Raw genomic sequence first — 109,501 nt, forward strand, 5'->3', positions numbered from 1 at the left:
CGCGGCACCACGGTCGGCACCGCCGACCCGCACAACACCACGACCAAGCAGCTCGCCGAGCTGATGGTGGGCGCGGAGCTGCCGTCCCCGGAGACGCGCGAGTCCACGGTGACGGACGTCCCGATGCTGACCGTCGAGGGGTTGACCCTCGCCGCGGCCGGCGCCGTCGCCGTCGAACCGGAGACCCTGGGGCCCGAGGCTCCGGAGGACTCCTCCCTCCGCGAGAGCGCCGAAGCGGGCCGGCTCCTGCTCGACGACATCAACTTCACCATCCACAAGGGCGAGATCCTCGGCATCGCAGGTGTCGAGGGCAACGGCCAGACGGAGCTCATCGAAGCCCTGATGGGCATGCACTCCGCCGACGCGGGCGTGATCAGCCTCGACGGCCGCGACATCACGAAGGCGCCGGTGCGCAAGCGCCGCGAGGGCGGCATCGGGTACATCCCCGAGGACCGTCACCGGCACGGCCTGCTGCTGGAGTCCCCGCTGTGGGAGAACCGCATCCTCGGTCACGTCACCGAGGCGCCCAACTCCAAGCGCGGCATCATCGACCCGAAGGCCGCCCGCAAGGACACCGAGCGGATCGTGCGCGAGTACGACGTCCGCACGCCCGGCATCGAGGTCACCGCGGCGTCCCTCTCCGGCGGCAACCAGCAGAAGCTGATCGTCGGCCGCGAGATGAGCCACAACCCGAAGTTCCTCATCGCCGCCCACCCCACCCGTGGTGTGGACGTCGGCGCGCAGGCGCAGATCTGGGACGCGATCCGCGAGGCCCGCCGCGAGGGCCTGGCCGTCCTGCTGATCTCCGCCGACCTGGACGAGCTGATCGGCCTGTCCGACACCCTGCGCGTGATCTACCGCGGCCGCCTGGTCGCGGACGCCGACCCCGCGACCGTCACCCCCGAGGAGCTCGGCACCGCCATGACGGGCGCCGCCTCCGGGAACCTGGAAGCCACCGACAACCACTCCGCCGCCGGTACCGAGGCTGGTACCGACTCACCGGAGGACGAGGCCCGATGAAGAAATTCGACAAGGACCGGCTTCTCCTCGCCATCGCCGGGCCCGCGCTCGCCCTGGTCACCGCGTTCCTGCTGACCATGCTCGTGCTGCTGGCGACCGGTGTGGACCCGATCGAGCCGCTGCGCCTGATGGTGGAGAACGCCGGCTACGAGGACGTGCAGGTCCTCATCGTGAACCAGGCCGGTACGTACTACCTGGCGGCCCTGGCCGTGGCCATCGGTTTCCGGATGAACCTCTTCAACATCGGCGTCGACGGCCAGTACCGCCTCGCGGCGATGCTGTCCGCCGTCGTCGGCGCGGCCGTCACGCTGCCCGGCCCGCTGCAGATCCTGCTGATCGTGGTCGTCGCGATGTTCGTGGGTGCCTTCTGGGCCGGCATCGCCGGTGTCCTCAAGGCCAAGCGCGGCGTCAGCGAGGTGGTCTCCACGATCATGCTGAACGCCATCGCGACCAGCCTGATCGCCTGGCTGATCCTGCCGAAGAACCTCGGCGTCCAGCCCGCAGGCTCCAACGACCTCACCACCGGTGACATCCCGGACGCCGGCTGGTTCCCGGCCGTGGACCTCGGGGACGGCCTGGAGATCTACGGCTTCACCTTCGTCGCCTTCGCCCTGGGCATCGTCTACTGGTTCGTCCTCAACCGCACCCGCTTCGGCTTCGACCTGCGCGCCACCGGCGCCAGCGAGTCCGCCGCGCAGGCCTCCGGCGTGGACGCCAAGAAGATGATCATCACGTCGATGCTCATCTCCGGCGCCGTCGCCGGCCTCGCCGGCATGCCGGTGCTGCTGGGCGAGAGCCACACGTACAGCCTGGCCTTCCCGGTCGGCGTCGGCTTCACGGGCATCACCATCGCGCTGCTCGGCCGCAACAGCCCGATCGGCATCTTCTTCGCCGCCCTCCTGATGGCCTTCATCGACAAGGCCTCGGCCTCGCTCGACACGGCCGGGTACGCGAAGGAGATCGGCACGATCATGAAGGGCCTGATCGTGCTCGCCGTCGTCGTCTCGTACGAGCTCGTCCGCCGCTACGGCATCCGTCGCCAGCAGCAGAAGGTCGGCGAGGAGCTGGCCGCGGGCCACGCCATCAAGACCGAGAAGGAGGTCGCGGCGTGAGCACCAGCACCGTCTCCGCGACGAGCACCGCCCCCAAGAAGTCGGGCGGCCGCAAGAAGCTCACCCTGCCCTGGATCCTGCTGATCATCGCGGGCGGCCTCGCGCTGGTCTCGCTGGTCCGCCTGATCAGCGGCGCCGACGACCTGACCTCCGTCGGCCAGGTCTCCGGAGCCCTCCAGCTCGCTGTCCCGATCGGCCTCGCCGGACTCGGCGGCCTGTGGGCCGAGCGCGCGGGCGTCGTCAACATCGGCCTCGAAGGCATGATGATCCTCGGCACCTGGTTCGGTGCCTGGGCCGGCTACCAGTGGGGCCCCTGGACGGGTGTCGCGATGGGTATCCTCGGCGGCGCGCTCGGCGGCCTGCTGCACGCGATCATCACCATCACGTTCAACGTCAACCACATCGTCTCCGGTGTGGCCGTGAACATCCTGGCCCTGGGCTTCACCCAGTACCTGTCGAACTTCACCTTCGCCGACGCCCCCGGCGGCTCCTCCAAGCAGTCGCCGCGCGTCGAACCGATCTACAAGATCACCGTTCCCGGACTGTCCGACTGGCTGGCCGACCTCCAGGCCAAGCACTGGTTCTTCGTCTCGGACCTCGCCGGCGTCATCGGTGGACTGGTGACCGAACTGTCGCTGCTGACGGTCATCGCCCTGCTGCTCATCCCGGCCACCTGGTGGGTGCTGTGGCGGACCACCTTCGGTCTGCGGCTGCGCTCCTGCGGTGAGAACCCGGTCGCCGCGGAGTCGCTGGGCGTCAACGTCTACAAGTACAAGTACATCGCCGTCGTCGTCTCGGGTGCCCTCGCGGGCCTCGCCGGTGCGTTCCTGTCGATCGTCGCCAGCCCGATCTACCAGGAGGGCCAGACCGGCGGCCGCGGTTACATCGGTCTCGCCGCGATGATCTTCGGTAACTGGATGCCGGGCGGCATGGCGCTGGGCGCCGGCCTGTTCGGCTTCACCGACAGCCTCAAGCTGCGCGGTGGCGCCGAGAACGTCCACGCGATGCTGCTGCTCCTCGCGATCCTCCTGCTGCTGCTCGTCGCCTGGCAGCTGTACAAGAGGAAGCACGTCCAGGCCGGCATCGCGGCGGTGTGCTCCGCCGGGCTGTTCCTCTGGTACGCGCTCACCGACTCGGTCCCGAGCCAGTTCGTGGACGCGGCCCCGTACCTGACGACGCTGTTGGTGCTCGCGCTCTCCGCGCAGCGGCTGCGGATGCCGAAGGCGGACGGCCTGCCGTACCGCAAGGGCCAGGGCAAGTGACGTCTGTGGACTGGGAAGCACTGCGGCTCACCGCCCGGGACGCCATGTCCCGGGCGTACGCCCCCTACTCCGGCTTCCCGGTCGGTGTAGCCGCCCTCGTCGACGACGGACGCACCGTCACCGGCTGCAACGTGGAGAACGCCAGCTACGGGCTCGGCCTGTGCGCCGAGTGCGGGCTGGTGTCCTCCCTCCAGGCCACGGGCGGCGGTCGCCTGACCCACTTCACCTGTGTGGACGGCAAGGGCGAGATCCTCGTCCCCTGTGGACGCTGCCGTCAGCTGCTCTTCGAGTTCGGCGGCCCCGACCTCCAGGTGGACACGCCGGAGGGCATCCTGCCGCTCTCGGCGATGCTCCCGCAGGCCTTCGGGCCGGACCACCTGAGATAGCCGTGCCGACGGCCCTTCGCCCTGCCGGGTGAAGGGCCGTCGTACTTCTTCGGAACCCCTCTCCCACACCCCCCTCTATGCGCGTAGAAGGAAGCACCACATGGACGTCATCTCCGTCATCCGTACCAAGCGGGACCGCGGTGAGCTGAGCCCCGAGCAGATCGACTGGGTCATCGACGCGTACACGCGCGGTGTCGTCGCCGACGAGCAGATGTCGGCGCTGGCGATGGCCATCCTGCTCAACGGCATGAACCGGGCCGAGATCGCCCGCTGGACCGCCGCGATGATCGCGTCGGGCGAGCGGATGAACTTCGACTCCCTTTCCCGCCCGACCGCCGACAAGCACTCCACGGGCGGCGTCGGCGACAAGATCACCCTTCCGCTGGCCCCGCTCGTCGCCGCGTGCGGCGCGGCCGTGCCGCAGCTGTCGGGCCGGGGCCTCGGTCACACCGGCGGCACCCTGGACAAGCTGGAGTCCATCCCGGGCTGGCGCGCGCTGCTCTCCAACGAGGAGATGCTGCACGTCCTGGACACCACGGGCGCGGTCATCTGCGCGGCGGGCGACGGCCTGGCCCCCGCCGACAAGAAGCTGTACGCCCTGCGCGACGTGACGGGCACCGTGGAGGCCATTCCGCTGATCGCCTCCTCGATCATGTCCAAGAAGATCGCCGAAGGGACGGGCTCGCTCGTCCTGGACGTGAAGGTCGGCTCCGGCGCCTTCATGAAGAACATCGAGGACGCGCGCGAGCTGGCGCGGACCATGGTGGGCCTCGGCACCGACTCGGGCGTCAAGACCGTCGCACTGCTGACCGACATGTCCACGCCGCTGGGCCTGACCGCCGGAAACGCGCTGGAGGTCCGCGAGTCGGTGGAGGTCCTGGCGGGCGGCGGCCCCGCCGACGTGGTCGAGCTGACCATCGCGCTGGCGAAGGAGATGCTGGACGCGGCGGGCATCAAGGACGCCGACCCGGCGAAGGCCCTGGCCGACGGCTCCGCGATGGACCACTGGCGCCGGATGATCGCGGCCCAGGGCGGCGACCCGGACGCGGCGCTGCCGGTCGCGCGCGAGCAGCACGTGGTGACGGCCCCGGCCTCGGGCGTCCTGACCCGCCTCGACGCGTACGCGGTGGGCGTCGGCGCCTGGCGCCTCGGCGCGGGCCGTGCCCGCAAGGAGGACCCGGTGCAGGCGGGTGCGGGCATCGAGCTGCACGCGAAGCCGGGCGACACGGTGACGGCGGGCCAGCCGCTGATGACCCTGCACACGGACACCCCGGAGAAGTTCGAGTACGCCCTGGCCGCGCTGGAGGGCTCCTACGACATCGCCCCGGCCGGCACGGCCTTCTCCGCCACGCCGATCGTGCTGGACCGCATCGCCTGACCTGCGGCTTCTCATTCGGGTGAACGGGACTGGTAGACCCCTGCCGGTCCCGTTCGGCATGCTGGGATCGGTGACGAAGCGATAGGAGCACACCATGAGCGCACTCGCAGTCGAGCACCAGCCTCCGAGCGGTGACGACTGGGATTCGGTCGTCCGCCTCTGGGAGGAGATGGACTGGCCGGAAGGCTGCAAGGTGGAGATCATCGAGGGGATCATCACCGTGGCACCACCGCCCGTCAACAACCACAACTTGATCGCGGAGTCGGTGCAACGCCGCCTGTACACGGTCATCCCCGACGACTGGGGCGTCCACCAGACCCTCAACGTGGCCGTCCCGAGCCGCAGCGGTCTCTACATCCCGGACCTCGCAGTCGTGCCGAGGGATACGGTCCCGGAAGGGGAGAACTTCGTTCCCGCGGCCGCCGCCGAGCTGGTCGTCGAGATCACCTCGAAGTCGAACGCCGTCAACGACCGCGTCTCCAAGCTGAACGGCTACGCCGCGGCGGGAGTACCGCTCTACCTGCTGATCGACCCGCACGCGACGGGCAGTCCCACCATCCACCTCTACGGCGAGCCCAGCGACGGCAAGTACCGCCTCCTGCACGCGGGCAAGTTCGGTGAGACCGTCCATCTCCCCGAGCCGTTCGACCTCACTCTCGACACCTTCGGCTTTCCTCGCGCGTAGGCGGCCACGGCCTGTCGATGAGTTCCGGCGGCCCGGGCAGTCACCCTCTCATGGAGATCACCCGACTCGTCCTGCCCGGACCCAGCCCGACCGCGCGTGACGCCGCGCTGCTGTGCGCCAGCCTGGCCCGGCTGTACGACGCCGGGGCGACGGCGGTGGTGTGCGATGCCGCCGCCGTCACCATGCCGGACCTTGGCGCCGTCGACCTGCTGGCCCGGCTGCGGCTCACCGCCCGGGACCGGCCGTTCCGGGTGACCGGCGCCGGGCCCGCGCTCCGCGCCCTACTGCACCTCGTAGGACTCGTCGAGCTGCTCGGGGAGGCCGAAGAGGGGGAACCAGCGGGCGGTGTCCAAGAAGGCGTTGAGCCCGACGATCTTGCCGTCTGAGATCTCCAGGACCTGGAGCGCCCACGGTATGTGGCCTGCCTGCCCGTCCTCCCGCGGCCGGTACTGGCCGAAGGCGGGCAGGCCGTTGGCCGTGGTCGGGACCAGCCGGGAGCCCTTGCAGCCGATGCCCTGCTGGAGGTGCCAGGCCGCGATGTCCGCGGGCCCCTGCAACCACAGGTCGAACGGCGGCATCGACAGCACCGCGTCCTCGTGCAGGAGCGTGGTGAGCCGCGAGATGTCGTACGCCTCGAAGGCGGAGAGGTACTGCTCCAGCAGCTTCACCTGCCCCGCGTCCAGCGGGTCAGCCGCCTCGCTCGCGCGCAAGCGCTGGCTGGACAGGGTCGCGCGGGCGCGCTGCAGGGCGCTGTTCACCGAGGCCACCGTGGTGTCCAGCAGCGTCGCGACCTCGTCCGCCTTCCACGCCAGCACCTCGCGCAGGATCAGTACCGCCCGCTGCTTCGCCGGAAGGTGCTGGAGCGCCGCCACGAACGCCAGCCGGACGGACTCCTTCGCCAGCGCCATCTCCGCCGGATCGGCGGTCTGCGGGAGCACCCGCCCGTCCGGGACCGGCTCCAGCCAGGTCATCTCGGGGCGCTCGTTGAGCACCGCGGAGGCCTGGTGTTGCGGTGCGCTCAGGTCCATCGGGCGGGCCCGCTTGTTCCCCGCGCTCAGCAGGTCCAGGCAGACGTTGGTGGCGATCCGGTAAAGCCACGAGCGCAGCGAGGACCGGCCCTCGAACTTGCCGTAGCTGCGCCAGGCACGGACATACGTGTCCTGCACCGCGTCCTCGGCGTCAAAGGAGGAGCCGAGCATGCGGTAGCAGTAGCCGGTGAGCTCGACCCGGTAGCGGTCCATCGCCGCGTCCAGCTCGGTGTCGGTGCCCGGTCCGGTGCCGGTCGCGAGGTCAGTCATGGCTGCGGTCCCCCAGTAGATCCGATACCTCGGAAACTACCGGAGGGGTCCGACAATGGCAGCCGGAGAGGCCCTACGTGCCGGGCTTGCGCCCGTACACGTACACGTCGTCCCCCTTGCGCAGCAGGTTCCAGTACGCCTTGGCGTCCGCGGGCCGCATGTTCACGCAGCCGCCGGAGCCGGGCGGGTTCCACATGCTCTTGTCGACGGAGTGGAAGGCGATGCCGCCGTCGAAGAACTGCGCGTAGGGCATCGCCACGTCGTAGATCGTCGACCAGTGGTCGATGCTGCGGTAGTAGATCTGCCGGTGGCCGGTCCGGGTCTCGGTGCCGGCCTTTCCCGTGCGGACCGGAACGGGGCCGTACGCCAGGGTGGCGCCGTCCTGGACCCAGCTCAGCTGGCGGGTCAGGTCCACGCAGGCGATCCGGCCCACGGTGGTGGGGCACTTCCCGTCCTTGTTCGGGGTGGTGCCGGCCGCCCGCTGCGCCAGCATCACGCTCATGGTCTGCCAGGTGAGCGGTCCGGCGTACCCCGCGGTCGGGGTGATGCCGTGCTTCGCCTGGAACCCCTTGATCGCCTCGCAGTCGGCCGCCGACTGCCGTCCGTCGACGGGCCGCCCCAAGAACTGTTCGACCTGCCGCTGGTACGGCCCGGTGGTCACGTTGCACGAGGCGGCCCGCGCCGTCCCGGCCCCGCCGGCCACCAGGGACGCCGTCAGCGCCACCGCCCCGCAGACCACCGCCGCCGCACGCGGCCCCGTACGCATCCGCATGGATTTCACGTCGGACTCCCTCCCCCCTCAGTCCTTCCCGGCAAAGGGGGCGGAACGTGCCGGAGCCCGGGGCGGGTTGGCCTCCGGGCTCCGTAAATCACTTCGTACCGATGCGGTACGGGCACATACGCGCACTGCCGTATCAGCGTGCGGCGGCCAGCGGGGCGTGGCGGCGCTCGGCACGGGCCGCGTGCGAGCCGTAGAGGGTGATCGACACGACGCCGAGCACCGCCAGCAGCGCGATGCCCACCGTGGCCGCCCACCCCGCCGAGTGGTAGGCCAGCGCGCCCAGCGTGCCGCCCGCGCTGGAACCGAGGTAGTACGCCGACTGGTACAGCGCGGAGGCCTGCGCGCGGCCCGACTTCGCGGTCCGACTCACCGCGGCGGACGCCACCGCGTGCCCCGCGAAGAAGCCCGCGGTGATCAGGACCAGCCCCAGCAGGATCGCGATCAGCCACTGCGAGAGGGAGAGCAGCAGCCCCAGCGCGGTCGTGGTCACCGCCAGGTACAACGCGCCGCGCCGGCCCGTCCGGGCCACCAGCTGCCCGGCGGCGGCCGAGGAGACCGTACCCACCAGGTAGATCAGGAAGATCGACCCGATCACGCCCTGCCCCAGCGAGAACGGCTCGTCCACCAGGCGGTAGCCGATCACCGTGTACACGGCGCCGAAGACGGTCATGAACAGTGCGCCGATCCCGTACAGCCGCATCAGCAGCGGATCGCGCAGGTGGCCGCCGACGGTGGTGGCGACCGCCCGCGGGTTCAGCGAGGCCGGGCGGAAGAACCGGGCCCGGGGGAGCAGGACGAGGAAGGCCGCCGCGCAGGCCAGGGCCAGTAGACCGACGGCCAGCAGGCCGCCCCGCCAGCCCCACACCTGTGCCGCCCAGCCGGTGACCAGACGACCGCTCATGCCACCGATGGAATTGCCCGCCACGAACAGGCCGATCGCACCCACCAGTGCCTTCGGCTTGACCTCTTCCGCCAGGTAGGCCATCGCGGAGGCCGGAATCCCGGCGATCGCCGCGCCCTGGACCGCGCGCAGCGCCACCAGCCACTCCAGGTTCGGCGCGAACGGCACCAGGAGCCCGACGCCGACGGCGATCACCATGGAGACCGTCATCATCCGGGTCCGCCCGAAGCGCTCCGAGAGCGCGCTGAGCGGCAGGACGAACAGGGCGAGTGCGCCGGTGGCCGCGGACACCGTCCAGCTGGCCCGACCCGCCGTCACCCCGAACCCGTCGGAGATCGCGGGCAGCAGTGCCTGGGTGGAGTAGAGGAGGGCGAACGTCGCGAGTCCGGCGGCGAAGAGCGCGAGGCTCATGCGGCGGTAGCCGGGGCGGCCGGGGGAGCGGGGTTCCGGTGCGGAGGACGACGAGGCAGAGGCACCCGCGATGACGGGTGCCCCGGTATGAGCGGGAGGCATGGAACGACCGTAGCCCCGGCCCGTTTCATGCGTCCAATGCACAGAATCGCGATAATCGATCCACTGATGCATCACTGCAGCTCAGAAGGGTGCCTGTAAATGAACCGTTACGTAGAAGACACGGCCGTGACAGGTTTGCTGGCCCCCAGGCTGGCGTACTTCGCCGCCGTCGCCCGCCACGAGCACGTGACCCGCGCCGCCCACGAGCTGGGCGTTCCCCAGTCCACCCTGTCCCGGGCCATGGTCCGGCTCGAACAGGACCTCGGCGTCACGCTGTTCGCCCGCAAGGGCCGTACCGTCGCCCTGACGACGGCCGGGCGCACCTTCCTCGCCTCGGCCGAACGGGCCCTCGCCGAAATCGCCCGCGCCGCCGAGTCGGTGCAGCAGGACGCCGATCCCGCCTACGGCAAGGTGGCGTTCGGCTTCCTCCACACCCTCGGGCCCGAGACCGTACCCGGCCTGATCCGCGCCTTCCGCACCGACCATCCGCGCGTGCGCTTCTCCCTGGTCCAGAACTACGGCGAGGCCATGCTGGAGCGGCTGCGCGCGGGCGAGCTCGACCTCTGCCTGACCTCACCGCTGCCGGACGCCCCCGACCTGGTCGCCCGCCGCCTGGACGAGCAGCGGCTGCGCCTGGTGGTCCCCGACGACCACCGCCTCGCCACCCGCAAGCGCATCCGCCTCGCCGAGGCCGCCGAGGAAACCTTCGTCACCCTGGAGGCCGGCTACGGCCTGCGCCGCATCACCGACGACCTGTGCGCCGAGGCGGGGTTCACCCCCCGGGTGGCCTTCGAGGGCGAGGAGGCCGAGACGCTTCGCGGCCTGGTCGCGGCGGGCCTCGGCGTGGCCCTGCTGCCGCCCCCCGCGGTGGCCCGCCCCGGCGTGGTCGAGCTGACGGTGACCGCCCCGCGCGCGGTCCGCGAGATCGGGCTCGCCTGGCTCGACGGCCACCCCGACACGCCGCCCGTCGCCGAGTTCAAGCGGTTCCTGCTGTCCCGGCGCGGTCGGCTGATCCCCGAACTGCACGGCGGCCCCGTTCAGGACCCCGCGCAGCCGTCGGGGGCGGGCGGCGCGGCCGGGGAGAGCAAGTAGCCCGCCTGGAAACGGGACCTGGCGCCCACCGCCCGTATGATCTCCGCGATGTGCCGCTGGCAGGTCCGCTCCGACATGCCCAGTCGACGGGCGATCACCTTGTCCTCCAGCCCCTCCGACAGCAGCCGTACGATCGTCTGCCGCAGCTCGTCCGAGAGCGAGCGGGCCGCCTCCGGGCTCACCGTCGTGGGGAACGGTTCCGCGGCCACCCACGACCGTTCGAACGCCGACGTCATGAAGTGCACGACGGCCGGCTGCCGCACCACCAGTGCCGCCCCGTCACGGTCCGGCACCGCCATCAGTCCCGTGTGCTCGTCGAAGACCAGCATCCGCATCAGCCCGTCGCCCAGCGTCCGCACCTGCGCGCCCAGCGCCGTCACCCGCTCCACGTACGCGGCCGTGGGGCGCGAGTAGCGCGCCGTGTGCTGGTAGATCGTGCGCATCCGCACCCCGCGCGTCAGCAACGACTCGTCCCGGCCGATCGCCTCCTCCAGCGTCTCCAACGGCCGGCCGCCGCCCGGCTGCGAGGTCAACAGCTCCTGCTCGCACGCCGCGACCAGCTCCGCGATCAACCCGCGCACCGCCCCCAGGTCCGTGACCACCTCCAGTTCCAGGCGCCCCGATCCGTTCCGGTCGCGGTGCGCCGTCCCCGCCTCGTACGCCGGCACCAGCGCCTCCAGCTGCCCGCGCAGCCGGTCCATCTCGTCGTGGGTCTCCCGTACGAGCAGGGCCAGCGGGGCCAGCGCCCGGGCTGCCGCCGCCCGCGGTGCGACGGCGCTCCAGCGGTCCAGTCCGCCTCCGGGGGCCCGCTGGAGCAGGTGCGCGGCGGCCAGCTCGGTGATCGCCGCGGCGGCCCGCGCTCCGAGGGCCTCGGTGGCCTCCGCCTCGGCGAAGGACTGCCGCTCCACGGCGTACCCGTACAGCCGCTGGGCGGCGCGACTCAGGCCGCCCCCGGTGGGCGGCTCAGCTTCATCGGCTGGCATATGCGTATTCGTCCCGGCTTATAGATGTTTGTAAACCCCTCGTGTTCCCGCAAGGCGGCAAGACGACGCCCGGTCGGACGGCTTCGGCATATGCCGAACCGGCACAGTGGATCTACCGGGTGAAGGGGGAACGCGGTGGCGGAGGAGCGGATCCGCAGGGACGGACGGGGGTCGTGGTCGTCCTGCCGGGCCCGCACCCCGCCCTGGTGGCTGCCGCCCGACGCACGGGCGCACACCGTGGTGGTCGCGCCGGGGGAAGGCCAGTCGGTGCCGTCCGACCGTGAGGGGGCGGAACGGCAGGTACGGACGGGCCGGGGCGCGACCACCGTCCCCACCGATTACCGTCCCGTCACCGACGACGGGCACCACCGTCGACCGGCGCGACCGGGCGCGCAACGGTGGGCGGCGCCGGTCGGTGGCGCCGCCGGCCGGGGAGGGCGGTCAGGAGGACGCCTTCGCGTAGTCGCCGAAGCCGGTCCAGTCGACCGCCACGCACTGCTCGTCGCCGACGACCCAGGCGTCGTGCCCGGGCTCGACCTGCATGAAGTCGCCGGGGCCGTACTCCTCGCTCTCCCCGTTGTCCATGACGACCTTCATGCGACCGCTCACCACGTACCCCGTGTGCGCGGATTGGCAACTCTCCGTACCCGCCAGCGGCTTGATGTGCTCCGACCAGCGCCAACCCGCTTCGAAGACCGCGCGGCCCACGGGTCCGCCGTCCGTCTGGATCAGGTCGAGCCTGCCCTTGCCGTCCTCGAACGAGCGGGTCTCGTCCGCATCGTCGAAGCTCTTGCGCACGATTGCGGCCATGCCGGATCGCCTCCCGCAGAGAAGCACCCCGAGTCCACTCCTCACTTTACGCTCGGGCGACCCGACACCTCATCCCCGCAGCGAATGTCCGAAGCCGGAGGCGAGCGGCATCCGCAGTCCCAGCGGCGGCGGAGCCGCCAGCGCGTCCGTCACCGGCCGCGAGTACCGGCCCGAGAGCATCGCCCCCAGGACGAAGTCCACGGACAGTGCCACGACTTCCGCCTGGTGGTCCCTGAGCCGGTGGCCGTCCGAGTGCACCTCGAACCGACACGTGGCCCGGTTCGCCTTCTTCGCCCGCGCCGCCAGCCGAAACGATGCTTCCGGGTCGCTGTGCGCGTCGTTGGTCCCGTGCACGATCAACACCTGCCGCCCGGACAGCTGCTTCACCGGTTCCGGGGAGTCCGTCGAGACCGTCCTGCCCAAGGAAGGGGCGAGCGCCAGGACCGAGTTGACGGCGTGGTGGCCCGCCGCCCGCAGTGCTGCCCGGCCCCCCGCGTCGTAGCCGGCGAGGCACACCGGAACGTCTCCGTACCTGCGCACCACCTCCTCGGCCCCCCACCCGGCGTCCTCCTCCCGGTTCGTCCCCCGGCCGGGCAGGACGGCGTGCACCACCAGCCCGTCCGTGCCGCCCGCCCGGGCCAGGGCCCGCGCGAGCGGACGCACCGGGCCCGGGGACCATCTGGACGCTCCGGGAAGCAGAAGCACCACACCACTGACCGTCGAGACCGAGCCGTTCGCGCCGGCCGCCCGCCCCAGGCGGGCCCCGCGCGCCGGCGGCGCATGCTGTGCCATGGCGGAACAGTCTCAGACTCGCAGGTGTACGCCACCCGTCCGTACGGTCTCTGTTACGTATCGACCGCCGCTGCCAACGTGGTGCTCTACGCGCGTAGGAGTAGAGTGCCCGGATGACGAGCGAGACCCCCAACCTGCCCACCCCGGATCAGATCCGCCGCTCCCCGAAGGTGCTGCTGCACGATCACCTCGACGGTGGACTGCGCCCCGGGACCATCATCGAGCTGGCCCGCGAGGTCGGCTACGAGAACCTTCCCGAGACGGACGCCGACAAGCTCGGCATCTGGTTCCGGGAAGCCGCCGACTCCGGCTCCCTGCCGCGCTACCTGGAGACGTTCGCGCACACGTGCGCCGTCATGCAGACGAAGGCGGCGCTGTTCCGGGTCGCCGCCGAGTGCGCCGAGGACCTGGCCGAGGACGGCGTCGTGTACGCCGAGATCCGCTACGCCCCCGAGCAGCACCTGGAGGCCGGCCTGACCCTCGAAGAGGTCGTCGAGGCCGTGAACGACGGCTTCCGCGAGGGCGAGCGCCGCGCGAAGGCCAACGGCCACCGCATCCGCATCGGCGCGCTGCTCACTGCGATGCGCCACGCCGCCCGTGCGCTGGAGATCGCCGAGCTGGCCAACCGCTACCGCGACAACGGCGTGGTCGGCTTCGACATCGCCGGCGCCGAGGCCGGGTTCCCTCCCACCCGCCACCTGGACGCCTTCGAGTACCTCAAGCGCGAGAACAACCACTTCACCATCCACGCCGGCGAGGCCTTCGGCCTGCCGTCGATCTGGCAGGCCCTGCAGTGGTGCGGCGCCGACCGTCTGGGCCACGGCGTGAAGATCATCGACGACATCGAGGTCGCCGCCGACGGCTCGGTGAAGCTGGGCCGGCTGGCCTCGTACGTCAGGGACAAGCGCATCCCCCTGGAGATGTGCCCGACCTCGAACCTGCAGACCGCCGCGGCTTCCTCGTACGCCGAGCACCCGATCGGTCTGCTGCGCAAGCTGCACTTCAGGCTGACGGTCAACACCGACAACCGCCTGATGAGCGGCACCAGCATGAGCCGCGAGTTCGAGCACCTGGTCGAGACCTTCGGCTACACCCTCGACGACATGCAGTGGTTCACCGTCAATGCGATGAAGTCCGCGTTCATTCCTTTCGATGAACGACTGGCCATGATCAATGAGGTCATCAAGCCCGGTTATGCGGAGCTGAAGTCGGAGTGGCTGTTCCAGCAGACCGCTTCCACCAGCGGTTCCGTATCGGCTTAGGGCACGGCCTGACGTACTGAAAGCGCCTGGGAGGAGCAATTCCCGGGCGCTTTCTCGTATTTACATATGTTTGCGGGCGGGGGTTTGAAGTGACTAGTTTGCGGAGCCGCTCAATCCCCCGTCGCAAGGACTAATCTTCATGAAGAAGTCAGCTGCCAAGACCCTCGGTGTCGCCGCCCTCGGTGCCGCCTTCGCCGCCGTTGCCGCCGGTACCGCCTCGGCTGCCGTGCCCGCCGTCGGTCTCGGTGACGCGCTGGGTACCGTCACGGGTGCGACCCAGGGACTCGCGAGCCAGCAGCAGGTGAGCCCCGCGGACGGCCGGCAGTCCAGCGACCCGACGGCCCCGGTCGGCGAGCTTTCCAACGCGCTCGGCCCCACCCTCGGTGGCCTGCCCCTCGGCGGCGCGCTCGGCGGCTGATCCGCCTGATCCTCCGCAGATTCGTACGCGAGCACCCGTGGCGCATGCCCGTTCGGTCAGGCGTGCGCCACGCCGTGCCGTGTGCCACGATCACCACCAACTGCCCGCCGACGCACGGGGTATGGGGTCACCGGTCATGCGCTTGAAGGCACGATTCACCGCCGGAGCGGCCACTGCCGCGCTGCTCCCCGCCCTCCTCCTGGGAGCCGTGGGCTGCAGCAGCAAGGACGCCCCCGCGGCCGGCAAGGCGCCCGACCCGAAGGGATCCGCCCCCACGGGCCCTTCCGCCGCGCCCCCGGGCGGTGCCCCGAGCGGCTCGGCCGCGCCGAGGGCCGGTGCGAGCAAGCTGGAGCGGTCCGCGCTGGAACAGGGCGATCTACCCGGGTACCAGGTGTCCGCACGGGGCAAGAACCCCAACGCCCCCGACGGCCAGCCGCAGGCGGACCGCAAGGCCTGCCAGCCCCTGGCCGACATCATGGGCGACAAGCCGGACCCGGCCGCGCGGGACACCGTCAACCGGGGCATCGGTTCCCAGAAACAGGTCGGACTGGCCGTATCCGCCTCCGTCAGCTCCTACGCCGAGAGCGACGCCAAGGCGCTGATCGCCCGGCTGAAGGGCGCGGTCGCCGCCTGCGGTACGGGCTTCACCGCCACCGTAGAGAAGCAGAGCGGCAGCTACCGCGACGTGCGGGCGACCGAGTACGAGACGGCCGGCGACGAGAGCGTCAGCTGGACCACGACCGCGGCTGCCCAGGAAGTCTCGGCACAAGTCCACGTGGTCGTCGTACGCCAGGGAGCCACCGTGGTGCGGCTGATGGCCCTCAACGTGGCGTCGGCCCAGCAGAAGGCGCAGGTCCCGCACGAGGTCGCGGACAAGCAACTGGAGAAGGTCCGCCGGGCGGGCTGACGGGTTCCCGCTGGCCGGAGCGGCGGGCGCGGACCGCTGGTGGTCGGGTCACCGGTGGTCGGCTCGTCGCGGCGCCGGGGTTCACCAGGCGTTGGAGGCGGACTTCTCGTTCGGCAGGAGCAACCACAGCGCCAGGTAGATCAGGAACTGCGGGCCGGGCAGCAGGCACGAGACGACGAAGATCAGACGCATCGTGTTCGCGGAAATTCCGAAGCGGCGCGCCAGTCCGGCGCAGACGCCGCCGATCCAGCGGCCGTCACGGGGGCGAACGATGGCGCTCATGGGTCTCTCCTCTTTCGGCGTCCGCGGGGTTTTCCCGCGATGTCTCAATACTCCCGCGGTACCGCCGAAAGAACCTCGGTCCACGGGCCGAGCCCGACCCTGGTAATTCTCGGGGTAGACCCCTGAGAAGTCCGCTCGGAGTGCAGGGAACGCCGCAGTCGCGCGCGCAGCGCCGGCACGACGGCCATGTGGGCGAGCATCACGCCGGCGCCGTGCAGCAGGACCGAGTCCACGTCGACCACCCGCCCGGGGACGGAGCTCTGGAGCATTTCGATGCTGAGCGAGACCAGTACGCCGGCGGCGGCGGTCCGGGCCAACGAGGACCACGCGGCCAGCGGCGAGGGCGCCAGGTTCCCGTTGACCAGGGGCAGCAGCACCCCGAGCGGGGCGAGCAGCGCCAGAGCCTCCCCGATCCGCCGGGCCGCCTCCAGCGGTCCGTACGAGAGGTCGGCCCTGATCCCCTGGAGCGGTGTCAGGTTGGCGGCGGCGGTCCAGGGCACGTCCAGGGGCCGCAGGGTGAGCCAGCCGACGAGGAGGAGATGAGCGACCAGCAGACCCCCGCCCAGGAGCCGGAGCCGGAGGTGATTGGCGGTGGCGGCACTGCGGCCGACCTCGTTGCGCTGCACACCTGCGAGGACGCAGCCCGCGGTAGCCGTGGTTCCGGCCGGATGCGACGAGCGGTACGCATATGACAATCCGATCGGACGTAGCGCTGAGGGTCCGCCACGCGTCCACCCCCCGAACCCGCGACGAACGCGCACAGTAAGCGCTGTCCACCGCGGGTAGTCGAAGGTAGTGGCCATGCCCGCACGGCGGCGTACGGCGACCCGTCCGTACGATCGTGACCGCCATCAGCGCCCAGGCGCCGGCCGCCGGCCTGTCGGACTCGGCGCGCCCCCGGCCCACGCCGCACCGGCGACCTGCTTCACCGACGTCGCCACCACCACGGTCGTGGGAACGCCCGGCGACGACGTCATCATCGGCACGCCCGGCCGGGACGTCATCGACGGCAGGGGCGGCGACGACCACCTCTGCGGCGGAGCCGACGACGACATCGTGCTACGAGAACCGAGCGGACCCGGCCGCCCTCAGAGAACGGCGAGCAGCACGATCAGGAGCACTGCGCCCGCGACCGCGGGCGCGATGACCTCGTACGACCAACGCACCCGCACGCTGCCTTGGGCCCCCGCCCGCGAGGCCCCGCGCTCGGCCAGCTCCCGCAGCTCGTGCACCACCTGGTCCGCCTGGGACCGCTGCGGCTCGGTGCCGGCCGGGGCGGACGTGTTCGGCACGTTCGCTCCCTGGCCGAGGAGCCCGCCGCGACCGCCCCGCTGCGGCCGTTGTGCCTTCTTCCGCTCGCGCAACGAGACGGGGACGGACCACAGTTGGTATTTCGACCCCTCGGCCAGCACCTCCGTGGAGTACCCGGCGCGCACCGCGTCCACGGCGGCCCAAGGCAGCTCGATGATCCGGAACGGGTTGCGCACGCGCATCCGGTCCTCGTTGGCGAAGACGGCCGGGCGGATCGTGAACGCCACGACCAGGGGTGCGGCGAACAGGGCGATCGCCACGGCGAACCACCTGGCGTTCCCCGAACCGCGCACGACGACGTCCCCGCACAGCCACGCGAGGAGCGCGAGCAGCAGGACTCCGGAGACGACGGCCATGGAGGAGCGGTAGGTCCGGTCGTCGTACACCGGTTCGTCAGTGGGCTGCTGGCTGCTCATGGGGCCGATTCTGCCTCACCGTGCCGTCGGGGTGGATCAGCCCACCAGATCGGCGTACGGATGATGTGGTCGGGGCGGTGCCCGTCGGTGATCTCGCCGCCGCAGGTGATCAGCCGCAGCTCGGGGCGGACGGTGTTCATGAAGTGCTCTGCCGGCTGAAGGCCGGGAGATTCCCGTCGTGACCGGTCGCCGTTCGATGCGACGGCGCTCGCTGCGGGCACCACTGAGACCGCCGACACGGAGGTCACGCCCTGCGGGGCGGGCGCGGCGAGCGCCGTCGTGGCCGGCGCGAGGAGCGCTCCGGCGAGGGCGGCGATAACGATCGAAGAGAAATTTACGGATCTTGTTCGACCGGAGCGCGGGGTTCCTGCCACCGCCGGGTAACAGCGAAAGTGGAGGTCAGGCGTCCGCAGCTGCAGCCCCGGCCCGCCTTCGACCCGCGCCCCGTGCGCCCGAATGCGGCCGACCCCGCCCAGATGTGCGCATGCAGGGGGTGACAGGCTGCTACGCGCGTAGATATGCTCATGTGGTGACCATGCCCACCACCCTCACCGCATTCGCTGACGTGACGACGTCCGACAGCGCGCTGCGCCGCTTCCTGCACGGGCTGCCCGGCGTAGACGCCGTCGGCCTGGAGGCCCGCGCGGCTGCGCTCGGTACCCGTTCGATCAAGACCACGTCCAAGGCGTACGCCATTGACCTGGCCATTTCGATGATCGACCTGACCACGCTTGAGGGTGCGGACACCCCGGGCAAGGTCCGAGCGCTCTCCGCCAAGGCCGTCCACCCCGACCCCACCGACCGTACGACTCCCATGACCGCCGCGGTCTGCGTCTATCCCGACATGGTGGCCACCGCCAAGGCCGCCCTGAACGGCGCCGACGTCAAGGTGGCCTCCGTCGCGACCGCCTTCCCGGCCGGTCGCGCCGCGCTGCCCGTCAAGCTCGCGGACACCCGTGACGCCGTCGCCGCCGGCGCCGACGAGATCGACATGGTCATCGACCGTGGCGCCTTCCTCGCCGGCCGCTACCTGGAGACGTACGAGCTGATCAAGGCCATCAAGGAGGCGTGCGTCCGCCCCGACGGCAGCGCCGCCCGCCTCAAGGTCATCTTCGAGACCGGGGAGCTGTCGACGTACGACAACATCCGCCGCGCCTCCTGGATCGGCATGCTCGCGGGCGCCGACTTCATCAAGACCTCCACCGGCAAGGTCGGTGTCAACGCCACCCCCGCCAACACGCTGCTGATGCTCGAAGCCGTCCGCGACTTCAAGGCGCAGACTGGAATCCAGATCGGCGTGAAGCCGGCCGGCGGCATCCGGACCACCAAGGACGCCATCAAGTTCCTGGTCCTGGTCAACGAGACCGTGGGCGAGGACTGGCTGACCAACCACTGGTTCCGCTTCGGCGCCTCCAGCCTGCTCAACGACCTGCTGATGCAGCGCCAGAAGCTGAGCACCGGCCGTTACTCCGGTCCCGACTACGTGACGGTGGACTGATCACCATGGCATCTGCATTCGAGTACGCACCGGCTCCCGAGTCCCGCTCGGTCGTCGACATCGCCCCCTCCTACGGGCTCTTCATCGACGGCGAGTTCACCGACGCCGCCGACGGCAAGGTCTTCAAGACCGTCTCGCCGTCCTCCGAGGAAGTCCTCTCCGAGGTCGCCCGGGCTGGCGCCGCGGACGTCGACCGCGCCGTGAAGGCCGCCCGCAAGGCCTTCGAGAAGTGGTCCGCGCTGCCCGGCTCCGAGCGCGCCAAGTACCTGTTCCGCATCGCCCGGATCATCCAGGAGCGCAGCCGCGAGCTGGCCGTCCTGGAGACCCTGGACAACGGCAAGCCGATCAAGGAGACACGCGACGCGGACCTCCCGCTGGTCGCCGCGCACTTCTTCTACTACGCGGGCTGGGCCGACAAGCTCGACCACGCGGGCTACGGCGCGAACCCGCGCCCGCTGGGCGTGGCCGGGCAGGTCATCCCGTGGAACTTCCCGCTGCTGATGCTCGCGTGGAAGATCGCTCCGGCGCTCGCCACCGGCAACACGGTCGTCCTGAAGCCGGCCGAGACCACCCCGCTGTCCGCCCTGTTCTTCGCGGACATCTGCCGCCAGGCGGGCCTGCCCAAGGGTGTCGTCAACATCCTCACCGGTTACGGGGACGCGGGCGCGGCCCTCGTCGAGCACCCGGACGTCAACAAGGTCGCCTTCACCGGCTCGACCGCGGTTGGCAAGACCATCGCCCGCCAGATCGCCGGCACCGGCAAGAAGGCCACCCTGGAGCTCGGCGGCAAGGGTGCCAACATCGTCTTCGACGACGCCCCCATCGACCAGGCCGTCGAGGGCATCGTGGGCGGCATCTTCTTCAACCAGGGCCAGGTCTGCTGCGCGGGCTCCCGCCTGCTGGTCCAGGAATCGATCCACGACGAGCTGCTCGACTCGCTCAAGCGCCGCCTGTCCACGCTGCGCCTCGGCGACCCGCTGGACAAGAACACCGACATCGGTGCGATCAACTCCGCCGAGCAGCTGGCCCGGATCACCGCGCTCGCGGACACCGGTGAGGCCGAGGGCGCCGAGCGTTGGTCCCCTGCGTGCGAGCTGCCGTCCGCCGGTTACTGGTTCGCCCCGACGCTCTTCACGAACGTCACCCAGGCGCACACCGTCGCCCGCGACGAGATCTTCGGCCCGGTGCTGTCCGTACTGACGTTCCGCACGCCGGACGAGGCCGTCGCCAAGGCCAACAACAGCCAGTACGGCCTGTCCGCCGGCATCTGGACGGAGAAGGGCTCGCGCATCCTCGCGGTCGCGAACAAGCTCCGCGCGGGTGTGGTGTGGGCCAACACGTTCAACAAGTTCGACCCGACCTCGCCGTTCGGCGGCTACAAGGAGTCGGGCTACGGCCGCGAGGGCGGTCGCCACGGTCTGGAGGCCTACCTCGATGTCTGAGCGCGCAGCATCCGTCAGCGGCTCCGCCGCGGGGCGCCTGAACGTCTTCAAGACCTACAAGCTGTACGTCGGGGGCAAGTTCCCCCGCTCCGAGAGCGGCCGGGTGTACGAGGTGACCGACTCCAAGGGCAAGTGGCTGGCCAACGCCCCCCTGTCCTCGCGCAAGGACGCGCGTGACGCGGTCGTCGCGGCCCGCAAGGCCTTCGGCGGCTGGTCGGGCGCGACCGCGTACAACCGCGGGCAGGTCCTCTACCGCATCGCCGAGATGCTGGAGGGGCGCCGGGAGCAGTTCGTCCGCGAGGTCGGCGAGGCCGAGGGGCTGTCCAAGTCGAAGGCCGCCGCGGTCGTCGACGCGGCCATCGACCGCTGGGTCTGGTACGCCGGCTGGACCGACAAGATCGGCCAGATCACCGGCGGGGCCAACCCGGTTGCGGGCCCGTTCTTCAACCTCTCCACCCCTGAGCCCACCGGCGTCGTTACGGTAATCGCCCCGCAGGAGTCTTCGTTCCTGGGCCTGATCTCCGTGATCGCGCCCGTGATCGCGACGGGTAACACCGCCGTCGTCATCGCGAGCGAGAAGGCCCCGCTGCCCGCGCTCTCCCTGGGCGAGGTGCTGGCCACCTCCGACCTTCCGGGTGGCGTGGTCAACATCCTGTCCGGCAAGGCCGGCGAGATGGGCCCGCACCTGGCGTCCCACCAGGACGTCAACGCGATCGACCTGGCAGGTGCCGACACGGCGCTGGCCAAGGAGTTGGAGATCGCCGCGGCGGACAACCTGAAGCGCGTCCTGCGTCCACAGCCTGTGGATGACTGGACCGCCGACCCGGGCACGTCGCGCATGACGGCGTTCCTGGAGACCAAGACGGTCTGGCACCCGACGGGTTCGCTGGGCGCGTCCGGCTCCTCCTACTAGGACGGGTCGACGCGATCCCTTACGGAACGGCCCCGGCAGCGCCCTGCGCGCCACCGGGGCCGTTCGCTCACTTCGCGCCGGGCAGCAGCGGTCCGAGCAGCGAGGACGTGGCGGCGGTGGGTAGCTCCCCGATCGAGGGGCCCCGCGTCAGCGTGCCGGTGACCATGCCGGTCCCGACCGCGGGGAAGTCCGCGATCTGGGTGGCCACCCCGTTGTCGAGCGGGTCCACGCCGGTGTGGGCGAGCGGGTTCACCTTGAGGTTCGAGATCGGGTCGGAGATCCCGGAGAGGGCCGCAGGGGGCGAGAGTTCACCGGCCTGGGCGCCACCGGCGGCCATCGCCAGGGCCGCACCGGCCATGGAGAGCGTGAGGCCTGCGGTGCGCAGCGTGGAGGTGCCGGGGGCTGCGTGACGTGCCATGGGAATCCCACCTGTGGTCGTAGTCGCGTGCGCACGCAGCGTAGTCGAGGTGTGATCCTGGATACCAACCGGCCACCGGAGGGATCCCCTGCCCGGGGGAATGGTTCAGACTGGTGTCCCGTGAGCTCTTCCTCTCCTTTGCCTACGCGCGTCGTGCTGTTGACCGGGCCTTCGGGTTCCGGCAAGTCGTCCCTGGCCGCCCGTTCCGGGCTGCCGGTGCTGCGGCTGGACGACTTCTACAAGGAGGGCGACGATCCGACCCTCCCGCTGGTCGAGGGCAGCTCCGACATCGACTGGGACTCGCCGCTGTCCTGGGACGCTGACGTCGCGGTCGCCGCGGTGGCGGAGTTGTGCCGGGCGGGTCGGACCGAGGTCCCGGTGTACGACATCGCCACGTCCTCGCGGACGGGCACGGAGACGCTGGACATCTCCCGCACCCCGCTGTTCATCGCGGAGGGCATCTTCGCGGCGGACATAGCGGCGCGCTGCCAGGAACTGGGCCTGTTGGCCGACGCCATCTGCCTGCGGGGCCGCCCCTCGACGACCTTCCGCCGTCGGCTGGCCCGTGATCTGAAGGAGGGCCGCAAATCGGTCCTCTTCCTGCTGCGCCGCGGCCTGCGCCTGATGCGGGCGGAGCGGGGCATCGTGGCCCGCCACATCGCCCTCGGCGCCCACGCCTGCGGCCGTGACGAGGCCCTGGGCCGCCTGGCCGCAGCTGCCGCCGGCCGTCACCGCACCGCCCCGGCCCCCGCTGCCTGAGGGCCGTCCCTTCGGCCGGGTCCAGCGAGGCCCCGAGCCCGGCCGGGCTCGAAGTCGGGCGGTGGTGCGCCCGCGCGTACGTACGAGGAGGCGGGACCGTGCGGACCCCCGTCCGCCCGATCCCGCCTCCTCCCCCCCCGTGGCCCCCGCCCCACCCCCGTAGGACGGCCCCCCTGGCCCATGGTCCGTGGTGTGCCGCGTTACGCGACCAGCTCCTCGAAGGACTCCGCCTCGTCGCGGCCGAAGCTCAGCGCCTCGTCGTCCCGCAGCCGGCGCAGCGACCGCCAGATGCTCGACTTCACCGTGCCGACGCTGATGCCCAGGATCTCCGCGATCTCCGGGTCCGTGCGGCCCTCGTAGTACCGCAGCACCAGCATCGTGCGCTGCGGCTCCGGGATGCGGGCCAGCGCCTGCCACAGCACCGCGCGCAGCTCCGTACCCCGCATCGCATCCGTGTCGGAGGCCGTCTCCGGGAGCTCCTCCGTCGGGTACTCGTTCAGCTTCCGCCGACGCCACGCGCTGATGTGCAGGTTCGTCATCGTGCGCCGCAGGTACCCGCCGACGGCCGCCTTGTCGCTGATCCGGTCCCAGGCGCGGTACGTGGAGAACAGCGCGCTCTGGAGCAGGTCCTCGGCCTCGTAACGGTCGCCGGTCAGGTGGAAGGCCGTCGCGTAGAGGGCGGCCCGGCGCTCCTGCACGTACGCCGTGAACTCGACCTCCGAGGTGGAGGAGGGCTCGGGCGTGTGCTGCACCGGGACGGAAGGCCGGTACGTGTTCGCGTCGATGGCCACCGTGTGCGCCGGTCGCGGACGGGCGACCGTCACCGTACGGACACCTGCCCGGCGGTTCACATCGTGCAGCCGCGTGACAACCGTGCTGGTGCTGGTGCTGTGCAGCGTGCTCATCTCGCGCCCCCCGTCGTGGAGTCTGCTTCGGATCCTGCTCGGTTTCGTTGGTAGAAGACTGCCCGGCCGACTTAACCGGGGTGTCCGCCGACTGTCACAGGCCTGTCACAGCGGCCCCCGCCCGCGTTCTCCTGCACCCGACTGTCGAACTCCCAACGGCCGATGGGACAGAATGAGCCCGTGCCTTTCCTGTTGCTGATCGAGGACGACGACGCCATCCGCACGGCCCTCGAACTCTCCCTGTCTCGCCAGGGCCACCGTGTGGCCACTGCGGCGACGGGCGAGGACGGCCTGAAACTGCTGCGCGAGCAGCGGCCGGACCTGATCGTGCTGGACGTGATGCTGCCCGGGATCGACGGCTTCGAGGTGTGCCGGCGCATCCGCCGCACCGACCAGCTGCCGATCATCCTGCTCACCGCGCGCAGCGACGACATCGACGTGGTGGTGGGCCTGGAGTCGGGCGCCGACGACTACGTCGTCAAGCCGGTCCAGGGCCGGGTGCTCGACGCCCGGATCCGCGCCGTGCTGCGTCGCGGGGAGCGGGAGGCCAGCGACTCCGCGGTCTTCGGGTCCCTGGTCATCGACCGGGCCGCGATGACGGTCACGAAGAACGGCGAGGACCTCCAGCTGACGCCGACCGAGCTGCGGCTGCTGCTGGAGCTCAGTCGCCGGCCCGGTCAGGCGCTCTCCCGGCAGCAGCTGTTGCGGCTGGTCTGGGAGCACGACTACCTCGGCGACTCCCGGCTCGTGGACGCCTGCGTGCAACGGCTGCGCGCCAAGGTCGAGGAAGTTCCGTCCTCGCCGACCCTCATCCGAACCGTCCGTGGTGTCGGCTACCGCCTGGACTCGCCGCAGTGATCAAAGCCCTTTTCGCGGGCCGGCGCTGGACCAGCCTGCGGCTGCGGCTCCTGATGGTGTTCTCCCTGGTCGCGCTGACCGCTGCGGTCTCCGCGTCCGGGATCGCGTACTGGCTCAACCGCGAGGCGGTGCTCACCCGCACCCAGGACGCGGCCCTCGGTGACTTCCGCCAGGAGATGCAGAACCGGGCCGCGGCGCTGCCCGCCGACCCGACGCCCGAGGAGATGCAGCGCACCGCCGAGCTGATGGCGGGCAGCAGCCCCGGTTACAGCGTGCTGCTGGTCGACGAGCGCAAGGACCACCGCAAGGTGTTCGGCGCGGCCGGTCCCGACTCCTTCGGGCTGGACGACGTACCGGCCTCGCTGCAGCGCGCGGTGAACGACCGGCAGAAGGCGACGGCGGCGAACGACGCCGAGTACCACGTGTACTGGCAGCGGACGAAGCCCCGCGGCAATCCGTACCTGGTGGGCGGTACGCGCATCGTGGGCGGCGGGCCGACCGGCTACATGTACAAGTCCCTCGCACAGGAACGGGACGACCTCAACGCGCTGGGCTGGTCGCTGACCATCGCCACCGGTCTCGCGCTGCTCGGGTCCGCGCTGCTGGCGCAGGCGGCGGCCCGTACCGTGCTCAAGCCCGTGCAGCGGCTCGGGGATGCGGCGCGGCGCCTGGGCGAGGGGGAGTTGGACCACCGGCTGGACGTGTCGGGGACCGACGAACTCGCCGATCTGTCGCACACGTTCAACAAGACGGCGGAGGCGCTGGAGAAGAAGGTCGCGGACATGAGCGCGCGGGAGGAGGCCAGCCGGCGCTTCGTCGCGGACATGTCGCACGAACTGCGCACCCCGCTGACGGCGCTGACGGCGGTCGCCGAGGTGTTGGAGGAGGAGGTCGACGACCTCGATCCGATGATCGCACCGGCAGTGGGCCTGGTGGTCAGCGAGACCCGGCGGCTGAACGACCTGGTGGAGAACCTAATGGAGGTCACCCGCTTCGACGCGGGGACGGCGCGGCTGGTGCTGGACGACGTGGACGTCGCCGACCAGGTGACGGCCTGCATCGACGCACGGGCGTGGCTCGACGCGGTCGAACTGGATGCCGAGCGGGGCATCGTGGCGCGGCTGGACCCGCGCCGGCTCGACGTCATCCTCGCCAACCTGATCGGCAACGCGCTCAAGCACGGCGGCTCGCCGGTGCGGGTGTCGGTGGTCGTCGAGGACGAGTGGCTGGTGATCGCGGTCCAGGACAACGGGCCGGGCATCCCGGAGGAAGTGCTGCCGCACGTCTTCGACCGGTTCTACAAGGCGAGCGCCTCGCGCCCGAAGTCCGACGGCAGCGGGTTGGGCCTGTCGATCGCGATGGAGAACGCACACATCCACGGCGGTGACATCAGCGCCGCCAACGGGCCGGAAGGCGGTGCGCTGTTCACGCTGCGGCTGCCGGTGGACGTGGGGAAGGTGATCGCCGGTGAGGCGGATGCGTAGGGCCCTGCCGGGCGCGGTGCTGCTGGTGCTCCTGACGTCGGCCTGCGGTATCCGGGCGACGACCGTGCCGGTGGACGTGGGTGCGGCGCCGTCGCGGGTGTCGTGCGACACGCCGGCGCAGCAGGGCGGTGTCCAGGGCTTCCGGGCCACGGTGGAACTGGTGTGCGGATCGCAGCTGGTGGGTGTGGAACGGGTTGTTCCGATACCGGAGAAGAAGCCGGCCAAGGAACCCGTCGCGCTCGTGGCCGAGGCGCTGCTGGAGGCACTGGAGCGGGAGCCGTCGGCCGAAGAACGCGACGCGGGCTTCACCACGGGGGTTCCGAACGGGCTGACCGTCGCGCCGAGCCGGGCCGGTGACCCGGCCGGGACGATACGCCTCAGCCGCAAGCCGGAGGATCTGCCGCCGGTGGCGTTGTCGCAGCTGGTGTGCACGCTCGCCGGGAGCGAAGCCGTCTCCGCGGGCCCCGGACCGGTCGTCCTGGGCGGCCCGGACGCGGACCCGCCGCGGACGTGGGAGTGCACTGAGGCCGTCCGCTCCCGCCCGGAGTCGGTGCCGACCCTGGGCGACGTGGTCCGTCCGACCCCCTCGCCCTCGCCCACCCGCTGACCCGGAAGCCGGGCCGCCGTGCAGCGGCGTTCGCCGCCGGACCCCGGACCCCGGGCCCCGTACGACGACGGCCCCCGAGCCTGAGCTCGGGGGCCGATGGTCCACGGGGCAGGGCCAGCGCTGGTCACCGGAAAGTTCACCGGTCACCGGCAAGGCTTTCCGGCCACAGCGCTAGATGCCGGCTGCTGCCGCGAGGTCCTTCTTGATCGCGTCCAGGACCTCCTGGCCGCGGGTGCGGGCCGGGGCGAGGTCCGCGGCCTCCTCCACGGGGACCACGACCTCCAGGTAGCACTTCAGCTTCGGCTCCGTGCCCGACGGGCGCACGATCACCCGGGCCTCGTACTCGCCCTCCAGGTAGTAGCGCAGACCGTCCGTCGGGGGCAGCGACTCCGTGCCCCGGGACAGGTCCTCGGCCGACGTCACGCGCAGGCCCGCCAGCGACACCGGCGGCTGCGCCCGCAGCTGCGCCATCGCCGCAGCGATGACCGACAGGTCCGAGACGCGGACCGACAGCTGGTCGGTGGCGTGCAGGCCGTGCTCCATCGCCAGGTCGTCCAACAGGTCGACCAGGGTGCGGCCCTGCTCCTTGAGCTCCGAGGCCAGCTCCGCGACCAGCAGGGCGGCGGTGATGCCGTCCTTGTCACGGACGCCCTCGGGGTCCACGCAGTAGCCGAGCGCCTCCTCGTAGCCGTAGCGCAGGCCCTCCACGCGGGCGATCCACTTGAAGCCGGTGAGGGTCTCCTCGTAGCCGATGCCCGCCGCCTGCGCGATCCGCCCCAGCAGGGACGAGGAGACGATGGACTCGGCGAAGACGCTGTTCCTGTCACCACCCGACACGCCCTTGTGGACCAGGTGGGCGGCGAGCAGCGCGCCGACCTCGTCGCCGCGCAGCATCCGCCAACCGTTCGAGGCCGCACCGTCCGGGACGGCGACCGCGCAGCGGTCCGCGTCCGGGTCGTTCGCGATCACGATGTCCGGGAGCACCTCGGCGGCCTTGGCGAAGGCCAGGTCCATGGCGCCCGGCTCCTCCGGGTTGGGGAAGGCCACCGTCGGGAAGGCCGGGTCCGGCTCCGCCTGCTCGGCGACGAGCACCGGCGCCGGGAAGCCGTGCCGGGCGAAGGCCGCCATCACGACGTCCTTGCCGACCCCGTGCATGGCCGTGTAGACGGTCCGCACGCCCCGGGGGGAACCGGGGGTCAGGACGGCGTCCGTACGGGCCAGATAGGCCTCCAGGACCTCCTCGCCGAGGTCCTCCCAGCCGGACTCCGGACGCGGGACGGAGGCGAGCGCCGTCACGCGGGCGATCTGCGCGGCGATCTCCGTGTCCGCGGGGGACACGATCTGCGAACCGTCGCCGAGGTAGACCTTGTAGCCGTTGTCCCGGGGCGGGTTGTGGCTCGCGGTCACCTCGACGCCGGCGACGGCACCCAGGTGCCGTATGGCGTACGCGAGCACGGGCGTGGGCAGGGGGCGGGGCAGGACGGCCGCGCGCAGTCCCGCGCCGGTCATCACGGCGGCGGTGTCACGGGCGAAGTCCGCGGACTTGTACCGCGCGTCGTAGCCGACGACGACCAGGCCGCCGGTGTGGCCCTCGGCCTTCAGGTGGGCCGCCAGGCCCGCCGCGGCCCGGATGACCACGGAGCGGTTCATCCGCATCGGGCCGGCGCCGATCTCGCCGCGCAGTCCGGCGGTGCCGAACTGGAGGGTGCCGGAGAACCGGTCCGCGAGTTCCGCCGAGTCGCCCGACTCGATGAGCGCGGCGAGCTCGGCCGCGGTCTCCGGGTCCGGGTCCTCCGCCAGCCAGGCCTGGGCCCGGGTGATCAGGTCGTCCTGTTCCTGCACTACTTCCGCCTTCTCTCGTACGGTGCCGGTGTCTCAGATGCGGGCGAGGACCTGGGTCAGCAGCTTGCCCATGCGCGCGGCCGAGTCGCGGCCGGCCTGGAGCACCTCTTCGTGGTTGAGCGGTTCGCCGGAGATGCCCGCCGCCAGGTTCGTGACCAGGGAGATGCCGAGCACCTCGGCGCCGGCCTCGCGGGCGGCGATGGCCTCCAGCACCGTGGACATGCCGACCAGGTCGGCGCCCATGACGCGGATCATGTTGATCTCGGCCGGGGTCTCGTAGTGCGGGCCGGGGAACTGGACGTAGACGCCCTCTTCGAGGGTCTCGTCGATCTCCTTGCACATCGCGCGCAGGCGCGGCGAGTACAGGTCGGTCAGGTCCACGAAGTTCGCGCCGACGATCGGCGAGGTGGCCGTCAGGTTGAGGTGGTCGCTGATCAGGACGGGCTGGCCGGGCGTCATGCCCTCGCGCAGACCGCCGCAGCCGTTGGTCAGGACGACGGTCTTGCAGCCCGCGGCGACGGCGGTGCGCACGCCGTGGGCGACGGCGGCGACGCCGCGGCCCTCGTAGTAGTGGGTCCGGCCGAGGAAGAGCAGCGCCCGCTTGTCGCCGATCTTGTACGAGCGGATCTTGCCGCCGTGGCCCTCGACGGCGGGCGGCGGGAAGCCGGGCAGCTCGGTGACCGGGAACTCGGCCTCGGGCGCGCCCAGCGCCTCGGCTGCGGGAGCCCAGCCGGAGCCCATGACGAGGGCGACATCGTGGGATTCGACGCCGGTGAGCTCGCGCAGGCGGGCGGCTGCGGCGGTGGCGTCGGCGAAGGGGTCGGTAACAGATGCGTTCACGCCGACGAGCGTAACCGGTCATTGCCTACGCGCGTAGATGACTCAGCTCACGGTGTTCGGATCGTTGCCTTGTCGTTTCCGCCGAATCGTCCCGGAGGACCCTGAAGGCCCGAAGGCCCGAAGGCCCGAGGGCCCGAAGGCCCGAGGGCCCGGGAGGCCCGAGGGCCCGGGAGGCCCGAGGGCCCGGGAGGCCCGGGAGGCCCGGGAGGCCCGGGAGGCCCGGGAGGCCCGGGAGGCCCGGTGGGCCTCAGCAGGGGCGCTTGCGCAGTTCCATCACGTAGTCGTGCGGTGCGCCCGCCGAGTCGGCCGCGTCAGCGATCTCGCCGAGGTAGCGCGCCGAGGGCAGGCCGCCCTCGTAGCCGTTCAGCACGTAGCACCAGGCCGCCTCCTCGCCGTCGAGCGTGTGGACGCGGATGCGCATCCGGCGGTAGATGTCGAGCCCGACGCCCTCCCACCGGTCCATCGAGTCCTCGTCCAGCGGGGCGATGTCGTAGAGGGCGACGAACACCTGGTGGCGGGGGGCTTCGACGATCGTCGCCAGGGCGCCCTCCCACCCCATCTGCTCACCGCCGAAGGTCAGCCGCCAGTCATTGATCCAGCCCGTGCCGCGCAGCGGCGAATGCGGAGCGCGGCGCGTCATCAGCCGCGGGTCGAGGTTGCCGGCGTACGCGGCGTAGAGCGACATGAGGTCGAGGGTACGGGAGGGGCGGGGATGGCGCCCTGCCCGGCCCGTGCCCGGATGGCCGGACCGGGGGAGAAGCACCTTGAAGCGTGCGGGACAATGGAGCACGGAATGCATCCCCCGGGGAGACCCCCGGAAGCCCCGGCCGGGGCGGCAGCCGGCCGGGTAGACGTGAGGCGGAGTTTTCGTGACCCGGATCGTGATCATCGGCGGCGGACCCGGCGGGTATGAGGCGGCCCTGGTGGGGGCCCAGCTCGGCGCGGAGGTGACCGTCGTCGACTGCGACGGCCTCGGCGGAGCATCGGTCCTGACCGACTGCGTACCTTCCAAGACCCTCATCGCGACCGCCGAGGTCATGACGACCTTCGACTCGTCGTACGAGGAGCTCGGCATCGTCGTCGCGGACGACACCCCGCCCCTGGAGCAGGCCGCGCGCGTCGTCGGCGTGGACCTCGGCAAGGTGAACCGGCGCGTCAAGCGCCTCGCCCTCGCCCAGTCGCACGACATCACCGCCTCGGTCACCCGGGCGGGCGCACGCGTGCTGCGCGGACGCGGCAAGCTCGGCGGCCCGCAGGGCATCGACGGCACCCGTGACGTCATCGTCACCGCCGCCGACGGCACGGAGACGATCCTCACCGCCGAGGCCGTGCTCATCGCCACCGGCGGTCACCCCCGGGAGATCCCGGACGCGATGCCCGACGGCGAGCGCATCCTGAACTGGACCCAGGTCTACGACCTGGACGAGCTCCCCGAGGAGCTCATCGTGGTCGGCTCGGGCGTCACCGGTGCGGAGTTCGCCGGCGCCTACCAGGCCCTCGGGTCCCGGGTGACGCTGGTCTCCTCCCGCGACCGAGTGCTGCCGGGCGAGGACCCGGACGCCGCCGCCGTCCTGGAGGACGTCTTCCGCCGCCGCGGCATGAACGTCATCGGCCGCTCCCGCGCCGAGTCCGCCAAACGGGTCGGCGACCGGGTCGAGGTCACCCTTTCCGACGGCCGGGTCATCACGGGCACCCACTGCCTCATGGCGGTCGGCGCGATCCCGAACACCAAGGACATGAACCTGGAGGAGTCCGGGGTCCGGCTCAAGGAGTCCGGCCACATCTGGACCGACAAGGTCTCCCGTACGTCCGCGCCCGGCGTGTACGCGGCCGGTGACGTGACCGGCGTGTTCGCGCTGGCCTCGGTGGCCGCCATGCAGGGGCGCATCGCGATGTACCACTTCCTCGGCGACGCCGTGGCCCCGCTGAACCTCAAGACGGTCTCCTCCAACGTCTTCACCGACCCGGAGATCGCCACCGTCGGCTACACCCAGGCGGACGTGGACGCGGGCAAGATCGACGCCCGCGTGGTCAAGCTCCCCCTGCTGCGCAACCCGCGCGCCAAGATGCAGGGCATCCGGGACGGCTTCGTGAAGATGTTCTGCCGCCCGGGCACCGGCATCGTCGTCGGCGGTGTGGTCGTCTCCCCGCGCGCGAGCGAGCTGATCCACCCGATCTCGATCGCGGTCGACAACAACCTGACCGTCGAGCAGATCGCAAACGCGTTCACCGTGTACCCCTCGCTGTCGGGTTCGATCGCCGAGGTGGCACGCCAGCTGCACACGCGCAAGACGGCCGGCGAGGCGTAGGGGCGGTCACCGCCCCACGTCGGACGGGGACTTGGGGCGGGGCGGCGGAGGGTGGAGAGACGTTCACTCAGCCGTTCGGCTGCGTATACCACTAGTCGCCCCACTTTATGGACAACTTCGGTATTTCGCCGCAAGGAGCTGAAACCAGACGGTCGCCCGGGTTACTGTCAGTTTCGTGTTCGCTGCAGAACGTCGTCAATTGATCCTCGAAATGGTGCGGGCCAACGGAGCGGTATCGCTCCGGGAGCTCGCCCGCGTCGTCCAGACCTCCGAAGTGACCGTACGGCGGGACGTGCGGGCGCTGGAGGCAGAAGGACTCCTCGACCGCCGGCACGGCGGTGCGGTCTTGCCGGGCGGTTTCACGCGGGAGTCCGGCTTTCCGCAAAAGTCCCATCTCGCCACGGCGGAGAAGACCGCCATCGCCGACGTGGCCGCCGGCCTCGTCGAAGAGGGCGAGGCCGTCGTAGTCGGCGCGGGCACCACCACCCAGGAGCTGGCCCGCCGGCTCGCCCGGGTGCCCGGACTGACCGTCGTCACCAACTCGCTGCTGGTCGCCCAGGCGCTGGCCCACGCCAACCGGGTGGAGGTGGTGATGACCGGTGGCACCCTGCGCGGGTCCAACTACGCCCTCGTCGGCAGTGGCGCCGAGCAGTCCCTCCAGGGGCTCCGGGTCTCCCGCGCCTTCCTCTCCGGCAGCGGCCTGACCGCCGAGCGCGGGCTGTCCACGTCCAACATGCTGTCCGCGAGCGTGGACCGTGCGCTGGTCCAGGCGGCGGCGGAGGTCGTCGTCCTGGCGGACCACACGAAGCTCGGCACGGACACCATGTTCCAGACGGTGCCGACGGACGTGATGACCCGCCTGGTGACGGACGAGCCGCCACCGCACGACGACCGCGCGGCCACGGAGCTCCAGGCCCTGGCGGACCAGGGCGTCCAGATCACCGTGGCCGGTTCCGTCGCCTCCGCAGCGGCGGACGGCATACAGGGCCGTCGGCCGCGGCGGGAGTCCCCCCTTCCCGTGCAACGACGCGGCGGCCCGACGGCCCAGCTCCGCAGCGCCTCCCCCCTGTCGGACCAGGGGGAGCGGGAGCGGGCGAGGGTGGCGGACATGCGGCGGCGGTAGTTCCGCCGGGAGTGCAGATGCCCCACCGGGCGTGCCCGGTGGGGCATCTGTGTCATTCGGTGCTGTCGAGCCACCGTCGGGCGGCGGCGCGAGACTCCGGATAACCGATCTCGGAGGTGCTGAGATAGCGGGCGAATCTCCGGAGGACCTCTGAACGGTCCGGTGATGTCACCACCACCGTGCCGATCGCAAATTGCGATGTGGTGCCGCAGCACAACACGCTTCCGTCACGCGACAGCGCGAGGAACTCCGGGCGTCCATGGGCGCTGCCGAGAAGTCCGGCCGCGCCCTTTCCCATGAGGTCCCAGGAGGGCTGCAGTGTCACGCAGATCCATTGGGACGGGCCTTCTTCGCCGAGCGGTTGAAGCGCGATGAAGAAGGTCGGATCGTCTTCCTCGAAAAGTCCGTTCGTGATCGAGAGGCGGTACCAGTCGGAATTCGCCTTCTCATGGAGGAGCGGGTCCTCCACGTCCACCCAGGATTCGCTTCGGGTGTCTCCAGGGAGGCAGCTCACCATCTGACCCGCGACTGCAGGAGGGATTGCTCCTGCGGGGATGACGGCTGTCTTCTGTACGGACAGGCCCGCCATGGCGAGTTGCACTTCCCACTCCGACTGCTCAGGCATTCCCTTTCCTATCGTCGTCGGGCTGGCCCGGAGCGGCCTGTGAATGCGCCAGGCAGTGTGCCCCAGGGATAATGATGCACCGCGTTGTAATCATGCCCGAGCACGTAGCCGATGTTGCCGTGCCGGTCGACGAGAACTCTGGTCAAGGTGTTGTTCGCGGTGGTCTTGCCCGCTTCTCCCACCCTTGTGTAAATAGTCGCGCCGACCCACCTGGCGGCCCTGCCGGGGGTGTCCCGGCGTCGCGTATAGGTATCCAGTCGCCGCTGGATATGCGCTGGTCGATCGCGCCGCTTCGGATCGCGTCCACGGTGTCGTGAACCTCCTGGGGGATGGACCGCTCCTCCACTTCCTTCGGGTGGTAAGGGTCCTTCTTGAAGGCCGGAGACTCGACCTTCTTCCCGTCGCCCTTGCCGCAGTTGTGGACCAGGACGGGAGTGGAGCCCGCCAGCACGTAGTAGGTGTGCTCGCTGGCGACAGTGAGGTTGCGGACCTTCTGGTGCTGGGTCCAGCGCTTGACCTCGGTCACCTGTACCCAGGTACCGGACGAGGTCTGGAGCCACTGGCCGGCTGTGAGATCGGTCGCCTTCAGCCACTTGTCCAGGCTCGGCGCCCAGAACGGGTGGCCGTCCGTGGCGGTCAGCTTCTCGGACGCGTCGCCGTGTGCGCCATCGGTATCGATCGTGATCTCGACGAGGTTTTTCTGACCCTCACCGAAGATCTGTGCGACGACCGGCTGAGCAGCGGTGGCGCCGGACTCCGGGTTGGTGGCGACGTCCTCAATGGGCTTGGAGGAGCCGTCGGCCATCAGGACCTTGGTGCCGGGGACGAAGCTGTTGCAGGCAGGAGCTGTCGTCTCGGTCCCGCCGCTGTCGGTGTCCTTGCTCGCCGCTGCTTCCTCCTCCAGTTTTCTCGCTCGTTCGGCGGCTTCCTCTATCTGCCGTTTCCACTCGGCCAGGTCCTCGGCGTACTTCGCCCTCGCCTGCTGATAGCGCTCGACCCGCCTGAGGATGTCGCGTGCCAAAGAAAGCTTCTGCGACCAGCTGTTGAAGGCCTCCCAGGCCCGGTCCGGTGCCTTGATGATGCGCTTGGCGCGGCCCGCGAAGGGCAGCGCCGCGTCCAGGGCGAGGCCTGCGCAGGCGCCCCAGTCACCGCCCAGGCAGTCACGGATGTCGTTGTATCCCGATGCGTCTTTCGGGATGCCCATCGCGACTTCGAGCGCGATGTCCAGGGCGCTCTTGCCCTGGATCATGTTGGCCCAGGCTGCCTCGGCGTCCGTGAAGTCCTTGATCGGCATCGTGGGAGGCGCGATCGACAGACCACTGGGGTCGCTGAACGTCACCGGCGAGTTGTTCGCGTAGACGTAAGGGTTCTGCTGCTTGGGCTCGTTGAAGTCGACAACGGGGGCGACCGATGGGAACCGGCCGGTAGCCGTGTCGTGTTCCCCGGCCGTCAGCCGGCCGACGGCTCCGCCTTCGGCTCTCGCTCGGTGCCGAGAAGAGCTTCCTGGGCTACCCGCAGTCGGACGAGTACGACGGCCCCCGCGAGGACTTCTCGGGCGGCTACATCCGTCACAACCACACCACGGGCGTCAGCGTCGAGCACAAGACGGCCGACCGCACGGCCGACCTGCGCACCGACCTGGCGGGCGACTTCAACGGCGACGGCCGCGGCGACTTGGGCATGATGTACGACCACGGCAGCTGCAACACGGGCACCCACACCTTCTCGCGAAGGCGGACGGCACGTTCAACGCCTCCTTCGGCAGCTGGAGGTCCGGCAACGGCAACGGGTGCTGGAACGAGTCCAAGCACGTCACCGGTGACTTCAACGGGGACGGCCGCGACGACATCGCGATCACGTACAACTACTACGCCGGAGGCAGCGCGGTCTTCACCTTCAAGGGCGCACCGACCGCACCGACGGCGGGTTCGAACCCCCGCTGAAGAGCTGGGAGGCATCGCCCGGCACCTGGTGACCGCCGGGCGCCGCACATGACGTCGGCCCCCAGGACCCGAAAAGGGTCCTGGGGGCCGACTTCGTTCCTGCGACCTGCGGGATCAGTCCTTGATCTCGCAGATCGGGGCGCCCGAGGTGAGGCTCGCGCCGACCTCGGCCGCCAGGCCGACGATCGTGCCGGAGCGGTGCGCGTTCAGCGGCTGCTCCATCTTCATGGCCTCCAGTACGACGACGAGGTCGCCCTCGTTGACCTGCTGGCCCTCCTCGACCGCGACCTTGACGATCGTGCCCTGCATCGGAGAGGCGAGGGTGTCGCCGGAGGCGGCCGGGCCGGACTTCTTGGCGGCGCGGCGCTTGGGCTTGGCTCCACCGGCAGCGGCCGTACGGGCCAGGGTCATGCCCAGCGAGGACGGCAGCGAGACCTCCAGGCGCTTGCCGCCGACCTCGACGACGACCGTCTCGCGGCCCGGCTCCTCGTCGACGTCCTCGGCCGCGGGGGCCGTGAACGCCGGGATCTCGTTGACGAACTCGGTCTCGATCCAGCGGGTGTGGACGGTGAACGGGGTCCCGTCGACGGGCGCGAACGCGGGGTCGGCGACGACCGCGCGGTGGAAGGGGATGGCCGTGGCCATGCCCTCGACCTCGAACTCGCCCAGGGCGCGCGCGGCGCGCTGGAGGGCCTGCTCGCGGGTGGCGCCGGTGACGATCAGCTTGGCCAGCAGCGAGTCCCAGGCGGGGCCGATCACGCTGCCGGATTCCACGCCCGCGTCCAGGCGGACGCCGGGGCCGGAGGGGCCGGCGAACTTCGTGACGGTGCCCGGGGCCGGCAGGAAGCCGCGGCCTGGGTCCTCGCCGTTGATGCGGAACTCGAAGGAGTGGCCGCGCAGGACCGGGTCCCCGTAGCCGAGCTCCTCGCCGTCGGCGATGCGGAACATCTCGCGGACCAGGTCGATGCCGGTGACCTCTTCGGTGACCGGGTGCTCGACCTGGAGGCGGGTGTTGACCTCCAGGAAGGAGATCGTGCCGTCGGTGCCGACGAGGAACTCGACGGTGCCGGCGCCGACGTAGCCGGCTTCCTTCAGGATCGCCTTTGAAGCGGCGTACAGCTCCGCGTTCTGCGCCTCGGACAGGAACGGCGCGGGGGCCTCCTCCACCAGCTTCTGGTGGCGGCGCTGGAGCGAGCAGTCACGCGTGGAGACCACGACCACGTTGCCGTGGGAGTCGGCCAGGCACTGCGTTTCGACGTGCCGCGGCTTGTCGAGGTAGCGCTCGACGAAGCACTCGCCGCGCCCGAACGCGGCGACGGCCTCGCGGACCGCCGAGTCGTAGAGCTCGGGCACCTCTTCGAGGGTGCGGGCGACCTTCAGGCCGCGCCCGCCACCGCCGAAGGCGGCCTTGATCGCGATCGGCAGGCCGTGCTCCTTGGCGAACGCGACGACCTCCTCGGCCCCGGAGACCGGGTCCGGCGTACCGGCGACCAGCGGGGCGCCGGCGCGCTGCGCGATGTGCCGGGCGGCGACCTTGTCGCCGAGGTCGCGGATGGCCTGCGGCGGCGGGCCGATCCAGGTCAGGCCCGCGTCCAGGACGGCCTGCGCGAAGTCGGCGTTCTCGGAGAGGAAGCCGTATCCGGGATGGATGGCGTCCGCGCCGGAATCGGCTGCGGCCTGCAGGACCTTGGAAATGTCCAAGTAGCTGGCGGCCGGGGTGTCACCGCCCAACGCGAAAGCTTCGTCGGCCGCGCGGACGTGCAGAGCGTCCCGGTCCGGATCGGCGTAGACGGCTACGCTCGCGATTCCGGCATCCCGGCAGGCCCGAGCAACGCGGACAGCGATTTCGCCACGGTTGGCGATGAGCACCTTGCGCACGATGGCTCCCTCCTTGAAACAAGCTGAGTTTAGGGACAGCCCACACGGCGTTTCGACCCTTCCCTAGAGGTGACCTTGCCCACACGGAGTGTGATTCGAGTCCGCCTCAAGCGAGGAAAGCCCTTGTGGCGCCCCAGGTCAGGGGGATCCCCGACTGCACAGTAACCCCGTGTTGTATCCGAGGTCTCTGTCCGCCGGGTCAGCGGCCCCCCGTGATTCTTTGTCGAGTCCCTACGAACGGCCCACAGATTCTTTGCGTGATCGCTGCCCTGGGGCCTTCGCGTAACGAAGCGGTCCGGACCCCTTGTCCGCACGTTTACCCGTTAGTAGCCTCCAGGGCGTCGAACAGGCTTGTGGCCGGGGAGCCGTGGGGGAGGGGTGGGTCGTCGTGGGCGTCGTGCTGCGCAGGCTCGTGGCCGGGTCGGCCGCGATCGTGCTCGTCGCCGAGGCGGCGGTGCTCGTTCTCGTCCACATCGTGCTGGGTAGGACCACCCACAATCAGTCGATGTCCATCGCCGGCATGGATCCCGATGTCATGTCCACAGCAACATATGCGATGGGGGCGGGCATCGGCGCGTTCCTGCTCCTGTGCGCCGTGCTCCTCGCCGTCGCGGCCGTCCGCGACCGGGCCCCGGGCGGCTTCGCCCGCACCGTGCTCATCACGGCCGCCGTCACCCACGCGCTGCTCGGCGCGCTCAGCGTCGGCCTGGTCGGCTGGGGCGCCTTCGTGGCGATGATGCTGATCCTCTGCCTGCTCGTCCTGACCCTGACGCTCTACACGGGCCAGAACGGGGCCCAGAACGGGGCCCGGGGCGGCCCCGGGGGCCCAGCGGGCACCCCGGACGCCGGGGACGTCCACGACGCGCCACCGGCCCCGCCCGGGCCGCTCGGGGAGCTCAAGCCCACAAGTCCGTGATGGAAACGCCCAATTCGCCCAGCAGGGAGCGCAGCAGCGGCATCGACAACCCGATGACGTTCCCGTGGTCCCCGTCGATCCCGTCGATGAACGGCGCCGACAGACCGTCCAGGGTGAAGGCGCCGGCCACGTGCAGCGGCTCGCCGCTCGCCACGTACGCCGCCACCTCCGCGTCCGTCGGCTCGCCGAACCGGACCGTCGTGGACGCCGTCGCCGAGACCTGACGCCCGGTCGCCGTGTCGATGACGCAGTGACCGGTGCGCAGGACGCCGGACCGGCCGCGCATCGCCTTCCAACGGGCGGTGGCCTCCTCGGCGTCCGCCGGCTTGCCCAGCGCCTCGCCGTCCAGTTCCAGCACCGAGTCGCAGCCGATCACCAGGGCGCCCGCAGCCTCGTCCGTGGCCGCCACGACGGCCGCCTTGGCCTCGGCCAGTGCCAGCGCCAGTTCGGCCGGGGTCTCCGCGTCGAGCGCGTCCTCGTCGAAATTGCTGACGATCACGTGCGGGGCGAGCCCGGCCTGGCGCAGCAGGTTCAGCCGGGCGGGTGAGGCGGAGGCGAGGACGAGGGCGTGGGCGGCTTCAGTCATGCCCGTCATCGTAGGCGGGGCGATCCGGGCCCGGACACGCCCTAGAAGCCCACGCCCAGGACGTACACGACCACCAGCATCGCGAGGACGACCACGACGGTCATCCGCCGGACCATCGCCTGCGCGTCGCGCATGTCCTTGGGCGGCTCGTTCTTCGGGTCTGACCAGAGCATGCCCCGATCCTGGCCCCGCAGACGGCCGTGGCGCCTGAGTACGGGTACTCAGGCGCCACGGTCCGTTCACACCATCTTCGGGTCCGGCAGCGGCTCTGGCGCTGTGGCGGAAGGGTTCACCGGCCGACCCTTCCGGTCACAGCCCTAGCCGGGCCAGTACGTACGGGCCCACGCGCGCGGCCCCGGCTGCGGCAGCGTGCGCCGTGCCACCCGGGCCGGCGCCGCCCACTCGTCCGTCACCCGCGGCGCGCCCGACGGTGCCGAGGCCAGCACCGCCGCGCGCGCTTGGACCACCGCCAGTGCGGCGGCCAGCTCCTCGGGCGTCGGGTTCCCCTTGACGACCTTGATCACCACGGAGACCTCCTGGGGTCTAGAGGGGGATGTTGCCGTGCTTCTTCGGGGGCAGGGACTCGCGCTTGGTGCGCAGCTGGCGCAGCCCCTTGACCACGTGCGCCCGGGTCTCGGACGGCATGCACACCGCGTCGACGTAACCCCGTTCGGCGGCGGTGTACGGGTTGAGCAGCGTGTCCTCGTACTCGGCGATGAGCCGGGCCCGGGTCTCCTCGGCGTTGCCCGCCTCCTCCGCCTCGGCGATCGCACGGCGGTGCAGGATGTTCACCGCGCCCTGCGCGCCCATGACGGCGATCTGCGCGGTCGGCCAGGCCAGGTTCAGGTCCGCGCCGAGGTGCTTGGAGCCCATGACGTCGTACGCGCCGCCGAAGGCCTTGCGGGTGATGACGGTGATCAGGGGGACGGTGGCCTCGGCGTACGCGTAGATCAGTTTCGCGCCGCGTCGGATGATTCCGTTGTACTCCTGGTCCGTGCCCGGCAGGAAGCCCGGTACGTCCACGAACGTCAGCACCGGGATGTTGAAGGCGTCGCAGGTCCGCACGAAACGGGCGGCCTTCTCGGAGGCGTTGATGTCCAGGCAGCCGGCGAACTGCATGGGCTGGTTGGCGACGATGCCGACCGGGTGCCCCTCGACCCGGCCGAAGCCGGTGAGGATGTTCGGCGCGAAGAGCGACTGGGTCTCCAGGAACTCCGCGTCGTCCAGCACGTGCTCGATCACGGCGTGCATGTCGTACGGCTGGTTCGCGCTGTCCGGGATCAGGACGTCGAGCTCGCGGTCCTCGTCCGAGACCTCGGTGTCCGCCTCTTCCGGGAAGGCGGGCGGCTCGGAGAGGTTGTTCGACGGCAGGTACGCCAGGAGCGACTTGACGTACTCGATGGCGTCCTTCTCGTCCCCGGCCATGTGGTGGGCCACGCCCGAGGTGGAGTTGTGGGTGCGGGCACCACCCAGCTCCTCGAAGCCGACGTCCTCACCGGTGACCGTCTTGATGACGTCCGGGCCGGTGATGAACATGTGCGAGGTCTGGTCGACCATCACGGTGAAGTCGGTGATGGCGGGGGAGTACACGGCGCCGCCCGCGCAGGGGCCCACGATCAGGCTGATCTGCGGGATCACGCCCGAGGCGTGCACGTTGCGGCGGAAGATCTCGCCGTACATGCCCAGCGCGCTGACGCCTTCCTGGATGCGGGCGCCGCCGGAGTCGTTGATGCCGACGAGCGGGCAGCCGGTCTTCAGCGCGAAGTCCATCACCTTCATGATCTTCTGGCCGTAGACCTCGCCGAGGGCCCCGCCGAAGACGGTGAAGTCCTGCGAGAACACGGCCACCGGGCGGCCGTCCACCGTGCCGTAGCCGGTGACGACGCCGTCGCCGTAGGGGCGGGTCTTCTCCAGCCCGAAGTTGGTCGACCGGTGCCGGGCGAACTCGTCGAGCTCGACGAAGGACCCCTCGTCCAGCAGCAGGGCGACCCGCTCACGCGCCGTCAGCTTCCCCTTGGCGTGCTGCTTCTCCACTGCCCGCGCGGACCCGGCGTGAGTGGCTTCGTCGATGCGGCGCTGCAGGTCCGCGATCTTGCCCGCGGTCGTGTGCATGTCGATCGGCTCTGAGGGTTGTGACATCGGGGTCGCGGCTCCCTGTGTGGTGTCAACTGCCTGGTCAATTGATTGACTACTGCTGGCTACTGGTGCGTAGCGTATCGGCGGGCATGGCGCTCGGCAGTGCGGCGTTTGACACACCTACTGTGGGTTGCATGACGCCATCAGATGCATCAGGAGGAGCTCCCTCGGGAGCCTCCGCGGGCCGCTGGTCGAACCTCGACCGGCCGCCGCTGAACGCCGCCGCACTGGAGCGGGCCCTGGTCACCGACACGGGGCTGTGGTCGTCGGTGGAGGTGGTCGACTCCACCGGTTCCACCAACACCGATCTCGCGGCCCGGGCCGGGGAGCTGCCCGAGGGGGCCGTCCTCATCGCCGAGGAGCAGACCGCCGGACGAGGCCGGCTGGACCGGAGCTGGGTCGCGCCGGCCCGGTCCGGGCTGTTCTTCTCCGTCCTGCTCAAGCCGGGCCCAGCCGTACCGCAGGAGCGGTGGGGCTGGCTGACCCTGCTCGCCGGGGTGGCTGCCGCGACCGGGCTGTCCCGGGCGTCCGGCGTGGACGCCTCCCTCAAGTGGCCCAACGACCTGCTGGTCACCGTGGGCGGGGCGGAACGCAAGACCGGCGGCATCCTCGCCGAGCGGGTGAGCGACGGGATCGTCCTCGGCATCGGGGTCAACGTCACCCTGACCGAGGACGAGCTGCCGGTGCCGCAAGCGGGCTCGCTGATGCTGGCGAAGGCCGCCGTGACGGACCGGGAGCCCCTGCTGAAGGCCGTCCTGCGCTCCCTGGAGCAGTGGTACGGGGACTGGCGGGCGGCCGGCGGGGACCCGGCGGCCAGCGGCCTCCAGGAGGCGTACGCGGCGGACTGCGTCACGCTCGGCCGGCACGTGCGGGCGGACCTGCCCGGAGGCCGCACGCTCACCGGGACGGCCGAAGCGGTGGACGCGGACGGGCGGCTCGTCGTCCGTACGGCGGAGGACCGGCACGAGACCGTGGGGGCCGGGGACGTGGTGCACCTGCGGTCGGCGCGGTAGCACTGCCGCCACTGCGGGGAGTGGGGAGTGAGCTACGGCACACCTGCCGTATGGTTTAGGCGATCCCGGTCCTCTCGGTGATCACCCGGTTCGGCAGGGCAGAGCGCACGGAATGGACAGGAGGCGGCCCTTGACCGTCGACGACCCTACGTCCAGCGCGTCCGCCCCCGGGCCAACCGGCCCGGGCACACCGATCGGGCGTGACCAGCACACTCCCCTCCACGAGGTCGACCACACCGCCCAGCCGACCGCGGATCCGCTCGCCATCCGGCTGGAGCAGCTGATCCTGGGCGCCGAGCGCCGGTACACCCCCTTCCAGGCGGCCCGCAGTGCCGGGGTCTCGATGGAACTCGCCTCCCGCTTCTGGCGGGCGATGGGCTTCGCGGACATCGGCCAGGCCAAGGCCCTCACGGAGGCGGACGTCCTGGCGCTGCGCCGGCTCGCCGGTCTGGTCGAGGCCGGGCTGCTGAGCGAGCCGATGGCCGTGCAGGTGGCACGGTCGACCGGGCAGACCACCGCCCGACTGGCGGAATGGCAGATCGATTCCTTCCTGGAAGGGCTGACGGAGCCGCCGGAGCCCGGGATGACCCGCACCGAGGTCACGTACCCGCTGGTGGAGCTGCTGCTGCCCGAGCTCGAAGAATTCCTCGTCTACGTGTGGCGGCGGCAGCTGGCGGCGGCCACCGGGCGCGTGGTGCAGGTGGCGGACGACGAGGAGATGGTCGACCGGCGCCTCGCCGTGGGCTTCGCGGACCTGGTGGGCTTCACCCGTCTGACCCGCCGCCTGGAGGAGGAGGAGCTCGGCGAGCTGGTCGAGTCCTTCGAGACGACCTCCGCGGACCTGGTGGCCGCGCACGGCGGCCGGCTGATCAAGACGCTGGGCGACGAGGTCCTGTACTGCGCCGACGACGCGGCGACCGCGGCGGAGATCGCACTGCGGCTCATCGAGACGATGGAGGCCGATCCCCAGATGCCCGAACTGCGGGTCGGGATCGCCTTCGGCACCGTGACGACCCGCATGGGCGACGTCTTCGGCACCACCGTGAACCTGGCGAGCCGCCTGACGTCGATAGCCCCCAAGGACGCCGTCCTGGTGGACGGGGCGATGGCGGAGGAACTCGGCCGGACCGGCGCCGCCCCGGTGTCGGAGAAGGAAGCCGAGTCCGAGGAGGGCGGCGGGGCCTACCGCTTCGCGCTCCAGCCGATGTGGCAGCGGCCGGTCCGCGGACTGGGCGTGGTCGAGCCCTGGTCGCTGACCCGGAGGAAGCCGAGGGGCTGAGGGGCCGGCTGCCGTGCCTCCCGGTCGGCGCGCCCGCCTGCCCGGGGCCTCGGGCCGATCCATCCTCCCCTCGCCCCGACCGCCGTTGCCGGATCGCCCGTTGCCGGATCGCCCGATACCCGCGAGGTTGTTCCGCGGGGCTGCTCCGCCAGAGGGAGCGGAACGGGTGGGCCGGGGGTCTCCTTCCCGCGCGCCACGGGCACTAGAGTGCGGCGGTAACGCTCGTTAACCGGGAGGGTCGCAGGCATGTCTGAGCAGCGCTTCGGAGAATTCGTCGCGGTACGTCGGGAGGGCGACGGGCACGTCGCGGAGCTGGCGATGGACCGGCCCAAGGCGATGAACGCGGTCTCCACGGAGATGGCGCGGTCCGTCGGAGCGGCCTGCGCCGCGCTGGCCGCGGACCCGTCGGTACGGGTGGTCGTGCTCACCTCCACGGCCGAGCGGGCGTTCTGCGTCGGCGCCGACCTCAAGGAGCGGAACTCCCTGTCGGACGCCGAGCTGGTACGGCAGCGACCCACCACGCGCGGTGCGTACGGGGGCGTCCTGGAGCTGCCGATGCCGACGATCGCGGCGGTGCACGGGTTCGCGCTGGGCGGCGGCTTCGAGCTGGCCCTGGCCTGTGACGTGATCGTCGCCGACGAGACGGCCGTGGTCGGCCTGCCCGAGGTGTCGGTGGGTGTCATCCCCGGCGGCGGCGGCACGCAGCTGCTGCCGCGCCGGGTGGGCGCCGCCCGGGCCGCCGAGCTGATCTTCACCGCCCGGCGGGTGGAGGCCCCGGAGGCGCTCTCCCTGGGCCTGGTGGACTCCCTGGTCCCGGCCGGCCGCGACCGGGACGAGGCGCTGGCCCTGGCCGCCCGGATGGCCGCGAACTCGCCGGTCGGCCTGCGCGCGGCCAAGCGGGCGCTGCGGCTGGGCCACGGGATGGACCTGGCGGCAGGCCTGGAGATCGAGGACGCGGCCTGGCGGACGGTGGCCTTCTCCGGCGACCGCGCGGAGGGCGTGGCCGCGTTCAACGAGAAGCGCAAGCCGCAGTGGCCGGGTTTGTAGGGCGCGCGCAGGTCGGTGCAGTCCTGGTGACCCGGCGCTGAGCAACCGACTGCGCCGTCGAGGCGTCTGCACGGGGCGCGCAGTTCCCGTACCCGCGTAGGTTCCGACGGCAGGCCGCAGACCGCAGACCGCCGTGCTGCTCGACCCGCCGAGCGAGGCGTGCATCACGCTTCCGGAGGTCGCCGACCCCGGTTCCAGCGGACGGGCGCACCCGCCGCGCAACCGGACGGCTGTGTTCGCGACCGTCTCCACCGGGTGCGGCAGCGCGCGCCGCCCCCGACGGCGGACCGGGGTACGAGGGGTAGACCACGAAGTTAGACAAAACTCCCTAATCTGGGGTGATGGGAGTCGACGGGCGGCTGCGAGCCGTCGTGGGCCTTGCGCAGGCCATGGCCGCGGCGTGCGCGCCGCGGGACAGCGTCCGGGCGGCTGCGCGGGGGGCGCGCCTCGCGATGGACGGGTCGTTCGCCGCGATCTCCGCGTGGGAGCGGGAGCGGGGGCGGCTGCGGGTGCTCGTCAACGAGGGCGAGCGGCGCGCCGGGGAGGTCGAGTTCCCCGAGGACGAGTCGTATCCCGTGCACGACTTCCCCGAGATCACCGAGTTCCTGCACGAACGCTGGGTCGGGGGCGGCGGCCCGCACGCCTGGGTGGAGAGCGCCGGTGGGAGCCGCCCGGGGCGGCGCGGCGAAGCCCTGCGCAGGCGCGGGCGCGGGACCTGCGTCGTCGCCCCCATCGTGCTCAGCGGGCGGGCCTGGGGCGAGCTGTACGTGGCCAGGGACGAGGGCATGGCGGACTTCGACGAGGACGACGCCGAGTTCGCGACCGTCCTCGCCGCCGTCGTCGCCGCGGGCCTCGCCCAGAACGACCGCCTCGAAGAAGCCCGACGGCTGGCCTTCACCGATCCGCTCACCGGCCTGGCCAACCGCCGCGCCGTCGACATGCGGCTGGACGAGGCCCTTGAGGAGCACCGCCGCGCCGGGACCGTCGTCAGCCTCGTGGTGTGCGACCTCAACGGGCTCAAGCGGGTCAACGACACCCTCGGGCACGCCATGGGCGACCGGCTGCTGGAGCGGTTCGGGTCCGTGCTCAGCCTCTGCGGGGCGATGCTGCCCGGCGCGCTCGTGGCCCGGCTCGGCGGCGACGAGTTCTGCCTGCTGAGCGTGGGACCCCCCGCTGACCAGGTGGTACGGGTGACCGAGGAGTTGTGCCTGCGCGCCGCCGAGCTGGAGCTGGGGGAGGGCGTGGCGTGCGGGGTCGCCTCCACCGGGGACCCGATCGGGCTCGTGAAGTCCTCCCGGCGGCTGTTCCGGCTGGCCGACGCCGCCCAGTACAAGGCCAAGGCCGCCCGTTCCCCCAAGCCCGTCGTCGCCGGCCGGGACACCGCCGTGGTCCGGTTGGCCGACGCCGCCCAGCAGGAGGCGGCCGGTGAGCGGCGTCGCTTCCGGGGCCGGGCGTAGATCCGTTCGCGGCGGCGTAAGGGTCCCTCGTGAAAGTCGCTAGTGACATGAAGCGATTCAGTCCGTAGGGTGCTGAATATGGATATGCACACTGTCGTGGTGGGGACGTCCGGGACCACCGCCGAAGACGTCATCGCCGTCGCCCGCGGCAACGCACGGGTCCAGCTGTCCGGCGAGGCGCTCGACGCCCTCGCCCGCGCCCGCGAGATCGTCGATGCCCTCGCCGCCAAGCCCGAACCCGTCTACGGGGTGTCCACCGGCTTCGGCGCCCTCGCCTCCCGGCACATCAGCCCCGAGCTGCGCGCCCAGCTCCAGCGCAACATCGTCCGCTCCCACGCCGCGGGCATGGGCCCGCGCGTCGAGCGGGAGGTCGTTCGCGCCCTGATGTTCCTCCGCCTGAAGACCGTCGCCTCCGGGCACACCGGCGTCCGGCCGTCCGTCGCCCAGACGATGGTCGACGTGCTCAACGCGGGCATCACGCCCGTCGTCCACGAGTACGGCTCGCTCGGCTGCTCCGGCGACCTTGCACCGCTCTCGCACTGCGCGCTCGCCCTGATGGGCGAAGGCGACGCCGAGGGGCCGGACGGCGTCGTCCGCCCCGCCGGTGAGCTCCTCGCCGAGGCCGGGATCGCGCCGGTCGAGCTCCGCGAGAAGGAGGGGCTCGCCCTCCTCAACGGCACGGACGGCATGCTCGGCATGCTCGTCATGGCCCTCGCCGACCTCGACAAGCTCTACAAGTCCGCCGACATCACCGCCGCGCTGACGCTGGAGGCGCTGCTCGGCACGGAGAGGGTCCTCGCGCCCGAGCTGCACGCCATCCGCCCGCACCCGGGCCAGGGCGCCTCCGCCGCGAACATGGCCGCCGTCCTGAAGGGCTCCGGGCTCACCGGGCACTTCCAGGAGGAGTCGGCCCCGCGCGTGCAGGACGCGTACTCGGTGCGCTGCGCCCCGCAGGTCGCCGGCGCCGGCCGCGACACCATGGCGCACGCCGCCCTGGTGGCTTCGCGCGAGCTCGCCTCGGCCGTCGACAACCCGGTGGTGCTGCCCGACGGGCGCGTGGAGTCCAATGGCAACTTCCACGGGGCCCCGGTCGCGTACGTCCTGGACTTCCTGGCCATCGCCGCGGCCGACCTCGGCTCCATCGCCGAGCGCCGCACCGACCGGCTGCTCGACAAGAACCGTTCGCACGGCCTGCCGCCGTTCCTCGCGGACGACGCCGGTGTCGACTCCGGTCTGATGATCGCGCAGTACACGCAGGCCGCCCTGGTGAGCGAGATGAAGCGACTGGCCGTGCCGGCCTCCGCCGACTCGATCCCCTCCTCCGCCATGCAGGAGGACCACGTCTCGATGGGCTGGTCGGCCGCGCGCAAGCTCCGTACCGCCGTCGACAACCTGACCCGGATCATCGCGATCGAGCTGTACGCGGCCACCCGGGCCATCGAGCTGCGCCACGGTCTGACCCCGGCCCCGGCCAGCCGGGCGGCCATCGCGGCGGCTCGCGCGGCTGGTGTGGAGGGTCCTGGGCCGGATCGTTTCCTCGCCCCTGACCTGGCCGCCGCCGACGCGTTCGTCCGTACGGGCGGCCTCGTCGCCGCGGTGGAGCCGGTGACGGGTCCGCTCGCCTGACCCCTCGCCCCACCCTTGCCGTACCGCGGAGGGGCCGCCGCCGGGAAACGTTTCCCGGGGGCGGCCCCTCCGTACGTGTACGGGGCCCGAGCGGCCCGCGGGCTAGGAACGCGAGCGGCGTACGGAGAAGGTGACGAACCCGGCCCCTAGGCCCAGGCAGAGGGTGCCGCCCAGCAGGTACGGGGTGGTGTCGATCCCGCCGGTGTCGGCGAGCCCCAGCGGGACCTGCCCGGCCGTCTGCGGCGAGGCGGCCGAGGGGCCCTCCACGGTGGTCACCGTGTCGGACCCGAACGCGTTCGCGGACGCGGGCGCGGGGGATTGCGGCGCGGCCGACCCGGATGCCGCGGACCCGGGTGCGGTGGCGTTGGCCGAGGGCACGAACCAGAGGGCGGCGAGGAGGGTGGTCGCTCCGAGAGCGGTGAGCAGCGGTCGGCGTGCGGACACGGTGCGATCCCCCTTGCGGAAGCAGCGAATTGGCCGTGTGCGGTGATGCTACGGACAAGGGCGGGTCGTGGGAAAGTCGGGGGTTCTCCGGGCTTACTCTCCGTCGTATGAACCCTTCTGACACATCACGGTACGTACGGCTTCGGGTGGATTTGGTGCTGGAGGTGCCCGACGCAGAGGCACTCACCGGCGCTGCGCTCGCGCACATCCAGGCCGACGAGTTCATGCCGGACGAGGAGCGCGGCCACGCCGAGTCGGCCGTACGCGAGGACGAGTCCGAGGCACTCGCGTACCTCGTCGATCCCACTGACCTGGTCGCGGACATCCCCGGCGTGGATCTGGCGCAGGCCTCCTGGAGCAGCGAGCCCGTCGAGTACGACCCCGAGTCCTTGGAGTGGGACCTGGACGAGGAAGATGGGGAGTTCGACGAAGAGACGACCGACAACGCCTGACCGTGTGGTTGCCCACATTCACGGGGATGTGGAACCGATCCGGCCCTTCAACGCGTTGACTGGTGCGAGGCAGGGGGGCGCGCCCCCCTGCCCGGAGCTCGGGGGTTCAGGCAACGATGGAGTGGCGTGTGAGGACGGACAGGAAGCGGCGGAGAAGGTCCCTTGTGGCCATATCCGCCGTACTCGGTGGCGTGCTGGTGCTCTCGGCGTGCAACGGTGGGGGCGACGACAAGTCGAAGGGCGGCGGGGACGGCACAAGCAAGTCCCAGTCGGACGTGGACGCCGCCGCGGCCAAGGACGCCTCCAAGGCCAAGATAACGATCACGCCGAAGGACGGTGCGACCAACGTCGGCCTGAACGACGCGACGAACGTCGCCGTCAGTGACGGCACGCTCACCGCGGTCGAGCTGAAGACCTCCGAGGGCGCGGCCGTGCCCGGGAAGATAGCCGCCGACGGCAAGAGTTGGAAGCCGGAGGGCTCGCTGAAGCGCTCCACCAAGTACGCCCTGTCCGCGACCGCCAAGGACGCGGACGGCAAGGAGGCGCACGAGAACGCCTCCTTCACCACCGTCTCCCCGGAGAACAGCTTCATCGGCTCGTTCGAACCGGACGACGGCCAGACCGTCGGCGTGGGCATGCCGGTCTCGATCACGTTCAACAAGCCGATCAAGGACCAGAAGGCGGTCCAGGCGGCGATCACCGTGACCTCCAGCAGCGGTCAGGAGGTCGTCGGCCACTGGTTCAACCCGCAGCGGCTGGACTTCCGCCCGGAGCAGTACTGGCAGGCGAACTCCACCGTCACGCTGAAGCTGGCGCTGGACGGGGTGCAGGGCGCCCCGGGCATCCAGGGCGTGCAGAACAAGACCGCCACCTTCAAGATCGGCCGGAGCCAGGTCTCCACGGTCGACGCGAAGACGAAGAAGATGACGGTCACGCGGGACGGTGCCGTCCTCAAGACCATCCCGATATCGGCGGGCTCCCCGGAGAACCCGACGTACAACGGCCAGATGGTGATCTCCGAGAAGTTCAAGGAGACCCGGATGGACGGTGCCACCGTCGGCTTCAAGAACGGTGAGGGCAAGGGCGAGTACGACATCAAGGACGTCCCGCACGCGATGCGGCTGTCCACCTCCGGCACCTTCATCCACGGCAACTACTGGGGATCGGACTCGATCTTCGGCAGCGTGAACACCAGCCACGGCTGCGTGGGCCTGAACGACGTCAAGGGCGCGAACGACCCGAACCAGCCCGCGGCCTGGTTCTACGACAACTCGCTCATCGGTGACGTGGTCACGGTGATCAACTCGCCGGACAAGACCATCAAGCCGGACAACGGCCTCAACGGCTGGAACATGAGCTGGGCGGACTGGAAGGCCGGCACGGCCTCCTGACCCTCCCCCCGGGCCACGTCCGGGGAACCGGTTGGACCGGTGCACGCAACTCCCGCGGATGGCGGGGAGCCCCTCACCAGGGCTCCCCGCCATCCGCCTTTCCGGGGCCAGGATGCCGGAAAACCCCCGAGCGTCCGGCCCGGGGCGGGGCTAGTGTTCCCGATCATGACCCTCCCCATCACCAAGCTGTCCGTGCCCCCGACCGACCCCGAGGTGGACGCCTGGGTCGCGGTGGTGACCGCGGCGCACGCCGCCGACCTGCCCGGTACCCCCGCACCCACGCGGGTGAGGATCGCCGGTCGGCTGCGCGTGCCGCCGCCCACCGGCCACTTCGCGCACTGGGCCACGGACGGGGGCGTGGCGAGCCTGCTGCTGTTCACGGACGCCGGCAATGCGCACACCGCCTCGCTGGACCGTCTGGAGGTACGTCCGGACGCGCGACGGCAGGGGGTGGGCACGGCCCTGTGGCACCGGGTCCGCGAGGAACTGCTGGCCGAGGGCCGCACCTCGGTCTCCGCGACGGTCGACCTCGGCGGCCCCGGGCAGGCGTTCGCCGAATCGCTGGGCTTCGAGAACGTGCTGCCGCTCGGCTGGTACGTCCACGACGTGACGGCGGGCCCGGCGACGGCGGAGCCCGAACTCCCGCAGGGTTACGAACTGGTGTGCTGGGAGGGGCTGGTCCCCGACGCGTGGGTGGCCGCCGCCGCCGTCGCCCACGGGGCGATGGAGGACGCGCCGACCGGGGATCTGGACGAGGCGGCCCCGGCCTGGACCCCGCAGCGCCTGCACGCCGTGCAGCAGTTGGTCCTGGACCGGGGCGGCCGGATGTTGATGGTCGCGGCGGTGACCGCAGCCGGGGAGGTCGCCGCGTACACCTCCCTGATCCTGCCGGATCCGAGCGCCCCGCGCGCGCTCCAGTACGACACGGTGGTCGTCCCGGCCCATCGCGGCTGCGGCCTCGGCCGCGCGGTCAAACTCCGCATGGTGACGGAGGGCACCGCCCGCTTCCCCGCCCTCCGCGAGATCAGCACGTCCGTGGCGGACGAGAACACCCCGATGCGGACGGTGAACGCCGCCCTTGGCTACCGCCACGAACGCGATGCGGGCATCTTCCAGCTCAAGCTGTAGCCGTACTGACGGGCGCCGTAGCGTCGAGCGCCCGTACCGGCGGGGGGCGGGATCCCGTCGGGCGCTATCCCGTCCGGCGCCCGTACCGTCGGCGTCAGAGGTCGGCCCCCGCGGGCCTCACTGGCCCGAGGCAGGAACGTTGCGATCTCCGTCCGCTTCCTGCGGAGCCACGGGCGAAGGGGCCGACCAGGATGCCAGGAGACGCAGGGCGTCCGCCGACGGGGAGCCCGCAGCGGCGTGGAACGTCACCAGGAACTGCGCCGAGTCGTCCGGGAGGGCCAAGGTCTCGAAGGCCAGGTGCAGTTCACCCACCAGCGGGTGCCGCAGCCGCTTCACGCCGTGCGTCTTGTTGTCCGCCACCGTGTGCGCCGCCCACAGCCGCCGGAACTCCTCGTTCTTCACCGACAGCTCACCGACCAGCGCGGACAACTGCTCGTCCTCCGGATGCCGGCCCGCGTACATGCGCAGGTTGCTCACCACCTCGCACGCCCGGCACTCCCAGTCCATGTACAGCTCGACCGTCGCCGGGTCCAGGAACACCAGCCGTACGAGATTGCGCTCCTGCGGCGGAAGCGCCCCGAAATCGCCGAAGACCGCGGCCCCCAGCCGGTTCCAGCCGATCACGTCCTGACGCCGACCCACCAGGTACGCCGGTACGCCGTCCATCGCGTCCAACAGGGTCCGCAGCTCCGGACGGACCTGCTCCGCCCGGTGGTTGCGGTTGCGCTGCCTGCGGGGCCGGGGACTGGCCAGATGGTTCAGGTGTTCCGTCTCCGTGCCATCCAGGCGCAGCGCACGGGCGATCGCGTCCAACACTTCCGCTGAAACGTTTTGCCCGTGCCCTTGCTCCAGCCGCGTGTAGTACGCCACCGAGACCCCCGCCAGCTGCGCCAGTTCCTCGCGACGCAGCCCCGGCACGCGGCGGTGGCGCCCGTAGTCCGGCAGGCCCACGTCCTCGGGGCGCAGTCGCGCGCGGCGGGTGCGGAGGAACTCGCCCAGTTCGGCTCGCTGATCAAGCTGGTCCATACCGTCAGTATCGCCGTGCGGCCCGTGCGAAGGGTGCCTGTGCCTGACCCCGCCAGGGGTAGGACCGCCAGTCGTAGGCGGGGCAGGGTGCTGGGTAGCCGACGGACGGTCCGGCATCGTGAGTCGCACCGCAGGAACTTCAGCGTTCGAGGAGCACTCCCCATGTCCGTCACCCAGGTCGCCGCCTACGCCGCCCCCACCGCCAAGGCCCCGCTGGAGCGCACCACCGTCCCGCGCCGCCCCGTCGGCGAGCAGGACGTCCTCATCGAGATCAAGTACGCCGGCATCTGCCACTCCGACATCCACCAAGTCCGCGACGGCTGGGGCGAGGGCATCTACCCCATGGTTCCGGGCCATGAGATCGCCGGCGTCGTCACCGAGGTCGGTCCGGGCGTCACGAAGTTCGCCGTCGGCGACCACGTGGGCGTCGGCTGCTTCGTCGACTCCTGCCGGTCGTGCGCGTACTGCCTGCGCGGCCAGGAGCAGTACTGCGTCGGGGGCATGACCGGAACGTACAACTCCCTCGACAAGAACGGCGAGCCCACATACGGCGGTTACTCCACGCACGTCGTCGTCGACGAGAACTACACCGTCCGCATACCCGACGGCATCGCCCTCGACGTCGCCGCCCCGCTGCTGTGCGCCGGCATCACGCTCTACTCCCCGCTCAAGCACTGGCAGGCGGGCCCCGGCAAGAAGGTCGCCGTCGTCGGTCTCGGCGGCCTCGGCCACATGGGCGTCAAGATCGCACACGCGCTGGGCGCCGAGGTCACCGTGCTCTCGCAGAGCCTGCGCAAGCAGGAGGACGGCCTGCGGCTGGGTGCCTCGCACTACTACGCCACCAGCGACGAGACCACCTTCGACGAGCTGGCCGGCAGCTTCGACCTGATCATCTCGACCGTCTCGGCCCCGCTCCGCCTCGACGCGTACCTCGGCCTGCTGAAGGTCGACGGCGCACTGGTGAACGTCGGCGCCCCGGAGGAGCCCGTCGAGCTGAACCTGTTCTCCGTCATCGGCGGCCGCAAGACCCTCGCCGGTTCGATGATCGGCGGGATCGCCGAGACGCAGGAGATGCTGGACTTCTGCGCCGAGCACGGGCTGGGCTCGGAGATCGAGCTGATCCGCGCCGACCAGATCAACGAGGCGTACGAGCGGGTGCTCGCGAGCGACGTCCGATACCGCTTCGTCATAGACGCCTCGACGATCTGACCGTCCGCCACACGGCGCGGCCCGCCCCGCCCCGACCGGGCCGGCCGCGCCAACACGACCACCCGCGTCCGTACGCCTAACCGTCGGCCTTGACCACACCGATGGGACAGGACACGCCCGTGCCGCCGATGCCGCAGTAGCCGGCTGGATTCTTGTCGAGGTATTGCTGGTGGTAGGGCTCCGCCGGACAGAAGGGGCGGTCCGTCGCCGGGAGGATCGCCGTCGTGATGTCGCCGTAGCCCGAGGCCGCCAGGACCTGCTGGTAGGCGGCACGGGAGGCTTCGGCCTCCGCCTGGTGGGCGGGGGAGTGGGTGTAGACCGCCGAGCGGTACTGGGTGCCGACGTCATTGCCCTGGCGGAAGCCCTGGGTGGGGTCGTGGGACTCCCAGAAGAGCTTCAGGAGCGTCCCGTACGAGACCAGCGCGGGGTCGAAGACCACACGGACGACCTCGGTGTGGCCGGTCAGGCCCGAGCAGACCTCCTCGTACGTCGGGTTCTCGGTGAAGCCGCCCTGGTAGCCGGCCAGGGTGGTCCACACCCCCGGGGTCTGCCAGAACTTGCGCTCCGCGCCCCAGAAGCAGCCCAGGCCGAAGTCGGCCACCTCCAGGCCGGCCGGGTAGGGGCCGGCGAGCGGGTTGCCGAGCACCGTGTGGCGGTCCGGGAGAGAGAACTGAGGGGTCGCGCGGCCCTGGAGGGCCTCCTCGCGGGTGGGGAGCTCGGGCGTGCGGCGGTACGAGAACATGGATTCCCTCCTAGTGGTCTTCCTTTAACGGGGATCGGGGGGCCGGGATTCCTCCCCGGCCCCCCGATCCCGCGCGTCGTACGCCCGCCCGGTGCCGCCCGGGTCCGGTGCCGCTCGGTGCCGCTCAGTGCGGCAGCGTCGCCGGCGAGCCGCCGTTCGCCTCGTAGCCCGCCACCGCCAGCGCGCGGTACACGGCGTACTGCAGTGCCGGCTCGGGCGCCGCCGACCACGGCAGGGCGCCCACGTAGCCGTCCACGTGGCGGATCTGCTCCATCGCCTCCGCCCAGCGCTCCATCGGCACCAGGAACGCCAGCAGCAGGTGCCGTACGTGCGCCAGCATCGGGTCGTCCGGGCGCGCGGTGTGCACCGCGTACAGGGCGCCCTCTACCGCCCGGGTCACCACCGCGCTCTGCCAGACGTTCGTCAGGACGACCTCCGGGAGGTGCTCGTACACCGCGAACAGGGGCAGCGCCGCCAGCAGTGAACCCTGCGGGGCCCGGGCCGCCGCCGCGTGCGCGAAGGCGTCCGCCTTCCCCCGGGAGCCGTGCCACTTCTCGCACCAGTAGTGCAGCGCCGCCAGGTGCGCGCCCATGTGCGCGGGCGCGATGTCGATGACCTTCGCCCAGAGCTGGTCGAAGTCCGCCTCCGAGTAGCCCAGCGCCCGCGCGATCGCCAGTTCCGTGATGTAGGGGACGGGGTCGCCCGGCGCCAGCAGCGTCGCCTTGCGGCACGCCTCCCGCGCCTCCTCCAGGATGATCCGGTGGTCATCGGAGCCCACGCCGCCCGAGTGCCGCCACGCCTGCTGCACCAGCAGCTCCGCGTGCACCTGCGCTCCGCCCGCGTCCTTCTCCGCCTCCAGCCGCCACGCTTTCAGCCACTGCGCGCCCACCCCGGGCTCCGCGACGAGCTCCAGCGCCGCGGCCCCGCCGAAGGCCTGGACCCGCTGCCACCGCAGCTCGCCCTCCTTCGGGGTTCCGGCCAGCAGCTGGGACGCGGCCTGCCACCGGCCGCTGCGCTGCACGGCCTCCAGGGCGTCCATCAGGTCCCCGTCGGCGCCCGGGACCCGGACGTCCAGGTCCTCCTGGCGGGCGAAACCGTAGTTCTCGGGGTCGGCCGCGTCGGGGCTGCCCGGTGCGACCAGGCGGATGCGGATGCGCCTGCGCCGTATGTACGGACTCAAGGCGGCCATGAGCAGGCCCATCGCGATCAGGAACCACAGAATCTCCATGGCCCCAAGCGAACCAGACGCACCCGCGCGAAGGCCAATGCCGCATCAGCGGGTGTGTAGTGGCGCGCTGGCGGACGGGGCTTAGGCTCTGCCCATGAGCGACGAAAGCCATGAGCACCAGAGCTTCGAGACCCGCGCGATCCACGCGGGCAACACGGCGGACCCGCTGACCGGCGCGGTCGTGCCCCCTATCTACCAGGTGTCCACGTACAAGCAGGACGGCGTCGGCGGACTGCGCGGCGGTTACGAGTACAGCCGCAGCGCGAACCCGACCCGCACCGCGCTGGAGGAGAACCTCGCGGCGCTGGAGGGCGGCCGGCGCGGCCTCGCCTTCGCGTCCGGGCTCGCCGCCGAGGACTGCTTGCTGCGGACGCTGCTCTCCCCCGGCGACCACGTGGTCATCCCGAACGACGCCTATGGCGGCACCTTCCGGCTCTTCGCGAAGGTCGTCTCCCGTTGGGGCGTGGAATGGTCGGTGGCCGACACCTCCGACGCGGAGTCCGTGCGGGCCGCGCTCACCCCGAAGACGAAGGTCATCTGGGTCGAGACGCCCTCCAACCCGCTGCTCGGCATCACCGACATCGCCGTGGTCGCCGACATCGCGCGCACGGCCGGCGCCAAGCTGGTCGTGGACAACACCTTCGCCTCGCCCTACCTGCAGCAGCCCCTGGCCCTCGGTGCGGACGTGGTCGTGCACTCGCTGACCAAGTACATGGGCGGCCACTCCGACGTGGTAGGCGGCGCGCTGGTCACCGCCGATCCGGCGCTCGGCGAGGAACTGGCCTTCCACCAGAACGCGATGGGTGCCGTGGCCGGCCCCTTCGACTCCTGGATCGTGCTGCGCGGCATCAAGACCCTGGCCGTCCGCATGGACCGGCACGCGGAGAACGCCGCGAAGGTCGTCGAGATGCTGACCCGCCACCCCAAGGTCCACAAGGTCCTCTACCCGGGCCTGGCCGAGCACCCGGGGCACGAGGTCGCCGCCAAGCAGATGCGCAACTTCGGCGGCATGGTGTCCTTCCAGGTCGTCGGCGGCGAGCAGGCGGCGGTCGAGGTCTGCAACCGTGCCGAGCTGTTCACGCTGGGCGAGTCCCTGGGCGGCGTCGAGTCCCTCATCGAGCACCCGGGCCGCATGACCCACGCCTCGGTGGCCGGCTCCGCGCTGGAAGTCCCGGCGGACCTGGTCCGCCTGTCCGTCGGCATCGAGAACGTCGACGACCTGCTGGCCGACCTGACCCGCGCCCTGGGCTAGACCCGGGCCGGGCCCGGTACGAGGACGCCGCCGTGCGGTGGCTACCAGCCCTCCAGGGGCGGGGAGACACCGCTCGGCGGAACCTCCCACGGGTGGGTCAGCAGGGCCCACACCGTGAAGGCGACCACCGCCGCGCACAGCAGCGTCCAGCCGGCCCGGCGCAGTGCCCGCCGGCGTCGCATCAGCCGGTCCCCGCGGGCCGCGGCGCTCGCCGCCAGCCAGGCCGGAACCACCGGGTGTGGGCCCTCCAGCAGCTGTCTGACCCGGTCCTCCTTGCGGTCGGGGGCGCTCATGCGGCCTCCTGGGAGCGCACCGCGGCCACGGCCCGGGTGCACAGCGCCCGCACCCGTTCGACCGGTAGTCCCAACTGTGCGGCCGTGACCTCCTCGGCGACGCCCTCGTACACGCGCAGGACCAGTACGAGCCGTTCCGGCGGGCCGAGCTGCGCGAGGATTCCCGTACCGCCGTGGTGGCGCCAGCCCGTGCGGGCGAAGGCGGCGCAGAGTTCCTGGCGGGTGCGGTCGTACGGGTCGTCGCCGCGCAGTCTGCGCCAGTTCGCGTACGTGCGGGCCAGTGCGCCGGCGAGCAGCCGGCGGGCGGCGACGGGTTCGGATTCCGGCTCGGCCGTCAGCAGCACCGCGACGTGCAGGAGTCGCCCCGCCGCGCCCGCGACGAAGGCTTCGAACTCCGCGTAGGCGTCCGGCCGGTGGTCGTCCACAGGCCACATAGTGCGGGCAGCAGGGCCGCCCGGGTCAAGGGGTCGGACGGTCTCGGCTCGCGCCCGGTTTCAGGAAGCGGGGCCGGCTTCGGCGATGGCGCCCATCAGCTCCGACAGCGAGCCGTTGAAGCGGGTCAGCAGTCCGGTGAAGGACTCGCGCTCGTCCTCGCTCCAGTCCTCGGTCACGCGGGCCATCAGCTCGCGCCGCGAGGAGCGGACCTCTTCGAGCCGGGCCAGCCCGCGCGGGGAGAGGGCGAGGACCACGGCCCGGCCGTCCTCCGGGTGCGAGGTGCGCTTGACCAGACCGCCGTCGACGAGCGGTGCGACCTGGCGGGTGACGGTGGAGGAGTCGATTCCCATGCCGCCGGCGAGCGCCTTGACGCCCATCGGGCCTTCGAGATCGAGCCGGTTGAGCAGCAGGTACGCGGCGCGGTCCATCGAGTTGCGGGCTTGGCCGACCCCGCCCAGGCGGGTCTGCTCGGCGCGGCGGGCGAAGACGGCCACCTGATGCTGGAGCGCGTCGAGGAGACCGGCTTCGGCGGACGCCTCGGCCGCCGTGGGCAGGTCGGAATTGGCCGGGGTGGAGGGCATGGCCGTGAGCTCTCTTCGCGTGGGTCCGACAAGGATGGGGGACAGAGTACGCGGCCGTGCGGCGGCTCGTACGCCTCGTACGAGAACTGGTGACGGGCGGTGGGGAGCCGGCTTCCGTGCCCGTTCCGGGTGGCGGGATCTCGCCCCTGTTCGGAGCTGCGTCGGCCCGTCTGCCGAGCCGTCCGAGGGCCCTCGTGATGGCATATGCCCAATTCGGAATATCCGATTCCATATGTTTGCGCCGTGATCTGCGGGGGCTGCGAGACTGGCGGCATGAACTACCGCGTGCCCACGCCCGTCCCCCAGGTCATCCTCGACGACGTCCGGGGGGCCCAGAAGATGCTCTCCGGCGTCGCCCGGGTCACGCCGATGGAGGGCAGCCGGCACCTCTCCTCGCTCACCGGCTCCCCGGTCCACTTCAAGTGCGAGAACCTCCAGCGCACCGGCTCCTTCAAGCTGCGGGGAGCGTACGTGCGCATCGCGGGCCTGCGCCCCGAGCAGCGGGCCGCGGGGGTGGTCGCGGCGAGCGCCGGCAACCACGCCCAGGGCGTGGCCCTGGCCTCCTCCCTCCTCGGGGTCCACTCGACGGTTTTCATGCCGGTCGGGGCGCCGCTGCCGAAGGTGGCGGCAACGCAGGAGTACGGCGCCGAGGTGCGGATGCACGGACAGGTCGTCGACGAGACGCTGGCGGCGGCCCAGGAGTACGCGGACCGCACCGGCGCGGTGTTCATCCACCCCTTCGACCACCGCGACATCATCGCCGGCCAGGGCACCGTGGGCCTGGAGATCCTGGAGCAGTGCCCCGAGGTGCGGACGATCCTCGTCGGCATCGGCGGGGGCGGTCTCGCGGCGGGCACCGCGGTCGCGGTGAAGGCGCTGCGGCCGGACGTCAAGGTGATCGGGGTCCAGGCGGAGGGTGCAGCCGCCTACCCGCCCTCACTGAGGGCCGGCCACCCCCTGTCGATCGACCACCCCCACACGATGGCGGACGGCATCAAGGTCGGCCGCCCCGGGGACGTCCCCTTCCGCATCATCGCCGAACTCGTCGACGACGTGCGCACGGTATCGGAGGACGCCCTCTCCAGCGCCCTGCTGCTCTGCCTGGAGCGGGCCAAGCTGGTGGTCGAACCCGCCGGCTGCAGCCCGGTCGCCGCCCTGCTGAGCGAGCCCGAACGCTACGGCGGCGGCCCGGTGGTGGCCGTCCTGTCCGGCGGGAACGTCGATCCGCTGCTGCTCCAGCGGATCCTGCGGCACGGCATGGCGGCGGCCGGCCGCTACCTGTCGCTGCGGCTGCGCGTGGCCGACCGGCCGGGTGCGCTGGCCGGGCTCCTGGGGGTGTTGTCCGTGGTGGACGCGAACGTGTTGGACGTGAGCCACGTACGGACCGACCCGCGGCTGGGGCTGACCGAGGTGGAGGTCGAGCTGCACCTGGAGACGAAGGGGCCGGAGCACTGCGCCGAGGTTGCCGGGGCGCTGCACGGCGCCGGGTACAAGGTCATGGGCTAGCCCCGGGGTGCTGTGACCGGAACGGTTCCCCAGCCCGCCCTTCCGGCCACAGTGCTGGGTCCGGCCGCGTCCCGGCCGCGCTTCCCGCCCGTCTCGCCCGTCCTGTCCTGGCGTGTCCCGTCCTGTCCCGTCCAATGGCTGACAAGTAGGTGCGGAATCCGGTCAGGTGTGTGAGACTCCCCGCCACGTTCAGTATGGGGTTGGAGTCTCACGGTGCACATACGCGTCAGACCGCAAGCAGCGGCCGTCATCGCTCTGGCCGCGTCGGCGGCCCTGGCCCTGGTGGGCTGCACGGCCGCCGGCGACACCGGCGCCGGACAGGTAAATGCCTCTTCCGCGGCCGGCGGCAAGAACGCCCCGGCCGCACCGTCGGCGAAGCCCACCGCCAAGACCGCGTCCGCGCCGATCGGCCGGGACGTGGTGGACGAGGAGGTCAAAGCGGCGCTCCGGTCGGCCGGTCTCGACCCGGTGAAGGGGAAGACCACCGCCGAGGCGAACGGGAAGAAGAACGCGAGCCTGGTCGACTGGACCGCGATCGTCACCACCCAGCAGGCGGAGTGGGCCCTGCCCAGGATCGGGGCGCAGCTGGAGCACCTCGGCTGGCGGCCGGACCCGGTCGCCGCCGGAACCCTGAGCTACGACAAGACCGACTGGGTCCTGCTGGTGGGCACCGTGAAGCAGGCCGAGGGGGTCACGCTGCGCTCGACCGAGAGCCTGCTCACCGTGAACGTCACCTACCTCGGCGCCGGCTGAGCAGAGCGGGGAGCCCGAGCGCGGCCGTCCGGTGGGCTGCCGCGCCAAGGCGCGGCGCGCGCGATGCCCCGGCCGGGCCTGTCAGATCCGAGGCTCGTGACGGCCGGGCCCGTGACAGGCCTGCGACGCAGGGCCTGCGATGGCCGGGCCCGTGACCGCTGGGCCTGTGACGGCCGGCCTGCGATGGCCGGGCCCGTGACCGCCGGGCCTTCCACCTCGCCGACGCCGCCGACCGCACCGCGAAGACGTACTCCGGCGGCATGCGCAGGCGCCTGGACCTCGCGGCCGCGCTCGTCGTCCCTGCTGTTCACCACCCAGTACCTGGAGGAGGCCGACCACCTCGCGCACGCCATCTGCGTGGTGGACCACGGCAAGGTCATCGCCCGCGGCACCTCCGACGAGCTCAAGGCCCGGACGGGCGGCGAGCGCGTCCTGGCCGTGGTCGCCCTGCTCGTCGGCTGGCGCACCCACACGAGCGTCGGCGAGGTGCTGGCCGGCGTTCGCCCTGCTGCTCCTGCTCGGGTACGCCTTCTCCTGGATCGGGGCCCTGATCGGTCTGTCCGTGCGCACCCCGGAGGCGGCGACTTCGGGCGGGCTGATCTGGCTCTTCCCGTTGACGTTCATCTCGATCGCCTTCGTCCCTTCCGACAACATGCCGCCGTTCCTGCAGCACATCGCGGAATGGAACCCCTTCAGCGCCACCGTCCAGGCGGCCCGGGAGCTCTTCGGCAATCTGCCGCCGGGGTACGAAGCCCCCGCAGCCTGGCCGATGCAGCACCCGGTGCTCGCGTCCGTCCTGTGGTCCCTATTGATCATCGTGGCCTTCCGCACCCTGGCGGTCCGCAAGTACCGCTCGGCGACCGCGTAGGCCCGTGGGCACGCAAGAGCCCCCGCCGGATCAGCCGGCGAGGGCTCTCGCGTGTCCTGGGGTGATCAGCCGGTGAACGGCTTGACGTCGAGGATCTTGACCGTGGCCTTCTTGCCGTTCGGCAGCTCGTACTCGGCGTCCTCGCCGATCTTCTTGCCCATCACGCCGGTGCCCAGCGGGGACTGCGGGGAGTAGGTCTCGAAGTCCGAGGACGCGTATTCGCGCGAGGCGAGCAGGAAGGACATCGTGTCGTCCTCGTCGCCGTCGAAGGCGATGGTGACGACCGTGCCGGGCGCGACCTCGCCGTCGGAGGCGGGGGCGGTGCCGACCTTGGCGTTTTCCAGGAGCTGGGTCAGCTGGCGGACGCGGAGCTCCTGCTTGCCCTGCTCCTCCTTGGCCGCGTGGTAACCGCCGTTCTCACGCAGGTCGCCCTCCTCGCGGGCGGCTGCGATTTTGGTGGCGATCTCCGTGCGTGCGGGACCAGAGAGGTAGTCCAGCTCTGCCTTCAGCTGGTCGTACGCCGCCTGGGTCAGCCAGGTGACGCTCTCGCTCGTCTGGGTCACGGGTGCTCCTCGTCGGTACAGGGGACTACAAAGCCGCCAGCGGCGGGCGAAACCACGAGCCTAACAATTCGGGAAGAAAAGGGGGAGGACACCATGTGTATGAAGTGTGTCATCGGGCCGGTGAGCAGGGAAGAGCTCACCCTGCCGCGGGAGCCGCGCCGGTCGCGCCGCCGGTCGCCGCCTGGCAGCCCACCAGTTCGATCACCGCGGCGCGGCGGGTGGTCTTGAGCGAGACGACCTCGTCCACCCGCGTGTCCTGCTGCCCGAAGGTGAAGTCCGCGCGGCCCACCTCGCCGTGCCCCTCGTCCTGGGACCTCAGGGTGCACACCCCGGTCACCGAGGCGTCCTTGCGCACCTCCAGGTGCACCTTCACCTCGGTGTCGGACACCACCTGGAACTTGATCACCTCGGCGCTGACGGTCTGGCCGCCGACGTAGTCCCAGCCGATCCAGCCGACCACGGCCAGCAGGCCGACGCCCAGCACCGAGCCGACGATCTTGAGCTTCCGGTCCGCGCGCTCGTCCGCCGACCGGCCGTAGCGGCCCTCGGGCAGCCCCTCGCGCACCGTGCTCATCGATCGTTCCCTTCTCAGCCACGCAGGATGGTTCCGCCCATCGATGCGGACACCGTAACCGCAGGATCCCACGGCTTACGGGCCGGGGAGGAGGCCGGGGCGAAAAGCCGGAGCGGAACGCGGGGAGGAGGACGGAGGGAGGACGGAGGGAGGACGGGGCGGATTTCGGCTTCCCGCCGGGGCCCACCGGCGACCGATGCCGCCGTCGGGGCGGAACCGGCGGCTCCGCCGGAAGTGCCGCACACGAGCGCGAACCGGGGAATCCCCTGCGGGATTTGATTGCTGAGGGGAGGAGTCACTATAGAAGGCGTCCGCCCCGTAGAAGGCGCCCACCGCTCGCCGCGAACACACCAGAGGATCCTGTCTTGACCGAGCAGCTTCGACTGATGGCCGTCCATGCCCACCCCGACGACGAGTCGAGCAAAGGGGCGGCCACCATGGCCAAGTACGTGTCCGAGGGGGTGCCCGTGCTGGTGGTGACCTGCACCGGCGGCGAGCGCGGCTCGATCCTCAACCCCAAGCTCCAGGGTGACAAGTACATCGAGGAGAACATCCACGAGGTCCGCGCCAAGGAGATGGACGAGGCGCGCGAGATCCTCGGCATCCAGCAGGAATGGCTGGGTTACGTCGACTCCGGGCTCCCCGAGGGCGACCCGCTGCCCCCGCTCCCCGAGGGCTGCTTCGCCCTGGAGGACGTGGACGAGGCGGCCGGCCGCCTCGTGAAGAAGATCCGCGCGTTCCGGCCGCAGGTGATCACCACGTACGACGAGAACGGCGGCTACCCGCACCCCGACCACATCATGACCCACAAGATCTCGATGGTGGCCTTCGAGGGCGCGGCCGACACCGAGAAGTACCCGGAGGCCGAGTTCGGCCCGGCGTACCAGCCGCAGAAGCTCTACTACAACCAGGGCTTCAACAAGCCGCGCACCATCGCCCTGCACGAGGCACTGCTCTCGCGCGGCATGGAGTCCCCCTACGGAGAGTGGCTGGAGCGCTGGAAGGAGTTCGAGCGCACCGAGCGGACGCTGACCACCCACGTGCCGTGCGCCGAGTTCTTCGAGATCCGTGACAAGGCGCTCATCGCGCACGCCACGCAGATCGATCCGGACGGCGGCTGGTTCCGCGTGCCGATGGAGATCCAGAAGGAGGTCTGGCCCACGGAGGAGTACGAGCTCGCGAAGTCGCTCGTGGACACTTCCCTCCCCGAGTCCGACCTCTTCGAGGGCATCCGGGAGAATGCGTAGCTATGAGCGCTACGCAGGCAGCACTGAACGAGCTCCTTCCGCTGGCCGGTGACACCTTCGACAAGAACAAGGTGACCCCCGGAATCCTGGGCTTCATCGTGTTCGCGGCCCTCGCCCTGGGGGTGTGGGGCCTGATGAAGTCGATGAGCCGGCACATGGGCCGGGTCGACTTCCAGGAAGCCCCGGACCCGGCTGCGGCTGCCCCGTCGGCGGACCGGGCCCCGTAGGGGCCCCGCGCGACGCGCCGCCCACCCGTGGTCCATCGGGTGGGGCGGCGAGCGCGCACGCCCGCGTCCGGCGCTGCCCGGGCGGTCAGGCGGACGGCGCTGCCGGCGGCATCGGTACCCCCATGATCTCCCGCGAGTGCAGGTTGGGGACCAGGGCCAGGCGCCACGCCTGCCAGCCCTCCGCCGGGTCCACCCCGCGGCCCAGCACCACCGCGTAGGTGTCGAGGCCGTCCTCCAGGCGCCCGTCACGCATCGGGTGCGGGGCCGCCGTCAGCCGCGCCAGTTCCGCCAGGGCCTCGTCCGTGCCCGCGCCCGGGAGCGCGTACGGCAGCAGCGTGCAGCGTAGGAAGCGGGCCCAGTCCTCCCCGCGCCGGTCCCCGTACGAGATGAACAGCCGGGCCGCCTCCTCGCACAGGCCGAGCGCCTGCGACACCCTGCCGTTGCCCGCGTCCACGACCGCCAGCTCCAGGCAGGTCCACGCCTCGCCGTGCGCCAGCCCGATCCGGCGGAAGTCCGCCCGCGCGTCCACCAGTAGCTGCCGGGCGAAGCCGGAGTTCTTCAGGTTCCCCGTCCGCGCCGCCCGCTGGTCCCGCGTGACCCGGCCCGAATGGTGCCGGGCGTGCGCCAGCCCGTACACGTCCCGCATCCGCGAGAACATCGTGCGGGCCCGCTCCAGCTCCCGCACCGCCTGATCGCGCTCGCCGCCCTCCTCCAGCGCCTGCCCCAGGTAGTACAGCGTCCACGCCTCGCCGCGCGCGTCCTCCTGCTCGCGGTGCCGGGCCAGCGCCTCGCGCAGCTGCTCAACCGCCGGCCCCGGGTCCCCGTCCACCACCCGGGCCCGGCCCAGCTGGGTCAGCGCCCAGGCCTCACCCCGTTCGTCGCGCGTACGCCCGTACAGATCGAGGGCGAGCCGCAGCTCCTCCTCCGCCCGCGGGACCTCGCCCAGCCGCAGGTACACCTGCCCCAGCTGGAAGTGGGCCCACGCCTCACCGTGCACGCTCTCGCTCTCCCGGTGCAGAGCCAGCGACTGCTCCAGCAGCTGCATCGCCTCCGCCAGGTGCGCCCGGTCCCGCTCCACCGCCGCCAGGGCGTGCAAACCCCACGCCCGGTCGCCCGCCAGTTTGTCCGGCTCCTGGAGCACCAGCGCCTCGCGGATCCGCGCCGCGGCCTCCGGTAGTTGTCCCTGGTGGTGCAGGGTGATGCCGAGCGAGATCAGCGCCATGCCCGCGCCCGCGTCCTGCTGCGCCTCCCTGTACTGGTCGACCACCGAGGTCAGCGTCGTACGGGCCTTGTCCAGCTCACCGAGCTGGCGGGCCGCGATGCCCGTACGCCACTGGACCGACCGCACCAGCGGCCCCTGGCCGTGCCGCCCGTGCTCCCCCTGCCGAGCGGCCTCCACCGCCAGCGTCAGTTCGTTGATCTCGCCGAGCCGGTACAGGTCCCCGCGCAGCAGGCAGAAGTCGCACAGGGCGCCCAGCAGGTCCAGCACCGCCTGCTGGTCCACGCCGTCCGAGTGCCGCAGCGCGGCCGTGATGAAGCTCGACTCGTCGTCCAACCAGCGCAGTGCCGCGTCCAGCGAGGCGAAGCCGTGCCCGCCGAAGTGGTTCGCCCGGGTCGACATCTGCCCGTCGACCATCCGGATCACCGAGTCCGCGAGCTGTGCGTAGTTGCGGATGAGCCGTTCGTGGGCCGCCGAGGCCTCCGCCCGGTCCTCGTCCGCCGCGAGCCGGGCCGCCGCGTACGAGCGCACCGCGTCGTGCATCCGGAACCGCTCCCCGCGCACGTGGTCCAGCAGGCCTGCCCGGGCCAGCTCGCGCAGCATCCGCCCCGCCCCCACCGGGTCCGCGTCGATCAGCGCCGCCGCGGCCGACGGGCCGAGCGAGGCGCGGCCGGCCAGCGTGAGCCGCCGCAGCAGCCGGCGCCGTTCCTCGGGCAGGCGGAGGTAGGCGAGGTCGAGGGCGTCCTCCAGCGTGCCGGTACTTCCGGGGCCGTCGGCGCCCCCGGGGGCGAGCGTGCCGTCCGGGGCAACGGGCCCGACCGGGTCGTCGGTGCCGGTGCCGGTGCCGGTGCCCAGCGGGGCCAGCACCCGGAGGGCCAGCGGCAGCCCGCCGCCGAGGGCGAGCAGCCCCCGCAGGGCCTCCTCCTCGTACGGCGCCCGGCCCGCGGCGTCCGCCCCGGCGCGCACCAGCTCCGCGCCCTCCGCCTCCGCCAGCCGTGCCACCGGCAACTGGTGCACCCACGCCGCCAGGTCCGGCAGCTCCAGCGGCTCCCGCGCCGTGACCAGTACCAGGCTCTCCGACCGCTCCGGCACCAGCGTCCGGACCTGCGCCGCATCCACCGCGTCGTCCAGCAGCACCGTCACCGGCAGACCTTGCAGGTGCTGGTGGTACAGCTCGCCGAGGCGCCGTACCTGCTGCTCCGCCGAGGACCCCTCGCGGAACAGCAGCTGCTCGCGGGGCGCGCCGAGCCGGTTCAGCAGGTGCAGCAGCGCCTCCCGGGTCGGCAGCGGCGCCTCCCCGCTGAGGGAGCCGCCCCGCAGGTCCACCACGCACGCCCCGCGGAACTGGTCGCGCAGCGCGTCCGCGGCCCGCAGGGCCAGGGCCGTGCGGCCCACTCCCGACTCACCGTGCAGCACCACGACCACCGGGCGGGTCTCCGTACTGGCCCGCGCCGCCTGTACCCACTGGGCGATCCGGGTCAGCTCCGCCCGCCGGCCCGTGAACACAGCTCCGGACTGGGGGAGTTGACCGAACGACTGCTCCAGCACGCTACGCCGGCGGGCTTCCGCGCTGCGATCGGTCCCGCGCAGTTGGGGGGCGGCGGGCCGGGCGGTCTGCCGGGGCGTCCGCGCCGCGGCGGCGACCGCGCGCTGCTGCTCCAGGAACGGCCGGATCCCGCGGACCTCCAGCGCCGACAGCCACTGCAGCTTCAGCTGCTCCGGCCCACCGGGGCGCCCGCGCACCCCGGCCCGACGGTTCGCGGCGGGCAGGTGCAGGGCGGTCACCTTGGCGACCGTGGCCGCCGCCCCGGCGATGCCGGTGACGGCCCCGGCGGTCAACGCCGTGCCCGTCGCCACGCCGAGCGACAGGTCGGCCCCGATGGCCGCAGCCGTGGCAACCGCCGTCACGAGCAGGGCCGTCGAGGTGTTTCCGCGCCGGAAGGCCTCGCCGAAGGTCTCGTCCCCGGCCGTCGTCTCGTCCAGGGCCCGTACGTACGCCGCGTACTCCTCGGAGGCACTCGCCGCGAGCGCGTCCAGCGCTTCGAGGCCGCGCGCCAGCAGCGCCGCCCGGTCGACCGGTGAGCCCGTTCCGCCGGCCCGCTCGGCCTCCTCGTCCACGGCCCGCTCCAACAGCCGTTCGGCCTCACCGCGATGGCTGTCCCGCATCGGCATCCCCCTCAAGAGAGCTCCGGCAACGTGCCCCAAGTGTCCGCCGGGACTGCCGCGAGCGCGAGGGAATCTGAGCTAGATCAGAGGGAGTTGGGTCATCTTCGGTCGCCCACATGCATATATGTACGTTCTAGGCTGGAGGGATGAGTCGACGGCGGGGGATCGCAGTGCTGACCGGGATGATGCTGCTGGCGGTCGGCGGATGTGATGAACCGCCTCCACCCGCACGGGGGTTCGTGGTGCGCTACGAGGACGCGGTTGCCGCCGACGCCCCGCACGCCCGCTTCCTGCGCGAACGGAAGCTGCCGGAACGGACGGCCGACGCCCTCAACGCCTACCTCGCCCTCCCGTACGAGGTCACCGTTCTCGCCCGGTCCTGCGCCGGGGAGGGCTCCGGCTACGACGCCCGGTCCCGGCGGATCGAGCTCTGCTACGACGACCTGGCACAGGAGCGGGACCTGTTCGAACGGGCCGGCCGCCGCCCGGCGGACGAGGAGGTCGCCGCCGTCGCGGTCGAGACGCTCTACCACGAGGCCGGTCACGCCCTCGTCGACGCACTCGACCTGCCGGTGGGCACGGAACGCGCCGAGGAGGACGCCGCCGACCGGTTCGCCGCGCTGATGCTGCTGCGCGAGGGCCCGGAGGGCGAGCGCAGGCTCCGCACCGCCGCCGAAGAGTACGAGCTCACGGCCGCCGACCCCGCCGACCCCGCGGACCCCGCCGACCCCGCCGACCCCGCCGACCCCGCCGACCCCGCGGACCCCGCCGACCCCGACCGTGACGAGCACGCCCCGCCCGCCGCCCGGGCCGCCGCCCACCTGTGCCTCCTGCACGGCGCCGCCCCCGACCGCCACCCCGACCTGGCCGCCCGTACCCGGGGCTGCGCCCCCACCTGGCCCGAGGTCCGCGACGCATGGGTCCGCGACCTGGCGCCGTTGCTCAAGTGACGCCCCGGTGGTGCTCAGCATGGAGGCCGGCTGGAACGAGGCCGGGCCGGTACGCCCGGCCCGGCTTCCGAGATGACCTGGCGCAGCTGCCGATCGAGGTCGCCGATGAGTAGGAACGGCCGGGCCGTGGCACCGTACTCGGCGGCCACGGCCGCGAGGGTGATGATTCCGGCGATCTGCTTCGTCTGGTCCCTCACCAGGAGCAAGCGCTCGGACCAGGAGTCGTACTGTTCCGCGCTGATCTGCGAATGCATCCACGCGGGCGCCACCATCTCGGCGGTCATGGCGTACCTCCTTGGAGGAGCCTCGGTAGGTCCGGCGCTGCTGCGCCCGCCCTGCTGTTCCGAGGTGCCGGGTCGCCCGACTCGGAGCGGATGGACTCGGCCACCACGTGATGGCTCACAAGCGCGATTCAGCCAAGCGGGGTGGGCTCGTGAGGGTTTCGTCGGTCGAGCCAGCCGTTGTGAGAGGCTGGGGCGTATGAACCGGTTGGCTGGTGTGACCTCGCCTTATCTGCTTCAGCACGCTGACAATCCGGTCGACTGGTGGCCGTGGGGGCCCGAGGCGTTCGAGGAAGCGAAACGGCGCGATGTACCCGTTCTGCTGTCGGTGGGTTACTCTGCGTGTCATTGGTGCCATGTCATGGCGCACGAGTCCTTCGAGGACGAGGCGGCAGCCGCGTACATGAACGAGCACTTCGTGTCCGTCAAGGTGGACCGCGAGGAGCGGCCCGACGTGGACGCCGTCTACATGGAGGCGGTGCAGGCCGCCACGGGACAGGGCGGCTGGCCCATGTCCGTCTTCATGACGCCGGACGGGGAGCCGTTCTACTTCGGCACGTACTTCCCGCCGGAGCCCCGCCATGGGATGCCGTCCTTCCGGCAGGTACTCGAAGGCGTCCACAGCGCGTGGACGAGTCGACGCGACGAGGTGGGCGAAGTCGCCGCGAAGATCACCAGGGACCTTGCCGAGCGGGAGCTGAGCATCGCATCCGCAGGGGTGCCCACCGAGGAGACTCAGGCCCTGGCGCTCCTCCAGCTGACCCGGGACATCGACCCCGCGAGCGGCTGGTTCTCGGGAGACACCAAGTTCCCGTCGTCGATGGTGGTCGAGTTCCTGTTGCGCCGCCACGCGCGTGCCGGTTCCGTGGCGGCGCTGGAGATGGCAGAGGGGCTGTGCGACGCGATGGCTCGTTCGAGCCTGTACGACCAGGTGGGAGGCGGCTTCCACCGGTACGTACTCACGCCGAGGAGTGGTGGACCTTTGGTACCTCACTTCGAGAAGATGCTCTACGACAACGCCCTGCTGTGCCGGGTGTACGCGCACCTGTGGCGGGCCACCGGCTCGGACCTTGCGCGGCGCGTCGCGCTGGAGAGCGCCGACTTCATGGTCCGCGAGCTGCGCACCACCGAGGGCGGCTTCGCCTCCGCGCTCGATGCCGACAGTGAGGACCCGCTGACCGGCGAGCACGTGGAGGGGGCGTACTACGCGTGGACGCCCGCACAGTTGGTCGAGGTGCTCGGCGAGGACGACGGGGCCCTGGCCACCGCGTACTTCGGGGTGACGCAGGAGGGGACCTTCGAGCACGGCACGTCGGTGCTCCAGCTGCCGCAGGACGGGCCCGTCGTGGACGCCGAGAAGATCGCCGACGTCCGGCGGAGGCTGCTCGCCGCCCGCGCCGAGCGGCCAGCGCCCGGCCGCGACGACAAGATCGTCGCCGCCTGGAACGGCCTGGCGATCGCCGCGCTCGCCGAGTGCGGGGCGTACTTCGACCGGCCCGACCTGGTCGAGCGGGCCACCGAGGCCGCGGACCTGCTGGTCCGCGTACACATGGACGGCCGGGCGCGGCTGGCCAGGACCAGCAAGGACGGGCACGTCGGGGCGAATGTCGGGGTGCTGGAGGACTACGGCGACGTGGCCGAGGGCTTCCTCGCGCTGGCGGCCGTGACCGGCGAGGGGGTGTGGCTGGAGTTCGCCGGGTTCCTCGTCGATCTGGTCCTGGACCAGTTCACGGCCGAGGACGGGTCCCTCTACGACACCGCGCACGACGCCGAGCAGCTCATCCGCCGGCCCCAGGACCCGACCGACACCGCCACCCCCTCCGGCTGGACGGCCGCCGCCGGCGCGCTGCTCTCGTACGCCGCGCACACCGGGTCGCAGGCGCACCGTACGGCGGCCGAGCGGGCGCTCGGGGTGGTGCACGCGCTGGGTCCGCGTGCCCCGCGCTTCATCGGGCACGGCCTCGCGGTCGCCGAGGCGCTGCTCGACGGACCCCGCGAGGTGGCGGTGGTGGGCCGTGCGGAGGATCCGGCGCGGGCCGAGCTGCACCGGACGGCGTTGTTGGGGACGGCCCCCGGGGCCGTCGTGGCGGTCGGTCTGCCGCGGGCGGCCGACGGCAGCGGAGGCGAGTTCCCCCTCCTGGCCGATCGCACACTTGTACGCGACCGTTCCGCGGCGTACGTGTGTCGTCATTTCGTCTGCGCGCGACCTACGACAGAACCGGTCGAGTTGGCGGCACAGCTGGGCACGGTTCGCCCCTGAACCTGGCGGAGTGCCGTCAATTCGGTTCCCCTGCGGCCAGTTCGGAAACGTGGTTCTTATCTGCGCAGTGCCTGAGTTTCACCTGCACTGCCTAATCTCGTGTCTTCGGAAGTCACTGGGGACGGTCAACAGTTGCGTCCCGACGAGGTTCCCGGTGCAGGTGAAGGAGACGACGGAGGCCCGCTGCGACTGGCTGGCCTCCCACCAGTACCCGCAGCGCATGAAGGTCAACGGAAGCGACCCGCTGCGCCTCGACCCTGACGGCGACGGCCGCGCCTGCTAGCCGGCTCCCTCCGGCCGCGGGGTCGCGGGGTCGCAGTGGCCCTGCGACCCCCTCGCGTCACGCGTGCTGGTAGGCGGCGAGCGAGATGCCGACGTAGTGGGCCACGAAGGCGGCCAGCGTCAGCGAGTGGAAGACCTCGTGGAAGCCGAAGAAGCGCGGCGAGGGGTTCGGGCGCTTCATGCCGTAGATGACGCCGCCCACGCTGTAGAGCAGGCCGCCGACGATCACCAGGACCAGGACGGCGATGCCGCCGGTGCGCAGGAAGTCGGGGAGGAAGAAGACCGCCGCCCAGCCCATCGCTATGTAGCACGGGGTGTAGAGCCAGCGCGGTGCGCCGACCCAGAAGACGCGGAAGGCGATCCCGGCCGCGGCGGCGATCCAGACGGCCCACAGGAGCGTCCGTCCGGTGGAGGGCGGGAGGAGTAGCACGGTGAGCGGGGTATATGTCCCTGCGATGATCAGGAAAATGTTGGCGTGGTCGAGACGCCGCAGGATGGCCTCGCCCCGGGGGCCCCAGGTGCCGCGGTGGTACACCGCGCTGACGCCGAACAGCAGGCAGGCCGTGAGGACGTACACCCCGCACGCGACCCGGGCCCGGGTCGACTCGGTGAAGGTCATCAGTGCCAGGCCCGCGACGACCACGGCGGGGAACATCCCGGTGTGCAGCCAGCCGCGCATCAGCGGCTTGGCTTCCGGTGCCGGGAGTGCCACCGGCTCGGTGGTGGCGGAGGCCTCGTCCGGCACGGCGGGGGCGTCAGAAGTCATGGCTGCCATGCTACCTACGGGTCCGTAGGTTTCCGTTAGTGCGCTTTACGGAAGATTGACGGGAGTGGCGATGCTCACGTGAGAGGCCCTCTGGACATATGCGCACATCCACCGGATGATCAGATGAGTGCGGTCGGCACCGGATGAGCGGAGCGCGAAGTCGTCCGGGTCGCAGCCCCCACGGGGCATACACCAAACACACCCCTCAACAAGGAGCAATCGTGGCGCGCGACAACGCGGCTCCCACTTCCGTCCCGACGAACCACCAGGGCCTGATGGCCTGGGTGGAGGAGATCGCTGCCCTGACCGAGCCGGACCAGGTCGTCTGGTGCGACGGCACCGAGGCCGAGTACGAGCGCCTGTGCGAGGAGCTCGTCGCCAAGGGCACGTTCAAGAAGCTCGACGAGACCAAGCGCCCCAACTCGTACTACGCCGCCTCCGACCCGTCCGACGTCGCGCGCGTCGAGGACCGGACCTTCATCTGCTCCGAGAAGGAGGAGGACGCGGGCCCGACCAACCACTGGAAGGCCCCGGCGGAGATGAAGGAGATCTTCGCGGGAGAAAAGGGCATCTTCCGCGGCTCCATGAAGGGCCGCACGATGTACGTCGTCCCCTTCTGCATGGGACCCCTCGGCTCCGAGCTCTCCGCGATCGGCGTCGAGATCACCGACTCCGCGTACGTCGCGGTCGCCATGCGCACCATGACCCGCATGGGCAAGCCCGTCCTCGACGAGCTCGGCACCGACGGCTTCTTCGTCAAGGCCGTCCACACCCTCGGCGCTCCGCTCGCCGAGGGCCAGGCCGACGTGCCGTGGCCGTGCAACACCACCAAGTACATCTCGCACTTCCCGGAGACCCGCGAGATCTGGTCGTACGGTTCGGGCTACGGCGGCAACGCCCTGCTCGGCAAGAAGTGCTACGCCCTGCGCATCGCGTCCGTCATGGCCCGCGACGAGGGCTGGCTGGCCGAGCACATGCTGATCCTCAAGCTCACCCCGCCGCAGGGTGAGGCCCCCACGTACATTGCCGCCGCGTTCCCGTCCGCCTGTGGCAAGACCAACCTCGCCATGCTGGAGCCCACGATCCCCGGCTGGACGGTCGAGACCATCGGCGACGACATCGCCTGGATGCGCTTCGGCGCGGACGGTCGCCTCTACGCGATCAACCCGGAGGCCGGCTTCTTCGGCGTCGCCCCCGGCACCGGCGAGCACACCAACGCCAACGCCATGAAGACGATGTACGCGAACACCGTCTTCACCAACGTCGCGCTCACCGACGACGGCAACGTCTGGTGGGAGGGCATGACGGAGGAGACTCCCGCCCACCTCATCGACTGGAAGGGCAACGACTGGACCCCGGAGTCCGAGACCCCGGCGGCCCACCCCAACGCCCGCTTCGCCGTTCCGGCCTCGCAGTGCCCGACGATCGCCCCGGAGTGGGAGGACCCCAAGGGCGTCCCGATCTCCGCGATCCTCTTCGGTGGCCGCCGCGCCTCCGCAGTACCGCTGGTGACCGAGTCCTTCGACTGGAACCACGGCGTTTTCATCGGCTCGAACATCGCCTCCGAGAAGACCGCCGCCGCCGAGGGCAAAGTCGGCGAGCTGCGCCGCGACCCCTTCGCCATGCTGCCGTTCTGCGGCTACAACATGGGCGACTACATGGCCCACTGGATCAAGGTCGGCGCGAGCGCCGATGCCGCGAAGCTCCCGAAGATCTACTACGTGAACTGGTTCCGCAAGAACGACGCGGGCAAGTTCGTGTGGCCGGGCTTCGGCGAGAACAGCCGCGTCCTGAAGTGGATCGTCGAGCGCCTCGACGGCAAGGCCGAGGGCGTCGAGACCCCCATCGGCATCCTGCCGACCAAGGACTCCCTCGACACCGACGGCCTGGACATCCCGGCCGAGGACCTGGACGTCCTCCTCACCGTCGACAAGGAGGTCTGGCGCGAGGAGGCCGCCCTGGTCCCCGAGCACCTGAACACCTACGGCGACCACACTCCGAAGGAGCTGTGGGACCAGTACCACGCGCTCGTCGAGCGCCTGGGCTGACCGAGCCTGCCCGGACACCGGGCACATGATCGTGGGAGCCCCCGACCAAGCGGTTCCCACCGCAGCACCGGCCTTGTCCGTCAGGAGCGTCCGCGCTCCTCCAGATAGGTCGTGTGCGTCTGCTGACGGCGGGCCTCCGTTTCTCGGAGGTCCGCCGTCACGCGTTCCCCCTCCTCGTACAGCAGGGACAGCTGCCGCTCCAGATGACGTTCCGGCGATTCACCGCCCGGGGTGAGCCGGGTCCACCAGCGGGTCCGGTTGTACGTGTCCACGCACTCCGGCACGTCCTGTTCGATCGCCCGCGACAGTGCGTGCACCGCATCCGGTTCGGCGGCCAGGGCATCGGCCACCCACCCCGGCTCCAGCAGCGCCCCGTACAGCTCCATCAGCTTCGCGAGCCGGCCCTCGGCCGGAGCCGGCAGTTCCACCTCGGCCAGGTACTCCCGCAGCCGCCCGAACCGGTCGCGCACGACGTTCAGCTTCTCGGTGGGCCCACCCGGCCGGGGCGGGTCCGGCCGCTCCGGCGGGGCGATCAGCGCGCCCGCCCCGTACAGCCCGGCCACCACCAGCGGCCAGTACGTGCCCGCAGCCCCGGTGAGGGTCAGGCCCAGCCCGACGATCCCGCACACGCCTCCGGCCAGGTTCTTCCTCGACTCCAGGTAGCCGAGGAGCCCCGTGCCGGGCGTCCTACTGGTAGCCACGGATCTCCTCGAAGGCTCCGTCCAGCGAACCGTTTCCGGCGGTGGCGTCGAACAGTCGCCCGCCGGTCAGTTCGGTGATGCGGCCGAGCTCCTTGCGGTCCGAGTCCCCGAACAGCACTGCGAAGACGGGCGTGTGCCGCTGTGCGTCCGGCAGCCCGGCGTAGAAGGTTTCGAAGTCCTTCGCCTTGTCGCCGCTCTGCCCGTCCGTCATCAGCACGATCGAGGTGAACGCGTCCGCGGTGCCCTTCCCCAGGTGTTCGTACGCCGCCTTCAGGCTGCCGTACACGGCGGTTCCGCCCGCCGGCCGGAGCGATTTCACATCGCTCCGGATCGCCTCCAGCGCAGGCCCCGGATCGCCCGGCTCGACGACGTGCGTCAGCACCCCCTTCACCTTGTCGCCGAAGGGCAGCAGCGTCACCTCCTCGCGGTCCCGGAACCGCCGGCCGGTCCCCGAACTGCCCGTTCCCGTCAGCTCGGTGAGCGCCGCCCGCAGTCGGCCGATGCGGTCCTCCTCGGCCATCGAGCCCGAGGTGTCCAGCACGTACACCGTGCGCGAGGGCCGGCGCAGCTCGTTCTCGTACGAGGCGAGCAGGCCGTCGGCGACCGACCGGGTGCCCGGGAACGGCAGCTCCCGCCGCTTGTCCGCGTTCAGCCCGGCCGCCGGCGCCACCCCGGCCGCGACGGGCCGGCGGAAGGTCTTCTCCGTGATCGCCTTCTGCGCCTCGGCACCGCGCAGGTACTCCGTCAGGGCCCGCCCCGACTCGCGGGCCCCGGGAGGTGCCGAGGTCAGCAGGGTCAGCGGGTAGTGGGCGGTGAGCACCCCGTCGCGCGGCCGGACCACCGTCAGGTTCGTCTTCGCGTCCCGGTTCACGGACAGCAGCACCGACTCGTAGTTCACCAGCGCGTCCACGTCCCCGCGCTTGGCGTACGCGGTGGCCAGCCAGCCCGAGGAGCCCGAGGTCAGCTTCTGCCCGGCGAAGAACTCCTTCAGCTTGGGCCGGGCCGTCAGCACGTCCGCGTCGGTCAGCGCCGCCTGCGCCCCCGACAGCCCGGAGGCCACCGAGACCAGCGCCGAGAACCCCGAGTTGGAGCGCACCGGGTCCGTCATCCCGTACGTCAACTTCCCGGCGGCGACGGCCTCGTGCACCGCCGACCAGGTGACCTCCTCGGGCTTCCAGCCGAGCCGGGCCAGCGCGTCCGGCCGTACGCCGAGGGCGACGGGCGAGGACATCACCGGGGTCTCGCTGCTGAGCTTCCCGGTCGCCTCGGGGCGCAGCCGCAGGTAGTCGTTGGAGGACAGCCAGATCGCGTCGTACCTGCCGTCGGCCTTCCCGGAGGCGACCTGTTCGACCGCGTCCAGGGTGCCGGACCAGGTGAGCTCGACGCTGACCCCGGTGGCGGCCTTGGCGGCCTTCAGCACCGGTTCCATGTCGGCCAGTTCGCTGGAGGCCAGTACCCGCAGCCTGCCCGCCCGGTACGTCGACTCCGCAGGCCCCGCGGGCCCGTCCGAGGTGCAGGCCGTCGCCCCCGCCAGGGTGACGAGGGCGAGGCCGGCGAACAGTGCCCGCCGCAGACCCTGCGCGCCGGCGGCCCCGGCCCGGCGGTCCGCCCGGTGCGTCGCGGCCTCGTGCGTCGGGGCCCGGTGTGTCGCGGCCCGGTGAGTTCCGATGCCCCTCACTGGGTCCCTCCTTCGAGCGCACCGGAGGTGCGGGTCCGGGCCAGACGGGCCGATGCCGCCTGCAGTTCCGTGGTCAGGGACTCCACGGTGGCGGCCATGTTCTCGGTGGCCTGCACCTTGAAGGTGTCGATCGCGTCCAGCGTCCGGTAGATCTGCGCGAACGCGGTCCGCAGCGTCTCGGCCCCCACGGCCGGGTCGGCGGCGATCCGTTGGATCTCCCCGCTCTGCGTGGACAGCATCTGCGCGTTGCCCCGGATCAGGTCCTCGGTCGTGTCGCGCAGGGAGTTGACCTGTGCGATCACCTTGCCCTGGTGGTCGAGCGCCGAGGCCAGCATCACGGCGATCCGCAGCGCGGAGACGGTGGTGGTGGCCGCCCGGTCAACCCCCTTGATCAACTCGTCGTTGTTGCGTCGGACCACGTCCATGGCGAGGTAGCCCTGCGCGCACACCGCCAACTGGGTCAGCAGGTCCTGACGCTTCTGGCGGACCGGGAAGAGGAGGTCGGCGCGCATCGCGTCGGCCTGCTGCGGGTCGGTGCCCTCGGCCTCGGCGATCCGCTGCTCGACGGCCGCGTCCAGGGCCTCGGTGAGCACCGCGTACTCCTGGAGCTTGCCCATGGTCTCCCACAGGCGTGCCCGTTCGGTGTGCAGGGCCGCGTTGTCGCGGCGCAGTTCGTCCTGGCCGCTGCGCAGCGCGCCCACGATCTTGTTGAGGGTGGTCTGCGAGGACGCGTACGCGGCCACGTGGTCGCGGAACTTGTTGCCGCCCGGCAGTTTCGCCAGGAGCCCCCGGACCCCCTTGGCCGGAGTGTCGCGCGGGTCGAGGTCCTCGACGGTGCGGCGCAGCTCGACCAGCGAGCCCGCGACACGGGCCTGGGCGTCGCCGCCCCCTCCGGAGCCGAGGGAGCGCACGGATCGCTCCAGCATCCGGTTGGACTGCTGGGCGGCGCTGCGGATGTCGGCGGCGCCGAGCGCGGAGACCTCGCCGATGCGGCTCGCGAACTCGGGGGAGCGGGTGTCGATCCCGGTGAGCGAGCCGACGTACTCCCCGGCCCGGCGGGCCATCTCCTCGCGCACCCCGTCCTGGAGCGGCACGAGGCCCGAGGCCTGCTCCCGTGCGACGGGGGCGACGGGCTCGGGAGCGGTGAGGACGAGCGGGCTCTCCTCGGGTGGTGTCAGAGTCATGGCGTGGTCCCCTCACCCTTGGCGCGCGCGGCCAGCGCCATGAGGATCTTGACGGTGGGTGCGCTGACCTGGCGGATGCCGGTCAGTTCCGGGTTGAGGTACGCGGCGTGCGAGGCGGTGGCCGCGGTGAACTCGGCCACACCGTTCTGTGGCCTGAACCCGTGGCGGACGGCCAGTTGGCGCAGCTTCGGGTCGGTGGCGAGGAGGGAGCCGAGCTCCTTGGCGTTCTCGCTGATCGGCACGAAGGTGTGCGGGGAGTTGACGGTGGTGTCCGGGTAGAGGACCACCATGTCGGCCGGAGCCTGCTTCTGCTGGAGCAGGGAGGCCACCTGGGACTCGTACGCGAGGATGAGCGGTTCTCCGCTGCCGGAGATGAAGGCCCGGAAGGGGTCGTCGGTGCTCGGTTCCAGGGCGCCCTGGACGGAGATCAGCTTCTGCATCAGGGGCGCGGTGCGGTCGATCCCGGCCTGGTCGGAGACCACGTTGCTGCCGTTGGCGACGTTGGAGGTGGCGGCCAGGAAGAGCGCTCCGGAGTTGGAGGTCGCGGGGTCGGTGGTCTTGATGAACACGGTGCCGGTCAGTTCGGCGTAAGCGGCGGAGCCGGACAACTGCTGCCAGCCGCGCTTCTCGTCGGCGGCCTTGAGGTAGGGGCCCATGAGGAGGGTTCCGGCATTCTTGCCGGTCAGTCTGGCGAGGCCGTTGTCGGCGAGCACCTTGGCGGCGTTGGAACGGGCGATGACCACGAGCGGGGAGAAGAACGGCTTGGTGGTCTGGGCGCCTTTGACACCGGCCGCGGCCTCGATCTCCGGGGCCGGCTCGCTGCTGCCGGGGAAGGCGAAGTCGAATTCCTTGAGGGCGAGCTGGTCCATCGCCCAGGAGCCGGAGGTCTCCGTCTGCACGGTGTAGCCCTTGTCGGCCAGGGCCTTGACGACGTCGGGATCGCGGAAGAATTCCGACTTCTCGGATCCGATGACGCCTTTCACTTTCACGGTCTTCGTTGCCGTGGTGGGGGTCTTTTTCCCGAGGAGCGCGACGGCCGTCACGCCGCCGAGGAGAAGGACCGCCAGGGCGATTCCTAGGATGCGTCTCACGGGTGCAGCGTGCTCACGGAAACCCACATTCCGCGCCCCGTTGAATGAACGTCAGGTGTCCAGGCGGTCCCACTTCGAAATGCTGTGTGGATCGGTGGGTGCTGGTAGGTGGGGCGGTGGGCCGGGAGGATCGTGCCATGGGCGTGAGCGCGTTGAAGTGGCAGGGCTGGCTTGCCGGCCTGACGGTCCTGGCCGGCCTGCTGGTGTTCGCCCCGCTGGGCCTGTACGTGTGGGCCAGCGGCGAGCCGGGTGCAGCGTCGTCGCGGGACGCGGCGCAGGACGTACGGGTCACCGGCTGCCGTGTGGACGCCGGGAGCCGGCGCGTGGCGGCGTCGGTGGAGGTGGCGGGGCGGCCCGCGGGCGTCGGCGCGTACGTCGTCACGGTGGAGTTCCGCGAGAGTCGCGATCCGGAGCCGGGGGAGCGGGTGGCCCAGGCGCTGGTGAAGGTTCCGGGCGTGGCCCCGGGTGCGACGGAGCACGCCGAGGCGGTCGGGCCCGTGTGGCCGGCCGCGACGGTGCCGTGGTGCGGGGTGGCGGGGGCGGAGTTCACGCCCGCCCCGTAGCCCGACTGCTTCGCGGGCCGTGGCCGGCGCCGTTGGCCGTTGGCCGGGGTCGTTGGCCAGGGCGCGGGCGGGCCTCGCCCGGGTTGTCCCGTTCGGCTCCCCGTCGGGGCGTGGCACCCGGTCCGGGGCCTCCGCGGCCCCGGACCGGGGCCGATCAGTGGCTGCCGGCCAGGTTCTGGGAGGCCAGGGCGGCGGCGTGGGCGTCCATGCGCTCGGCGGCGAGGATCGCGACGGTGGTGTCGGCGCGGGACGCGGCGACGACCAGCGCGCGGCCGGCGAGGTCATGGGCCCGCTGGTGCAGGGCTGCGGGGTCGGCGACGTCGGTGTGCGGCGCCCGGGCGGGCTCGGTGCCGCGCAGCCGCGCCACCTGGGCGGCGATGCGGGTAGCCGCACCGTCGAGGCCGAGCTCGTCGGTGACGGCGAGCAGGGCTGCCAGGTGTCCGGCGAGCTGGCTGTCCAGGGCTTCGGCGCGGCTGCTCCGGGGGTAGCCGGCGCGGTTGTCGCCGTGGTGGCCGCCCACACGGTGGACGACCGACTTGGTGCGGATCGGCTCGTACATGAGGTGGCCTCCTGCGTGGTCAGGAGGCCATCCTACATTGGATCGGTTCTAAAGTTGTGCTGAATCTTGAGTCGAATCTTGTGCTGAATCCGGCACGGACGCCGAAGGCGCGGCTACGGCTGACCGTATCCGTCCAGGAACGTGCCGATCCGGGTCACCGCGTCCGCCAGGTCCGTGGCGTTCGGCAGCGTGACGATGCGGAAGTGGTCGGGCTCGGGCCAGTTGAAGCCCGTGCCGTGGACCACCATGATCTTCTCGGCCCGCAGCAGGTCGAGGACCATCTGGCGGTCGTCCTTGATCTTGTAGACGGCCGGGTCGAGCCTCGGGAAGAGGTACAGCGCGCCCTGGGGCTTCACGCAGGTGATGCCGGGGATCTGGGTGAGCAGGTCGTACGCCGTGTCGCGCTGCTCCAGCAGCCGCCCGCCGGGCAGGACCAGGTCCTCGATGGACTGCCGGCCACCGAGGGCGGTCGCTACGGCGTGCTGCGAGGGCATGTTCGCGCACAGCCGCATGTTGGCCAGGATCGTCAGGCCCTCGATGTACGAGGACGCATGCTTCTTGGGGCCGCAGACCGCCATCCAGCCGGCCCGGTAGCCGGCGACGCGGTAGTTCTTGGAGAGCCCGTTGAAGGTCAGGGTCAGCAGGTCCGGAGCGATCGCGGCGGTGTTCGTGTGCGTGGCGCCGTCGAAGAGGATCCGGTCGTAGATCTCGTCCGAACAGACGACCAGGTTGTGGCGGCGCGCGATGTCCGTGAGGCCGCGCAGCATTTCGTCGTCGTAGACGGCGCCGGTCGGGTTGTTCGGGTTGATGATCACGATGGCGCGGGTGCGGTCGGTGACCTTGCGCTCGATGTCGGCGAGGTCCGGCATCCAGTCGGACTGCTCGTCGCAGCGGTAGTGCACGGCGGTGCCGCCGGCCAGCGACACGGAGGCGGTCCACAGCGGGTAGTCCGGCGCCGGCACCAGCACCTCGTCACCATCGTCGAGCAGCGCCTGCATCGACATCTGGATCAGCTCGGAAGCGCCGTTGCCGAGGTAGATGTCCTCGACGTCCAGCTCGATGCCCTTGGTCTGGTAGTGCTGCATGACCGCGCGGCGCGCGGAGAGCAGCCCCTTCGCGTCCCCGTACCCGTGGGCGGTGCCCAGGTTGCGGAGCATGTCCTCAAGGATCTCCGGCGGGCACTCGAAGCCGAAGGCCGCGGGGTTGCCGGTATTGAGCTTGAGGATGCGATGACCTGCTGCTTCGAGTCGCATGGCCTCTTCGAGCACGGGGCCGCGGATCTCGTAGCAGACATTGGCGAGTTTCGTTGACTGGATCACCTGCATAACGGGAGCTTACGGGCCCGACAGTGGCCCCGCCTCGACATTCGAGCCGGGAACGAGAAAGGGATATGTCCCGTTTCGAGTGATCCGAGGGCGTCGGTGCGGTCCGCCCTTGGAAACGGGGGCCGCCGTGGCGCTCCGGCCTACGGAATGGATGGGGCGCGATGCCAGGCGGTCTGGGGTGTTGCGCTCGTCACCCCGGGGCCGTGCGCGTCATCCGCGTGAGCCCGGCCCGAGGACGGCGTACGTCGCCTGTGTGAAGCCCGCGTCCAGGGTCCTGGCAGCGACCAGACGGAGGTCGACGTCCGCGTCCAGCCGGCCGAAGAGGGGCAGGCCCGAGCCGAGGAGCACCGGAGCCGTGGTGACCGTCAGCTCGTCCAGGAGCCCCTCCCGCAGGAAGGTCCGGACAAGCGCGCCGCCGTCCACGTAGACGCGCTCCGCGCCCTGTGCGACGAGCTCGGCCAGCAGCTCGTCCAGGGTCCGGTGGACGGTGATGCGCGGGTCGTCGGTGACCAGCCGGGTGCTGAGGACCGCCACGCGCTTGCCCTCGTACGGCCAGAATCCGAAGGTCAGGACCTTCTCGTAGGTGTTGCGGCCCAGCGCCAGCGTGTCGATCCCGGCCATGAACGCCTCGTAGCCCGTGTCCCCAGCCTCCGCGCCCCGCGCGGTGAGCCATTCGACGTCCCCGTCCGGGCGGGCGATGTACCCGTCCAGGCTGATGCCGACGGTGGTGGCGGTACGGAAGGTGCGGTCGTTGCGGTCGTTCATCGGATGTCCTCTCGTCGGTACGGGGCCAGGGCGGCGGCGACCGCGGCGCGCTGGCGCTGCGCGAGAGCCCCCTCGCGGTCCACGGCCCACAGCAGCCCCGCTCCCGCGACCGCCGCCCGCACGGCCGCGGCGAGTGCGGCCACGTCGGTGCCGGGGCGGAGCTCGCCGGCCTGCCCCGCCTCGTCCAGCAGCGCGTGGACGGCAGCCGCCTGGGCCTGCTGGACGGCGAGCGCGAGCCGGTGGAACTCCGGGTCCGAGAGGTCGGCGCAGAGGAACGCCAGGTGGTGGGCGTAGGCCTCGGGGGTTTCGACCGCGCTCCAGGTGGCGGTGACCAGCGCGTCGAGCGCGTCGAGGGGGGAGTCGTGTGCTGCGCGGACGTGCCCGACGAGCCGCTCGGCGTCCCGCACGCCCTGCTCCGCCAGCGCGAGCAGCATGCCGCGCTTGGAGCCGAAGCGCTGCACGAGCGTCCCGGGCACCAGTGCGACCTCGCGCGCCACGGCGGCCAGGGTCAGCCCGGCAGGTCCGGTGCGGCCCATGACGTCCACGGCGGCCCGGAGGATCGCGGTGTCGTCGATGCCCCGGGGGCGTCCTGCCATCGTGTCGCCGCCTCACTGGCCCATTAATGAATGACTGTTCATTCATTAAATCAGACCCGGGCTGCCGCCGGGGGTCTCGTCGGCGTCGCTGTCAGTCAGTGGCAGAGCCACGACCACCAGAGCCCGCTACGAGTATCAATGTCAGTGGTCGCCCTTAAGGTCGTGGGCTGGGGAGAGGGGCGGATCATGGAACGGCTGAGGATCCTCACGGGGGACGCGACCGGCCCGCAGGCCAAGGGGCCGAAGATCATCGCGCACCTGTGCAACGACATCGGCGGCTGGGGTAAGGGCTTCGTGCTCGCCCTCTCCAGGCGCTGGCCGGAGCCCGAGGCGGACTTCCGGGCCTGGCACCGGGGCCGCGCGGGCAACGACTACGGGCTGGGCGCCGTCCGCCTGGTGCAGGTCGAGGAGGACACCTGGGTCGCCAACATGGTGGGCCAGCGCGGAATACGCACCGACAGCGGGGGCGTCCCGATCCGCTACGACGCGGTGGAGCGCTGCCTGGCAGCGCTGACCGAGCACGCGGTCGAGCGGGGCGCCTCGGTCCACATGCCGCGCATCGGCTGCGGCCTGGCGGGCGGCACGTGGCCGCGCATCGAGCCGCTGATCACTCGCACGCTGTGCGCGCGGGGCGTGGTGGTGACCGTCTACGACCACGCGTGAACGGCCGTCGGGGCGGCACCCGAGGGACCGCCCCGACGGGCGCCGCGACGGTCGTTCGTCGGGACGGACCGCCTACGCCGACCGCTCCAGGATGACCAGCGGCAGTTCGCGGCCCGCGTGCTCCTGGTAGTCCTCGAAGGCGGGCCACAGACCCGTCAGCGCGGGCCAGTACGCCTCCCGCTCGTGCCGCCGCGCCGTCCGGGCCGTGGCGGCGAAGACCTTCGGGCCGACCTGGACCCGGACCTCCGGGTGCCCGGTGAGGTTCCGGTACCAGCGGGGGTGACACGGGGCGCCCCAGTCGGCCGCGACGACGACCAGCCGGTTCCCGTCCTCGATGTGGATCAGGGGGGTGCGGGCGGTGCGGCCCGTGGTGCGGTCGAGCGTGGTGAGCAGGAGCGTACGGACCCCGTGCCAGAGGTGGCCGTCGAGACCGCCGGTGGCCACGTAGTCGCGTACGTGGTCGCGGGCCAGGGGTGGCTTCGGGTCGGTGGGGTTGTCCCAGTCGATGCTGATCGTCTGCATGGCGGTGCCTCCGAGTCGGGCCCCCCGCGAGGCTTAACGATCCTTCGCCGATTCTGGATGCGGCCGCTCAACCCCGGGCGGGTCCCGGGTCCCGGCCCGGTCGTCCGAGGTTCTGTCCGGCGGGCCGAACCCGCGCGGACCCCCGCCCGGGCAGACCTCCGACCCGCGCGGACCCCCGGCGCGGGCCGCCCGCGCCGGGGGTCCGTCAGCAGCGTCCGTACGGCGTCGCCGCCCCCGCTAGGGGAGGTAGCGCTCGATGACCGTCGGGCCTTCCTTCTCGATCAGCTTCCGGGCCTTTTCGACCCGCTCCGGAGTCGGGTCGGCGCCCGTCGCCATGACGAGGTCCTCGGGGTCGTAGGGCCGCTCCCCGCCCGTCCAGAGCTTGACCGGACGGTCGGCGGGTTCGCGCTGCTGGTCCGCATCACTGTCCATCGGTTACCTCCTCTGAATGCCCCCCGATTCCCCCATCCTCCGGCGGCGGCCCCATGAACGCACTTCGGCGCCCCGCCGGCCCCGGGCAGGACGCCGGAACCGGGCCGACCGGCGGCGCTGCTACGCGGCGACCGCCCCCAGCGCCGTCAGGGCGACGATCCCGGCACAGATGCCGAGGTTGACCGTCCTGTGCTCCCAGAAGACCGCCACGAACTCGCGCAGGGTGGCGCTCGGCCAGTAGTACCGGGCCGTCGGAGAACCCAGCACCTGCCCGTTCACTCCGGCCTTGCGGGCCATCATCGCGGCGCGGAAGGCGTGGAAGTTGTTGGTGACGACCACGCACCGGTAGTCGGGGTCGCCGTCCCGCATGATCGTGCGACTGAAGACGAGGTTCTCCTCCGTCGTGCGGGAACGATCCTCCAGCCGTACGTCCTCCTCCGGCACGCCCTGTGCGATCAGCCAGTCCGCCATCGCCCGCGCTTCCGGGAGCTTTTCGTCCGGCCCCTGACCGCCCGAGGTCAGCAGCAGCGGCACCCGGCCGCCGCGGGCCACCTGAGCGGCGTGGATCTGCCGGCCCTTCTCCAGGCGGGAGGCCAGCAACGGGGGCACCCGCTCGCCGCCGATGAGACCGGAGCCCAGGACCACCACGTAGTCGACGTCGCCGCGCACCCTGATCCGCCCGTACAGATAGGCGTAGGCGAGGAAGCACAGGAAGACGAAGGAGACGTAGCCCACCAGCAGTACCAGTCCCGCCACCAGCACGTTCAAGGCCTGCGATCCCCAGCCGGCCGCCCCGAGGACCAGGGCGATCAGCGCGAATATCCCGACGCCCGCCGCGAAGGACAGCAGGTTGGCCGGGCTGCGGCCCTCCTTGCGGACCATCGTCAGGCCGTTGCCGATCAGGAAGCAGCCGAGTGCGAGCGGCCCGAGCGTGGGCACCAGGAAGATCAACATCAGTGCGATCACGCCGAGCGGCGACGGCAGCCCCGGGATCAGGAACATCAGGCCGAGGGAGGCGAAGACTGAGGTCAGGCCAAGGAGGACCGCGTTCCGGAAGCGTCGCCGGTCCGTGCGCACGCTCACGCAGAAGAGGACGAAGAAGAGCGCGGCGGGCGCGAAGGCGAACGCGGCGGGGACGAAGGCGAGCATGCGGATCATGGTAGGTGCGCCCGATGAACGCTCAGCGGCCCTGGTGCGGCGTCCTGCGGACCGACCGTCCCGCCAGGACGTCGGTCCTGCGGCCGTCCCGCATCACGAACCGACCGTCGATCAGGACGTACGGGATACCGGTCGGCGGGGTCCGCGGGTTCTCGTACGTCGATCCCGCCGCGACCGTCTCCGGATCGAAGAGGACGAGATCGGCGCGGTGCCCCGTGCGCACCACCCCCCGGTCGGGCAGGCGCAGTCGGGCCGCCGGACGGCCGGTCAGATGGGCCACGCACTCCTCCAGGGAGAGCACCCCGAGCTCGCGGACGTAGTGGCCGAGGTAGTGGGGGAACGTGCCGTACGCCCGCGGGTGCGGCTTCGCGCCGCGCAGGATGCCGTCGGAGCCGCCGGTGTGCACGCGGTGGCGCATGATCGCCCGGACGTTCTCCTCGTGCCCGACGTGCTGGAGGATCGTCGGCCCCAACCGGTCCTGCACCAGCAGCCGTCGGGCGCCCTCCCAGTCGTGCAGGCGGGTGCCGACGTACCCGCCGAACGCGGGGTCCGCCGTCCCCGAGACCTCGATCGTCGACCAGTCGACCGGGACCCCGTGGCAGCCGTCGGCCCCGGTCACCTCCAGCGCGTACCGGATCCGCTCGGCCTCGGCGTCGTCGCGCAGGCGTGCGAGCACCGCCTCGGGGCCGCCCTCGCCCGCCCAACTGGGCAGCAGCGCGACGAGGGTGGTGCAGCCGGGGGTGTACGGGTAGCTGTCCAGGGTGATGTCGGCGCCGCCCGCCAGTGCCGCGTCCAGCAGGGCGAGCAGCTCGGGGGCGCGGCCCTGGTTCTCGCGGAAGTTCATGGTGGCGTGCGCGAGGTGGAGCGCGCAGCCCGCTTCCCGGGCCAGTCCGACCATTTCGGCGTACGCATCGAGCGCGCCGCGCCCGTACGAGCGGTGGTGCGGGCAGTAGTAGCCGCCGTACGAGGCCACCACGCGGCACAGCTCGCCCAGTTCGGCGCCGGACGCGTACATCCCGGGGGTGTAGGTGAGCCCCGAGGACATGCCGACCGCGCCCTGCGCGAGCCCCTCCGCGACGAGCGTGCGCATCCGGTCCAGTTCGGCGGGGGTCGCGGGACGGTCGTCCCAGCCGAGGGCGTACGCCCGTACGGTGCCCTGCGGGACGAGGTACGCGGCGTTGACGGCGACGCCCCGGTCGAGCCGGGCCAGGTAGCCGGCCACGTCCCGCCAGGTGAAGTCGGCGTCCTCGCCGGGGCCGTTCCAGCCGGTGATGGCGGCCCGCACCTCGGCGAGGGTGCGGTCGTCGACGGGGGCGTACGAGAGCCCGTCCTGGCCGAGGACTTCGAGGGTCACGCCCTGGGCGGCCTTCGCACTGTGGTCCGGGTCGTGCAACAGGGCGAGGTCACTGTGCGCGTGCATGTCGACGAAGCCCGGGGCCAGGGCCAGGCCGTGCGCGTCGATGTTCCGGAGGCCGCCCGAGCGGATCCGGCCGATCTCGGCGATCCGACCCTCGTGGACGCCCACGTCGGCGGTGTACGAGGGCCCGCCCGTGCCGTCGACGACGCGGGCCCCGCGGACGACCAGGTCCACCGGCGCGGCTAGAAGAAGGTGCGGACGTAGTCGGTCACCGTGCCGTCGGCCTCGACGACCGGAATCAGCGGCCACTTCTCGAAGATCGTGCAGGGGTGGGACATGCCGAGCGCCACCCAGTCGCCGACGTTCACGTCATCGGCGGAGTCGGTCTCCAGCCAGGCGTGCTGGTCGGACAGCTTGACCACGCGGACGCCGGTGGCGGGGCGTTCCTCGCCGGTGAGGGCGTCGCGGACCAGCTCGACCTCGGGCAGGCCCAGGTCGTAGGCGATGTCGCGCTTGCCGGCGTTGACGAAGGCCTGGGTGGGGGACGGCCGGGAGACGACCTGGGTCCACAGCCGGAAGGCCGGGCGCAGGCCACCCTCCTCGGGGACGCGGTTGAAGGGGGTCAGGCGGGTGTACCAGCCGTGGTCGTGGGAGACGTACGCCCCGGAGCGCAGCAGTCGCAGCACAGGCCGCGACAGCTCCGGCAGCTCGGCGAAGACGTCCGCGACGGCATCGAACCAGGCGGAGCCGCCGGCGCTGACGACGATCTCCTCCAGGTCCGGGGCGAACCGGCCGGCCTTGTCGAACTCGACGGCCAGGGCGGTCATCCGGCGCAGGTAGGCGTGGACGGACTCCGGGTCCGCGCCGGGGACCTCCGCCTCGTACCCGGCGACGCCGACCAGACGCAGGGAGGCGGCCCGGGCGACGGCGTCGGCGACGGCGCGGCAGTCGTCGTCGGTCCGCGCTCCGGTACGGGCGCCCTCTCCGGCCCCGAGCTCGACGACGACGTCGACGACCGCGCCGCGGCCCGCGAGGGCCCGGTCCATGAGCTCGACGCCGCGCACCGAGTCGACGTAGCAGACGAAGCGGAAGGCGGGGTCGGCGGCCAGCTCGTCGGCCACCCAGTGCAGGGCGGCCGGGTCGACGAGCTCGTTGGCGAGGAAGATCCGCTCGATACCGAAGGCGCGGTAGACACGGGCCTGGTGGGGGACGGCCGCGGTGATGCCCCACGCCCCGTGTTCCAGCTGGCGGTGGAAGAGCTGCGGGGCCATGCAGGTCTTGCCGTGCGGGGCGAACGCGAGGTGGTGGCGGGCGGCGTACGCGCCCAGTGCCGTGAGGTTGTGCTCCAACGCCTCGGCGTCGAGGGTGAGGACGGGGGTGGTGAACCCACCGCTGTACAGGTCGCGCCGCTGCTCCGCGAGCCGGCCGACGGTCAGGGCGGCGCGCTCGGCGTCCGGGGGCAGGCCCTTGAAGCGGTGGTCGACCCTTTCGTCGGCCAGCCTGCGGACTGCGTCGGCGCTGCCCATACGGATCCTCCTAGCGTTGCGCTCTGCGCAACGTGCGTTGCGGGATGTGCTGGCTGCTGTCTAACATCTCCGGTGACGACGGGTCAACGCCCGGCCGTGCCCGCGGGTTCCACCCGGTTCCGGCGGGTGGGCGACGGGTGGTGGCGGGCGGACCGGACGGAAGGACGCGGCGTGAGCCAGTCGGTGGAGCGGGCGCTGCGCATCCTGCCCGTACTGGCCAAGGGGCCGGCCGGCCTCGGCGAGGTCGCCGAGGAGCTCGCCGTCCACAAGAGCACGGCCCTACGACTGCTGCGCACCCTGCACGAGCACGGCCTCGTCTACCGGCAGGCCGACGGCCGCTACCGGCTCGGCGCCCGGCTCTTCGCGCTGGCCGCCGAAGCCGTCGAGAACCTCGACGTCCGGGACGTCGCGCACCCGCACCTCGTCGAGCTGAACCGGGCCACGGGCCACACCGTCCACCTCGCTCTCCACCAGGACGACGACGTCGTGTACATCGACAAGGTCGACAGCCGCTATCCGGTGCGCATGTACTCCCGCATCGGCAGGCCCGTCCCGCTCACCGTCGCCGCCGTCGCGAAGGTCCTGGTCGCCGACCTGCCCGAGGCCGAGCGCCGCAGCCTCGCCGAGCGGATCGACTACCCCCGCCACACCCCGCGCTCCACCCCGGACGCGGCGGCCTTCCTCCGCGAGCTGGCCGTCGTACGGGACCGGGGCTGGGCCACCGACTTCGGCGGCCACGAGGAGTCCCTCAACTGCCTCGCGGCACCCGTGTACGGCCCCGACGGGCGGGTCGTCGCGGCGCTCTCCGTCTCCGCGCCCACGGTGGTGGTCGACGCGGACGGGCTGCTCGAACTACTGCCGCAGGTACGGCACACCGCCGACGCCATCAGCCGGGACTGCTCCGGCGCCGCACCGCAGACGAAGGACGAGGACCCCGCATGACCGAGAAGACGGCCGTCACGCCCGACAGCCACACCACGCCCCCGGCGACGTTCTCGCACGGCGTGCGCAAGGGGAACATCCTCCAGGTCGCCGGCCAGGTCGGCTTCCTCCCGCACGTCGAAGGCCGGGCACCCACCCCCGCCGGGCCGACGCTGCGCGAGCAGACGCTCCAGACGCTGGAGAACGTCCGCTCCGTCCTGGAGGCCGGCGGGGCGAGCTGGGACGACGTGATGATGATCCGCGTCTACCTGACGGACACCGGGCACTTCGCCGAGATGAACGCCCTGTACGACGCCTACTTCGAGGAGCAGGGACTCAAGGAGGCTCCCGCCGCCCGGACCACGGTGTACGTGGGCCTGCCCGCCGGCCTGCTCATCGAGATCGACGCCCTCGCCGTCCTCGGATAGCCGGCGACGGACGGCAGGGGCGGCGGGACAGCGGGACAGCGCGGCGGGACCGGTGGAGCAGCGGTGGGGCGCCCCCCTGGCGGTGGGGCGCCCCGGTGCGACGGGCCGTCACACGCAGTACTGCGCCTGCTTGCCGATCGAGCGGTACATGCAGTCCGCGTTCTCCAGCAGTTGCAGGACCGCGTCGCGGTTGCGTGCTGTCTCGCGGTCGATCACCTCGTCCGGCGGGTAGAAGCCGCCCCCGCCGCCCGTGTCGGACGGGTACATCTCAAAGGTGTAGGCGAAGATCTTCTGGTCGCCCCACAGCCAGTCGTCGATCGTCCCGTCCGTGATGTACAGGTCGCTCGACTGCTCCGGCGTGTAGCCGTTGCTGTTCGCCATGCTCGTGCCGATGGTCTTGTACACGGCGAGGTCGTCGGCCGTCAGGCCCGGCGCCGTGTCGTTGTACGTCCACCCGAACGGCCACAGCACCAGCTCGCTGTACGTGTGGAAGTCGATGGCGGCGGTGATCTGCTGCTTTCCGCCGACCACGCGGCTGCGGACGAAGTCCGAGACCACCTTCACCTCCGGGGCCGACTCGGCCGCGGCGCCGCGGTAGGTCTCGGAGCTCTTGCTGCCGCTGGAGCCGCCGCAGCAGCCCCACTTGTAGTTCCAGTTCCTGTTCTCGTCCGTGCCGACGTACGAGGAGCCGGAGTTCGGCTGCCGGTTCTTGCGCCACGAGCGGTAGGACCCGGTCGCGATGTCGTACTCGCCGCCGTCCGGGTTGAGGTCCGGCACGATCCAGATCTCGCGGGCGTTGGCCATGTTCGTGACCCGCGTGTCGCTGCCGTACTTCGAGCCGAACTCCTTGAGCAGGTAGAGCGCCATCTCGACGGTCAGGTGCTCGCGGGCGTGCTGGTGGTGCGTGAAGAGGACCTCGGGCTCGTTCTCGTCGGTCGCGACGTTGTCGCTGATCTTGATGGCGACGATGTCCCGACCCTGGTACGACTTTCCGATCACCTTCTTGCTCATGATCGAGGGGTACTGCGCGATGCGCTGGTCGATCTCGGCGTTCGCCTCGGCGTAGTTGTGGTACATCGAGTCCTTGGACGGGAAGTCCATCGGGCTCGCGACGACGCCCCGTTCGGAGCGATCCGGCGGACCGGGCAGCGCGGTGAGCTTGTAGCCGAGCGCGCGCAGGGTCTTGACCTGCAGGGTGTCGGCGCTCACGACGACCGATCGGGCGTCGACCTCGTCGATCGAGACGCCCGTGCGCAGCAGGGCGGTGCGCTCGGCCGCCGTGGCCGGCCCCTGGATCTCGTACTGGCCGATGGCCTCGTCCTGGGTCGCGGTCGAAGGTGTGGGCGGTGGGGCCGCCGTCGCGCTCATGCCGTAGGCGGGTGCGCCGAGCGCGAGAGCGAGCAGGGCCGCCGTGACGGCGGCCCTGCGTTGGGTGTGGAGCCGCATGCGTTCTCCTGGGTGGGAGTGTGGGGTAGCCGTGCGGACGCGCACAGCGTGCTCTTGTGGCATGTCCCGGTCAAGGGCCGAAAACCGGCCAGATTCCCGTGAAGGCCACCCCCACACGTACCGCCTAGGGCAGGCTGTGAACCTTCGGACCCACCGCGTTGGACCAAGTACTACCCGCCTTGGCGTCCCAGTTGGTCGACCAGGTCATCGCGCCGCGCAGCCCGGGGTAGGTCTTCGACGGCTTGAAGGATCCGCAGTTCGTGCCCCTGGTGAGGCAGTCCAACGCGTTGTTCACGACGGTCGGGGAGACGTACCCGCTGCCCGCGCCGCTCGGTGAGGCCGGGACGCCGATGCCCACCTGCGAGGGGTCGAGGCCGCCCTCCAGTTGGATGCAGGCCAGCGCGGTGAGGAAGTCCACCGAGCCCTGCGAGTAGACCTTGCCGTCGCAGCCGTTCATCGAGCCGCTGTTGTAGTACTGCATGTTGACGACGGTGAGGATGTCCTTGACGTTCAGTGCCGTCTTGAAGTAGCCGCCCGCCGTCGACTGCATGTCGATGGTCTGCGGCGCCATCGTGAGCACCAGCGAGGGGCCCGCCTTCGCGGACAGCGAGCGCAGCGCCTGTGTCATGTAGGTCGGATTGAGGCCGTTCTCCAGGTCGATGTCGATCCCGCTGAAGCCGTACTCCTGCATCAGTGCGTACGCCGAGTTCGCCAGGTTGTTCGCGGAGGTCGAGTCGTTCACCGAGATGGTGCCCTTCTCGCCGCCGATCGAGAGGACGACTGACGTGCCGGCCGCCTTCTTCGCCGCGACGTCCGCCTTGAACTGGGCGACGGTGTAGCCGCCGAGACCCGCGGAGTCGAGGGTGAAGGCGATGGCCCCGGGCGTGGTCGTGGCGTCGGCGAACGAGACGGCGATGATGTCGTACTGCGAGGAGACGTCGGAGATCTTCTGGACGGTCGCGCCGTTGTTGAAGTTCTGCCAGTAGCCCGTCAGCGCGTGCTTGGGGACCGAGGGGTTCGGGTTCGGGTTCCCGCCACCGGTCGTCGTACCGGTCACCGCCGCGGACTTGGGGCCCTCGCCCGCCGCGTTGTACGCGCTCACCTGGAAGGAGTACGAGGTGGCGGCGGCGAGTCCGGTGATCTGCGCGGGGGAGCCGGACACGGTCCGGACGCGGACCCCGTCCTGATAGACGTAGTAGCCGGTGGCCCCACTGACCGCGTTCCACGAGAGGGTGAGCCCGTTCGTGCTCTGGCCGGAAACCGCGGCCCCGGCCGGCGCGCCGGGGACGGACGGGCCGGGGTCGGTGCCGCCGCCCCCGTCCGGGCCGAAGACGCTGAACTCGTCGACGACGTAGGCGGGCTGGCCGTACCAGCCGTGCGTCCACACCGTGACCTGGGTGGTGTTGGGCCCGGTGGTGAAGGTGGTGGAGAGCTTCTGCCAGCCGCTGCCCGAGCCGGGGGTCCAGGTGGAGACGTCCTGCGTGCCGGTCCCGGTCGCGCCGAGGTACACGTACGAGCCCTGGACCTGCCCGCTGAGGGTGTACGTCGAGTTCGGCTTGACCGTGACGGTCTGGCTGCACTGCGCGTTGTCCTGGCCCGACGGGGTGCCCTTGAGGGCGCCGGCCCCGGAGGAGACGGGGGAGGAGACGACGGCCCCGCTGTCGGCGGTGCAGGTCCAGTTGGCGAGGCCGGACTCGAAGCCTCCGTTACGGACGACGTTGACGTCTGCGGCCTGTGCGGTGCCGGTGGCGAGGGCGGTGAGGCCGCCGGCGGCGAGGGTCGCGGCGCCCAGGAGGGCGAGGGAGCGTATGCGGTTCACGTGGTCTCCGTGGGGGGAGAAGGGGATGTGGAGGGAGGGGTGGAACGGGTGGGGGAACGCCCGGGGGCATGAGTGGGAGACCCCGCACTCAAGTTGGTCCAGACCAATCCTTGTGTCAATACTCTTTGCAATGTGGCTTGAATTGATGGGGCGTCCGATCCTGGTTGTCCGGGTTTCCCGCCACCTGTGACATGCGCTTGCCGCACGGGAATTCCCAAGGCCCTGCCCTGCCAGGGACGACGCGGATATGGTGCTGGAGCAAGGGGGAGTGGCGTCGGACGTTTGCGGTCGCGCAGGGGTGCGCGGACGTGACGGCCGCGCCGACGTATGGGGCGTACGGGGTGAACAGGGGGATTCGCGTGCCGACCGCCATTGCCGTCACCAGCGCCGATCTGGTGCTGCCGGCCCCTGACCGGCACACGCCGCCGGCCGCCGTACTGCACCCGCCGGGGCAGCTCGACCTGGCCGGCGCACTCGCCGAGACCAGCGCCCTGCTGGAACGCCACGGCCATCTCGTGGTCGTCGTACCGCCCTGGCTGCCGCCGACCACCGTCCGGCGGCTGCACACCGTACGGGCCATCCTGGAAACCGACCGGATCGCGCTCCTCGACATCGACCTGCCCCCCCTGGGCACGGCCCTCCTGGTACGTCAACTGCGCCAACTCAGCGTCTGCGACTTCAGCCCCGGCGTGGTCGCCTCTGCGGCCCGGCTGCTGTCCCACTACATCTACGCGGGGGCCCTGTTGGGATCGGTCGCCAAGCTGGACCGGGTCGCCGTCAGCCTCAAGGCCCACGCGAGGTCGTGGTCACCGAGCGCGCAGTTCGCCGTGCTGGCCCATCCGACCCCACACCTGGTCAAACTCGGCGGCTCGGCATCCGGGTCGGGGTCCGCTGCGGGCGGCAGGGCGCGCGGGGGCGGGGCCCACGGGGGCGGGGCCCGTGGGGGTGTCGGGCTGCCGCCCGGCCCCGAGTTCGCCACCCACCTCACCTTCGCGCGTGGCCAACTCGCCTCCGACTGGGTGGCGTCCGAACTCGCGCCCGCCTGGCGGGTCCAGGGTGTGATGGAGAACCCGCTGCCGGCCGACTCGCCCGTCTGGTGGGCAACGCCGAAGCTCGTGGAGTTCGCCGCCGCCATCCCGGACCCGGCCGTGCTCTACCAACTGGTCGCCTCCGTCCGCCGCGAGGAGTGCCGCTGGTGCGGCCTCGAACTCATCGGCGACCGCTGCGGCTTCTGCGCCGCTCCGCTTGCCGCACCGCCTCCGATCGAGGACGCGAGCCGAACGGCGTCCCCGACGTTCCCCAGCTCCCTGGGCTCCTCCCGACCAAGACACTGACCGGCCCGAACGAACGAAGAACGGCGAGGTAGTACGGCACATGAACTCACGCCAGCGCCGCGGCGTCATCCTGCTGCTCCTGTCGGTCTTGTGCGCCCTCGCGGCGTTCGGCGGAGTCCTCGTGGTGATCGGCGACGTCAATTCCAAGGTCGGGGCCGAGGTCGTCGCGTACCGGGCCAAGGGCGACATCGCGCCGTACAGCCCGCTGTCCGCGGGCCAGTTCGAGGAAGTCTCCATCCCCAAGCGCTGGTTGTCCGAGACGGCCGTCACCGACCTCAGCCGACTCAAGGACAAGATCGCGCTCACCACCCTGCGGAAGGGCTCGCTGCTCCAGTCGGACATGTTCGTCGACAAGCCGCAGCTCCAGCCCGGGGAGCAGGAGATCGCCATCATGATCGACGCGGCGACCGGCGTGGCCGGCAAGATCTACTCCGGAGCCAAGGTCAACATCATCGCCACCTTCAAGGGCGCGAAGGACACCGAGCCCTCCCGGTCGGTGATCATCGTGGCCAACGCCCGGGTCCTCAACGTCGGCAAGCTCACCGCCCTCGACAAGGACAGCGACAAGAAGGGCCCCGCCGAGGCGGTCCCGATCACGTTCGCCCTGAACACCAAGGACACCCAGCGCGTCGCGTACGCCGAGTCCTTCGCGGAGCACGTCCGCCTGGCCCTGGTGGCCCCCGGCACCGACTCCGCGCCCGGCGCGGGCGACCGCACGTACACCCTCGACGGGGACAAGTGAGGCCCGGATGACCACCCGAATCCTCCCCGCGGTCGGCGACCCGGACGCCGCCCGCGCCATCTCCACCCTCCTGAGCCAGCTCCCCACGGCCGAGCCTGGCGCACCGGTCCCCGACTCCACCTCGCTGCTGGACACCCTGGGGCGGCTGGCCGCCGAGTCCATCGACGAGCTGCCCGAGGTGGTCCTCGTCCACGAGCGGATCGGCCCGGTGCCCGCACTGGACCTCATCCGTGAGGTCGCCCTGCGCTTCCCGGCGGTGGGTGTCGTGCTGGTGTCCTCGGACGCGGGTCCGGCACTGTTCTCGGCCGCGATGGACTCCGGCGCGCGAGGTTTGATCGGACTGCCGCTCGCGTACGAGGAACTCGCCGCCCGTGTCCAGGCCGCGGCCCAGTGGTCCGTGGGGGTACGCCGCCACCTGGGCCGCGGAGCCGACGTGTTCACCGGCCCCGGCGGCAAGGTCGTCACGGTCACCGGAGCCAAGGGCGGGGTCGGCGCCACCCTCACGGCCGTGCAGTTCGCCCTGGCCGCGGCCGCCGCCGGGCGGCGCACGGCACTGGTGGACATGGACCTCCAGGCCGGCGACGTGGGCTCGTACCTCGACGTGCAGTTCCGGCGTTCCATCGCCGACCTCGCCGGGATCCACGACATCTCGCCGCGGGTGCTCCAGGACGCGGTGTACGACGACCGGACGGGGCTGGCGCTGCTGCTGGCCCCGGCGGACGGCGAACGCGGCGAGGAGGTCGACGAACGGGCCGCCCGACACATCGTCAGCGCCCTGCGCAGCCGGTACGAACTGGTCGTCATCGACTGCGGCACCCAGGTGACGGGCGCGAACGCCGCGGCGGTGGAGATGGCGGACGTGGCGGTCCTGGTCACCACGCCGGACGTGCTCTCCGTACGGGCGGCCAAGCGGCTGGTACGGATGTGGGAGCGGCTCCAGGTCCGCAAGGCTGAGGACACGGCGATGGTGGTCAACCGCTGGACGAAGCACACGGAGATCCAGCCCTCGCTGATCGAGAAGATCACCAAGACGCGGGCCACCCGGACCCCCGTGCCTGCGGCCTTCAAGGAACTGCAGGCAGTGGTGGACGCGGGGCGGGTCCAGGACCTCGACAACCGCTCCAGCGTGAAGCAGGCGCTGTGGGCGCTGGCGGGCGAACTGGGCCTGCTGGCCCAGCCCGCCTCGGCAGACGCGCAACCCGCCGCTCCGGGTGCCCCCGGAGCAGCCCTCGCAGTACGGGCCCCCGGTCCGGTGGCACGTCTGCGGGGCGGCGACCGGGGTGCGGTGGGCCCCTGGCTGCGCCGCGGCCGGGAGGGCTGACACGTGCCCGTGTGCAGACCCGTCCGGGGCGTCCGGGGTGTCCGGTGCGACCGCGGCCAGGTGGCGGTCGAGTTCGTCGGCATGGTGCCGCTGATCCTGTTGCTCGTGGCGGCGGTGTGGGAATGCGTACTGATCGGGTACGCCTTCTCCCTGGCGGGGAACGCGGCGGACGAGGCGGCGCGGGTCGGGGCGGTGCACGGGGAGGCGGCGTGCGAGGAGGCCGCGGCGCGGCACATCGGCGGTGCCTGGAGGATGTCCGCGTTCTGCCAGGAGTCGGGCGACGTCTACAAGGCGACCGTGCGGCTGAACCTGCCGGTGCTCTACCCCGGGCTCGACGTCGGCGTCCCCATCGAGGGCGTCGGCGGCTCGGCGACGGAGAAGGAGTGACATGAACCGGCACCGGAAATGGAGCTCCGCGGCGCGGGACCGCCACGCGGCGACGGCGGGCGCGGCCGGGGCGGGCCACGCGGCCGGGGCGGGCCGTGCGGGCAGGGCCGGCCATGCGGGCAGGGCGAGCCGTGCGGGGATGGACCGGGGCCAAGTGGCCCTGGAGTACATCGGCTTCGTCCCCATCCTCCTGTTCGTCGCGCTCTGCGGGATCCAACTGGGCTGGGTCGGGTACGTCCACCAACAGGCCGACACGGCCGCCCGAACCGCCGCGCGCGTGGAGGCCCGCCACGGCAGCGGCGGCAAAGCGGCGGGCGAGGCGGCCGTCAAGGCGAGCCTCGGGGCGAAGGTCGACGTGAGCAAGGACGACGACGCCGTCACCGCCATCGCCGTCATCCCGATCAACTCCATCGTGCCCGGGCTCTCCATCCCGGAGGCCCGAGCCACGGCGATCATGCCCAACGACGACCCGAAGGGCCCCCGACCATGAGCCTGCGCTCCCGGGTCAACACCCCGGACGACCGGCACGGTCCCCGCGAGGACGGCCGGCTGGTCTCCGCGTACCGGGCGAAGCTGCTGGAGGAGATCGACCTCGCCGAGATGTCGGCGCTCGCGCCCGCCGAGCGCCGGGCCCGGCTCGAACGCGTCCTCGGCCACATCATCAGCCGTGAGGGGCCGGTCCTCTCCACCGTCGAGCGGGCGCAGCTGATCCGCCGGGTCGTGGACGAGGCGCTGGGCCTGGGCGTGCTCGAACCGCTCCTCGAAGACCCCTCGATCTCCGAGATCATGGTCAACGGACCCGACCAGATCTTCGTCGAGCGCGCCGGCCGGGTGGAACAGCTGCCCCTGCGCTTCGCCTCGCACGACCAGCTGATGCAGACCATCGAGCGCATCGTTTCCACCGTCAACCGCCGCGTGGACGAGGCCAATCCGATGGTCGACGCCCGTCTACCCAGCGGCGAACGCGTCAACGTGATCATCCCGCCGCTCTCGCTGACCGGCGCCACGCTCACCATCCGCCGCTTCCCGCGCGCGTTCACCCTGCACGAGATGATCGGCCTCGGCTCGCTGGACGAGCAGATGCTGCTTCTCCTGTCGGGGCTGGTTCAGGCGAAGATGAACGTGATCGTGTCGGGGGCCACCGGCACCGGGAAGACCACGCTCCTCAACGCCCTGTCCGGTCTGATCCCGGAGGGCGAGCGGATCATCACCATCGAGGACTCCGCCGAGCTCCAGCTACAGCAGGCGCACGTCATCCGCCTCGAATCCCGCCCGGCGAACGTGGAGGGCAAGGGCCGGATCACCATCCGCGACCTCGTACGCAACTCCCTGCGCATGCGCCCCGACCGCATCATCGTCGGCGAGGTCCGCGGCGGCGAGACGCTCGACATGCTCCAGGCGATGTCGACCGGCCACGACGGCTCCCTGGCCACGGTCCACGCGAACAGCGCCGAGGACGCCCTCATGCGCCTCCAGACCCTCGCCTCCATGTCCGAGGTGGAAGTCCCCTTCGAGGCCCTCCAGGACCAGATCAACAGCGCGGTGAACGTGGTCGTCCAACTGACCCGCTTCGGCGACGGATCGCGCCGCATCACGGAGATCTCCATCCTCGACTCGCACGGTCGCGAGCCCTTCCGCATCACGACCGTCTGCCGCTTCGTGGCCCAGCCCATGGGTGCCGACGGCCGCGTCCACGGCTACTTCGCGTACCACCCGCTGCCCCGCCCGATCGCGGAGCGCCTCTACATGAACAACCAGCCGATCCCGCAGGCCTTCGGGGTCGCCACGTCGGACGACCAGCTCGCCACTCGGACAGCCCTGTGAACCCACTCATCCTCCTCACCCTCGGCGCCACGCTGCTGGCCTGCGTCCTCGTGGTCGTGGGCGTTCACGCCTACGCCGCCGGCCGCGCCCAGCGCGCCGCCCTCGTCGAACGCCTCGCCACCGACGGCGCCCCGGAGCCGGTGGGACGCAGGCGCCGGTTCCCCGGCGTGGACCGGCGCCTGCGCAAGACCGCGCTCGGCAAGCGGATCGAGGTCAAGCTGGCCGTGACCGGCCTGGACCTCACCCCCGGCGAGTTCTTCGTCTACATGCTGCTGTCCGTGGCCGGTACCTGGCTGCTCGCGGCGAGCTTCCTCGCCCCCTTCTTCGGCCCGGTGGCCGGCCTGATCGGCCTCTGGGCCGCGGACGCCTTCCTCAACTGGCAGCGGGCGCGCCGTACCGAACGCTTCATCAATCAACTCCCCGAACTCGCCCGCATCCTGGCCAACGCCACCCAGGCCGGACTGGCCCTGCGCACGGCCATCGCCATAGCGGCCGAGGAACTGGAGGCCCCGGCGGGCGAGGAGCTCTCCCGCGTCGCCGACCGGCTCGCCGTCGGCCACTCCATCGAGGAGTCGCTGGGCGAGATCGCCGAACGGCTGCCCTCCCGGGAACTGGTCGTGCTGGTCTCCACCCTCGTCCTGTCCGCGCGGGCCGGCGGCGCGATCGTCGGCAGCCTGCGCAACCTCACGGTGACGCTGGAACAGCGCAAGGAGACGCGGCGTGAGATCCGCACCCAGCTGTCCCAGGTGACGGTGACGGCGTACCTGGTCCCGGCGATCGGCCTCGGCTCGCTGCTGCTGGTGAACGTGATGATGCCGGGAGCGCTGGACCGGATGACCGGCGCGTTCATCGGCCAGACGGCGGTGCTGGTGGCGCTCGGGCTCTTCACCCTGGGCTTCGTCCTGATCCGTCGGCTCTCGAAGATCGACGTGTGAGGGGGCGGACGACGTGATCGCACTGCTGCTGGCCGTGATCGTGGGCGTATCCGTCTTCGGCGCCTTCCACGGCATCCGGCTCTACCGCGCCGAGACCAAACTGCCGAGCGACCTGGCGCTCGCCCTGGAGGTCGGCGCCACCCGTACGACGGCGGTCGGCTCGGCCGTCGACCGGATGGGCATCCGCTGGGCACCGCTCGTGCTGCGCCTGATGGGCCCGAACCGGGTGGCCCGCAAACGACGCCAGATCGACATGGCGGGCAACCCGGCCGGCCTGACCATCGACCGGTACGCGGCGCGCCGTGCGGTGTACGGCTTCCTCGGCGCCCTGGGCGCCTTCTCCATGCTGATCAACGGACAGCTCGTACCCGCCCTGCTGATGGTCGCCTTCGGCCTGTTCTGGATCGAGGTCGGCCTGTGGTCGGCGATCCGGGTCCGCCGCGACCACATCGAGCGGACCCTGCCCGACTTCCTCGACGTGCTGGCGGTGGTGGTGAGCGCGGGCCTCGGCTTCCGGCAGGCGCTGGAGCGCGTGGCGGCGAAGTACGAGGGCCCCTGGTCGGACGAGGTCCGCATCACCCTGCAGCAGATGGACATGGGCGTCAGTCGCCGCCAGGCCTTCGACGAACTGCGGCGGCGCAACGACTCCGAGCAGGTGGCCCAGTTCGTGACCGCCCTCCAACAGGGCGAGGAGCTGGGCTCGCCGATCGTCGAAACGCTCATCGCGATCGCCGAGGACATGCGCCGCACCGACGCCCAGAACGCCCGCCGCCGCGCTGCCCGCGCCGTCCCCAAGGCCACCTTCGCCGTCACCATGTTCATGCTGCCCGGGACCCTCATCCTGCTGGTCTGCGGATTCGTGTACGGGGCGAACGTCGACTTCGGCGCGATGCTCGGGGGCGGGTGAGCCATGGCCGTACTGGACACCGCGCTGCTGCGGTCCCGGCGGGCGTCGGCGGTCGGCCCGGCGGGTTCGGCGGACCCGCCGCCCGCCCTCCAGGCCAACGCCCTCCAAGCCCTGTGCCGACAGGTCTTCGCGTTCCGCATGGTGATGATCGGCCTGGGCGCGCCGCTGGCGCTGGGGCGCACCGCGCGCGGGGGACCGACGTACCTCGTGGCCGGCGCGATCCTGCTCACCTTCATGCTGTCGTACGCCCTCTTCCGCGACTGGGAGCGGTTCGGGCCGCTGCTCCTGCGCCACCGGTGGCTGCTGGCACCGGACATGGCGTTCAGCACCCTGCTCCTGGTCACGGCGACGCCGCAGTCACCGCTCGGTTTCGTCTCGCTGTGCACGCCACTGCTGGCCGGGCTGGTCTACGGCTGGCGCGGCTCGGCGCCCTACGCGGCCCTGCAAGCGCTGATCGTGGCCTGGTCATCGCAGGCCCAGGCCCAAGTGCTGACCCTGGCCCTGACCCTGGCAGGCCTCTGCCTGCTGGCCGGGGCGGCCGGGGCCTGCCTGCGGGACCTCCTCTTCCGCTTCGGGGCGGCCAGCCAGGCCCTCACCGAGACCCGCGCCCGCCTGGCCGTGGCCGAGGCGGTGCGCGCAGAACGCGAACACCTGGCCCGCGAAATGCACGACTCGGTGTCCAAGACCCTGCACGGCCTGGCCCTGGCGGCGGACGCCCTGGCCCGCACCACGGACCCGGCCGCCGCCCGCAGCCAGGCCGCACTGCTCTCCGGCGCGGCCCGCCGCGCCGTGGCCGAGTCCCGGGAACTCCTGACCGACCTGCGGCGCGATGCGCAAGCCCCGGGAGTCTGCCTGCTGGGCGAACTCCGCCGGCTGGCCGCCGGTACGGAACTCCGCACGCACGGCGTCCTGCCCGTCGTTCCGTCACCGGTGGCCCGCCACCTCCTCGCCGTGACCTCCGAAGCACTGGAGAACGCGCGCCGCCACGCCGGAGCCTCGCGCACGGCCGTCTCCGCAACCGTGGACGACATCCACCTCACCCTCACCGTGGAAGACGACGGCTGCGGCCTCCCCCGCGGCGGCATCGACCTGCCGACCCTCGTGCGGGCGGGCAGCTTCGGCCTGCTCGGCATGACGGAACGCGCGGCGGCGATCGGCGCCCACCTCCACATCGGCCCCCGCCCGACCGGCCCCGGCACCCAGGTCCGCCTGGACCTCCCGCTCGCGGCCCTGACCCCGGAGGCCGGCCCGTGACGCCGCCGCTGCGCGTCCTGATCGCCGACGACAACCCGGTGGTACGGGCGGGCCTCGCCTCCCTCCTGGCCACCGCGCGCCACATCGAGGTCGCCGCCCAGGCGGCGGACGGCCGCGAGGCACTGAGCCTGACGCGCCAGCACCTGCCCGACGTGATCCTGCTGGACGTCCGCATGCCGGGCGTCGACGGCATCTCGGCGCTCCCGCACCTGGTGCAGTTGGCCCCCGTACTGATGCTGACGTACAGCCGGGAATCGGAGATCGTCCGACAAGCACTCCTCCTCGGCGCGGGCGGCTACCTGGTCCACGGCGAGTTCACCGCCGACGACCTGGTCCGAGCGGTCCGCGACGTCCGCGAGGGCCGCGCCCACTTCACCCCGACGGCCGCAACCGCTCTGCTCGCCGAACTCCGGTCCTCTTCGCAACCGCAACGATCTGTGGGACAGTCTTCCGAGAGGGCCGTCAACTCCGATGTCTTCGGGCTGAGTTCGAGGGAGGTGGAGATCATGGATCTGATCGCGTCCGGGATGAACAACCAGCAGATCGCCGCCACGTGCTTCATCAGCGAGAAGACGGTCAAGAACCACATCAACCGCATCTTCGCCAAACTCCGGAGCACCACGCGCAGCGAAGCGATAGCCCGCTGGCTGGGAACCGCCCGTCCAGGAGTGACCGGCCATGGGTAGACGGAGTGCGCATTGGGTCCGTAATTGGGTCCCGGGACCCTTGGTTACGACTCGTCACTCGCCGTACGGTCCGCAGATCGACAGCGGCACCCGACCGGGAGGGACCCCCCATGCTGCAGAACACCCTGGCGAGGATGCGCGAGCGCTATGCCCGAAAGGGCACACGGGATCGCGGCCAGACGGCCTTCGAGTACCTGGGGATCATCCTGGTGGTCGTAGTGATCATCGGTGCAATCGTCGGCACGGGCATTGGTCAGTCCATCACGAACAAGATCAAGGATCAGATCAGTGCGATAACAGCCGGAAAGTGACCGCACGGAAAAGCGCTGACCGAGGTCAGGCCTTCCCCATCTACATCGTGGTGGTGGCAGCTCTGCTCTTTGCCGCGTTGGCGTTCTTCGCGGTGGGCATGGCCGGTGTGACCCGCAGCAATGCGCAAGGTGCGGCGGACGCTGCGGTGTTAGCAGCTGCGCGCGAAGCCCGGGACAATGCATTCGAGGGTGTCAATTTGACTGACCTCAGACCTGCAGACTGGGAGGAGATCGCCAACGGCGATCTTCTGAAGGTGAAGGCTGCCTGTGGAAAGGCTGTTGAGTTCGCTGCCCTGAATGATGCCACTGCGGAGTGTGAACCGGACATCCCTGGTTTCACTGTACGGGTCACTACGAACGATGCTGTCGGAAACTCGGTTGTTCCGGGGACGGGGGTCGTGCGCGGAAAGGCCACGGCCAAGGCTGTGATCGAGCCGCGGTGCTCTCTCCGCTCTGCTCCCATACCTGCCCCGACCCCAACCTCCACCCCTGCCCAAAGCCCAGCCCCGTCACCTGGGCCAGGAAACGTCACGTTCGTGTGTGGTGGGAAGCCCTTTGCATTAGATCCGGCGAAACCAGGCTCTCTGTCTCAGCTGGCGAGGGTGCTCTTTCGTGTACGACTGGTCGACTGACAGCGAACGACAGACAAGGAATCGGCGTAGATGAGCATGCGGCACACAGTGAAGGTCCGCGGCGGAGCGGGCGTTGCCGTTGCGGCGGTCTTGGCCCTCACGCTGGCCGGATGCGGAGGTATTCAGGACAAGCCCAAGGATGCGCAGGGCTCTTCCGACCCCAAGCCGTCGGCAGGCAGCCCGCAGGAGTCTCCGGCGGGCAAGCAGAACGCTGCCCCTCAGTCGGTTATCGCCTCGGTGGGCGGTGAAGAGGGGATCTTGCTCGAAGTGACCGAGGCGAAGCGGGATGGTGGCGGCTTCCTCACGGTGAGTGGACAGCTCAAGAACACGGGAAGCAAGGACTTCAATCACACGACAGCCTGGCGCGGCAATGAGCTTACGAGTAGTGGCGAGTCGGTCGCAGGAGCGACCTTGGTAGACAGGGTGGGAAAGAAGCGCTACTACGTTCTGCGTGACACCGATGGAAGGTGTCTGTGCACCACCGGCGTCAACTCGATCGGCGCCGGTAAGGAGCTTCCTTTCTTCGTCCAGTTCCCAGCACCTCCGGCGACCACCTCGGAAGTAGAATTCAGCCTCCCCACCTTCGCGACGGCGACCATCAAAATCTCTGGGTGACCCCATGACTAAACGCCACCGTCTGTCCGCATCCACAGCCGTTGTCGGGCTCGTCATCGCCGGGGTCCACTTCATCGGTGCGACCGGCGCTCACGCTGACGGCGTCAAGCCTTCCGTTCCGCCCGGAACGGAGCCGTCGGCCTCCGCTCCCGTGCCCATCGACTCGAACTCGCCCGGGCTGAAGATCCCCCAAGGGGGAACCCTCGCTCCGATCAAGGTCCTGGACATCGCCGAGGTCGTCGAAGACCTCGGCGGGGAGCAGCGTCGGCAGGAGACCAATCAGACCGTGATGATGGCGCTTCAGTCCGAGGTGCTCTTCCCGGAGAACAGTGCCGTCTTCAACGCCCAGGCCGCTGCCCGGATACAGGCCATCGCCAACGAGATCAACACGCAGAAGGCGACCCGCGTCCGGGTCTTCGGGTTCACCGACGATCAGGGCAGCTACGAGCACGGCAAGGAGCTCTCCAAGCAGCGGGCCGATGCCGTGCAGGCGGAGCTCGCTAAGACCGTCACCAGCCCCGGCGTCATCTACGACGTCCGGGGCTACAGCGAGGACTACCCGATCGCCGATAACAGCACTGAGGAAGGCCGCAAGAAGAACCGTCGCGTGGAGATCACCTTCCCGCGCACCACGGGCAACCAGTAGTCGCCGGTCCCGGGAATCCCGCGGCGGGGGTCCGGCTCAGGTCCTGGGGGACTCCCGCACCAGGACCGACGCGGCCTCCCGTGCGCGCCGCGCCGGTTCCGGGCCGGGGTCCAGGGCCGCCACCACCGTGGCGCCCTCGACCAGGATCAGCAGTTGGTCCGCCAGTTCCTCCCGGCCGGGGCCGGCCAGTTCCGCCAACAGTTCCCTCAGCCCCGCCTTGTGGCGGCGTACGACGTCCAGCACGGCGGCGAGGCCGGTGCCGAGTTCCCCGTGGGCGTTCAGGAACGCGCAGCCCCGGAAGTCCGGCTCCGAGAACCACTGCGCCAGCCAGTCGAAGACGGCCGCGATCGGGTCGGTGGACGTGGCCACCGCGGCCCGCAGGCTTGCGGTCCAGCGCTGGTCGCGCCGCTCCAGGTAGGCCGTGACCAGCGCTTCCTTGGCCGGGAAGATCTTGTAGAGCCGCTTGAGCGGGACGCTTGACTCGGTGCGGATGCGGTCCATGCCTACGGCTTGGATTCCCTCGGCGTAGAACAGCGCCTCGGCCGCGTCCAGTAGCCGGGTGCGGGCCTCTTCGTCGTCCATGACGGCAGCGTATCCCAGTATGGCTTGCGTCGAGAACGGTCGTTCTCTATGGTCGAGAACGATCGTTCTCCTCCTCTTCTCGCCGAGGTGACCACATGACCGCCCCCACCCACGTTCCCGCCCCCGCCCTACGCCCGCCCCTGCCCCCCTTCACCGAGGAATCGGCCCGCGCCAAGGTCCGGGCCGCAGAAGACGCCTGGAACAGTCGCGATCCCGAGCGCGTGGCCCTCGCCTACACGGAGGATTCCGTCTGGCGCAATCGCGACCGCTTCCTCGCCGGCCGGGCCGAGATCCGCGCCTTCCTCGCCGAGAAGTGGGAGCGCGAGCTCGACTACCGGCTGCGCAAGGAGCTCTGGGCCTACACCGGCAACCGCATCTCCGTCCGCTTCGAGTACGAATGGCACGACACCACCGGTCAGTGGTGGCGCAGTCACGGCAACGAGCAGTGGGAGTTCGACGAGAACGGCCTGATGCGTCGCCGCGAGGCCAGCATCAACGACGTCCCGATCTCCGTTGAGGACCGCCGCATCGGCTGACCCGGACGTGTGAGCCTGCCGTATCTGTCGGGTGGACCGCTCCGGCCCGCGGTATGTCTCCCGGGAAACGTCGGGACACCGGTGAGGAGACCAGGCATGCCACGGGCCCGTGTGAACGGCGTCGACCTCTTCTACGAGATCCGGGGCGAGGGGGCGCCGTTGGTCCTGGTCCACGGCTCCTGGAGCGACCACCTCGGCTGGAAGCGGGTCCTGCCCCGCCTCGCCCGTTCGTTCACCGTCCTGGTCTACGACCGCCGGGGCCACAGCCTCAGCGAACGCCCGCCCGGCCAGGGCAGCCGCATGCAGGACGAGGACGACCTCGCCGCATTCATCGAGATGCTCGGCGCCCCGGCGCACGTCGCCGGGAACTCCTTCGGCGCCTCCGTCGCGCTCGGTCTCGCCGCCCGCCGTCCCGAACTGCTGCGCAGCCTCACCGCCCACGAGCCGCCGCTCTTGGACATCGTCGCCGACGACCCCGAACTGCGCCCGCTGATGTCGGCCACGGCGGTCGCCATTGCCGGCGTCCTCGACTCGCTCCGTGCGGGTGACGACCAGACCGGGGCCCGCCGTTTCGTCGAGGAGGTGGCCTTCGGGAAGGGCGCGTGGGACCAGTTGCCGGAGCCGATCAGGAAGACGTTCGTCAGCAACGCCCCCACCTTCGCCGACGAACAGGCCGATCCGGGCTGGAACACCGTGGACCTGGACCGCCTCGCCGGCTTCCCCGGCCCCGTGATGCTGACCACCGGCACCGAGAGTCCGCCGTGGTTCCCCGTGATCGTCACCCGGTTGGCGGGAATCCTCGGCCAGGCGCAGGTTCGCACCCTGGACGGGGACGGCCACACGCCCCACCTCACCCACCCGGACCGCTATGCCGACAACCTCACCACCTTCATCTCCACCACGGCGCCCTAGGGTCGGGCTGTTGGTCGACCCCGGCATCCGTCCCTTTCGGTGGTCGGTGCAGTTCGTTCGCGGTTCCTGGCCCGCTCCTCCCTCGGGCGTCTCGGGTCATCTCCGTGTCGCCCCCATCTTGGCCAGGGCCTGGGTGACCAGATCGGCCTGGTGAGTGGTCCCGCGGAGGTTGGGGTGGAGGACCGTGCAGGCGTCTCCGTCGCCGGGGACCAGGCGGCACAGGTCGGAGGGCGGGTCGCTCTGGGTGCCGGAGCCGGTGAGGCTGTCCTTGATCCCGTACATCCAGCGCTGGTCCGGCCCGGCGCAGACGCCGTGGCTGGTGCTGGACGCGTACGTGTCGAGGTAGACGGCGCCGGCGCGTTGCGCCTGGGTGCGCAGGAGGATGTTCAATCGCCGTTCGAGGGTGTCGAGGAACGGCATGTCGCCCTTGGTCACGGTGCCGAGCGCGCGCCAGGAGCCCCAGGTGCAACCGGTGCCGTCGGCGACGATGGCCGGGTAACCGACGACCACCACCTTGGCGTGGGGCGCTCTGGTTCGGATGTCCTTGAGTGCGGTCGCGAAGTCCGCTTCCAGGGCGGTGAACTTCCCGTTGAGCGGGGTGGTGCCGGGGCCGTGGGTGTAGTGGGTGGCGCAGGGACTGCCGAGGCCGAGGGTGGCGATGCCCTGGGCGATGCACGTCTTGACGATGTCGAGGAAGCCGATGGAGTTGCCGCCGATGCCGACGGTGACCAGATCGGTGGTGGCGGTAACGGCCTTGATCTGGGCCGGTCGTGGCGCCCAGCCGTTCTTGGGTGGGACGGACGGAGGGCCGGTCAGCTCGGTCTGTGGCCCCAGGAGGCCGGATCTGACCTCGGCGGCGGAACACGTGACATCGGTGAGTCGTACGTTGAGGCGGCGGGCGGCCTGTTGGGGGTAACTCAGGGCGGAACGACCGCAGCCGTCATCGGCGGTCCAGGGGCGGACGAAGGCGCCGGCGCTGTAGGAGTCTCCGAGGGCGGTGTAGTCGAGGGGCGGGGGAGCGGGAGCGGCGGACGCCGGGGCCAGGGTGGTGGTGAGCGTGGCGAGCGCCGTGACTGCGGCGAGAGCGAGGGCGAGTCGCGGTGCGGGCATGGTCCTGTCCTTCGGCTCAGGCGCCGCGGGCCTGTCCCACCCGGCGCACTTCACCAAAAGTAGCCGTTCCGATTACGGAGAGTAGTGAATCCGGACCCAAACCCCCGGATCGAGTGAGATCGGTGCGTCCATAGGGCGTCACGGCATCGCGACGCCGCGGCATCGCGACGTAGGGGCGGTGCGGCGTCAGGGCGTCAGAGGGTCGGGGCCTCGGGGCTTCGGCGCGTCAGGGTCTCGGGGGATGAGGGCGTCCGGTGAGCCTGGATGATCAGGTCCGTGGCGACCTCCAGGGCCGCCTGGCGGGTTTCCTCCGGGTCGGCCTCCACGTGCTGGAGGAACATCATGCCCGCGTGCAGCGTGAACAAGGCGCTGGCGCAGCGGACTTGGTCCGCCAGCCGGCCGTCCTCCGTGCGGAGCAGCTCGACCAGGGTGAACAGTCGCCGCTTCACCGTCTCGCCGATGCTCAGCTCCCGCATCGTCGCCTGGTTCTCCTGCATGAAGCGGTACAGCGAAGCGCCCGCTGCCATCGCTTCGCTGTAGCGCCGCAGCACTTCGCACTTCATCTCCAGCGTCCGCGGCTGCTGCTCCGCCCATGCGATCAGCTCGTCGATGGGTCGCGTCAGGTCCTCGAAGACGCTGATGATGATGTCTTCCTTGGTCTTGAAGTGGTAGTACAGCGCCGCCTTCGTGACCTCCAGCCGCTCCGCGATCTCGCGCAGCGAGGTCTTCTCGTACCCCTGCTCGGCGAAGAGCTCCAGTGCGACGTCCTGGATGCGCTGGCGCGTGTTGCCGCGGCGCGCCTGCGGACTGCTGCTGGACATGGCTCTCCCCACACTACTTACTTGACGCCCGGCTAGTGCCCGGTCTAACTTCCCCAGTGTAGTGAACTAGCCGGGCGGCAAGTAAGTGGTCGGCCGTGGGTGTGCAACGGGGAGTGGACATGGCTGAGAAGACGAAAGCGGCGGAGATCTCCGAGGGGGTGAAGCCGCGCAGCGTTCGGGTCGTCCTCATGGCGCTCATGATCGCGATGCTGCTGGCCATGCTCGACAACATGATCATCGGTACCGCGATGCCCACGATCGTCGGCGAGCTCGGCGGTCTGGAGCACCTCTCCTGGGTGGTCACCGCCTACACGCTGGCCACGGCCGCCTCCACCCCCATCTGGGGCAAGATCGGCGACATGTACGGGCGGAAGGGCTCCTTCCTCACCTCCATCGTGATCTTCCTGATCGGCTCCGTGCTCAGCGGCATGTCCCAGGACATGGGGCAGCTGATCGGCTTCCGCGCCATCCAGGGCCTCGGTGCCGGTGGTCTGATGGTCGGCGTCATGGCGATCATCGGGGACCTGATCCCGCCCCGTGAGCGCGGCAAGTACCAGGGCATGATGGCCGGCGTGATGGCCCTGGCCATGATCGGCGGTCCGCTCGTCGGCGGCACCATCACCGACCACATGGGCTGGCGCTGGTCCTTCTACATCAACCTGCCGCTCGGCGCCGTCGCGCTCGCCATGGTCACCGCAGTCCTCCACCTGCCCAAGAAGAAGGCGAAGGGCAAGATCGACTACCTCGGCGCGGCCCTGCTGACCGTCGCCATCACCTCCACGGTGCTGGTCACCACCTGGGGCGGCACCGAGTACGCCTGGGGCTCCGGCGAGATCGTCGGCCTGATCATCCTCGGCGTCGCGTCCATCGGCGCGTTCCTCTTCGCCGAGACCAAGGCCGCCGAGCCCGTCATGCCGCTGCACATCTTCCGCAGCCGCAACTTCACGCTCATGTCGGTGATCGGCTTCCTCGTCGGCTTCGCGATGTTCGGCGGCGTGCTCTACCTCCCGCTCTTCCAGCAGTCGGTCCAGGGCGCCTCCGCCACCAACTCCGGCCTGCTGCTGCTCCCGATGCTGCTCTCGATGATGATCGTCTCGCTGATCGCGGGCCGGATCACCACCAGCAGCGGCAAGTACAAGGTGTTCCCGATCGTCGGCGGCGCGCTGATGGTCGTCGGACTCTTCCTGCTCGCCACGATGGACACCGGCACCAGCCGCCTGACCTCCGGTCTCTACATGGCCGTCCTCGGCGCCGGCCTCGGCTTCCTGATGCAGATCACCATGCTGGTCGCGCAGAACAGCGTGGAGATGAAGGACATGGGTGTGGCGTCCTCCTCGGCCACCCTCTTCCGTACGCTCGGCGGTTCGTTCGGCGTGGCCCTGATGGGCTCGCTGTTCACCAGTCAGGTCACCGACACCATGACCGACCGCCTCGGCCCGCAGGCGGCCCAGGCCTCCGGCGCCGCCCGGCTCGACGCGGCCAGCCTGGCGAAGCTGCCCGAAACGGTGCGGGACGCCTACCAGCACGCGGTCGCGGCCGGTACGCACTCCGCGTTCCTGCTCGGCGCCGCCATCGCCGTACTGGGCTTCGCAGCCGCCTGGTTCGTCAAGGAGGTCCCGCTGCGGGGCGCGGGTCCGGCCTCGGCCGGGGGCGCGGGCGAGGGCAAGGCGGCGCAGGCTCCGCAGGAGTCCTTCTCCCACTGATCCCGGGCATGCACGGCCCACGAGACGCACCATCAGCCCGGCCCCAGCGGTCCTCCGCCGGGGCCGGGCTCTTGCGTCGGACCCCGCTCCGGTGTCGTCCTCCGGCGGGCGCGCGGATGGTCGAGTCGGAGTCGGACGGCGGTTGCGCCCTCGTCGTCAGCTACCGCAACGGCACGTGGGGCGAGATGCGCACCGCATGGAGGTTCAGCGTGACCGGAGACGGCCGCATCAGCCGCTTCGAAACCGGTCAGGCCTGAGCCGCCGGCTCCCGCGCCGCCGCCCCCAGGACCGCCGCCGCCAGGCGGTCGTTCTCCGGGGCGGCCCCGCCCGGGAAGCCGAACCGGCGGCGCGTGTACCCGTACGCGATCCCGGTCGCCGGGTCGGCCCAGCCCAGGCCGCCCGCCGCGCCGCAGTGCCCGAAGGCCTGCGGGCCGACCGCGGGTTGCCGTTCGAAGCCCAGGCCGAAGTGGTCCGCCAACGGGGTCACCCGGTCGTCGCCGGGGGT

Annotated in this window: 113 protein-coding genes and 4 pseudogenes (2 of these 117 cut by a window edge); 64 read left to right on the top strand and 53 right to left on the bottom strand. The window is 71.2% G+C overall.

Annotated features, from left to right (window positions below; all coding sequences use genetic code 11):
* From ABZZ20_RS03565 to ABZZ20_RS03595, 7 genes are all read left to right on the top strand, one after another.
* Positions 1-1,020: the 3' portion of an ABC transporter ATP-binding protein gene (locus ABZZ20_RS03565; protein WP_356867179.1), read on the top strand. Its footprint begins 648 nt before the window's first position; only the last 1,020 of its 1,668 coding nucleotides appear in the window; the start codon falls outside the window, past its left edge; it ends in the stop codon at positions 1,018-1,020.
* Positions 1,017-2,132, top strand: a complete 1,116-nt coding sequence (locus ABZZ20_RS03570; protein WP_356866328.1) for an ABC transporter permease — start codon at positions 1,017-1,019, stop codon at positions 2,130-2,132. The genes ABZZ20_RS03565 and ABZZ20_RS03570 overlap by 4 nt, the downstream gene beginning before the upstream one ends.
* On the top strand, positions 2,129-3,394 hold the full coding sequence (locus tag ABZZ20_RS03575) for an ABC transporter permease (protein WP_356866330.1): 1,266 nt from the start codon (positions 2,129-2,131) through the stop codon (positions 3,392-3,394). The genes ABZZ20_RS03570 and ABZZ20_RS03575 overlap by 4 nt, the downstream gene beginning before the upstream one ends.
* Positions 3,391-3,780 (top strand): cytidine deaminase, encoded by a 390-nt coding sequence (locus ABZZ20_RS03580; protein WP_356866332.1) that lies wholly within the window; start codon positions 3,391-3,393, stop codon positions 3,778-3,780. The genes ABZZ20_RS03575 and ABZZ20_RS03580 overlap by 4 nt, the downstream gene beginning before the upstream one ends.
* Before the next feature lie 100 nt (positions 3,781-3,880).
* Positions 3,881-5,158, top strand: a complete 1,278-nt coding sequence (locus tag ABZZ20_RS03585; RefSeq protein ID WP_356866334.1) for a thymidine phosphorylase — start codon at positions 3,881-3,883, stop codon at positions 5,156-5,158.
* A 94-nt stretch (positions 5,159-5,252) separates the two neighbouring features.
* Positions 5,253-5,843, top strand: coding sequence for a Uma2 family endonuclease (locus ABZZ20_RS03590; RefSeq protein ID WP_356866336.1), 591 nt, complete (start codon positions 5,253-5,255; stop codon positions 5,841-5,843).
* Positions 5,844-5,893: 50 nt separating this feature from the next.
* Positions 5,894-6,229, top strand: coding sequence for an STAS domain-containing protein (locus ABZZ20_RS03595; protein ID WP_356866338.1), 336 nt, complete (start codon positions 5,894-5,896; stop codon positions 6,227-6,229).
* On the opposite strand, the gene ABZZ20_RS03600 is transcribed toward ABZZ20_RS03595, so the two are convergent.
* The 3 genes from ABZZ20_RS03600 to ABZZ20_RS03610 form a co-directional block, all read right to left on the bottom strand.
* Positions 6,125-7,141, bottom strand: coding sequence for a sigma-70 family RNA polymerase sigma factor (locus ABZZ20_RS03600; RefSeq protein ID WP_356866340.1), 1,017 nt, complete (start codon positions 7,139-7,141; stop codon positions 6,125-6,127). The genes ABZZ20_RS03595 and ABZZ20_RS03600 overlap by 105 nt on opposite strands.
* 73 nt (positions 7,142-7,214) lie before the next feature.
* Entirely contained in the window at positions 7,215-7,907 is a 693-nt protein-coding gene (locus ABZZ20_RS03605; RefSeq protein WP_356867181.1) for a L,D-transpeptidase family protein, read from the bottom strand.
* A gap of 148 nt (positions 7,908-8,055) precedes the next feature.
* Positions 8,056-9,336, bottom strand: a complete 1,281-nt coding sequence (locus ABZZ20_RS03610; protein ID WP_356866342.1) for an MFS transporter — start codon at positions 9,334-9,336, stop codon at positions 8,056-8,058.
* A gap of 99 nt (positions 9,337-9,435) precedes the next feature.
* Here ABZZ20_RS03610 and ABZZ20_RS03615 point away from each other — a divergent pair, with 99 nt between their 5' ends.
* Positions 9,436-10,428 carry a LysR family transcriptional regulator gene (locus ABZZ20_RS03615; RefSeq protein WP_356866344.1) on the top strand — a complete coding sequence of 331 codons (993 nt, stop codon included), beginning with the start codon at positions 9,436-9,438 and terminating at the stop codon, positions 10,426-10,428.
* Here ABZZ20_RS03615 and ABZZ20_RS03620 read toward each other — a convergent pair.
* The 3 genes from ABZZ20_RS03620 to ABZZ20_RS03630 form a co-directional block, all read right to left on the bottom strand.
* The gene (locus ABZZ20_RS03620; RefSeq protein WP_356866346.1) at positions 10,374-11,411 is read right to left on the bottom strand and encodes a helix-turn-helix transcriptional regulator; all 1,038 of its coding nucleotides are present in this window, start codon (positions 11,409-11,411) and stop codon (positions 10,374-10,376) included. The genes ABZZ20_RS03615 and ABZZ20_RS03620 overlap by 55 nt on opposite strands.
* Positions 11,412-11,852: 441 nt before the next feature.
* A complete protein-coding gene (locus ABZZ20_RS03625) occupies positions 11,853-12,221 on the bottom strand; it encodes a cupin domain-containing protein (RefSeq protein ID WP_356866348.1) in 369 nt (122 codons plus the stop codon).
* A gap of 69 nt (positions 12,222-12,290) precedes the next feature.
* Positions 12,291-13,013, bottom strand: a complete 723-nt coding sequence (locus ABZZ20_RS03630) for an alpha/beta hydrolase (protein ID WP_356866349.1) — start codon at positions 13,011-13,013, stop codon at positions 12,291-12,293.
* Positions 13,014-13,126: 113 nt separating this feature from the next.
* Between ABZZ20_RS03630 and ABZZ20_RS03635 the strand changes: the two genes are divergently transcribed.
* From ABZZ20_RS03635 to ABZZ20_RS03645, 3 genes are all read left to right on the top strand, one after another.
* A complete protein-coding gene (locus tag ABZZ20_RS03635; protein ID WP_356866351.1) occupies positions 13,127-14,275 on the top strand; it encodes an adenosine deaminase in 1,149 nt (382 codons plus the stop codon).
* 139 nt (positions 14,276-14,414) lie between these two features.
* Positions 14,415-14,693 (top strand): hypothetical protein, encoded by a 279-nt coding sequence (locus ABZZ20_RS03640; protein WP_356866353.1) that lies wholly within the window; start codon positions 14,415-14,417, stop codon positions 14,691-14,693.
* A gap of 136 nt (positions 14,694-14,829) precedes the next feature.
* Positions 14,830-15,600 carry a hypothetical protein gene (locus ABZZ20_RS03645; RefSeq protein WP_356866355.1) on the top strand — a complete coding sequence of 257 codons (771 nt, stop codon included), beginning with the start codon at positions 14,830-14,832 and terminating at the stop codon, positions 15,598-15,600.
* A gap of 81 nt (positions 15,601-15,681) precedes the next feature.
* On the opposite strand, the gene ABZZ20_RS03650 is transcribed toward ABZZ20_RS03645, so the two are convergent.
* Positions 15,682-15,882 carry a PspC domain-containing protein gene (locus ABZZ20_RS03650; protein ID WP_099889807.1) on the bottom strand — a complete coding sequence of 67 codons (201 nt, stop codon included), beginning with the start codon at positions 15,880-15,882 and terminating at the stop codon, positions 15,682-15,684.
* A gap of 44 nt (positions 15,883-15,926) precedes the next feature.
* Positions 15,927-16,508 (bottom strand): VanZ family protein, encoded by a 582-nt coding sequence (locus ABZZ20_RS03655; protein WP_356866358.1) that lies wholly within the window; start codon positions 16,506-16,508, stop codon positions 15,927-15,929.
* Positions 16,509-16,683: 175 nt separating this feature from the next.
* Here ABZZ20_RS03655 and ABZZ20_RS03660 point away from each other — a divergent pair.
* Positions 16,684-16,929, top strand: a pseudogene (locus ABZZ20_RS03660) (hypothetical protein); the annotation flags it as partial.
* Positions 16,930-16,970: 41 nt separating this feature from the next.
* Here ABZZ20_RS03660 and ABZZ20_RS03665 read toward each other — a convergent pair.
* Positions 16,971-17,609 (bottom strand): PH domain-containing protein, encoded by a 639-nt coding sequence (locus ABZZ20_RS03665; RefSeq protein WP_356866360.1) that lies wholly within the window; start codon positions 17,607-17,609, stop codon positions 16,971-16,973.
* Positions 17,606-17,749: a hypothetical protein gene (locus ABZZ20_RS03670; RefSeq protein ID WP_356866362.1), complete on the bottom strand. Its 144-nt coding sequence runs from the start codon at positions 17,747-17,749 to the stop codon at positions 17,606-17,608. Before ABZZ20_RS03670 ends, ABZZ20_RS03665 begins: the two co-directional genes overlap by 4 nt.
* 395 nt (positions 17,750-18,144) lie before the next feature.
* Between ABZZ20_RS03670 and deoC the strand changes: the two genes are divergently transcribed.
* From deoC to ABZZ20_RS03685, 3 genes are read left to right on the top strand one after another with little or no spacing between them, the layout of a single operon-like run.
* Positions 18,145-19,107, top strand: a complete 963-nt coding sequence (gene deoC / locus ABZZ20_RS03675; protein ID WP_356867183.1) for a deoxyribose-phosphate aldolase — start codon at positions 18,145-18,147, stop codon at positions 19,105-19,107.
* Between the two features lie 5 nt (positions 19,108-19,112).
* Positions 19,113-20,549: an aldehyde dehydrogenase family protein gene (locus ABZZ20_RS03680; RefSeq protein ID WP_356866364.1), complete on the top strand. Its 1,437-nt coding sequence runs from the start codon at positions 19,113-19,115 to the stop codon at positions 20,547-20,549.
* A complete protein-coding gene (locus ABZZ20_RS03685) occupies positions 20,542-21,462 on the top strand; it encodes an aldehyde dehydrogenase family protein (RefSeq protein ID WP_356866366.1) in 921 nt (306 codons plus the stop codon). The genes ABZZ20_RS03680 and ABZZ20_RS03685 overlap by 8 nt, the downstream gene beginning before the upstream one ends.
* A 67-nt stretch (positions 21,463-21,529) precedes the next feature.
* On the opposite strand, the gene ABZZ20_RS03690 is transcribed toward ABZZ20_RS03685, so the two are convergent.
* The gene (locus tag ABZZ20_RS03690; protein WP_356866368.1) at positions 21,530-21,880 is read right to left on the bottom strand and encodes a hypothetical protein; all 351 of its coding nucleotides are present in this window, start codon (positions 21,878-21,880) and stop codon (positions 21,530-21,532) included.
* A gap of 54 nt (positions 21,881-21,934) precedes the next feature.
* On the opposite strand from ABZZ20_RS03690, the gene ABZZ20_RS03695 reads away from it, so the two are divergent.
* The gene (locus ABZZ20_RS03695; RefSeq protein ID WP_356867185.1) at positions 21,935-22,639 is read left to right on the top strand and encodes a uridine kinase; all 705 of its coding nucleotides are present in this window, start codon (positions 21,935-21,937) and stop codon (positions 22,637-22,639) included.
* 200 nt (positions 22,640-22,839) lie between these two features.
* On the opposite strand, the gene ABZZ20_RS03700 is transcribed toward ABZZ20_RS03695, so the two are convergent.
* On the bottom strand, positions 22,840-23,544 hold the full coding sequence (locus ABZZ20_RS03700; RefSeq protein ID WP_356866370.1) for a SigE family RNA polymerase sigma factor: 705 nt from the start codon (positions 23,542-23,544) through the stop codon (positions 22,840-22,842).
* Between the two features lie 180 nt (positions 23,545-23,724).
* Here ABZZ20_RS03700 and afsQ1 point away from each other — a divergent pair, with 180 nt between their 5' ends.
* Genes afsQ1 through ABZZ20_RS03715 form a run of 3 tightly spaced genes read left to right on the top strand, consistent with a single transcriptional unit; the run spans position 23,725 to position 26,493 of the window.
* Positions 23,725-24,402 (top strand): two-component system response regulator AfsQ1, encoded by a 678-nt coding sequence (gene afsQ1, locus ABZZ20_RS03705; RefSeq protein ID WP_180291024.1) that lies wholly within the window; start codon positions 23,725-23,727, stop codon positions 24,400-24,402.
* Between the two features lie 53 nt (positions 24,403-24,455).
* Positions 24,456-25,886 carry a HAMP domain-containing sensor histidine kinase gene (locus ABZZ20_RS03710; protein WP_356867187.1) on the top strand — a complete coding sequence of 477 codons (1,431 nt, stop codon included), beginning with the start codon at positions 24,456-24,458 and terminating at the stop codon, positions 25,884-25,886.
* Positions 25,879-26,493, top strand: a complete 615-nt coding sequence (locus ABZZ20_RS03715; RefSeq protein ID WP_356867189.1) for a hypothetical protein — start codon at positions 25,879-25,881, stop codon at positions 26,491-26,493. Before ABZZ20_RS03710 ends, ABZZ20_RS03715 begins: the two co-directional genes overlap by 8 nt.
* A gap of 171 nt (positions 26,494-26,664) precedes the next feature.
* On the opposite strand, the gene ABZZ20_RS03720 is transcribed toward ABZZ20_RS03715, so the two are convergent.
* The 3 genes from ABZZ20_RS03720 to ABZZ20_RS03730 all read right to left on the bottom strand — a co-directional run bounded on the left by ABZZ20_RS03720 (position 26,665) and on the right by ABZZ20_RS03730 (position 29,860).
* Positions 26,665-28,335, bottom strand: a complete 1,671-nt coding sequence (locus ABZZ20_RS03720) for a phospho-sugar mutase (RefSeq protein ID WP_356866372.1) — start codon at positions 28,333-28,335, stop codon at positions 26,665-26,667.
* Between the two features lie 33 nt (positions 28,336-28,368).
* Positions 28,369-29,175 (bottom strand): purine-nucleoside phosphorylase, encoded by an 807-nt coding sequence (locus ABZZ20_RS03725; RefSeq protein WP_356866374.1) that lies wholly within the window; start codon positions 29,173-29,175, stop codon positions 28,369-28,371.
* A gap of 247 nt (positions 29,176-29,422) precedes the next feature.
* A complete protein-coding gene (locus tag ABZZ20_RS03730) occupies positions 29,423-29,860 on the bottom strand; it encodes a gamma-glutamylcyclotransferase (RefSeq protein WP_356866376.1) in 438 nt (145 codons plus the stop codon).
* Positions 29,861-30,044: 184 nt separating this feature from the next.
* On the opposite strand from ABZZ20_RS03730, the gene ABZZ20_RS03735 reads away from it, so the two are divergent.
* Positions 30,045-31,484 (top strand): NAD(P)H-quinone dehydrogenase, encoded by a 1,440-nt coding sequence (locus ABZZ20_RS03735; RefSeq protein ID WP_356866378.1) that lies wholly within the window; start codon positions 30,045-30,047, stop codon positions 31,482-31,484.
* Between the two features lie 175 nt (positions 31,485-31,659).
* A complete protein-coding gene (locus ABZZ20_RS03740) occupies positions 31,660-32,607 on the top strand; it encodes a DeoR/GlpR family DNA-binding transcription regulator (protein WP_356866380.1) in 948 nt (315 codons plus the stop codon).
* Positions 32,608-32,659: 52 nt separating this feature from the next.
* On the opposite strand, the gene ABZZ20_RS03745 is transcribed toward ABZZ20_RS03740, so the two are convergent.
* Entirely contained in the window at positions 32,660-33,232 is a 573-nt protein-coding gene (locus ABZZ20_RS03745; RefSeq protein WP_356866382.1) for a hypothetical protein, read from the bottom strand.
* A gap of 142 nt (positions 33,233-33,374) precedes the next feature.
* Entirely contained in the window at positions 33,375-34,571 is a 1,197-nt protein-coding gene (locus ABZZ20_RS03750) for a polymorphic toxin-type HINT domain-containing protein (RefSeq protein ID WP_356866384.1), read from the bottom strand.
* A gap of 91 nt (positions 34,572-34,662) precedes the next feature.
* Between ABZZ20_RS03750 and ABZZ20_RS03755 the strand changes: the two genes are divergently transcribed.
* Positions 34,663-35,175: an FG-GAP repeat protein gene (locus ABZZ20_RS03755; protein ID WP_356866386.1), complete on the top strand. Its 513-nt coding sequence runs from the start codon at positions 34,663-34,665 to the stop codon at positions 35,173-35,175.
* A 114-nt stretch (positions 35,176-35,289) separates the two neighbouring features.
* Here ABZZ20_RS03755 and ABZZ20_RS03760 read toward each other — a convergent pair whose 3' ends face one another.
* Positions 35,290-37,053 (bottom strand): biotin carboxylase N-terminal domain-containing protein, encoded by a 1,764-nt coding sequence (locus ABZZ20_RS03760; RefSeq protein WP_356866388.1) that lies wholly within the window; start codon positions 37,051-37,053, stop codon positions 35,290-35,292.
* A 367-nt stretch (positions 37,054-37,420) separates the two neighbouring features.
* On the opposite strand from ABZZ20_RS03760, the gene ABZZ20_RS03765 reads away from it, so the two are divergent.
* Positions 37,421-37,969 (top strand): hypothetical protein, encoded by a 549-nt coding sequence (locus ABZZ20_RS03765; protein WP_356866390.1) that lies wholly within the window; start codon positions 37,421-37,423, stop codon positions 37,967-37,969.
* Here the strand turns inward: ABZZ20_RS03765 and ABZZ20_RS03770 are convergent.
* The 4 genes from ABZZ20_RS03770 to ABZZ20_RS03785 form a co-directional block, all read right to left on the bottom strand.
* The gene (locus ABZZ20_RS03770; protein ID WP_356866392.1) at positions 37,950-38,564 is read right to left on the bottom strand and encodes a nucleoside triphosphate pyrophosphatase; all 615 of its coding nucleotides are present in this window, start codon (positions 38,562-38,564) and stop codon (positions 37,950-37,952) included. The two genes, ABZZ20_RS03765 and ABZZ20_RS03770, sit on opposite strands and share 20 nt — an antisense overlap.
* Positions 38,565-38,596: 32 nt before the next feature.
* Entirely contained in the window at positions 38,597-38,728 is a 132-nt protein-coding gene (locus ABZZ20_RS03775; RefSeq protein WP_099889787.1) for a hypothetical protein, read from the bottom strand.
* 144 nt (positions 38,729-38,872) lie between these two features.
* Positions 38,873-39,079, bottom strand: a complete 207-nt coding sequence (locus ABZZ20_RS03780) for an acyl-CoA carboxylase epsilon subunit (protein ID WP_356867191.1) — start codon at positions 39,077-39,079, stop codon at positions 38,873-38,875.
* Between the two features lie 19 nt (positions 39,080-39,098).
* Positions 39,099-40,694 (bottom strand): acyl-CoA carboxylase subunit beta, encoded by a 1,596-nt coding sequence (locus ABZZ20_RS03785; RefSeq protein WP_356866394.1) that lies wholly within the window; start codon positions 40,692-40,694, stop codon positions 39,099-39,101.
* A gap of 131 nt (positions 40,695-40,825) precedes the next feature.
* Here ABZZ20_RS03785 and ABZZ20_RS03790 point away from each other — a divergent pair, with 131 nt between their 5' ends.
* The 5 genes from ABZZ20_RS03790 to hutH all read left to right on the top strand — a co-directional run bounded on the left by ABZZ20_RS03790 (position 40,826) and on the right by hutH (position 47,113).
* Entirely contained in the window at positions 40,826-41,704 is an 879-nt protein-coding gene (locus ABZZ20_RS03790; protein WP_356866396.1) for a biotin--[acetyl-CoA-carboxylase] ligase, read from the top strand.
* Between the two features lie 193 nt (positions 41,705-41,897).
* Positions 41,898-42,983: an adenylate/guanylate cyclase domain-containing protein gene (locus ABZZ20_RS03795; RefSeq protein WP_356867193.1), complete on the top strand. Its 1,086-nt coding sequence runs from the start codon at positions 41,898-41,900 to the stop codon at positions 42,981-42,983.
* A gap of 246 nt (positions 42,984-43,229) precedes the next feature.
* Positions 43,230-44,030: an enoyl-CoA hydratase-related protein gene (locus tag ABZZ20_RS03800; RefSeq protein ID WP_356866397.1), complete on the top strand. Its 801-nt coding sequence runs from the start codon at positions 43,230-43,232 to the stop codon at positions 44,028-44,030.
* 341 nt (positions 44,031-44,371) lie between these two features.
* The gene (locus ABZZ20_RS03805; RefSeq protein ID WP_356866399.1) at positions 44,372-45,487 is read left to right on the top strand and encodes a GGDEF domain-containing protein; all 1,116 of its coding nucleotides are present in this window, start codon (positions 44,372-44,374) and stop codon (positions 45,485-45,487) included.
* An 84-nt stretch (positions 45,488-45,571) separates the two neighbouring features.
* A complete protein-coding gene (gene hutH, locus ABZZ20_RS03810) occupies positions 45,572-47,113 on the top strand; it encodes a histidine ammonia-lyase (RefSeq protein WP_356867195.1) in 1,542 nt (513 codons plus the stop codon).
* Between the two features lie 102 nt (positions 47,114-47,215).
* On the opposite strand, the gene ABZZ20_RS03815 is transcribed toward hutH, so the two are convergent.
* Entirely contained in the window at positions 47,216-47,557 is a 342-nt protein-coding gene (locus ABZZ20_RS03815) for a hypothetical protein (protein ID WP_356866401.1), read from the bottom strand.
* A 107-nt stretch (positions 47,558-47,664) separates the two neighbouring features.
* Between ABZZ20_RS03815 and ABZZ20_RS03820 the strand changes: the two genes are divergently transcribed.
* From ABZZ20_RS03820 to ABZZ20_RS03830, 3 genes are all read left to right on the top strand, one after another.
* Complete coding sequence (locus ABZZ20_RS03820) at positions 47,665-48,009, top strand: hypothetical protein (protein WP_356866402.1); 345 nt, start codon at positions 47,665-47,667, stop codon at positions 48,007-48,009.
* A gap of 116 nt (positions 48,010-48,125) precedes the next feature.
* Entirely contained in the window at positions 48,126-49,400 is a 1,275-nt protein-coding gene (locus ABZZ20_RS03825; RefSeq protein WP_356866404.1) for an Ig-like domain-containing protein, read from the top strand.
* 165 nt (positions 49,401-49,565) lie between these two features.
* Positions 49,566-50,528, top strand: coding sequence for a GNAT family N-acetyltransferase (locus ABZZ20_RS03830; RefSeq protein WP_356866406.1), 963 nt, complete (start codon positions 49,566-49,568; stop codon positions 50,526-50,528).
* A gap of 117 nt (positions 50,529-50,645) precedes the next feature.
* On the opposite strand, the gene ABZZ20_RS03835 is transcribed toward ABZZ20_RS03830, so the two are convergent.
* Positions 50,646-51,554: a helix-turn-helix transcriptional regulator gene (locus ABZZ20_RS03835; RefSeq protein WP_356866407.1), complete on the bottom strand. Its 909-nt coding sequence runs from the start codon at positions 51,552-51,554 to the stop codon at positions 50,646-50,648.
* Positions 51,555-51,716: 162 nt separating this feature from the next.
* Here ABZZ20_RS03835 and ABZZ20_RS03840 point away from each other — a divergent pair, with 162 nt between their 5' ends.
* The gene (locus tag ABZZ20_RS03840; RefSeq protein WP_356866409.1) at positions 51,717-52,763 is read left to right on the top strand and encodes an NAD(P)-dependent alcohol dehydrogenase; all 1,047 of its coding nucleotides are present in this window, start codon (positions 51,717-51,719) and stop codon (positions 52,761-52,763) included.
* A gap of 76 nt (positions 52,764-52,839) precedes the next feature.
* Here ABZZ20_RS03840 and msrA read toward each other — a convergent pair whose 3' ends face one another.
* Positions 52,840-53,505: a peptide-methionine (S)-S-oxide reductase MsrA gene (msrA, locus tag ABZZ20_RS03845; protein WP_356866411.1), complete on the bottom strand. Its 666-nt coding sequence runs from the start codon at positions 53,503-53,505 to the stop codon at positions 52,840-52,842.
* A 124-nt stretch (positions 53,506-53,629) separates the two neighbouring features.
* A complete protein-coding gene (locus ABZZ20_RS03850) occupies positions 53,630-54,733 on the bottom strand; it encodes a hypothetical protein (RefSeq protein WP_356866413.1) in 1,104 nt (367 codons plus the stop codon).
* A gap of 94 nt (positions 54,734-54,827) precedes the next feature.
* Between ABZZ20_RS03850 and ABZZ20_RS03855 the strand changes: the two genes are divergently transcribed.
* Positions 54,828-55,985, top strand: a complete 1,158-nt coding sequence (locus ABZZ20_RS03855) for a cystathionine gamma-synthase (protein WP_356866414.1) — start codon at positions 54,828-54,830, stop codon at positions 55,983-55,985.
* Positions 55,986-56,026: 41 nt separating this feature from the next.
* Here ABZZ20_RS03855 and ABZZ20_RS03860 read toward each other — a convergent pair whose 3' ends face one another.
* From ABZZ20_RS03860 to ABZZ20_RS03870, 3 genes are all read right to left on the bottom strand, one after another.
* The gene (locus ABZZ20_RS03860; RefSeq protein WP_356866416.1) at positions 56,027-56,278 is read right to left on the bottom strand and encodes a hypothetical protein; all 252 of its coding nucleotides are present in this window, start codon (positions 56,276-56,278) and stop codon (positions 56,027-56,029) included.
* Positions 56,275-56,703: a sigma factor-like helix-turn-helix DNA-binding protein gene (locus ABZZ20_RS03865; RefSeq protein ID WP_356866418.1), complete on the bottom strand. Its 429-nt coding sequence runs from the start codon at positions 56,701-56,703 to the stop codon at positions 56,275-56,277. Before ABZZ20_RS03865 ends, ABZZ20_RS03860 begins: the two co-directional genes overlap by 4 nt.
* A 69-nt stretch (positions 56,704-56,772) precedes the next feature.
* Positions 56,773-57,294, bottom strand: coding sequence for a MarR family transcriptional regulator (locus tag ABZZ20_RS03870; protein WP_356866420.1), 522 nt, complete (start codon positions 57,292-57,294; stop codon positions 56,773-56,775).
* Positions 57,295-57,567: 273 nt separating this feature from the next.
* Between ABZZ20_RS03870 and ilvA the strand changes: the two genes are divergently transcribed.
* From ilvA to ABZZ20_RS03885, 3 genes and pseudogenes are all read left to right on the top strand, one after another.
* On the top strand, positions 57,568-58,800 hold the full coding sequence (gene ilvA, locus ABZZ20_RS03875) for a threonine ammonia-lyase (RefSeq protein ID WP_356866422.1): 1,233 nt from the start codon (positions 57,568-57,570) through the stop codon (positions 58,798-58,800).
* Positions 58,801-59,013: 213 nt separating this feature from the next.
* Positions 59,014-59,553 carry a hypothetical protein gene (locus ABZZ20_RS03880; protein WP_356866424.1) on the top strand — a complete coding sequence of 180 codons (540 nt, stop codon included), beginning with the start codon at positions 59,014-59,016 and terminating at the stop codon, positions 59,551-59,553.
* A gap of 209 nt (positions 59,554-59,762) precedes the next feature.
* A pseudogene (locus ABZZ20_RS03885) lies at positions 59,763-60,418 on the top strand (hypothetical protein); the annotation flags it as partial.
* Positions 60,419-60,486: 68 nt separating this feature from the next.
* Here the strand turns inward: ABZZ20_RS03885 and greA are convergent.
* Complete coding sequence (gene greA / locus ABZZ20_RS03890; RefSeq protein ID WP_030155035.1) at positions 60,487-60,984, bottom strand: transcription elongation factor GreA; 498 nt, start codon at positions 60,982-60,984, stop codon at positions 60,487-60,489.
* Positions 60,985-61,120: 136 nt separating this feature from the next.
* Entirely contained in the window at positions 61,121-61,558 is a 438-nt protein-coding gene (locus ABZZ20_RS03895; protein WP_356866426.1) for a DUF4307 domain-containing protein, read from the bottom strand.
* A 365-nt stretch (positions 61,559-61,923) separates the two neighbouring features.
* On the opposite strand from ABZZ20_RS03895, the gene mca reads away from it, so the two are divergent.
* Positions 61,924-62,805: a mycothiol conjugate amidase Mca gene (mca, locus tag ABZZ20_RS03900; RefSeq protein WP_356866428.1), complete on the top strand. Its 882-nt coding sequence runs from the start codon at positions 61,924-61,926 to the stop codon at positions 62,803-62,805.
* A gap of 2 nt (positions 62,806-62,807) precedes the next feature.
* Positions 62,808-63,032, top strand: a complete 225-nt coding sequence (locus tag ABZZ20_RS03905) for a hypothetical protein (protein ID WP_356866430.1) — start codon at positions 62,808-62,810, stop codon at positions 63,030-63,032.
* Between the two features lie 85 nt (positions 63,033-63,117).
* On the opposite strand, the gene ABZZ20_RS03910 is transcribed toward ABZZ20_RS03905, so the two are convergent.
* Complete coding sequence (locus ABZZ20_RS03910) at positions 63,118-66,417, bottom strand: tetratricopeptide repeat protein (RefSeq protein WP_356866432.1); 3,300 nt, start codon at positions 66,415-66,417, stop codon at positions 63,118-63,120.
* A 146-nt stretch (positions 66,418-66,563) separates the two neighbouring features.
* On the opposite strand from ABZZ20_RS03910, the gene ABZZ20_RS03915 reads away from it, so the two are divergent.
* Positions 66,564-67,367: a DUF4344 domain-containing metallopeptidase gene (locus ABZZ20_RS03915; RefSeq protein WP_356866433.1), complete on the top strand. Its 804-nt coding sequence runs from the start codon at positions 66,564-66,566 to the stop codon at positions 67,365-67,367.
* Between the two features lie 209 nt (positions 67,368-67,576).
* Here ABZZ20_RS03915 and ABZZ20_RS03920 read toward each other — a convergent pair.
* A pseudogene (locus ABZZ20_RS03920) lies at positions 67,577-67,651 on the bottom strand (Uma2 family endonuclease); the annotation flags it as partial.
* A gap of 196 nt (positions 67,652-67,847) precedes the next feature.
* Between ABZZ20_RS03920 and ABZZ20_RS03925 the strand changes: the two are divergent.
* Positions 67,848-69,908 carry a thioredoxin domain-containing protein gene (locus tag ABZZ20_RS03925; RefSeq protein WP_356866435.1) on the top strand — a complete coding sequence of 687 codons (2,061 nt, stop codon included), beginning with the start codon at positions 67,848-67,850 and terminating at the stop codon, positions 69,906-69,908.
* 160 nt (positions 69,909-70,068) lie between these two features.
* Positions 70,069-70,191, top strand: coding sequence for a hypothetical protein (locus tag ABZZ20_RS03930; protein WP_356866437.1), 123 nt, complete (start codon positions 70,069-70,071; stop codon positions 70,189-70,191).
* A 57-nt stretch (positions 70,192-70,248) separates the two neighbouring features.
* On the opposite strand, the gene ABZZ20_RS03935 is transcribed toward ABZZ20_RS03930, so the two are convergent.
* Positions 70,249-70,869, bottom strand: a complete 621-nt coding sequence (locus ABZZ20_RS03935) for a hemolysin III family protein (RefSeq protein ID WP_356867197.1) — start codon at positions 70,867-70,869, stop codon at positions 70,249-70,251.
* 308 nt (positions 70,870-71,177) lie between these two features.
* On the opposite strand from ABZZ20_RS03935, the gene ABZZ20_RS03940 reads away from it, so the two are divergent.
* A complete protein-coding gene (locus ABZZ20_RS03940; RefSeq protein WP_356866439.1) occupies positions 71,178-73,004 on the top strand; it encodes a phosphoenolpyruvate carboxykinase (GTP) in 1,827 nt (608 codons plus the stop codon).
* A gap of 80 nt (positions 73,005-73,084) precedes the next feature.
* Here the strand turns inward: ABZZ20_RS03940 and ABZZ20_RS03945 are convergent, their stop codons facing one another.
* The 4 genes from ABZZ20_RS03945 to ABZZ20_RS03960 all read right to left on the bottom strand — a co-directional run bounded on the left by ABZZ20_RS03945 (position 73,085) and on the right by ABZZ20_RS03960 (position 77,658).
* Positions 73,085-73,705, bottom strand: a complete 621-nt coding sequence (locus ABZZ20_RS03945; protein WP_356866441.1) for a hypothetical protein — start codon at positions 73,703-73,705, stop codon at positions 73,085-73,087.
* Entirely contained in the window at positions 73,692-75,239 is a 1,548-nt protein-coding gene (locus ABZZ20_RS03950; protein ID WP_356867199.1) for a VWA domain-containing protein, read from the bottom strand. The genes ABZZ20_RS03945 and ABZZ20_RS03950 overlap by 14 nt, the downstream gene beginning before the upstream one ends.
* 140 nt (positions 75,240-75,379) lie before the next feature.
* Positions 75,380-76,567, bottom strand: coding sequence for a toxic anion resistance protein (locus ABZZ20_RS03955; protein ID WP_356866443.1), 1,188 nt, complete (start codon positions 76,565-76,567; stop codon positions 75,380-75,382).
* Positions 76,564-77,658 carry a hypothetical protein gene (locus ABZZ20_RS03960; protein WP_356866445.1) on the bottom strand — a complete coding sequence of 365 codons (1,095 nt, stop codon included), beginning with the start codon at positions 77,656-77,658 and terminating at the stop codon, positions 76,564-76,566. Before ABZZ20_RS03960 ends, ABZZ20_RS03955 begins: the two co-directional genes overlap by 4 nt.
* A gap of 143 nt (positions 77,659-77,801) precedes the next feature.
* Between ABZZ20_RS03960 and ABZZ20_RS03965 the strand changes: the two genes are divergently transcribed.
* Positions 77,802-78,221: a hypothetical protein gene (locus ABZZ20_RS03965; RefSeq protein ID WP_356866447.1), complete on the top strand. Its 420-nt coding sequence runs from the start codon at positions 77,802-77,804 to the stop codon at positions 78,219-78,221.
* Between the two features lie 154 nt (positions 78,222-78,375).
* Here ABZZ20_RS03965 and ABZZ20_RS03970 read toward each other — a convergent pair whose 3' ends face one another.
* The 4 genes from ABZZ20_RS03970 to ABZZ20_RS03985 all read right to left on the bottom strand — a co-directional run bounded on the left by ABZZ20_RS03970 (position 78,376) and on the right by ABZZ20_RS03985 (position 81,466).
* Complete coding sequence (locus ABZZ20_RS03970) at positions 78,376-78,780, bottom strand: hypothetical protein (RefSeq protein WP_356866449.1); 405 nt, start codon at positions 78,778-78,780, stop codon at positions 78,376-78,378.
* A 113-nt stretch (positions 78,781-78,893) separates the two neighbouring features.
* Positions 78,894-80,105 (bottom strand): pyridoxal phosphate-dependent aminotransferase, encoded by a 1,212-nt coding sequence (locus tag ABZZ20_RS03975; RefSeq protein WP_356866450.1) that lies wholly within the window; start codon positions 80,103-80,105, stop codon positions 78,894-78,896.
* A gap of 210 nt (positions 80,106-80,315) precedes the next feature.
* Positions 80,316-80,870 (bottom strand): dihydrofolate reductase family protein, encoded by a 555-nt coding sequence (locus tag ABZZ20_RS03980; protein ID WP_356866452.1) that lies wholly within the window; start codon positions 80,868-80,870, stop codon positions 80,316-80,318.
* The gene (locus tag ABZZ20_RS03985; RefSeq protein WP_356866454.1) at positions 80,867-81,466 is read right to left on the bottom strand and encodes a helix-turn-helix domain-containing protein; all 600 of its coding nucleotides are present in this window, start codon (positions 81,464-81,466) and stop codon (positions 80,867-80,869) included. The genes ABZZ20_RS03980 and ABZZ20_RS03985 overlap by 4 nt, the downstream gene beginning before the upstream one ends.
* A 186-nt stretch (positions 81,467-81,652) precedes the next feature.
* Between ABZZ20_RS03985 and ABZZ20_RS03990 the strand changes: the two genes are divergently transcribed.
* Complete coding sequence (locus ABZZ20_RS03990) at positions 81,653-82,129, top strand: macro domain-containing protein (protein ID WP_356866456.1); 477 nt, start codon at positions 81,653-81,655, stop codon at positions 82,127-82,129.
* A 72-nt stretch (positions 82,130-82,201) separates the two neighbouring features.
* On the opposite strand, the gene ABZZ20_RS03995 is transcribed toward ABZZ20_RS03990, so the two are convergent.
* The 5 genes from ABZZ20_RS03995 to ABZZ20_RS04015 form a co-directional block, all read right to left on the bottom strand.
* The gene (locus ABZZ20_RS03995; RefSeq protein ID WP_356866458.1) at positions 82,202-82,651 is read right to left on the bottom strand and encodes a nitroreductase/quinone reductase family protein; all 450 of its coding nucleotides are present in this window, start codon (positions 82,649-82,651) and stop codon (positions 82,202-82,204) included.
* A 237-nt stretch (positions 82,652-82,888) separates the two neighbouring features.
* Entirely contained in the window at positions 82,889-83,083 is a 195-nt protein-coding gene (locus ABZZ20_RS04000; RefSeq protein WP_356866460.1) for a hypothetical protein, read from the bottom strand.
* 120 nt (positions 83,084-83,203) lie between these two features.
* Positions 83,204-84,232 carry a YdcF family protein gene (locus ABZZ20_RS04005; protein ID WP_356866462.1) on the bottom strand — a complete coding sequence of 343 codons (1,029 nt, stop codon included), beginning with the start codon at positions 84,230-84,232 and terminating at the stop codon, positions 83,204-83,206.
* A gap of 31 nt (positions 84,233-84,263) precedes the next feature.
* Positions 84,264-85,832 carry a D-aminoacylase gene (locus tag ABZZ20_RS04010; RefSeq protein WP_356866464.1) on the bottom strand — a complete coding sequence of 523 codons (1,569 nt, stop codon included), beginning with the start codon at positions 85,830-85,832 and terminating at the stop codon, positions 84,264-84,266.
* A gap of 8 nt (positions 85,833-85,840) precedes the next feature.
* On the bottom strand, positions 85,841-87,124 hold the full coding sequence (locus tag ABZZ20_RS04015; RefSeq protein ID WP_356866466.1) for an alanine racemase: 1,284 nt from the start codon (positions 87,122-87,124) through the stop codon (positions 85,841-85,843).
* 171 nt (positions 87,125-87,295) lie between these two features.
* On the opposite strand from ABZZ20_RS04015, the gene ABZZ20_RS04020 reads away from it, so the two are divergent.
* Positions 87,296-88,066 carry an IclR family transcriptional regulator gene (locus tag ABZZ20_RS04020; protein WP_356866468.1) on the top strand — a complete coding sequence of 257 codons (771 nt, stop codon included), beginning with the start codon at positions 87,296-87,298 and terminating at the stop codon, positions 88,064-88,066.
* The gene (locus tag ABZZ20_RS04025) at positions 88,063-88,473 is read left to right on the top strand and encodes a RidA family protein (RefSeq protein WP_356866470.1); all 411 of its coding nucleotides are present in this window, start codon (positions 88,063-88,065) and stop codon (positions 88,471-88,473) included. The genes ABZZ20_RS04020 and ABZZ20_RS04025 overlap by 4 nt, the downstream gene beginning before the upstream one ends.
* A 108-nt stretch (positions 88,474-88,581) precedes the next feature.
* On the opposite strand, the gene ABZZ20_RS04030 is transcribed toward ABZZ20_RS04025, so the two are convergent.
* Together ABZZ20_RS04030 and ABZZ20_RS04035 are read right to left on the bottom strand one after the other, a co-directional pair.
* Positions 88,582-89,919 (bottom strand): M14 family metallopeptidase, encoded by a 1,338-nt coding sequence (locus ABZZ20_RS04030; protein ID WP_356866472.1) that lies wholly within the window; start codon positions 89,917-89,919, stop codon positions 88,582-88,584.
* Between the two features lie 124 nt (positions 89,920-90,043).
* Complete coding sequence (locus tag ABZZ20_RS04035; RefSeq protein WP_356867201.1) at positions 90,044-91,711, bottom strand: glycosyl hydrolase family 18 protein; 1,668 nt, start codon at positions 91,709-91,711, stop codon at positions 90,044-90,046.
* A gap of 386 nt (positions 91,712-92,097) precedes the next feature.
* Between ABZZ20_RS04035 and ABZZ20_RS04040 the strand changes: the two genes are divergently transcribed.
* The 14 genes from ABZZ20_RS04040 (at position 92,098) to ABZZ20_RS04105 (ending at position 103,332) form a co-directional block, all read left to right on the top strand.
* Positions 92,098-93,072 carry a hypothetical protein gene (locus ABZZ20_RS04040; RefSeq protein ID WP_356866474.1) on the top strand — a complete coding sequence of 325 codons (975 nt, stop codon included), beginning with the start codon at positions 92,098-92,100 and terminating at the stop codon, positions 93,070-93,072.
* Between the two features lie 40 nt (positions 93,073-93,112).
* Positions 93,113-93,814: a Flp pilus assembly protein CpaB gene (cpaB, locus tag ABZZ20_RS04045; protein WP_356866476.1), complete on the top strand. Its 702-nt coding sequence runs from the start codon at positions 93,113-93,115 to the stop codon at positions 93,812-93,814.
* Positions 93,815-93,821: 7 nt separating this feature from the next.
* Positions 93,822-95,135 carry an AAA family ATPase gene (locus ABZZ20_RS04050; RefSeq protein WP_356866478.1) on the top strand — a complete coding sequence of 438 codons (1,314 nt, stop codon included), beginning with the start codon at positions 93,822-93,824 and terminating at the stop codon, positions 95,133-95,135.
* A gap of 60 nt (positions 95,136-95,195) precedes the next feature.
* Positions 95,196-95,522: a TadE family protein gene (locus ABZZ20_RS04055; RefSeq protein ID WP_356866480.1), complete on the top strand. Its 327-nt coding sequence runs from the start codon at positions 95,196-95,198 to the stop codon at positions 95,520-95,522.
* Position 95,523: 1 nt separating this feature from the next.
* A complete protein-coding gene (locus ABZZ20_RS04060; RefSeq protein WP_356866482.1) occupies positions 95,524-96,012 on the top strand; it encodes a TadE/TadG family type IV pilus assembly protein in 489 nt (162 codons plus the stop codon).
* Positions 96,009-97,346: a CpaF family protein gene (locus ABZZ20_RS04065; RefSeq protein WP_356866483.1), complete on the top strand. Its 1,338-nt coding sequence runs from the start codon at positions 96,009-96,011 to the stop codon at positions 97,344-97,346. The genes ABZZ20_RS04060 and ABZZ20_RS04065 overlap by 4 nt, the downstream gene beginning before the upstream one ends.
* Entirely contained in the window at positions 97,343-98,281 is a 939-nt protein-coding gene (locus ABZZ20_RS04070; RefSeq protein ID WP_356866485.1) for a type II secretion system F family protein, read from the top strand. The genes ABZZ20_RS04065 and ABZZ20_RS04070 overlap by 4 nt, the downstream gene beginning before the upstream one ends.
* A 16-nt stretch (positions 98,282-98,297) precedes the next feature.
* Positions 98,298-99,188 (top strand): DUF5936 domain-containing protein, encoded by an 891-nt coding sequence (locus ABZZ20_RS04075; RefSeq protein WP_356867203.1) that lies wholly within the window; start codon positions 98,298-98,300, stop codon positions 99,186-99,188.
* Between the two features lie 3 nt (positions 99,189-99,191).
* Positions 99,192-100,442 (top strand): histidine kinase, encoded by a 1,251-nt coding sequence (locus ABZZ20_RS04080; protein ID WP_356866486.1) that lies wholly within the window; start codon positions 99,192-99,194, stop codon positions 100,440-100,442.
* Positions 100,439-101,128, top strand: coding sequence for a response regulator transcription factor (locus ABZZ20_RS04085; RefSeq protein ID WP_356866488.1), 690 nt, complete (start codon positions 100,439-100,441; stop codon positions 101,126-101,128). The genes ABZZ20_RS04080 and ABZZ20_RS04085 overlap by 4 nt, the downstream gene beginning before the upstream one ends.
* 110 nt (positions 101,129-101,238) lie before the next feature.
* Positions 101,239-101,439, top strand: a complete 201-nt coding sequence (locus ABZZ20_RS04090) for a hypothetical protein (protein WP_356866490.1) — start codon at positions 101,239-101,241, stop codon at positions 101,437-101,439.
* Positions 101,436-102,071, top strand: a complete 636-nt coding sequence (locus ABZZ20_RS04095; protein WP_356866492.1) for a pilus assembly protein TadG-related protein — start codon at positions 101,436-101,438, stop codon at positions 102,069-102,071. Before ABZZ20_RS04090 ends, ABZZ20_RS04095 begins: the two co-directional genes overlap by 4 nt.
* A gap of 30 nt (positions 102,072-102,101) precedes the next feature.
* Positions 102,102-102,686: a hypothetical protein gene (locus tag ABZZ20_RS04100; RefSeq protein WP_356866494.1), complete on the top strand. Its 585-nt coding sequence runs from the start codon at positions 102,102-102,104 to the stop codon at positions 102,684-102,686.
* Between the two features lie 4 nt (positions 102,687-102,690).
* Entirely contained in the window at positions 102,691-103,332 is a 642-nt protein-coding gene (locus ABZZ20_RS04105) for an OmpA family protein (RefSeq protein ID WP_356866496.1), read from the top strand.
* A gap of 36 nt (positions 103,333-103,368) precedes the next feature.
* On the opposite strand, the gene ABZZ20_RS04110 is transcribed toward ABZZ20_RS04105, so the two are convergent.
* Positions 103,369-103,914, bottom strand: a complete 546-nt coding sequence (locus tag ABZZ20_RS04110) for a TetR/AcrR family transcriptional regulator (RefSeq protein ID WP_356866498.1) — start codon at positions 103,912-103,914, stop codon at positions 103,369-103,371.
* 95 nt (positions 103,915-104,009) lie between these two features.
* On the opposite strand from ABZZ20_RS04110, the gene ABZZ20_RS04115 reads away from it, so the two are divergent.
* The gene (locus ABZZ20_RS04115) at positions 104,010-104,450 is read left to right on the top strand and encodes a nuclear transport factor 2 family protein (RefSeq protein WP_356866500.1); all 441 of its coding nucleotides are present in this window, start codon (positions 104,010-104,012) and stop codon (positions 104,448-104,450) included.
* Between the two features lie 96 nt (positions 104,451-104,546).
* A complete protein-coding gene (locus ABZZ20_RS04120) occupies positions 104,547-105,362 on the top strand; it encodes an alpha/beta hydrolase (RefSeq protein ID WP_356866502.1) in 816 nt (271 codons plus the stop codon).
* A 96-nt stretch (positions 105,363-105,458) separates the two neighbouring features.
* Here the strand turns inward: ABZZ20_RS04120 and ABZZ20_RS04125 are convergent, their stop codons facing one another.
* Both ABZZ20_RS04125 and ABZZ20_RS04130 read right to left on the bottom strand, forming a co-directional pair.
* Positions 105,459-106,472, bottom strand: coding sequence for an SGNH/GDSL hydrolase family protein (locus ABZZ20_RS04125; RefSeq protein WP_356866504.1), 1,014 nt, complete (start codon positions 106,470-106,472; stop codon positions 105,459-105,461).
* 194 nt (positions 106,473-106,666) lie between these two features.
* Positions 106,667-107,293 (bottom strand): helix-turn-helix domain-containing protein, encoded by a 627-nt coding sequence (locus ABZZ20_RS04130; RefSeq protein WP_356866506.1) that lies wholly within the window; start codon positions 107,291-107,293, stop codon positions 106,667-106,669.
* A gap of 119 nt (positions 107,294-107,412) precedes the next feature.
* Here ABZZ20_RS04130 and ABZZ20_RS04135 point away from each other — a divergent pair, with 119 nt between their 5' ends.
* Both ABZZ20_RS04135 and ABZZ20_RS04140 read left to right on the top strand, forming a co-directional pair.
* Complete coding sequence (locus ABZZ20_RS04135; RefSeq protein WP_356866508.1) at positions 107,413-108,996, top strand: MDR family MFS transporter; 1,584 nt, start codon at positions 107,413-107,415, stop codon at positions 108,994-108,996.
* Positions 108,997-109,115: 119 nt separating this feature from the next.
* A pseudogene (locus ABZZ20_RS04140) lies at positions 109,116-109,253 on the top strand (nuclear transport factor 2 family protein); the annotation flags it as partial.
* On the opposite strand, the gene ABZZ20_RS04145 reads toward ABZZ20_RS04140, so the two are convergent.
* On the bottom strand, positions 109,244-109,501 hold the end of the coding sequence (locus ABZZ20_RS04145) for a serine hydrolase domain-containing protein (RefSeq protein ID WP_356866510.1). 912 nt of this gene lie beyond the right edge of the window; 258 of the gene's 1,170 nt are visible here — the last part of the coding sequence; its start codon lies off the right edge, out of view; it ends in the stop codon at positions 109,244-109,246. The pseudogene ABZZ20_RS04140 and the gene ABZZ20_RS04145 overlap by 10 nt on opposite strands.

The organism is Streptomyces sp. NPDC006430, from assembly GCF_040612395.1.
GTDB lineage: Bacteria > Actinomycetota > Actinomycetes > Streptomycetales > Streptomycetaceae > Streptomyces.

Bases quoted from the DNA above. Each gene is read 5' to 3' on its own strand.
- ABZZ20_RS03570 (WP_356866328.1), top strand. From the start codon at position 1,017: ATGAAGAAATTCGACAAGGACCGGCTTCTCCTCGCCATCGCCGGGCCC.
- ABZZ20_RS03585 (WP_356866334.1), top strand. From the start codon at position 3,881: ATGGACGTCATCTCCGTCATCCGTACCAAGCGGGACCGCGGTGAGCTG.
- ABZZ20_RS03590 (WP_356866336.1), top strand. From the start codon at position 5,253: ATGAGCGCACTCGCAGTCGAGCACCAGCCTCCGAGCGGTGACGACTGG.
- ABZZ20_RS03595 (WP_356866338.1), top strand. From the start codon at position 5,894: ATGGAGATCACCCGACTCGTCCTGCCCGGACCCAGCCCGACCGCGCGT.
- ABZZ20_RS03600 (WP_356866340.1), bottom strand. From the start codon at position 7,141: ATGACTGACCTCGCGACCGGCACCGGACCGGGCACCGACACCGAGCTG.
- ABZZ20_RS03605 (WP_356867181.1), bottom strand. From the start codon at position 7,907: ATGCGTACGGGGCCGCGTGCGGCGGCGGTGGTCTGCGGGGCGGTGGCG.
- ABZZ20_RS03610 (WP_356866342.1), bottom strand. From the start codon at position 9,336: ATGCCTCCCGCTCATACCGGGGCACCCGTCATCGCGGGTGCCTCTGCC.
- ABZZ20_RS03615 (WP_356866344.1), top strand. From the start codon at position 9,436: ATGAACCGTTACGTAGAAGACACGGCCGTGACAGGTTTGCTGGCCCCC.
- ABZZ20_RS03620 (WP_356866346.1), bottom strand. From the start codon at position 11,411: ATGCCAGCCGATGAAGCTGAGCCGCCCACCGGGGGCGGCCTGAGTCGC.
- ABZZ20_RS03625 (WP_356866348.1), bottom strand. From the start codon at position 12,221: ATGGCCGCAATCGTGCGCAAGAGCTTCGACGATGCGGACGAGACCCGC.
- ABZZ20_RS03630 (WP_356866349.1), bottom strand. From the start codon at position 13,013: ATGGCACAGCATGCGCCGCCGGCGCGCGGGGCCCGCCTGGGGCGGGCG.
- ABZZ20_RS03635 (WP_356866351.1), top strand. From the start codon at position 13,127: ATGACGAGCGAGACCCCCAACCTGCCCACCCCGGATCAGATCCGCCGC.
- ABZZ20_RS03640 (WP_356866353.1), top strand. From the start codon at position 14,415: ATGAAGAAGTCAGCTGCCAAGACCCTCGGTGTCGCCGCCCTCGGTGCC.
- ABZZ20_RS03645 (WP_356866355.1), top strand. From the start codon at position 14,830: ATGCGCTTGAAGGCACGATTCACCGCCGGAGCGGCCACTGCCGCGCTG.
- ABZZ20_RS03650 (WP_099889807.1), bottom strand. From the start codon at position 15,882: ATGAGCGCCATCGTTCGCCCCCGTGACGGCCGCTGGATCGGCGGCGTC.
- ABZZ20_RS03665 (WP_356866360.1), bottom strand. From the start codon at position 17,609: ATGAGCAGCCAGCAGCCCACTGACGAACCGGTGTACGACGACCGGACC.
- ABZZ20_RS03670 (WP_356866362.1), bottom strand. From the start codon at position 17,749: ATGAACACCGTCCGCCCCGAGCTGCGGCTGATCACCTGCGGCGGCGAG.
- deoC (WP_356867183.1), top strand. From the start codon at position 18,145: ATGCCCACCACCCTCACCGCATTCGCTGACGTGACGACGTCCGACAGC.
- ABZZ20_RS03680 (WP_356866364.1), top strand. From the start codon at position 19,113: ATGGCATCTGCATTCGAGTACGCACCGGCTCCCGAGTCCCGCTCGGTC.
- ABZZ20_RS03685 (WP_356866366.1), top strand. From the start codon at position 20,542: ATGTCTGAGCGCGCAGCATCCGTCAGCGGCTCCGCCGCGGGGCGCCTG.
- ABZZ20_RS03690 (WP_356866368.1), bottom strand. From the start codon at position 21,880: ATGGCACGTCACGCAGCCCCCGGCACCTCCACGCTGCGCACCGCAGGC.
- ABZZ20_RS03700 (WP_356866370.1), bottom strand. From the start codon at position 23,544: ATGAGCACGCTGCACAGCACCAGCACCAGCACGGTTGTCACGCGGCTG.
- ABZZ20_RS03710 (WP_356867187.1), top strand. From the start codon at position 24,456: ATGGTGTTCTCCCTGGTCGCGCTGACCGCTGCGGTCTCCGCGTCCGGG.
- ABZZ20_RS03715 (WP_356867189.1), top strand. From the start codon at position 25,879: ATGCGTAGGGCCCTGCCGGGCGCGGTGCTGCTGGTGCTCCTGACGTCG.
- ABZZ20_RS03730 (WP_356866376.1), bottom strand. From the start codon at position 29,860: ATGTCGCTCTACGCCGCGTACGCCGGCAACCTCGACCCGCGGCTGATG.
- ABZZ20_RS03745 (WP_356866382.1), bottom strand. From the start codon at position 33,232: ATGCCTGAGCAGTCGGAGTGGGAAGTGCAACTCGCCATGGCGGGCCTG.
- ABZZ20_RS03770 (WP_356866392.1), bottom strand. From the start codon at position 38,564: ATGACGGGCATGACTGAAGCCGCCCACGCCCTCGTCCTCGCCTCCGCC.
- ABZZ20_RS03775 (WP_099889787.1), bottom strand. From the start codon at position 38,728: ATGCTCTGGTCAGACCCGAAGAACGAGCCGCCCAAGGACATGCGCGAC.
- ABZZ20_RS03785 (WP_356866394.1), bottom strand. From the start codon at position 40,694: ATGTCACAACCCTCAGAGCCGATCGACATGCACACGACCGCGGGCAAG.
- ABZZ20_RS03790 (WP_356866396.1), top strand. From the start codon at position 40,826: ATGACGCCATCAGATGCATCAGGAGGAGCTCCCTCGGGAGCCTCCGCG.
- ABZZ20_RS03800 (WP_356866397.1), top strand. From the start codon at position 43,230: ATGTCTGAGCAGCGCTTCGGAGAATTCGTCGCGGTACGTCGGGAGGGC.
- ABZZ20_RS03805 (WP_356866399.1), top strand. From the start codon at position 44,372: ATGGGAGTCGACGGGCGGCTGCGAGCCGTCGTGGGCCTTGCGCAGGCC.
- hutH (WP_356867195.1), top strand. From the start codon at position 45,572: ATGCACACTGTCGTGGTGGGGACGTCCGGGACCACCGCCGAAGACGTC.
- ABZZ20_RS03820 (WP_356866402.1), top strand. From the start codon at position 47,665: ATGAACCCTTCTGACACATCACGGTACGTACGGCTTCGGGTGGATTTG.
- ABZZ20_RS03825 (WP_356866404.1), top strand. From the start codon at position 48,126: ATGGAGTGGCGTGTGAGGACGGACAGGAAGCGGCGGAGAAGGTCCCTT.
- ABZZ20_RS03830 (WP_356866406.1), top strand. From the start codon at position 49,566: ATGACCCTCCCCATCACCAAGCTGTCCGTGCCCCCGACCGACCCCGAG.
- ABZZ20_RS03835 (WP_356866407.1), bottom strand. From the start codon at position 51,554: ATGGACCAGCTTGATCAGCGAGCCGAACTGGGCGAGTTCCTCCGCACC.
- ABZZ20_RS03840 (WP_356866409.1), top strand. From the start codon at position 51,717: ATGTCCGTCACCCAGGTCGCCGCCTACGCCGCCCCCACCGCCAAGGCC.
- msrA (WP_356866411.1), bottom strand. From the start codon at position 53,505: ATGTTCTCGTACCGCCGCACGCCCGAGCTCCCCACCCGCGAGGAGGCC.
- ABZZ20_RS03850 (WP_356866413.1), bottom strand. From the start codon at position 54,733: ATGGAGATTCTGTGGTTCCTGATCGCGATGGGCCTGCTCATGGCCGCC.
- ABZZ20_RS03855 (WP_356866414.1), top strand. From the start codon at position 54,828: ATGAGCGACGAAAGCCATGAGCACCAGAGCTTCGAGACCCGCGCGATC.
- ABZZ20_RS03860 (WP_356866416.1), bottom strand. From the start codon at position 56,278: ATGAGCGCCCCCGACCGCAAGGAGGACCGGGTCAGACAGCTGCTGGAG.
- ABZZ20_RS03870 (WP_356866420.1), bottom strand. From the start codon at position 57,294: ATGCCCTCCACCCCGGCCAATTCCGACCTGCCCACGGCGGCCGAGGCG.
- ilvA (WP_356866422.1), top strand. From the start codon at position 57,568: ATGAACTACCGCGTGCCCACGCCCGTCCCCCAGGTCATCCTCGACGAC.
- ABZZ20_RS03895 (WP_356866426.1), bottom strand. From the start codon at position 61,558: ATGAGCACGGTGCGCGAGGGGCTGCCCGAGGGCCGCTACGGCCGGTCG.
- ABZZ20_RS03905 (WP_356866430.1), top strand. From the start codon at position 62,808: ATGAGCGCTACGCAGGCAGCACTGAACGAGCTCCTTCCGCTGGCCGGT.
- ABZZ20_RS03910 (WP_356866432.1), bottom strand. From the start codon at position 66,417: ATGCGGGACAGCCATCGCGGTGAGGCCGAACGGCTGTTGGAGCGGGCC.
- ABZZ20_RS03915 (WP_356866433.1), top strand. From the start codon at position 66,564: ATGAGTCGACGGCGGGGGATCGCAGTGCTGACCGGGATGATGCTGCTG.
- ABZZ20_RS03925 (WP_356866435.1), top strand. From the start codon at position 67,848: ATGAACCGGTTGGCTGGTGTGACCTCGCCTTATCTGCTTCAGCACGCT.
- ABZZ20_RS03935 (WP_356867197.1), bottom strand. From the start codon at position 70,869: ATGCGCGGCTGGCTGCACACCGGGATGTTCCCCGCCGTGGTCGTCGCG.
- ABZZ20_RS03955 (WP_356866443.1), bottom strand. From the start codon at position 76,567: ATGACTCTGACACCACCCGAGGAGAGCCCGCTCGTCCTCACCGCTCCC.
- ABZZ20_RS03970 (WP_356866449.1), bottom strand. From the start codon at position 78,780: ATGTACGAGCCGATCCGCACCAAGTCGGTCGTCCACCGTGTGGGCGGC.
- ABZZ20_RS03975 (WP_356866450.1), bottom strand. From the start codon at position 80,105: ATGCAGGTGATCCAGTCAACGAAACTCGCCAATGTCTGCTACGAGATC.
- ABZZ20_RS03980 (WP_356866452.1), bottom strand. From the start codon at position 80,870: ATGAACGACCGCAACGACCGCACCTTCCGTACCGCCACCACCGTCGGC.
- ABZZ20_RS03985 (WP_356866454.1), bottom strand. From the start codon at position 81,466: ATGGCAGGACGCCCCCGGGGCATCGACGACACCGCGATCCTCCGGGCC.
- ABZZ20_RS03990 (WP_356866456.1), top strand. From the start codon at position 81,653: ATGGAACGGCTGAGGATCCTCACGGGGGACGCGACCGGCCCGCAGGCC.
- ABZZ20_RS03995 (WP_356866458.1), bottom strand. From the start codon at position 82,651: ATGCAGACGATCAGCATCGACTGGGACAACCCCACCGACCCGAAGCCA.
- ABZZ20_RS04000 (WP_356866460.1), bottom strand. From the start codon at position 83,083: ATGGACAGTGATGCGGACCAGCAGCGCGAACCCGCCGACCGTCCGGTC.
- ABZZ20_RS04005 (WP_356866462.1), bottom strand. From the start codon at position 84,232: ATGCTCGCCTTCGTCCCCGCCGCGTTCGCCTTCGCGCCCGCCGCGCTC.
- ABZZ20_RS04015 (WP_356866466.1), bottom strand. From the start codon at position 87,124: ATGGGCAGCGCCGACGCAGTCCGCAGGCTGGCCGACGAAAGGGTCGAC.
- ABZZ20_RS04025 (WP_356866470.1), top strand. From the start codon at position 88,063: ATGACCGAGAAGACGGCCGTCACGCCCGACAGCCACACCACGCCCCCG.
- ABZZ20_RS04030 (WP_356866472.1), bottom strand. From the start codon at position 89,919: ATGCGGCTCCACACCCAACGCAGGGCCGCCGTCACGGCGGCCCTGCTC.
- cpaB (WP_356866476.1), top strand. From the start codon at position 93,113: ATGAACTCACGCCAGCGCCGCGGCGTCATCCTGCTGCTCCTGTCGGTC.
- ABZZ20_RS04050 (WP_356866478.1), top strand. From the start codon at position 93,822: ATGACCACCCGAATCCTCCCCGCGGTCGGCGACCCGGACGCCGCCCGC.
- ABZZ20_RS04060 (WP_356866482.1), top strand. From the start codon at position 95,524: ATGAACCGGCACCGGAAATGGAGCTCCGCGGCGCGGGACCGCCACGCG.
- ABZZ20_RS04065 (WP_356866483.1), top strand. From the start codon at position 96,009: ATGAGCCTGCGCTCCCGGGTCAACACCCCGGACGACCGGCACGGTCCC.
- ABZZ20_RS04080 (WP_356866486.1), top strand. From the start codon at position 99,192: ATGGCCGTACTGGACACCGCGCTGCTGCGGTCCCGGCGGGCGTCGGCG.
- ABZZ20_RS04090 (WP_356866490.1), top strand. From the start codon at position 101,239: ATGCTGCAGAACACCCTGGCGAGGATGCGCGAGCGCTATGCCCGAAAG.
- ABZZ20_RS04100 (WP_356866494.1), top strand. From the start codon at position 102,102: ATGAGCATGCGGCACACAGTGAAGGTCCGCGGCGGAGCGGGCGTTGCC.
- ABZZ20_RS04105 (WP_356866496.1), top strand. From the start codon at position 102,691: ATGACTAAACGCCACCGTCTGTCCGCATCCACAGCCGTTGTCGGGCTC.
- ABZZ20_RS04110 (WP_356866498.1), bottom strand. From the start codon at position 103,914: ATGGACGACGAAGAGGCCCGCACCCGGCTACTGGACGCGGCCGAGGCG.
- ABZZ20_RS04115 (WP_356866500.1), top strand. From the start codon at position 104,010: ATGACCGCCCCCACCCACGTTCCCGCCCCCGCCCTACGCCCGCCCCTG.
- ABZZ20_RS04120 (WP_356866502.1), top strand. From the start codon at position 104,547: ATGCCACGGGCCCGTGTGAACGGCGTCGACCTCTTCTACGAGATCCGG.
- ABZZ20_RS04125 (WP_356866504.1), bottom strand. From the start codon at position 106,472: ATGCCCGCACCGCGACTCGCCCTCGCTCTCGCCGCAGTCACGGCGCTC.
- ABZZ20_RS04130 (WP_356866506.1), bottom strand. From the start codon at position 107,293: ATGTCCAGCAGCAGTCCGCAGGCGCGCCGCGGCAACACGCGCCAGCGC.
- ABZZ20_RS04135 (WP_356866508.1), top strand. From the start codon at position 107,413: ATGGCTGAGAAGACGAAAGCGGCGGAGATCTCCGAGGGGGTGAAGCCG.